This window comes from Sphingomonas sp. CV7422, from assembly GCF_027945725.1.
Classification (GTDB): Bacteria; Pseudomonadota; Alphaproteobacteria; order Sphingomonadales; family Sphingomonadaceae; genus Sphingomonas; species Sphingomonas kyungheensis.
The window spans coordinates 3133979-3246457 of the sequence record NZ_CP115900.1; the positions used below are offsets into that span (position 1 = coordinate 3133979).

A 112479-nucleotide genomic window follows, 5' to 3' on the forward strand; every position below is an offset into this window, starting at 1 on the left:
GCGCAGCCGGGTCAGCGGCGAGCGCAGATCGTGCGCCATCGAATCGGTGACGACGCGCAGCTCGACCATCAGCCGTTCGAGCTTGGCGAGCATCAGGTTGAGCTGGTTGGCGAGCCGGTCGAAGGCGTCGCGACGCGCCGGCGCGACCGGCACGCGGCGCGACAGATCGCCCTCCCCCGCCGCCTCGATCACCGCGGCGATGCGGTTGAGCCGCATCCCGACATAGCGGGCGAGGACCAGCCCCGCCGCGACGCCGAGCACCAGCGACAGCAGCACCGCCACCGCCAGCGCATCCTCGATCGCATGCCGCTCCGCCTCGACGAGATCGAGCCGCCGCCCGGTCAGCAGCCAATGGTCGCCGATCGGGCGCAGCGTATAGCCGATGTCGTTGGTGGCGGCGCCGGGATCGAAATCGGCGACGCGGAAGGTGGTCGGGGTCAGCGGCACCGGGATGCGCGCGGGCGCATAGCCGGCGATGCGGGTGCCGCTGCGGTCGAGCACCGCGAGCAGGAGCGCGGTGTCGCCGGCGACGCGGGCATGTTCGATCGCCTCGGTCACCGCGGTCAGGCCATCGGCCCGGTAGATCGCCCGCATCGCATCGGATTGCTCGATCGTCTCGCGCCGGACGGTGCCGAGCACCGCCGCATCCGTCTGTTTCCACACGAAACCGACCAGCACGAGGTTCGAAACCAGCGCCAGCGCGATCGACAACAGGGCGATGCGGGCGGTGACGGACAGACGCATGACCCGACCTAGCCGAGCCATCGTCAAAAGCGAACCTCGATTAGACGGGATCGGCCGCAAGACGATAACCGGCGCCGCGCACGGTGTGCAGGATCGGCGACGGGAAACCGTCCTCGAGCTTGCGACGCAGGCGGCCGATATGCACGTCGACGACGTTCGAACCCGGATCGAAATGATAGTTCCAGATCTTCTCGAGCATCATCGTGCGGGTGACCACCTGGCCGGCGTGGCGGGCAAGGAATTCGAGCAGGTTGAACTCACGCGCGCCGAGCGGGATGTTGCGGCCGGCGCGGGTGACGTGGCGGGCGAGCAGGTCGATCTCCAGATCGCCGACCGCGAGCTTGGTCTTGGTCGGCTCGGTGGCAACACGATCGCTGCGGCGGACGAGCGCCTCGATCCGCGCCGACAGTTCGGCGAAGGAGAAGGGCTTGCAGAGATAGTCGTCGGCGCCGGCCTTGAGGCCGTCGACGCGATCGTCGACCGCGGCGAGCGCGGACAGCACCAGTACCGGCGTGTCGATGCCCGCGGCGCGGATCGCGCTGACCATCGACAGGCCGTCGAGGCCCGGCAACATCCGGTCGGCGATGATCAGGTCGAAGATTCCCTCGCTGGCAAGGAACAGGCCGTCTCGGCCATCCCGCGCGGATTCGACGGAATAGCCGGCCTCGGACAGGCCCTTGGCGAGATAGGCGGCGGTCGAGCTATCATCCTCGACGATCAGGATCTTGCGGCTCACGATGGTTTGCTCACGCCTCCATTCCCAACGGAAAGACCGGCGGAAAGCATCCCTTCCGCCGGCCCCTACGGCACCCCCGGGAGTGTCGGGTACCGATCTCGTCAACCTTGCCGACCGTTGCTGCGACCGTGAGGCACAACTTAGGCTCGCCAAGGTAGCGGGGCCGTGACCGGATTATGACATTAAATTCATAGCCGTGGCAATGTGAGGGGATGCGGGGGCGTGACATCTCCCCTTCCTTCGTCATCCCGGCGAAAGCCGGGATCCATGGACACGGAACAAGGATGAGGCGCGCAGTCGCTGGCGACACCGTATCCATGGATCCCGGCCTTCGCCGGGATGAGCAGATTAGGGGAGAAGCGAAGGGAGAACACCAGCCGCCAACGCGGCAAATACCCTCCCGCGCCGTTACGCCTCGCCGTCGAGGATCGTCGCGATCGCCTGCGTGACGTGATCGATGTCGGCCATGCCGTTGACGCGCTGCACCAGCCCGCGCGCTTCGTAGATCGGCAGGATCGGCGCGGTCTTGGCGCGATATTCGGCCATCCGCGTCTGCACCGTCGCGGCATTGTCGTCGGGACGGCGCTTGAATTCGGTGCCGCCGCAGACGTCGCAGACGCCCGCCACCGCCGGCAGCTTGAACCGGTCGTGATAGCCCTCACCGCAGGTCGCGCAGGTGTAGCGGCCCTCGACGCGCTCGATCAACGCCGCCTCGTCCACTTCCAGCTCGATGACGTGGTCGAGCGTCATGCCGCGCGCGTCGAGCAGTTCGTCGAGCGCCATCGCCTGCGCGGCGGTGCGCGGATAGCCGTCGAAGATCGCGCCGCCCCCGACCCCCTGATCGAGCCGCTCGCCGATCAGCGCCGAGACGATCGCGTCGGAGACGAGCTCGCCCGCCTCCATCACCGCCTTGGCCTGCAGCCCGACGGGCGTGCCCGCCTTGACCGCGGCGCGCAGCATGTCGCCGGTCGACAATTGCTGCATCCCGCGCGTCGCCATCAGCGCCTGCGCCTGGGTGCCCTTGCCCGCCCCTGGCGGCCCGAGAAGGATGATGTTCACGCGAGCACTCCCTGTTTGGCTCGTGGACCGAGATTAACGGAGGCGCCCGCCCTTCAGCTTCGCCTTCTTGATCAGGTCGCCATATTGATGCGCCAGCAGATGGCTCTGGATTTGCGTCACCGTATCCATCGTCACGTTGACGACGATCAGCAGGCTGGTGCCGCCGAGATAGAAGGGGATCGACAGCGCCGACACCAGATATTCCGGCAGCAGGCAGATGATCGTCAGATAGGCCGCCCCGATCACGGTGATCCGCGTCAGCACATAGTCGAAATAATTCTCGGTGTTCTTGCCCGGGCGGATGCCGGGGATGAACCCGCCATAGCGCTTCAGATTGTCGGCGGTCTCTTCCGGATTGAAGACGATCGCGGTGTAGAAGAACGAGAAGAAGATGATGCCGGCGGCGTAGAGTGCCATGTACACCGGCTGGCCGTGCGCCAGATACTGGTTGAGGGTGATGATGAAATCGCCCCACTTCGACTGACCCGCGACGCGCTGGCCGGCGAACTGGCTGATCGTCAGCGGCATCAGCAGCAGCGACGAGGCGAAGATCGGCGGGATGACGCCCGCGGTGTTGATCTTGAGCGGCAGGTGGCTGCGATCCGCCTGCATGCCGCGCTGCGTCTGGCGCTTGGGATATTGGATCAGGATGCGGCGCTGCGCGCGCTCCATGAAGCAGATGAACAGGATCAGCGCGACGACCGCGACGATGATGCCGATCAGCCGCACCGCGTCGATCGACCCGGACCGGCCGCCCTCGAGCAGATTGACCAGGGTCGTCGGCAGATGCGCGACGATGCCGGCCATGATGATGAGCGACACGCCGTTGCCGATGCCGCGGCTGGTGATCTGCTCGCCCAGCCACATCAGGAACATCGTGCCGCCGATCAGCGAGATCACCGCGGCGATGCGGAAGGTCATGCCCGGCTCGATCACCGCGGCGACGCCGTTGCTCGCCGACAGCGCCTCGAGCCCGACGGCGATGAAATAGCCCTGGATCGCGGTCAGCGCGACGGTGCCGTAGCGGGTGTACTGGTTGAGCTTCTTGCGGCCCGATTCGCCTTCCTTCTTGATGGCGGCGAGCTGCGGCGACAGCGAGGTCGACAGCTGCACGACGATCGAGGCGGTGATGTAGGGCATCACGCCGAGCGCGATCAGCGACATGCGGCTGAGCGATCCGCCCGAAAAGGTGTTGAAGAAATCGAGCACGCCGCCCGTGGTGCGCTGGCTGAGCAGGCCGAGCGCAGTCGGGTCGATGCCCGGCAACGGCACATAGCTCAGCAGCCGGAAGACGATCAGCGCGCCGATCGTGAACCACAGCCGCTTCTTGAGGTCGGTCGCCTGCGCGAATTTCGCGAGGCTGATGCTTTGCGCCATCTGGTCGGCTGCGGATGCCATGCGTGTGTCCTGGAAACAAAAACGGCGGGATGCGTTTGAACCGCCCCGCCGCTCATATAAGCGCTCGACGCGCCTTGTCTAATCGCGACGCTCGACGTTCGGCTCTTTATCGAGCCCGCGGTCGCTCCCCACCCTGCCGAACCCGGTCCGGCAAGGCGAATGGAGACAACCGGCGTTACGCCTTGAACGACGCCTTCTTTTCCTGAAGCGCCTTGTACTGCACGCCCTTCTTGGCGGCAGCCTTCTCGGCGGCGGGGACGATCGTCGGGATATCGAGCGAACCGCCGGTCTTCTCGACCTGCGCACGCGCACCCGCCGAAGCCCCGGCGACGTGGAAGGCGAGCTTGGTGGTCAGCTCACCCTTGGCGAGCAGACGCACGCCGTCCTTGCCGCCACGGACGAGGCCGGCCGCCTTGAGCGCCGCCTGGTCGATCGTGCCCTCGGCCGACAGCTTGCCCGAATCGATCGCCTTCTGGATCGCGCCGGTGTTCACCTCGGCATAATCCTTGGCGAAGATGTTGTTGAAGCCGCGCTTCGGCAGACGCATGTGGAGCGGCATCTGGCCGCCTTCGAAGCCGGCGATGCTGACGCCCTCGCGGCTCTTCTGACCCTTGACGCCGCGGCCGCCGGTCTTGCCCTTGCCCGAGCCGATACCGCGTCCGACGCGGATCTTGGACTTGCGGGCACCCTGGTTGTCGCGGAGATCGTTCAGTTTCATGATATGCACTCGCTTTCGCTTTTGTCGCGCTGATGGAAAAAGGAAGGGGGCCGCTTAGCCCCCTTCCCCGTATTTGTCACTGGGTTTGGAGCGAGGGCTTAGCCCTGCACTTCGACCATGTGCTGCACCTTGCGGATCATCCCGCGGACCTCGGGGCTGTCCTGCAGCTCCGAGACCTTGTGCATCTTGTTGAGGCCGAGGCCGATCAGCGTCGCGCGCTGATCCTTGGTGCGGCGGATCGGCGAACCGGTCTGCTTGATCTTGATCGTCGCCATTTCGATTACTCCACGACGGCCGCAGCATCCGCCTCGGCGGTCTGCGACCCACCGCGGCCGAGCAGGTCGGCGATCTTCTTGCCACGACGCTGTGCGACCGACTTCGGCGAAGTCTGATCCCCCAGCGCCTCGAAGGTGGCGCGGATCATGTTGTACGGATTGGACGTACCGACCGACTTGGTCACCACGTCGGCAACGCCGAGCGATTCGAAGATGGCGCGCATCGGGCCACCCGCGATGATGCCGGTGCCCTGCGGCGCCGAGCGCAGCGTCACGCGACCGGCACCGAAGTGGCCGTTGCCGTCGTGATGCAGCGTGCGACCGTCCTTGAGCGGCACGCGGACCATCGCCTTCTTCGCGGCCGCAGTGGCCTTGGAGATGGCCTCCGGCACTTCGCGCGCCTTGCCGTGACCGAAGCCGACCCGGCCCTTGCCGTCGCCCACGACGACCAGCGCCGCGAAGCCGAAGCGCTTGCCGCCCTTCACCGTCTTCGAGACGCGGTTGATGTGGACCAGCTTCTCGATCAGCTCTTCACCGCCGTCGTCCTGACCGCCGCGACGATCGTCGCGACGACCGCCACGGCCGCCGTCACGACCACCACGATTGCCGCCGGGGCCACCGGGACCGCGACCGCTGCCGCCGCCACGGCCGCCACGCGGACCGCCACGGCCGGCGAAGCCGCCCTGCTGGCCGCCCTGCGCTGCGCTGGCGTCCGGGGTGGCGCCTTCAGCCGCTGCGGGCTGCACGTTGTTCTCGTCAGCCATATTAGAACTCCAATCCGGCGGCACGCGCCGCTTCCGCCAGCGCCTTGACGCGGCCATGGAACAGGAAGCCACCGCGATCGAACACGACCTGCGTCACGCCCGCGGCCTTCGCCGCTTCCGCCACGCGGGTGCCGACGGCCGTCGCCGCTGCGATGTTCGCGCCCGACTGGTCGCGCACGTCCTTTTCCAGCGTCGAGGCCGACGCGACGGTCTTGCCGGCGACGTCGTCGATGACCTGGGCATAGATGTGCTTGCCCGAACGATGCACCGACAGCCGCGGACGGGTGCCGGCACGCGCCTTCAGCGCGGTACGATTGCGCCGACGGCGCTTCGCGAAGAGAGAGAGACCCTTGGTGCTCATTACTTCTTTTTCCCTTCCTTGCGGAAGATGAACTCGCCGTCGTACTTGATACCCTTGCCCTTGTACGGCTCGGGCTTGCGCCACTGACGGATTTCCGCGGCCAGCTGGCCGACCTTCTGCTTGTCCGAGCCGCTGATCTCGACGGTCGTCGCGTCGGGCGTCTTGACCTCGATGCCTTCCGGCACGTCGATGTTGACGTCGTGGCTGTAGCCGAGCTGCAACTTGAGCGTGCGACCCTGCGCCGCGGCGCGATAGCCAACGCCGGTGATGAGCAGCTTCTTGGTGAAGCCGTCGGTCACGCCGGTGACGAGGTTTTGCACCATCGTGCGCTGCATGCCCCAGAAGGCACGGGCGCGCTTGGTGTCATTCGCCGGCTGCACCGAGATGCCGCCGTCTTCCAGCGTGTAGCTGATCTCGTCGCGCATCGGCATGGTCAGGGTGCCCTTGGGGCCCTTCATGCTGATGACGCCGTTGCTGATCGTCGGGGTGACGTTCGCCGGTACGGGGACCGACTTCTTGCCGATGCGGCTCATCAGAAGACCTCCGCGAGCACTTCGCCACCGACATTCTGCTCGCGCGCTTCCGCGTCGGACAGAACGCCACGCGGCGTCGAGACGATGGTGATGCCGAGGCCGTTGCGGACGCGCGGCAATTCCTGCGAACCGGAATAGACGCGGCGGCCGGGCTTCGAGACGCGCGCGACGTGCTTGATCGCCGGCTGGCCTTCGAAATACTTCAGCTCGATGCGGACGCCCGCGGCGGGGCCCATCTGCTCGTCGCTATAGCCACGGATATAGCCTTCGCGCTGCAGCACGTCGAGCACGCGGATGCGCAGCTTCGACGCCGGCGAGAGGACGGAGTCCTTCTTGGCGCGCTGGCCGTTGCGGATGCGGGTGAGCAGGTCACCCAGGGGATCGGTCACTGCCATGATGATTCCTTACCAGCTCGACTTGGTGAGACCGGGGATCATGCCCTTATTGGCCAGATCGCGGAGCATCACACGGGCGAGACGGAACTTGCGGTAATAGGCACGCGGGCGGCCGGTGATCTCGCAACGGTTGCGGATCCGGGTCGGGTTCGCGTTGCGCGGCAGTTCCGCCATCTTGAGGCGGGCGATCAGCCGCTCGCTCTCGTCGAGGCTCTGGTCATTGGCCATCGCCTTCAGCTTCGCCAGCTTGGGAGCATATTGCTTCACAAGCTTCTTGCGACGCTCATTCTTGTTGATCGAACTCAGTTTCGCCATGGACTTAAGCTCTCTTCCTTACTTCAGGACGGCAGCGCTGCTCACGCAGCCTGCTTCTGCTGCTCAGCCTCGGGCTGAGGGAACGGGAAGCCGAACAGACGCAGCAGCTCGCGCGCCTCGTCGTCGGTCTTCGCGGTGGTGGTGACGATCACGTCCATGCCGCGCACCTTGTCGATGCGGTCATAGTTGATCTCCGGGAACACGATCTGCTCCTTGATGCCGCAGGCGTAATTGCCACGGCCGTCGAAGCTCTTCGGGTTGAGGCCACGGAAGTCGCGGACGCGGGGCAGCGCGATCGTGATGAACCGGTCGAGGAATTCGTACATGCGCTCGCGGCGAAGGGTGACCTTCACGCCGATCGGCATGCCCTCACGCAGCTTGAACTGCGCGATCGACTTCTTCGCCTTAGTGATCACCGGCTTCTGGCCCGCGATCAGCTCCATCTCGGATGCGGCCTGATCGACGCGCTTCTTGTCCTGGGTCGCCTCGCCGACGCCCATGTTGAGCACGATCTTCTCGATCCGCGGGATCTCGTTGACGTTCTTGTAGCCGAACTTCTCGACCATCGCCTTGATGATCGTGTCCTCATAGATGCCCTTCATGCGGGGCTTGTAGGCATCAGCCATCGATCTTGGCTCCCGTCTTCACGGCCACGCGGACCTTCTTGCCATCCTGCGTCTCGAAACGGACGCGGGTCGGCTTGCCGTCGGCGGTCACGTGCGCGACCTTCGAGATGTGCAGCGGCGCCTCGACCTTCTCGAGACCGCCCTGCGGGTTCGCCTGGGTCGGCTTGCGGTGACGGGTCGCGACGTTGACGCCACCCACGATCACCTTGCCGTCCTTCGGCATCGCCTGGGTCACGGTGCCGGTCTTGCCCTTGTCCTTGCCGGACAGGACGACAACCTGGTCACCCTTCTTGATCTTCGCGGCGGCCATTACAGCACCTCGGGAGCGAGAGAGATGATCTTCATGTGCTTCTTGCCACGCAGCTCGCGCACGACCGGGCCGAAGATACGGGTGCCGATCGGCTCCTCGTTCTTGTTGACCAGGACGGCGGCGTTGCCGTCGAAGCGGATGGTCGAGCCATCGGCACGGTGGATGTCCTTGGCGGTGCGGACGATGACGGCGCGATGCACGTCACCCTTCTTCACCTTGCCGCGGGGCTGTGCTTCCTTGATGCTGACGACGATGATGTCGCCGACGGTGGCGGTACGACGCTTCGAGCCGCCCAGCACCTTGATGCACTGCACCCGCTTCGCGCCGCTATTGTCAGCGACGTCGAGATTGGATTGCATCTGGATCATCGATCCATCTTCCTTCTCTACTCATGGGGTGGATACCGACCCAGCCCCGCCTAAAACAATGACCCCGGCGCAGCGGACTGCACCGGGGGAGCGGCCCTGTAACCACTCCGCTGGCAGGACGCAAGCCCTGCCCTGTTCATCCGCCGGCCGAAGCCGGCAGAGAATTATGCGTCGACGTCGACCCGCTCGGGCGTCGCATGGGTGTTGACCCGATCGACGACCTTCCAGGTCTTCAGCTTGGAAATCGGTGCGGTCTCTTCGATCCGCACGGTTTCGCCCTGCTTGTACTCGTTCGCCTCGTCATGGGCGTGGTACTTCTTCGAGCGGCGGATGATCTTGCCGTAGAGCGGGTGCTTGACCTTGCGCTCCACGTTCACGACCACCGTCTTGTCGCCCTTGTCGGACACGATCAGTCCGGTCAGCACGCGCTTCGGCATCTGATGTTCCTTACTTGGCAGGAGCAGCGCTGGTGCGCTGCGCCTGGAGGGTCTTGATCCGCGCGATGTCGCGACGGACTTCCTTGACGCGGCTCGGCTTCTCGAGCTGGTTCGTCGCCGCCTGGAAGCGGAGGTTGAACTGCTCGCGCTTCAGCTGGCCGAGGCTCTCGGTCAGCTGGTCGTCGCTCTGGCTCTGAAAATCAGACTTTGCCATGGTTACTCGCCTCCGAGGTGGCTGGTGTCACCCAGGCGGGCGACGACCTTGACTTTGATCGGGAGCTTCATCGCGGCGCGCTCGAACGCCTCCGCGGCGATCTTGCCCTCGACGCCGTCGAGCTCGAACAGGATCCGGCCCGGCTTGACGCGGGCGGCCCAGAACTCAGGGCTGCCCTTGCCCGAGCCCATGCGGACTTCGGCCGGCTTCGACGAGACCGGCACGTCCGGGAAGATGCGGATCCACAAACGCCCCTGGCGCTTGATGTGACGCGTGATCGCGCGGCGGGCCGCCTCGATCTGGCGTGCGGTGATCCGGTCCGGCTCCATCGCCTTCAGGCCGTACGACCCGAAGTTGAGGCTGGTGCCGCCCTTGGCGTCGCCGTGGATACGGCCCTTGAAGGCCTTGCGGAATTTGGTGCGCTTTGGCTGCAACATGTCGTGTCAGTCCTTAACGACGGTCGTCGCGGGCCGGGCGGACGCCGGAGGTCTGAGCCTCCATCATCAGCCGGTCCTGCGCCATCGGGTCATGGCCGAGGATCTCGCCCTTGAAGACCCAGACCTTGACGCCGCACACGCCGTAGGACGTGTGGGCCTGGGCCTCGGCATAATCGATGTTCGCGCGCAGCGTGTGCAGCGGAACGCGACCTTCGCGATAGCTTTCCGAACGCGCGATCTCGGCGCCGCCGAGACGGCCGCCGCAGGCGACGCGGATGCCGTCGGCACCCAGGCGCATCGCCGACTGCACCGCGCGCTTCATCGCCCGGCGGAACGCGATACGGCGCTCCAGCTGGTCGGCGATGCCCTGCGCGACGAGCTTGGCGTCGATCTCGGGCTTGCGGATCTCGACGATGTTTAGCGACACGTCGGACTTGGTCATCGCGCCGATCGTCTTGCGCAGCTTCTCGATGTCCGAGCCCTTCTTGCCGATGATGACACCGGGACGGGCGGCGAAGATCGAGATACGGCACAGCTTGGCCGGACGCTCGATGACGACCTTGGAGATGGCGGCTTGCGGCAGCGTCTTCATGATGAAGGCGCGGATCTTGAGATCCTCCAGCAGCAGCTGGCCATAGTCATGGCCTTCGGCGAACCAGCGGCTGTCCCAGGTGCGGTTGATCTGGAGCCGCATGCCGATCGGGTTGCTCTTGTGACCCATTATGCTTCTTCCTGCTCGCGCACGACGATGCGCAGACGGCTGAACGGCTTCAGGATGCGGGTGGACTTGCCACGGCCGCGAGTCGCGAAGCGCTTCATGGTGATCGACTTGCCGACCGACGCCTCGGCGACGACGAGCGCGTCGACGTCGAGGTTGTGGTTGTTCTCGGCGTTGGCGATGGCCGAGGCCAGCACCTTGCGCGCGTCGACCGCCATCGCCTTGGTCGAGAACTGCAGGATGCTCATCGCATCGCCGACCGGCTTGTTACGGATCAGCGCCGCGACCAGGTTCAGCTTCTGCGCCGAACCGCGGATCTGCGTCGCGACCGCGAGCGCTTCCTTCTCGCCGACCTTGCGGGGGGATACAGGCTTGCTCATCAGCGCTTGCCCTTCTTGTCAGCGGCGTGACCCGGGAAGTAGCGCGTCGGCGCGAACTCACCCAGCTTCATGCCGACCATCTCTTCGTTGACCGACACCGGCACGAACTTGCGGCCGTTGTAGACGTTGAACGTGAGGCCGACGAACGACGGCAGGATGGTGGAGCGACGCGACCAGGTCTTGATCGGCGCGCGGCCACCGGCGTCCTGCGCGGTTTCCGCCTTCTTCAGAAGGCTCAGTTCGACGAACGGGCCCTTCCAGACTGAACGAGCCATGGTTTAGCCCTTCCTCTTGGTCGAATGACGCGACCGGATGATCATCTTGTCGGTCGACTTATTGTGACGGGTGCGCGCACCCTTGGTCGGCTTGCCCCACGGGGTGACCGGATGACGGCCGCCCGAGGTCCGGCCTTCACCACCGCCGTGCGGATGGTCGACCGGGTTCTTGGCGACGCCGCGGGTCAGCGGACGCTTGCCCATCCAGCGCGAACGCCCGGCCTTGCCGAGGTTCTGGTTCTGGTTGTCCGGGTTCGACACCGCACCGACCGTCGCCATGCACTCGCCACGGATGTAGCGCTGCTCGCCCGAGTTGAGGCGGACGATGACCATGCCGCGGTCACGGCCGACGACCTGCACATAGGTGCCGGCCGAACGCGCGATCTGACCACCCTTGCCCGGCTTCATCTCCACGTTGTGGACGATGGTGCCGACCGGGACCTGGCCCAGCTCCATGGCGTTGCCCGGCTTGGTGTCGGTCTTCTTGGCGGCGAGCACCTTGTCACCCGGCGCGAGCCGCTGCGGCGCGATGATGTAGGCCAGCTCTTCGTCGGCATACTTCACCAGCGCGATGAACGCGGTGCGGTTGGGGTCATATTCCAGACGCTCGACCGTGCCTTCGACGTCCCACTTGCGACGCTTGAAGTCGACGTAGCGATACTTCTGCTTGTGACCGCCGGCGATGCCGCGCGAGGTCACATGACCCTTGTTGTTGCGACCACCGGTCTTGCGCTTGCCTTCGGTAAGCGCCTTGACCGGCTTGCCCTTGTAGAGCGCGGATTTGTCGACGAGGATCAGGCCGCGGCGGGCCGGGCTCGTCGGGTTGTAATGCTTGAGTGCCATGACCCTTAGATCCCCGTCGTCACGTCGATGGACTGGCCGTCCTTCAGGGTGACAATGGCCTTCTTGATGTCAGAGCGCTGGTAAGGAGCGCCCTTCCACTTCTTGGTCTTGCCCTTCTGGACGATCGTATTCACGCCGGTCACGGTGACGTCGAAGAGAGCCTCGACGGCCGCCTTGATCTCGGGCTTGGTCGCGTCGCCCGCGACCTTGAACACGACGGCGTTATGCTCGGAGAGCAAAGTCGCCTTTTCGGTGATGTGCGGCGCGACGATCACGTCATAGTGACGGTTGTCGACGGCCTTCTGCTGCTTAGCCATTGAAGCGAGCCTCCAGCTTCTCGACCGCCGCGCGGGTCAGCACCAGCGTGTCAGCCTTCAGGATGTCGTAGACGTTGGCACCGGCGCTCGGCAGCACGTTGATGCCGTGCAGGTTGCCCGCGGCGAGCGCGAAGCTCGTCTCGACGGCGTCGCCGTCGATGACCAGCGCCGTCTTGCCGAAGCCGAGCTTGGCGAGATCGCCGACCAGCGTCTTGGTCTTGTTGTTCTCGACCGCGATGCTGTCCATGACGATCAGCGAGCCGGCCTTGGCATGGCTGCTGAGCGCCATCTTCAGGCCGAGCGCGCGAATCTTCTTGTTCAGCGACGGGTTGAAGTCACGGACGCGGGCGCCGTGGGCCTTACCACCGCCGATGAAGACGGGAGCGCGGCGATCGCCGTGACGGGCGGTACCGCCGCCCTTCTGGCGACCGAACTTCTTGCCCGACCGGGCGACGTCGGCGCGCTCACGCGTGCCACGGGCCGTCTCGCGGCGCTTCTCGAGCTGCCAGGTGACCACGCGGTGCAGGATGTCGGCGCGCGGATCGAGGCCGAAGACCTCGTCGTTGAGCTCGACGTCCGCCGCAGCGGTGCCGGCGAAGGATTGAACCTTGACCTTCACGTTCAGCCCTCCTGGCCGTCGGTAGCTTCCGGCGCGCTCGTCTCTGCGGGCGTGTCGGCTGCGGTGTTGCTGTTGGCAGCCTGCTTCAGGCTGGCGGGGTACGGAGCGTCGGCATGCGCCTTGACCTTGACCGCGTCCTTGACGAACAGCCAGCCGCCCTTCGATCCGGGCACCGAGCCCTTGACGAAGATCAGGCCGCGCTCGACGTCGGTACCGACGATCTCGAGGTTCTGCTGGGTGCGGTTACGGTCGCCCATGTGACCGGCCATCTTCTTGTTCTTGAAGACCTTGCCCGGATCCTGACGCTGACCGGTCGAACCGAGCGAGCGGTGCGACACCGACACGCCGTGCGTCGCGCGCAGACCGGCGAAGTTCCAGCGCTTCATGCCGCCGGCAAAGCCCTTACCCTGGGTACGACCCTGGATATCGACCAGCTGGCCGGCAACGAAATGCTCGGCCGAGATCTCTGCGCCGACGTCGAGGAGATTGTCCTCGCTGACGCGGAATTCGGCAACCACCGCCTTGGGCTCGACTTCGGCCTTGCCGAAGTGGCCGCGCTGCGGCTTGGCGACATTCTTGGCCTTGGCGACGCCAGCGCCAAGCTGGACGGCGGTGTAGCCATCACGATCCTGTTCGCGACGGGCAATGACCTGCAAGCCTTCGAGCTGCAGGACGGTGACCGGCACGTGGCGGCCATCATCCTGGAACAGGCGGGTCATACCCATTTTCTTCGCGATCACGCCAGTGCGCATGATCCGTCACTCCTCAACAGAGGCACGCCCGGGACCATTCCCGTACGTGCGTGTGGCGCCTCGCAAAAGGCGCCGCCCAACCCGATTGTATGCACGTCGCCCCGTCCCGGGCTGGTCGTTCCCGTTGCCGGGAACATGACGGGAGACGCTGTCCCGGCAACCGAAGCGGCCGGCGGTATCTCGTGTCTGTCAGGTGCTCCGCGCGAGGCGGAGATCCCAAACCGCTGTTTCGCCAGAGGCGGAAAACAGCAAACCCGCGGGACTCACGTCGACCGCGGGATGCGGGCCATTACGCCAGCTTGATCTCGACGTCAACACCGGCGGCGAGGTCGAGCTTCATCAGCGCGTCGACCGTCTGCGGGGTCGGCTGCACGATGTCGAGCATACGCTTGTAGGTGCGCACCTCGAACTGCTCGCGCGACTTCTTGTCGATGTGCGGACCGCGGTTGACGGTGAACTTCTCGATGCGGGTCGGCAGCGGAATCGGGCCGCGGATGAGCGCGCCGGTGCGGCGCGCGGTGTCGGCGATGTCGCCGGTCGCCTGGTCGAGCACACGATGATCGAACGCCTTGAGGCGAATGCGGATATTGCTGTCCATGATCCCTACCGATGCGAAGGAGCACGACCCCGGCCGTCTCCACCGCCGGCTGGGCGGAGGACTCGTGCCGCTGGTGCTGGACCGGCGGGATGAGATCGCGCGACCCGTTATGACGGATGCCGCGCGACGACGAGAAAGAGCCGTAACTCAGTAAAACTTGGAGGGCGGGCCTTAAAGGAGCCCTCATAAAATAGCAACGGCCCGACTCTCCTTTTTTGGAGAGCCGGGCCGCTGTTGATCGTGCCGGCGGCGGACCGCCGGTACGGCGACTTACTTGTCGATGCCGCTCACGACGCCCGCGCCGACGGTACGACCGCCCTCACGGATGGTGAAGCGCTGGCCGACGTCCATCGCGATCGGCGCGATCAGCTTGATGCCGAGGGCGATATTGTCGCCCGGCATCACCATCTCGGTGCCCTCGGGCAGCTCGACGGTGCCGGTCACGTCCGTGGTGCGGAAGTAGAACTGCGGACGATAGTTGGCGAAGAACGGCGTGTGACGGCCACCCTCTTCCTTCGACAGCACGTACACTTCCGACTGGAAGTCGGTGTGCGGCTTGATCGAGCCGGGCTTGCAGAGCACCTGGCCACGCTCGACCTCGTCACGGGCGACGCCGCGGATCAGCGCACCGACGTTGTCGCCGGCCTGGCCCTGGTCGAGCAGCTTGCGGAACATCTCGACGCCGGTGACGGTGGTCTTGCGGACGGTCGGGTGGATACCGACGATCTCGACTTCCTCGCCGACCTTGACGATGCCGGTCTCGACGCGGCCGGTGACGACCGTACCACGACCCGAGATCGAGAACACGTCTTCGATCGGCATCATGAACGGCTTGTCGAGCGGGCGCTCGGGCTGCGGGATGTAGTCGTCAACCGCCTGCATCAGCTCGGTGACCGCGTCCTTGCCGAACTTGTCGTTCGAACCCGACAGCGCGCAGGTCGCCGAACCCTTGATGATGGGGATATCGTCGCCCGGGAATTCGTACGAGCTGAGCAGCTCGCGGATTTCCAGCTCGACCAGCTCGAGGATTTCCTCGTCGTCGACCAGATCGACCTTGTTCATGAACACGACCATCGCCGGCACGCCGACCTGGCGGGCGAGCAGGATGTGCTCGCGGGTCTGCGGCATCGGGCCGTCGGTCGCCGAGACGACGAGGATCGCGCCGTCCATCTGCGCCGCGCCGGTGATCATGTTCTTCACATAGTCGGCGTGGCCCGGGCAATCGACGTGCGCATAGTGGCGGTTGGTCGTCTCATACTCGACGTGCGCGGTCGAGATGGTGATGCCGCGCTCGCGCTCTTCCGGAGCCTTGTCGATGTTCGCGAAGTCGACCGCGGTGCCGCCGGTCGTCTCTGCCAGGACCTTGGTGATCGCGGCGGTGAGCGACGTCTTGCCATGGTCGACGTGGCCGATGGTGCCGATGTTGAGGTGCGGCTTGTTCCGCTCGAATTTTGCCTTAGCCATTTTCCTACCTTCTGATTCGAATTCGGTGCCGCCGGGGCCACGCGAACGCGGCCCTTTAGCGGGTGTTGATTGGTTATGCCAGCCCCTGCCCGCCCGTCGCCCAGTCGAAACAATCGTTTCGCCGGAGCGACCGGCACCGGAGCAAATCCGGTGTCGGCGGACGGGATCGGCTGCGGCGACCTGCCGACCGACCGGTCAGCATTCCGGGGCCAGGTTGCCCTGGCCCCGTGCGCCTCACGCCATCTTCGCCTTGATCTCGTCGGCGACGTTGCTCGGGACTTCGTCGTAATGCGAGAACTGCATGCTGTACTGCGCGCGGCCCTGGGTGAACGAGCGGAGCTGGTTGACGTAGCCGAACATGTTGGCCAGCGGCACCATCGCCTCGACCGTCTGCGCGTTGCCGCGGCTGTCGGTGCCCTGGATTTGGCCGCGACGGCTGTTCATGTCGCCGATGACGTCGCCGAGATAATCCTCGGGCGTGACGACCTCGACCTTCATGATCGGCTCGAGCAGCTTGATGCCGGCCTTCTGCGCCGCTTCGCGCATTGCGCCGCGCGCACAGATTTCGAACGCCAGCGCCGAAGAGTCGACGTCATGGTAGGCGCCGTCATACAGGTGGACCTCGAAATCGATGATCGGGAAGCCGATCAGCGATCCGGTTTCGGCCGTCTCGCGCATGCCCTTCTCGACCGAGGGGATATATTCCTTCGGAATATTGCCGCCCTTGACCTCGTCGAAGAACTGGAAGCCCGAACCACGCTCGCCGGGAACGACGGTCAGCTTGACGCGACCGAACTGACCCGAACCACCCGACTGCTTCTTGTGGGTGTAGTCGATGTCGACCTTCTTCGCGAGATATTCGCGATAGGCGACCTGCGGCGCACCGACGTTCGCCTCGACCTTGAACTCGCGCTTCATGCGATCGACGAGGATTTCGAGGTGAAGCTCACCCATGCCCTTGATGATCGTCTGGCCCGATTCGGAGTCCGACGAGACGCGGAACGAGGGGTCCTCGCGGGCGAGACGATTGAGCGCGACGCCCATCTTCTCCTGGTCGGCCTTGGTCTTCGGCTCGACCGACAGCTCGATCACCGGCTCGGGGAATTCCATCCGCTCGAGGATGATCGGCGCGTTGATCGCGCACAGCGTGTCACCCGTGGTGGTGTCCTTGAGACCCGCCAGCGCGACGATGTCGCCGGCATAGGCCACCTGGATGTCCTCGCGGTCGTTCGCATGCATCAGCAGCATGCGGCCGACCTTTTCCTTCTTGTCCTTGACCGAGTTGGTCACCTGCGACGCCGCTTCGAGCTTGCCCGAATAGATGCGCGCGAAGGTCAGCGTCCCGACGAACGGATCGTTCATGATCTTGAACGCGAGCGCCGAGAAGGGCGCCGAATCGTCCGACGGACGCTCGTCCGGCGTCTCGCCGTCGAGCTTGACGCCCTTGATCGCCGGCACGTCGAGCGGGCTCGGCAGGTAGTCGACGACCGCGTCGAGCAGCGGCTGCACGCCCTTGTTCTTGAACGCCGAGCCGCACACCACCGGCACGAACGACATGTTGAGCGTGCCCTTGCGGATCAGCTTCTTGAGGTCGGCCGTGCTCGGCTCGTTGCCCTCGAGATAGGCTTCCATCAGCGCGTCGTCCTGCTCGACGGCCATCTCGATCAGGTCGCTGCGATACTTGGCGGCCTTTTCGGCGAGATCGTCGGGGATCGCCTGATATTCGAACTTCGCGCCCAGGCTCTCTTCGAGCCAGATGATCGCGCGGTTCTCGACCAGGTCGACGAGGCCCTTGAAGCCACCCTCGATACCGATCGGCAGATACAGCACCGCCGGACGCGCGCCGAGGCGCTCGACGATCGAATCGACGCAGAAATAGAAATCGGCGCCGGTCCGGTCGAGCTTGTTGATGAAGCACATCCGCGGCACGCCGTACTTGTCGGCCTGACGCCACACCGTCTCCGACTGCGGCTCGACGCCGGCAACGCCGTCGAAACAGGCGACCGCACCGTCGAGCACGCGCAGCGACCGCTCGACCTCGATCGTGAAGTCGACGTGGCCCGGCGTATCGATGATGTTGATGCGATGCTCGAGGCCCTTGCCCTCCTCGGCCGTCCAGAAGCAGGTCGTCGCGGCGGACGTGATCGTGATGCCGCGCTCCTGTTCCTGCTCCATCCAGTCCATCGTCGCGGTGCCTTCGTGCACTTCGCCGATCTTGTAGGACTTGCCGGTGTAATAGAGGATGCGCTCGGTCGTGGTCGTCTTGCCGGCGTCGATATGCGCCATGATGCCGATGTTGCGATAGCGATCGAGCGGATGGCTGCGGGCCATGATCGTGGTTTCCTTAGAGATGTGGGGAGCGCAGCTTCCGCCGGCTCCCCACGATATAGGTCAGAAGGTCGAGGCTTCCAAGCCTTACCAGCGGTAGTGGCTGAAGGCGCGGTTGGCTTCGGCCATGCGGTGCGTGTCTTCGCGCTTCTTCACCGCGTTGCCGCGGTTGTTGGCGGCGTCCATCAGCTCGCCCGACAGGCGCGCCGACATGGTGTTCTCGCTGCGCGCACGGGCCGCGGCGATCAGCCAGCGGATCGCCAGCGCCTGCGCACGCTCGGGACGCACCTCGACGGGGACCTGATAGGTCGCACCGCCGACGCGGCGCGAACGCACTTCGATGCCCGGCTTGATGTTGTTCAGCGCGTCGTGGAACACGCCGATCGGCTCGCGCTTGGCGCGGCTTTCGACGGTCTCGAGCGCACCGTAGACGATCAGTTCGGCGACGGACTTCTTGCCGTCGAGCATGACCGAATTCATGAACTTGGAGAGAACCTCATCCCCGAACTTGGGATCAGGCAGGATGACCCGCTTTTCGGGACGACGACGACGTGCCATTTCAAAAACCTTTCTAACTTCAGCCTGGTGGTCGAGCCCCGAGCAACGGGGCCAACCGGCTTACTTCGGACGCTTGGCGCCGTACTTGGAGCGGGACTGACGGCGATCCTTGACGCCCTGCGTATCGAGCACGCCGCGCAGGACGTGGTAACGGACGCCGGGAAGATCGCGCACACGGCCGCCGCGGATGAGCACCACCGAGTGCTCCTGCAGGTTGTGGCCTTCGCCCGGAATATAGCTGATCACTTCGCGGCTGTTGGTCAGGCGGACCTTGGCCACCTTGCGCAGCGCCGAGTTCGGCTTCTTCGGGGTCGTCGTGTAGACGCGGGTGCAGACGCCGCGCTTCTGCGGGTTCTGCTCCATCGCAGGGACCTTGGACTTGGCCTTCTGCGGGTCGCGGCCCTTGCGGACCAGCTGGTTGATCGTCGGCATGAAGCCTTCACCTCGTATGTGGGTTACTTTGCTGGAGCCATCACAGCACTTCGGAATACAAAAAGGGACGGAAGGCGGCGCATGCGCCACCCCGGCCCCACAATGCATCCAGCAATGTTCAAGCATGTCCGTCGGATCGCTCCCACGGACGGGGGCGGCCTATACGCGGAGTCGGGCGACGGGTCAACGGGGCGGAACGCGCCCCGCCGTCACCGCTTGGCGAGCGTGGTCAGCAGCAGCTTTTCGAATCGCGCCGGATCCTCGACCTGCGGCGAATGGCCGAGGCCGTCGATCGGCACCAGCGTCGCATTCGGCATCTGCGTCACCGCCTGCCGCGCCACCACCGGAATCGCCTCGAGGAAGCGGCGCAGGTCGGGCGGCGTCTGCGCCCGGCCGAAGGCGGTGCGGTCGAGCGCGCCGATCAGCAGCGTCGTCGGCGCCTTGATCCGGTAGAGTTCGTGCGCCACCGGCTGCGTCTTGATCATCTCGCTGGTCTTGGCCTGCGCCAGCGCCACCGTGTCGCGCCCCGCCCCCTGATACATGCCGGCGAGCATCCACACCCAGCGATCGTAGGCGGGCTTCCATGTACCGTGATAATAATTGGCCTGCTGATAGGCCTTGATCGAGACGTAGCTCGTCTTGCGCTCGCCGGCCCACAAGGTGTCGACATCGGCATAGGGCAGCCCCTCCTCCGACCGGTCCTTGAGGCCGAGCGGATTGACCAGCACGAGCCGCTCGACCGCATCGGGGTAGAGGATGGCGAAGCGCATCGCGAGCATGCCGCCGAACGAATGGCCGACGATCGCCGCCCGCGGGATACCGCGCGACTCCATCAGCCGGCGGGTAAATGTCGCGAGCATTTCGAAACTATATTGCGCGGCGCGCGGCTTGGCCGATTTGCAAAAGCCGATCTGATCGGGGATCAGCACGCGATAGCCGGCCTCGGCGAGCGCCCGCGCGCTGCTCTCCCAGGTCGCGCCGCAGAAATTCTTGCCGTGCAGCAGCACGACGGTGCGGCCGTTGGGCCGCGCCGGGGCGACATCCATGAACGCCATCGTCGCCGGCTGGCCGACGATATCGACGGTCATCGTCTGCACCGGCCAGGGATAGGTGAAGCGTTCGAGATTCGGTCCCAGATCCGGCGCGGCGACCGGATCGGCGGCGGCCGCCGCCCCCGGCGCCCATGCGAGAAGGACGGCCGCCGTCATCGCCCTGATCGTCGCCACGCCGTCTCTCCTTCGCCTCGTCATGCCCGGGCGCCATAGGGGGACAGGAAGCGGGCGTCACCTTCGGATCGCCCGCCGCCGCAGTGGCCATCACACCATCGCAAGAGCATCTTGCCCTTTTCGCGACAAGGCGGTAGAGGCCGCGGCGCTGCAGGAGTGTAGCTCAGTTGGTAGAGCATCGGTCTCCAAAACCGAGGGCCCACGGTTCGAGTCCGTGCACTCCTGCCAGTCTTTCCAAGCATATGTTCCTATGTGCTTGATGTGACACAATGAAATTTTTGTCACTCGACCGGTGACGTCCGCGACCAGCCTGCTATATAGCGCCGCATGGACGAGGCTACGCGATTTACGCTTGTTTATGGCATCATCGGCATCCTGCTTCTGGTGGGAATACCGATGCTGATCGTATATCTGCGGCGCCGCAAGCGCGAGAAACTGCGCCGTCGCGGCATCAAGACCTACGGCCATTGATCGTCCCGGCGCCGCCGTCGCGCGCCGCATCTCCGCCTAAGACTTGCCTTTGCTGCCCCGCGCGGCTATCTGCGCAGGCCATCCGACAGCGAGGACGGGCCATGCCGGTTCCCCACATCAGGGGAAGCGGCGCCGGGCTTATGTCTGGAGCGATACGGATTTTCGCAATTCCAGCGGGTTTTGAGACACAGTGGCGAAGACGACCCCCATCGAATTCATCCGTCAGGTGCAGGCCGAGACCAAGAAGGTCGTCTGGCCGACCCGGCGCGAGACGATCATGACGGGCGTGATGGTGGTCATCATGACCACGATCCTCGCCTTGTTCTTCCTCGGCGTCGACACGTTCTTCAACGCGGTCGTCCAGGCGCTGCTCAAGCTCGCGAAGTAAGGGTTTTTAGATGGCGCGCTGGTACATCATTCACGCCTATTCGGGCTTTGAGGGCAAGGTCCGCGACGCGATCATGGCCGAGGCGACGCGGCTCGGCCTCGAACAGCTCGTCGAGCAGATCGAAGTGCCGACCGAGACGGTGACCGAGGCCCGCCGCGGCAAGAAGATCGCGGTCGAGCGCAAGTTCATGCCCGGCTATGTCCTCGCCAAGCTCAACATGAACGACGACGTCTACCACCTCGTCAAGAACACGCCTAAGGTGACCGGCTTCCTCGGCAGCATGGGCAAGCCGCAGGCGATCAGTGAGGCGGAAGCCGCGCGGATGCTCAACAGTAAGGAAGAAGCGGCCGCCGCGCCGAAGACCAAGGTCAAGGTCGATTACGAGATCGGCGACGCGGTCAAGGTGCTCGAAGGTCCGTTCGCCAGCTTCAACGGCATCGTCGAGGAACTCGATTTCGACAAGTCGAAGGTCAAGGTGTCGGTGTCGATCTTCGGCCGCGCCACGCCGGTCGAGCTCGACTTCGAACAGGTCGAACGCTCCAAGTAAGCGGACAGCGATCCACGCGACGACGAGGCCGGGGCGGCGACGCTCCGGCCTTTTTCATTGGGATCGCAGTCGACCGATCGAAGGCCGGCCGGCTCCGGCGGGATCCCGCACAAGCACGCCGTCACGCCAGCCCCGCTCCGGCATCCACCGCTCCGCAGGAGCGAATACCCCGCAATTGCGGCCCATGGCGGGGACCGCAAAGGCCCCTCGAACGCGACGCCTCCGCGCCTCCGCGCGAACCAAGACCCGCTGCTTGGCTTGCGAGCGGCTAAACGATCACGCGAAGACGCAAAGGAGAATGGGTTCACGCGGAGGCGCGGAGATGTCGTGCGGTCTGCGGCTGCGAAAACTGAGACGGAGCGCGAAGAGGTGTCTCACCCTCTTCGCGTCTTCGCGCCTTCGCGCGAATCACCTGCGGCGTCAGCCGCCCGCCAGCCGCTCCCCGCCCCCTAGGCGTCCGCCAGCACCCGTGCCTCGGCTGGCTCCGCTACGCCCGCCACCGCGCGCAGATCGGCGATCAGCTCGTCCACCCGTGCCGGGTCGGCGTCCCAAGCGAACATGAAGCGCGCGCCGCCACCGATGAAGGTGTAGAACTTCCATCCCCGCGCGCGCAGCCCGTCGAGCATTGCGTCCGGCGCGGTGAGAAATACGGCATTCGCCTCGACCGGGAACATCAGCGCGACGGCCGGCAGCGCCGCCACCGCCGCCGCCAGCCGCTGCGCGCAGGCATTGCCGTGGCGGGCATTGTCGAGCCACGCCCCGCTTTCCAGCAGGCCGACCCAGGGCGCCGACAGGAAGCGCATCTTGGAGGCGAGCTGCCCCGCCTGTTTGCAGCGATAGTCGAAATCCTGCGCGAGGACCGGGTCGAAGAACAACACCGCCTCGCCCACCGCCATGCCGTTCTTGGTGCCGCCGAAGCACAGCACGTCGACGCCGGCGCGCCACGTCATGTCCGCCGGCGCGCAGCCCAAGGTCGCGCAGGCATGCGCGAAGCGCGCACCGTCCATGTGCAGGCGCAGGCCGAGTTCGCGGCAGACGGCGGCGATCCCCTCGATCTCGGCGATGGTATAGACCTGCCCGGTCTCGGTCGGCTGGGTGATCGTCACCACGCGCGGCTTGGGAAAATGAATGTCGGCGCGCCCGGTGGCGAGGCGGCGGATCGCCGCGGGATCGAGCTTGCCGCTCTCGGTCGGCGCGACGAGCAGCTTCGATCCGTTCGAGAAGAACTCGGGTGCGCCGCATTCGTCGGTCTCGACATGCGCCTGCGCCGAGCAGATCACGCTATGGTAGGATTGGCATAGCGAGGCGAGCGCGAGCGAATTGGCGGCGGTGCCGTTGAACGCGAAGAACACCTCGCATTCGGTCTCGAACAGGGTGCGGAAGGCATCGGCGGCGGCCTGCGTCCAGTCGTCGTCGCCATAGGCGCTGGCGGAACCGCGATTCGCCTGTTCCATCGCCGCCCAGGCTTGCGGGCAGATACCGGCATAATTGTCGCTGGCGAATTGCTGGGCGTCGGTCACGTCTCGGGTCCTTCTTCGGTTGGCGGCACCGGACGGGACGACGTGATATGTGGCGTGATCCCGTGGATTGCCGGTCCGGCCACATCCCGCCACTTGCGTGGCGGCACCACCTTGCCCGGGAGCAGGTTGGTGTCGGGCGTCATCCCGACTCTTGATGCTGCAGTGCCTGTAGCCGCCCGACGGTATACGATCAAGGGGGTAAGGTCGCCGCGGGGCGGCTTGCCCGCGCGCCGACATCTGCCTAAGCCGTCATAATACCAATTGGATACCGGAGAGCAGGATGATGCGACGCTTGGACAGGATCGGCGCCCTCGCGGCACTGACCGCAGGAATCGTCTGGAGCAGCGCTGCCGCCGCCGCCGATCCGGTGACCGCGCCCGCGCTCTTCCCCGCCCCGGCCGCGCTGACGATGACCGGCGGCGCGGTGCCGCTCGGTACCGCGGCGACCCTGGTGGTCGCGCCGGGTACCGAGCCGGCGACCGTCGCGGCGATCAGCGATATCCTGTTGCAGGCCGGGGTCCGCACCCTCACCCGTGCCAAGGCGCTGCCGACGGGGCTCGATGCGACCTATGTGGTGATCGGCGGCGACGACACCGCACCGGTCCGTGCCGCGCTCGCGCGCAGCCAGGCGGCCCGCGACGATCGGGCCGAAGGCTATACGCTGACGGTGCGCGCGCTCGATCGCGGCGCGCTCGTTACGCTTGCCGGCCATGACGGCGACGGCCTGTTCCACGCCGTGCAGACGCTGCGCCAGCTCGCCACCCGCCCGCGCCTGCCGGCGCTGACCATCCGCGATCATCCGGCGATGCCGATCCGCGGCACGATCGAGGGCTTCTACGGCAAGCCGTGGACGATGGAAGACCGCAGCCGCCACCTCGCCTTCCTCGCCACGGTCAAGGCCAATACCTATGTCTACAGCCCGAAGGACGATCCGTTCGCGCGCGACAAATGGCGCGAGGCCTATCCCGCCGCGACGCTGAGCGCGCTCGGCACGCTCGCGGCAACGGCGCGGCGCAATCACGTCGACTTCGTCTACGCGATCTCGCCGGGGCCGAGCATCTGCTTCTCCGACCCTGCCGACGCCGCGGCGCTGGAGCACAAGTTCGATGCCCTGCGCGGCATCGGCGTCACCAGTTTCTACGTCGCGCTCGACGACATCGAATATACCAAGTGGAATTGTGCGGGCGATACCGCCGCCTTCGGTCCGTCGGGCGCGCAGGCGGCGGGCGTCGCACAGGCGCAATTGCTCAACGGCGTGCAGCGCTATCTCACGGCGAAGGATGCACGCGCGCGGCCGCTGATCATGGTGCCGACCGAATATTACGACGCCAAGGAAACGCCGTACAAGGCCGCGCTGCGCCAGCACCTCGACCCGCGGATCGTCGTGCAATGGACCGGCACCGACGTGGTGCCGCCGGCGATCTCGATCCCCGATGCCAAGGCGGCGACCAAGGCGTTCGGCCGCAAGACGCTGCTGTGGGACAATTACCCGGTCAACGACTATGCGCAGACCACCGGCCGGCTGCTGCTCGCGCCTTATGCGCGGCGAGAGGCGGGCCTGTCGGGCGAGCTGACCGGCATCCTTTCCAACCCGATGAACCAGGAAACGCCGAGCCGCGTCGCGGTGACCGGCGTCGCCGCCTTCGGCTGGAACGACACCGATTATGACGCCACGCTCACCTGGCATGCCGCGGCGCGCGCGCTCGCCGGCGGCGACGCGCAGGCGACCGCGGCGCTGCTGCTGTTCTTCGACACCCAGCATATCGCGCCGACCTTCGGCAGCCAGCCGTGGCAGGAGCAGGCGCCGCAGCTCAAGGCGCTGCTCGATCACGTCCGCGAGACGATCGCCGGCGGCGATGCCGCCGCGCGGCAGGCGGCGATCGGGGCATTGGCCGAGCGTGCCGATGCGCTCGCCGGCGCGGCCGACATCATCCGCGCCGGCACGGTCGATCCCGGTTTCGCCGCACAGGCCAAGCCGTGGCTCGATGCGCTGCCGCTATGGGGCCGGGCGCTCCAGCTCACCGCCGCCGGCCTCGCCGCGGCGGATCATGGCGACGCCGCCGCGCCCCGCTATTTCGCCGAGGCGCGTGCGCTCGCCACGCAGGCCGCGACGATCCGGACGATCCCCGGCGCGACCCGCTTCGACGGCCCCGTGCGCATCGCCGACGGCGTGCTCGACCGCTTCATCTCCGACGCGCCGGGGCTGATCGCCGCGGAGTGAGCGAACGGAAGGCGCGGCCGCCGGGCTGCGCCTTCCATCACCAGGTGGCGGCCCTGACCGCCCCGCCCTGTATGGCATCGCGGCCTTACAGCTCCCCCTGATGCTTCCAGCCCTCATTGGTGAGGATCAGCGTCGCGTCGCGCTCCTGCGGGCCGGCGGTTTCGCGGCGGATGTCGGGGAAGATTTCGCGCACCTTCGGATTGGTCGCCCAATCCGGCAGGTCGGCGAGGTGGTAGCGGTAGCGGACCTGGGAAACCTTCATCCCGACCGCTTCGGTCGGGCCGGAATAGCGCAATATGTCGTCGATCGTCGGCGTACCGTAGCAGAAGGTCGCGCTGTCGCCGGCGCGGCGCTTGTCCCGCGCCGCCTTGCCCGCGTCGGTCAGGTCGAAGGCGATGCCGGCGACGCGCCGCGTACCGCCGCCCGGCTGCCGCTCGTCGAACCCCTTCGGCGTCGCCGAGAGCAGGCCGGCGCTGGCCAGCGCCTCATAGGGCGCCATGTCCTCGCGCCGCTCGCGCCGTTCGGCCTCGCTCAGGTCGGGTTCGGCCGGCGATGCCAGGATGACGGGAAAATCCTGCTCGTCATCGCTGCCGCTCCAGCCATGTTGCGGCAAGGTGATGCATGGCGGCGTCTTTGTCAAATAGTGACCGATCACGCTCATAAAGGTGTTCTTGTCGGATTCATTGAGTTTGTCGCAGCTTGTCAGCAGCAATGCCGCCATCAGCCAAATGGTCGCAGGTCGCACGCCCTCACTCCCTAACATAGATTATGCTTTAATATTTAGCATGTTACCTATGTCATGCCAATATCCGGCCGATTAGTACCGATAATCACTTGCATTTTCGAGACTGCACAACTTACGCAATCAATTGCACAACTGGTAGCGCAAGGGTCGCGATCGCGCCGCGCCCCGACCCCTCGCTGTCGAGCCGCAGCGTGCCATCCATCGCGATCATCGCATTGGCGCTCCAGTGCAGGCCGTACCCGCCGGATTTGTGCGCCCGCGTCGAAAAGCCGCGCTGGAACAGCATCGCCCCCGTCGCCGCCGCAAACCCCTCGCCGTCGTCGCGGATCCGGCAGACGACCTGCCCGCCGGCGGTGTGGATCGTCACGCCGATACTGCCGCTGCCGCGCCCGGTCGCGGCGATCGCCTCGGCGGCATTGCCGAGCAGATTGCCGATCACCTGGCTGAGGATCACCCGGTTGGCGCACACGGGATAGTGTCCGGCAGGAAAGCTGAACGCGATCGACGCGCTGTCGGCATAGCGGGCGATCGCCGCGTTGCGCGCAACGATCTCGCCGAGGTCGCAGGCTTCGAGCGGCGGGCGTTCGTGCGCCTGCCGCTGCTGCTGACCGATGATGTCGAGGACGTGCGTCATCGCCTCGCGGCCGATGCGCAGCTCGCCGCGCATCGTCTCGCGCGCTTCGGCCTCGGCGGCGAAGGCGGCGACGGCGAAGGCGGCGAGCCGGGCGCGGCGTTCGGCGGAGCAATCCGCCTCGCCCAGTTCGGCGAGCGCCCGCGCGACGGTGGCGCGATCGATCGGCGGCGGCTGGGCGATGCCCTGGCCGAGGATCGTGCTGATCGGGGTCAGCGCGTTGCGGACGTTGTGCATCACCGCCACCGCGCTCTCGCTGCGGCCGAGCGCGAAGCCCTGCGCCTCGACCTGTTCGCGCAAGCCCTCGAGCTGCGCGAGCATCGCGTCGAGGCTGCGGCCGAGCGAGCCGAATTCGTCGCGCCGCGCGGCGTCGTCGAACCGCGTGATCACCCCCGAGGCGCGCACCTGCTCCATATGCCGTTCCACCCGCCGCAACGGCTGGAGGACGAGCCGTGCGATCACCCGCCGCAGGACGAGCAGCAGGAGCAGCAGCAGCAGCGTCGACCCTGCCACTGCGAAGGACAGCATCCGCCGGCCGAGCAGCATCGCCTCGCGCGGCATGGCGAAGCGCGCCGCGGCGATCGTCCGCCCGTCCGCGCCGCGGATCGGCACCGCGATGTCGAGCCGGCCATGGTCCATCACGACCCGCTCGTCGCCGCGCGCGGTACGATCGATACGCGCCGCCAGATGGAGTTGATCGGAAAGCGCCTGCCCGGTCACCAGGCGCGCCATCACGACGAATCCGCGCGCCGCGCCACGATCCTCCCGGCCACGCAACGGCGCGACGCCGAGCGCCGCGACCTGCTCGCCGAGCCGCGCGAAGACATGGCCCGAATGGCCCTGCCCGACGATCCGCGCGAGATCGGTCCGGGTGATCGCGGTGCGCAGCGCCGCCGCGCCCGCGCCGTCGGCACCGCGCCAGCGCACATTGCGGATCGTGCCATCGCGATCGACATAAGCGACGCCGTCGATACCGGGATCGCGCGGCACCGGCTTCCTGTCGGCGCCGCCCGTGCGCATCGCCGCATCGCCGTGCGCGCGATCGCCCTGGTCGCGCGTCGCCGTTTCGACCGCGGCGGCGGCATCGGCGAGCGCGGCGTGCGTCCGTTCGACATTCGCGCGCACCGCCCTCGCCTCGAGCGCGTCGAAGCTCGGGGTGATGACCGCCGCGAGCAGCACGGTGATGCCGATCGCCCCCGCCATGCCGACGATCGTCAGGATCAGCACCAGCTTGGCGCCAAGCGACCGCGGCGCCCGCAGCCGCCGGGCGAACCGACGCGGCATCAGCGACGCCACGCCGCGGGCCGGCGCGGCGGATGCGGCTTACCGCCGGTCAAACGGCGTCCTTGGCGGGGACGGGAGGCTGGCCGGGCCGCGCGGTCACGGGAGCGTGGAACACTGCCTCTCCAGCCATCCCGCCATCCCGACACCGGCGGACTCTCTGCACGATCGCCGCCGTGGCCAGATGTTGCCGGACGCCTTCGAGGCTCGTGCCGAGCACAGGGCGCTCCCCGATGGCACCGATACTCCCGCGCCGGCGAGACCTCTGCAAAACACCGTCCGTTACGCCGCCCGCACCCCGGCACGACCAGCCGCGCCACCTACACCGCCGCACCGCCGGCGAGCACGCGGCGTTCGGCGAGCATCACCGCGACATCGCCGTCGACCGGCTGCGAGAAGAAGAAGCCTTGCAGATGGCTGGTACCCGCAAGCCGCAGCGCCTGGACCTGCGCGACGGTCTCGACCCCCTCGGCGACCACCTCGAGTCCCAGTGCGCGGCCGAGATGGATGATCGAATGGACGATCGCCGCCGATTCGCGCTCGCGTCCCATGCCGTCGATGAAGCTGCGGTCGATCTTGAGGCTGTCGAGCGCGAATTTGCGGATATTGTAGAGCGACGAATAGCCGGTGCCGAAATCGTCGAGCGCGATGCGGAAGCCCATCTGGCGCAGCCGGAACAAGGTTTCGGCGGCGCGCTCGGCATCGTCGAAGATGGCGGTTTCGGTGATCTCGATCTGCACCCGCCCCGGCGCGACGCCGGCCCGCTGCGCACTCTCCATGACATGGGCGACGAAATTGTGCCGGCGGAACTGGCGCGGCGAGAAGTTGATCGAGACATATTGCTGCGGCAGCCGCGCCACCATCGCCAGCGCCTCGGCGAGGATCCAGTCGCCGATGGTGTGGATGACGTTGCTTTCCTCGGCGATCGGGATGAACACCGCCGGGCTGATCCGGCCGTAGATCGCGCTGTCCCAGCGGACCAGCGCCTCGAAGCCGACCACCTCCAGCTCGCCGCGCGCGACGATCGGCTGATAGACGAGGCGCAGTTCGTCGCGCTCGACCGCGCGCGCGAGTCCCTGTTCGACGCGGCGGCGGAAGCGGATGCCCTCGTCCATCGTCTCGTCGAACAGGCGGGTGACGCCGCGGCCGACGCGCTTGGCATCGTTGAGCGCGAGATCGGCGCGACGCAGCGAATCGAGTGGGTCGACCCCCGCGCCGTCGACGACGACCAGTCCCGCCGAGGCGCCGCTCTGCACCGCATGGCCGAACAATCGGTGCGTGCCGGCGCAGGCGGCGATGATCCGGTCGCATGCCATCGTCGCGGCGTCGTCGCCGGCGGTGTCGAACAATACGCCGAACTCGTCGCCGCCGAGCCGCGCGACGATCGCCTCCTCCGGCGCGGTCGCGGTCAGGATCGCATAGACGTCGCGGATCAGCGCATCGCCGGCAAGATGGCCGAGCGTGTCGTTGATCAGCTTGAACCGGTCGAGATCGAGCATCGCGATGGCGAAGCGGCCGGGCCGGCGCGCCCGGTCGCCGAGCGCGCGCAAGAAGGCGAGCCGGTTGGGCGCATCGGTCAGCGAATCATGCGTGGCGAGATGCAGCGCGCGACTTTCGTTGGCGGCGAGTTCGGCGGCCTGCTGTTCGAGCTGGACGATCTGCTCGGCGAGCTGCGCCCGCGTCGCGGCGAGCGCGCGGTCGACCTGCCAGCGATCCGCCAGCGCGGTCGCGGTCTGGACGATCTCGGCGACCTCGAACGGCTTGGCGATGTAGAAGATCTTGTCCGCCGGCCCGGCGACCTTGCTGATCTCGACCGGCGAGAAATCGGAATAGCCGGTGACGATGCACAGATTGATCTCGGCATCGATGCGGCGGATGCGCCGCGCCGTCTCGCGCCCGTCGATCCCCGGCGGCATGCGCACGTCGATGAACGCGGCGGCGAAGGGCGCGCCGTCGGCCAGCGCGCGCTCGACCGCGGCGACCGCCTCCTCGCCCTGGCGGCAATGGGTCAGCGCGAAGCCCGGCGATTCGGCGGCGGGGTCGGCGCCGAACAGCGCCGCCGCCATTGCGCCCAGCGCCGGGGCATCGGGTCCGCGCGGCGGCGCGAAGCTGCGCCGGTAGCTGTCGTGCATCGCCTCTTCGTCGTCGATGATCAGCAGCCGCTTGGGCAGCGCGCGCGCGGGATCGGCAGTCATCGACACGGCTTGTCCCTCTCAACGTTGCGAAAGGGCTAAGGAAATACGGTTAAGAGGCTGTGAACGAAGCCAGATGCTGGGTGAGCGCCTGCCCGCCGAGGACGATCGCGCCGAGCGGCCCGGCATTGCCGCCGAGCGCCGGCGGCACGACGAAGGCGGGTTCGGCGATCTCGGGCAGCGCGATATAGCCGGCGAGGCTCTTGACCATCGCGGCGCGGATGCGCGGGAACAGGTGATCGTTGCCGACCATCACGCCGCCGCCCATCACGATCCGCCGCGGCACGCCGGTAAGCACCAACGTATGGCAGAGCTGCGCGAGGACGTGCGCGACCGGTTCCCAGACGGGGTCGTCGGCGGCGATGTCCTCGCCCTTGCGGCCGGCGCGGGCGCCGATTGCCGGGCCGGCGGCGAGCCCTTCCAGGCAGCCGCCGTGGAACGGGCAGATGCCGATCCAGTCGTCGCCGGCGAGCCGGTCGGGGCGGAGATGGCCGAGCTCGCTATGCGTCAGCCCGTCGACCGGCACACCATTGGCGATCAGCCCGACGCCGATCCCGGTGCCCACCGTCACATAGGCGACGTCGCGCAGCCCCGCGGCGGCGCCCCAGCGCGCCTCGGCGAGCGCCGCGCCGACGACATCGGTGTGGAAGCCGGTCGGCACCTCATAGCGGGCGGCGAGCCGGCGGGCGACGTCGGTCCCCGCCCAATGCGGCTTGGGGGTGGAGGTGATCTGGCCGTAATCGGCGGCGTCGCGGTCGATCGCGATCGGCCCGAAGCTGGCGATGCCGAGCGCGTCGAACCGGCCCCAGCCGTCGAGCACCCGCTCGATCGCCGCCAGCGTCTCGTCGGGGCGCGTCGTCGGCAGCTGGACGCGATCCTCGATCGCATCCGGTCCACGGGCCAGCAGGCAGACGATCTTCGTCCCGCCCAATTCGACGCCGGCTACCAGAGGGGGGACGCTGATCACGATCGTTTCTCCTTCGACGACGTCGAGTTAGCGGGCCAGACGCGAAAGTCGACCCCGGCGGATGTGTAACGGGGGCGAGGCTGCCCCCTGCGCCACCCGTGTTACCGTGGAGGTGAGGCCTCGCCGAATCCGCGCCCGTACTCCTGCGCGCGCAGGAGCCCAGGGTCACGAAGCGGGTCAGTCGTTGCTCTGCCTGGCCGCGGGGTCCTGCTTGGGCAGGAACACGGTGACGGTGGGCAACGAGGCCCGCTTTCGCAGCGGTCCTGCGGAAGCGGGGCGCACGGTGCTCCTGATGCCGAAGGTCACACCTTAGCGTGGCCACTAGCCCTCGCCTACAGGCGACCTTTGGAGAACGGGCGATATCACCTTTCAGCACCACCCCGGCGTAGGCCGGGGTCCAGTCCGGCGAGATCAGTGACACCCACTGACCGGCCCCCAACTGGACCCCGGCCTCCGCCGGGGTGGTGCCGAGACTTTGGCTTAGACCTCGCCTGCGCGGGTATCGATCCGAACCGAGCGCTCAGGCAATCATCCGCGAAACCCCGGTCTCACCCCACCGACAAGGACGGGACGCCGCCAGGCACCCCGCCCTCGCCCGCATCAATGGTTGTCGCGCGGCAACCCCATCGTCTGCGCGATCCGCTGGTATTTTTCCGATCCTTCCAGGATCGCGCCGGTGTTCATCTGGCCGACCACCGCGCGCTGGATCTCCTGCCACGGCGTCTGCGAGGCGGGATAGGCAAAGCCCCCCGCCGCCGCCAGCGCGGCCCGGCGATCCATCAATTCGGCGTCGGAGATCAGCACATTGGCGGTGCCGGTGTTGAGATCGACGCGCACCCGGTCGCCGGTCTTGAGCAGCGCGAGCCCGCCCATCGCCGCCGCCTCGGGACTGGCGTTGAGGATCGACGGCGATCCGCTCGTCCCCGACTGGCGGCCGTCGCCGATGCACGGCAGCGCATGGACGCCCTCGGTGATCAGATAGGCAGGCGGCCGCATGTTGACGACCTCCGCCGCGCCCGGATAGCCGATCGGCCCGGCGCCGCGCATGAACAGCAGCGTCTCAGGGGTGATGCCGGTCGCCGGATCGTCGATCCGGTGGTGGTAATCCTCCGGCCCGTCGAACACCACCGCCGGCCCCTCGAACGCATTGGGATCGTCGGGGTTGGAGAGATAGCGGTCGCGGAATTCGGGCGAGATCACGCTGGTCTTCATCACCGCCGCGTCGAACAGATTGCCCGACAGGACGATGAAGCCCGCATCCTCGACCAGCGGCTGGTCGAAGGGGCGGATCACCTTCTCGTCCTCGATCGCGACGCCGCGGCAATTCTCGCCCATCGTCTTGCCGTTGACGGTCAGCGCGCCCTCGTCGATCAGCCCCTGGCCGATCAGCTGGTTGACCACCGCGGGCACGCCGCCGGCGCGATAATAATCCTCGCCGAGATATTCGCCGGCGGGCTGCAGGTTGACGAGCAGCGGCACCTTGTGCCCCTCCGTCTCCCAGTCCTTGAGCGGCAGGTCGACGCCGATGTGGCGCGCGATCGCGGCGAGGTGGATCGGCGCATTGGTCGATCCGCCGATCGCCGAATTGACCTTGATCGCATTATGGAACGCCGCCTTGGTCAGGATGTCGGACGGCTTGAGATCGTCCTGCACCATCTCGACGATGCGCTTGCCGGTGCGGTAGGACACTTCCTGCCGGTCGCGATAGGGCGCCGGGATCGCCGCCGAGCCGGGCAGCGACATGCCGAGCGCCTCGCACAGCGAATTCATCGTCGTCGCGGTGCCCATCGTGTTGCAATAGCCGGTCGATGGCGCCGAGCTGGCGACGAGCCGGATGAATTCGGCATCGTCGATCTCGCCCGCGGCGAGCAGCTGCCGCGCCTTCCACACGATCGTCCCCGATCCGGTGCGCTCGCCCTTGTGCCAGCCGTTGAGCATCGGCCCGACCGACAAAGCGATCGCCGGGATGTTGACCGTCGCGGCGGCCATCAGCGCGGCAGGCGTCGTCTTGTCGCAGCCGATCGTCAGCACCACGCCGTCGAGCGGATAGCCGTACAGCACCTCGACCAGCCCGAGATAGGCGAGGTTGCGGTCGAGCCCGGCGGTCGGCCGCTTGCCCGTCTCCTGGATCGGATGGACCGGGAATTCGAGCACGATCCCGCCCGCTTCGCGAATCCCCTCGCGCACCCGCTCCGCCAGCACCAGATGGTGGCGGTTGCACGGGCTGAGGTCACTGCCGGTCTGGGCGATGCCGATGATCGGCTTGCCCGACTGCAGCTCCTCCAGCGACAGGCCGAAGTTGAGATAGCGCTCCAGATAGAGCGCCGTCATGTCGATGTTCGCCGGATTGTCGAACCAGGCACGGCTGCGCAATTGCGTCATATTATTTGGCCACCGAAAGTTTGTAGATCATCACGTGACGATACGGCTTGCCGGGATCGACCCGGGCCGAGGCGAAATTGGGCTTGTTGGGTGCATCGGGGAATCTCTGCGGTTCCAGCGCGACGCCGTCGCCCATCCGATAGACGTGACGATTCTTGCCGATGTAGCTGCCGTCGAGGAAGTTGCCGGTGTACATCTGCACGCCCGGCTCGGTGCTCGACACTTCCAGCACGCGGCCCGAGACGGGATCCTCGAGCCGCGCGGCGAGCTGCGGCGTCGCGGTCAGGCCCTTGTCGAGCGCAAAATTGTGATCGTAGCCGTGGCCCATCACGATCTGCGGGTCATGCCCGTCGCGCACGCCCTCGCCCAGCATCCGGCCGCTGCGGAAATCGAACACCGTGCCCGCCACCGGGCGCAGCTCGCCGGTCGGCACGAGATTGGCGTCGACCGGGGTGATCGCCTTGGCCGGGATGGTCAGCCGCTGGTTGAGGATGCCGAGCGGCGACCCCTCGCCGGCGAGGTTGAAGATCCCGTGGTTGGTCATGTTGACCACCGTCGGCTTGTCGGTCTTCGCGCCGAAGGCGATGGTCAGCGCGCCGTCGTCGGCCATCGTATAGGTGACGGTGACGTCGAGCTTGCCGGGATAGCCCTGGTCGCCGTCGGCGCTGGTCAGCGCCAGCGTCGCCGATCCGTCCTTGGCGGAGACGATCCGCCATAGGCGCTTGTCGAAGCCGACCTGGCCGCCGTGCAGCGAATTGACCTTGTCGTTGAGCGGCAGCTGATACGTCTTGCCGTCGAGCGTGAACTTGCCGCCGCCGATGCGGTTGGCGAAGCGGCCGACGGTGACGCCGAAATAATTGGGATGCGCGGCATAGTCCGCGGCATCGTCATAGCCGAGCAGCACGTCGGCGATCTTGCCGTCGCGGTCCGGCCCCGACAGTTTCTGCAAGGTCGCGCCATAGGTCAGCACGCGCGCCGAGACGCCGTTGGCAGCGGTCAGCGTCACCGCCTCGATCGCGGTGCCGTCAGCGAGTCGTCCCGCCGCCTCGCGCTGTGTGGTCGCGGCATCGGCCTGTGCGGCGGCGAGCGCGGTCAATCCCGCGCCTGCGATGAAGATAGCCTTCCGAAGCTTCATTGCCCCCTCCTGAGCGTGTATCGCCGGCATTGACCGGGCGCGTCGGGACTATATAGTCTGACAAATACCCGGCGCGCAAGGCAGCCGAACGCGCGACAGGCGGAGAGGGACGAGATTATGGCAGGACCGATTGGCGTAACGACGAACGGTGCGGCACCCGCCGCGGTGGGCGCGGGGGGATCGTATCGCAAGGCGTTGAGCCTGCTCGCGAGTCTGTTCTTCATGTGGGGCTTCATCACCGTCATCAACGGGGTGCTGCTGCCGCATCTGCGCAGCGTGTTCGAGCTCGATTACACCCAGACGACGCTGATCGAATCGGTCTGGTTCATCGCCTATTTCTTCGCCTCGATTCCCTCCGCCAAGCTGATCGAGCGGGTCGGCTATCAGCGTGCGATCGTCATCGGCCTGCTGATCATGGCGGCGGGTGCGCTCGGCATGACGCTCGCCGCGAGCATTCCGTCCTATGGCGTGACGCTGGTGATGCTGTTCGTCATCGCCAGCGGCATCACGCTGCTCCAGGTCGCCGCCAACCCCTATGTCACCGTGATCGGGCCGCCCGAGACGGGATCGTCGCGGCTCAATCTGGTGCAGGCGTTCAACTCGCTCGGCACGACGCTCGCGCCGCTGTTCGCCGGCTATCTGATCCTCGGCCGCAGCCGCAGCGGCACCGCCGAGGCGGGCGCGACGATCAGCCAGGCGCAGCGTTATGCCGACGCCCAGTCGGTGATCCTGCCCTATGTGCTCGTCGCGATCGTACTGGTCGTGCTGGCGGTGGTGATCGCGCGCTTCCCGCTGCCCGCGCTCGGCGCGGCGACGCAGCGCGCCGCCAAGGCGGAACGGCACCAGCATTCGCTGTGGAAGCACCGCAACCTGACGCTCGGCATCCCGACGATGATCGCCTATCTGCTCGCCGAGATCGGCGTCGCCAACCTGTTCGTCAACTTCGTGTCGCAGCCGCAGATCGCCGCGGTGACGCACGAACAGGCGTCGCGCTACCTGTCGCTGCTGTGGGGCGGGATGATGGTCGGCCGCTTCGTCGGCAGCGTCGTCATGCAGAAGATCGCGCCCGAGCGCGTGCTGTCGGTGTTCGCCTTCGGCGCGCTGGTCGTCGTCGCCATCGCCACCTTCACCACCGGTCCGGAAGCGATGTGGGCGCTGATCGCGGTCGGCCTGTTCCATTCGATCATGTTCCCGACGATCTTCACCCTCGCGATCCGCGGCCTCGGCCCGCTCACCGAGGAAGGATCGGGTCTGATGATCATGGCGATCGCCGGCGGCGCGCTCGTCGTCGTGCAGGGCTGGCTCGCCGATCATTACGGCCTGCAGAATTCGTTCTTCCTGACCATGGCGTGCGAGGTGATCGTGCTCGCCTACGCGCTGTGGGGATCGAAGCCGACGGCGAGCCTTGGCGACCAGACCGTCGCCTGAGGATTCTCCAGCGGTGACTGCGACATCCGGCCCCGGCGGCGTCATCGCCGTCGATTGGGGCACCACCAACCGCCGCGCCTATCGGCTCGACGCGGACGGCCGCGTCGGCGACGCGCTGCGCGACGATCGCGGCGTGCTGACGATGGCGGCGGACGACTATCCGCCCGCGCTCGCCGCGCTGCGCGAGCGGCTCGGCGACCTGCCGGTGATCGCGGCGGGGATGATCGGATCGACCCGCGGCTGGCGGGAGGCGTCCTACGTCCCCGCCCCCTGCGGCCTCGCCGATCTCGCGGCGGCCGCGCTGCGCCTGCCGGAGGCGCGGATGACGATCGTCCCCGGCGTGTCGGTGCTCACCGAGCGGCGGGCCGACGTGATGCGCGGCGAGGAGATCCAGGTGCTCGGCGCGATGGCCGCGGGTTTCGCCCCCGCCGATGCGCTCTTCTGCCAGCCCGGCACGCACAACAAATGGATCACCACCGCCGACGCCCGCATCGTCGATGTCGCGACGGTGATGACCGGTGAATTGTTCTCGCTGCTCAAGGGACACGGCATTCTGGCCGGCATGCTCGACGGCGCGGTGGTCGACGGCACCGCCTTCCGCGACGGCCTCGCCCGCGGCGCCGGCGCCTGCGACCTCGGTACCGCCTTGTTCGAGGTGCGCGCGAGCGTATTGCTCGGCCGCCGCGCGAGCGAGGAGGCCGCGGCCTATGCGAGCGGCGTCCTGATCGGATCGGACGTCGGCGCACGCGCCGTCGCCGGCCGCACCGTTCACCTGCTCGCGGAAGGCGCGCTCGCCGATCTCTACAAGGTGGCGATCGAGACGCTCGGCGGCACCGTCGTCGCGATCGACGCCACCGCGGGCTTCCTCGGCGGCGTTCACCGGCTGCGCGGGATGCTGGCGTGACCGGCGTGCGCTCTTCGCCTATCGTCGCGACAGAGCCGGTATCCCCGCGCGGGCAGGACCTGTGCAACAGTCTTGACCGCGCCCGAAATGGGCCGTTACGCCGCGTGTGCTCCGAGGTTCACCGTTTCGCAAATTCAACGACTTCTGCTCGTGTTGAATCGTGGATGCCGGCACACGCCCGGCCTGACGGAACGTGTTTCGCAACGGTCCCGCGCGAGCGGGCAGCTCGGAGAAGTCCCTCCGGTCGCCACGACCCAATATTCCCGCGCAGGCGGGAATCCAGTGGCCAAGCAGAGCAACGGTTTGCGGTAGAAAGAACACTGGGCTCCCGCCTCCGCGGGAGCACTGAAACCGTCGGTTGTCCCGGCTCCCTGCCTCAGCCCGCCCCCCCTTCCCCATCAGGAGCATCGTCGATGACCGATCCCGCCGCGCGGTTTGCCGCGGCCTTTGCCGCCTGTCCGCTGGTCGCGATCCTGCGCGGCCTCACCCCGGCCGAATGCGAAGGCGTCGGTGACGCCCTGGTCGATGCCGGCTTCACCCTGCTCGAAGTGCCGCTCAACTCGCCCGATCCGCTGGTCAGCATCGCCGCCATGGCGAAACGCTATGCCGGCCGGGCGATGGTCGGCGCGGGCACGGTGCTGACCCCGCAGGCGGTCGCCGATGTCGCGCAGGCGGGCGGCGAGCTGATCATCTCGCCCAATACCGATACCGAGGTGATCCGCGCCTCGGTCGCGCGCGGGCTCGTCTCGCTGCCCGGCTATTACACGCCGAGCGAGGGGTTCGCCGCGCTCGCCGCGGGGGCGCATGCGCTCAAGCTCTTCCCCGCCGACGGTGCCGGTCCCGGCTTCCTCAAGGCGCAGCGCGCGGTGCTGCCCAAGACGACGCGCGTGCTCGCGGTCGGCGGCATTGCGCCCGACACCATGGCGCCGTGGCGCGCCGCCGGTGCCGACGGCTTCGGTCTCGGCTCCAACCTCTATCGCGCCGGCAAGTCCGTCGCCGACGTCGCGCGCGATGCCGCGGCGTTCGTCACCGCCGCCAAGGAACTCGCATGACCTTTGCCCGCCTGCTCCAGCAACGCCTGCCCGACGGCAGCCGCCGTGTCCTCTTCGCCGAGGCGGCCGCGCATGTCGTCTCCGGCGTCGCCACCACCCGTGAGCTCGCCGCCCTCGCCATCGCCGAGGGCGTGACGCTCGCCGAGGCGGCGCGCGCGCGCCGTTCGGACGAGACGGTCGATCTCGCCGCCGCGCTCGCCGACGGCACCTTGCTGCCCGCGATCGATCACGACGACAACGCGCGGCTGATGCTCGCCGGCACCGGCCTCACCCATCTCGGCTCCGCCGCCGGACGCGACGCGATGCACAAGGCCGCCGCCGCCGGCACGCAAACTGATTCGATGCGGCTGTTCCTCGAAGGCATGGACGGCGGCCGCCCCGCCGCAGGCGCGGTCGGCGCGCAGCCGGAGTGGTTCTACAAAGGCGACGGCCAGTCGCTGATCGCCCCCGGTGCGCCGCTCACCTCGCCCGCCTTCGCGCAGGACGGCGGCGAGGAGCCCGAGCTCGCCGGCATCTATCTGATCGGCGACGACGGCACGCCCTTCCGTCTCGGCATCGCGCTCGCCAACGAATTCAGCGATCACGTCACCGAGCGGCACAATTATTTGTGGCTCGCGCACAGCAAGCTGCGCGTCGCCGCGCTCGGGGCCGAGTTGCTGCTCGGCGAACCGCCCGCCGACATCCGCGGCACCAGCCGCATCGAGCGCGACGGTGAGACGTTGTGGGAAAAGCCCTTCCTCACCGGCGAGGCGAACATGTCGCACACGCTCGCCAACCTCGAACATCATCATTTCAAATACGCCGCCTTCCGCCGCCCCGGCGACATCCACGTCCACTTCTTCGGCACCGCGACCTTGTCCTGCGCCGACGGCGTGCAGACGCAGGCGGGCGACGTCTTCGCGATCGAGGCGGCGCCGTTCACGCTGCCGCTGCGCAACCCGCTCGCCCTCGCGGACGCCGGCGCCACCCCGGTCACGGTGCGCACGCTGTGAGCGGGCCGATCCGCCTCGCGCTCATCGGCATGGGCAAGATCGCGCACGACCAGCACGTTCCCGCGATCGCCGCTGATGCCGACATCGTCCTCACCGCGACGGTCAGCCGCAACGGGGAAGGCGTCGCCGGCGTCGCGCATTTCCGCGACATCGACGATCTCATCGCCAGCGGCCTGGCGATCGACGCGGTCGCGCTGTGCACGCCGCCGCAGGTGCGCCGTGCGATCGCCGCGCGCGCGATCGCACAGGGCTGGCACGTCTTCCTCGAAAAGCCGCCCGGCGCGACTCTCGCCGAGGTGGCGCAGCTCAGCGCTGCGGCCGACGCCGCCGGGATCAGCCTGTTCGCCAGCTGGCATTCGCGCTACGCCCCCGGCGTCGAGCCGGCGCGCGCCTTTCTCGCCGATGCGGCGATCCGCAGCGTCACGGTGACCTGGCGCGAGGACATCCGCGTCTGGCATCCGGGACAGGGCTGGATCCTCGAAGCGGGCGGCTTCGGCGTGTTCGATCCCGGCATCAACGCGCTGTCGATCGTCACCCGCATCCTGCCGCGGCCGTTCTTCATCACCGACGCCGAACTCGATTTCCCGTCGAACTGCGCCGCGCCGATCGCCGCGCGGCTGCGCTTCGCCGACGATCTGGGGCTGGCGATCAGCGCTGATTTCGACTTCCGGCAGGAAGGCCCGCAAAGCTGGGACATCGTCGTCGAGACCGACCGCGGCACGCTGACGCTGCACGACGGCGGCGCGCGGCTGGTCCTGCCCGACGGCAGCGAACCGTCGCACAGCGCCGCACTGCACGGCGAATATTCCGGCCTCTACCGGCGCTTCGCCGAGATCGTCCACGCCCGCACCAGCGACGTCGACATCGCCCCCTTGCGCCACGTCGCAGACGCCTTCCTCCGCGGCGAACGCCTGACGGTGGAGCCGTTCATCGAATAACGAGGACCAGGGTTCACGCGAAGACACGAAGGTGCTGCGCTCCTGTCAGAGCGCAGGGGGTAAGCCACAAGCGCGGCCCGATCCCTTCTCTACTCCGCGCCTCCGCGTGAGCCAAAACCCTTCGCGTCGTCGCGTCTTCGCGTAAACCCTCTCTTCTTCCCAGAAAACGAAGCAGACGTGGGTTCACGCGGAGGCGCGGAGGTGTCGCGCTCCGGAGCGAGCACTCGATTCCCATCGCAATGATGAGGCGGCTATCGCGGCCGGTCAGGCGAAGCGTTCGGCAGCCTCGCCGATCGCAGCATAGATCGCGTCGAGCTCGGCATCGTCGATGCAATAGGGCGGCATGACGTAGATCGTATTGCCGAGCGGCCGCAGCAGCAGGTCGCGGTCGCGGAAGAAGGCGAGCAGCTTCGGCCCCAGCGCCGACAGATAGTCCGCCCCGTCGCGACCCAGGTCGACCGCGGCGATCGTCCCCAGCGCCCGCGGATGACGCACGCCCGGCAAGGCCGCCAGCCGCGCCGCCTGCCGCGTCGCCAGATCGGCGACCCGCGCCAGCACCGGCTCCTCCTCCCAGATCGCAATGTTCGCCGCCGCCGCCGCGCAGGCGATCGGATTGGCGGTGTAGCTCGACGAGTGGAAGAACATCCGCGCGCGATCGTCGCTGTAATGCGCCTGATAGATCGGCTCGCGCGCCATCGTCACCGCCAGCGGCACCGCGCCGCCGGTCAGCCCCTTCGACAGGCAGAGGATGTCGGGCACCACGCCCGCCTGCTCGCACGCCAGCAGCGTCCCCGTCCGCCCCCAGCCGGTCATCACCTCGTCGGCGATGAACAGCACGGCATGACGCGCGCAGATCGCCGCCATCTCGGCGAGGACATGCGACGGATAGGTCAGCATCCCCCCGGCGCCGACGATCAGCGGCTCGACGATCAGCGCCGCCGGCGCTGCGCGGCACGCCGCCTCCAGCGCATCGAGCGTCGCCTGCTCCGCCCCCGCTGCGGGAAAGGGAATGGTCGCGACGTCGAACAGCAACGGTTCGTACGCCCGGTTGAACGCGCCGCGCGCGCCGACCGACATCGTCCCGATCGTATCGCCGTGATAGCCGTGTTCGAGCACCAGGATGCGGTGCCGCGGCTCGCCCCGGTTGAGCCAATAGCCGAGCGCCATCTTGAGCGCGACCTCGACCGCGGTCGATCCCGAATCGGAGAAGAACACCCGCGTCAGCGCCGGCGGCATCAGCCGCAGCAGCCCCGCCGCCACCGCCTCGGCCGGCTCGTGGCTCCAGCCGGCGAAGATGATCTGGTCGAGCCGCTCCGCCTGCGCGGCGATCGCCGCCATGATCCGCGGCTCGCGATGGCCGTGCGTCGTCACCCACCAGCTCGAGATCGCATCGACGATCCGCCGCCCGTCGCGGGTGAACAGCGCCGCGCCCTCGCTGCGCACCACGGTCGGGATCGGCTCGCCGAGCCCATGCTGGGTGAAGGGATGCCAGATCGGCGAAGTCATGCGAAATCCTCGGGTCTGAACCCGGCCGCGAAGGCCTGCGCCAGCGTGGCGGCGTCGAGCGGCGCGACCCGACCGAGCCGGCCGAGCCGCCTGACCCGGCCGATCGCCGCGATCGTCGCCTCGCTGTCCTCCTCCGGCTCGCCGACGAAGGCGATGCCGAGGATCGGCACGCCGCGGTGGCGCAACGCCTCGATGCTGAGCAGGCTGTGGTTGATCGTGCCGAGCGCGGTCCGCGCGACCAGCACCACCGGCGCCTGCCACGCCGCGAATTGGTCGGCATAGAGCCGGTCGCCGGCGAGCGGCACCAGCACGCCGCCCGCGCCCTCGACCACCAGCGTACCGTCGACCGAGGGCAGCGCGAGCCGCGCCGGATCGATCGTCACCCCGTCGATCGCCGCGGCGCGATGGGGCGAACAGGGCGTCGCCAGCCGATAGGCCTCGGGCAGCACCCGCGTCACGCCGAGCCGCCGCACCACGTCGCCATCGCCGTCGCCGGCGGGATCGAACCCCGCCTGCACCGGCTTCCAATAGGTCGCCCCGAGCGCCGCGGCGAGGCCGGCGGCGAACACCGTCTTGCCGATGTCGGTATCGGTGCCCGTCACTACGATCGTCCGCGTCATCGCAACAGCTCCGCCAGTCCGTGAATCGCCGCGTCATCGACGTGGCAGGTGATCGAGATGCGCAGCCGCGCCGTCCCCGCCGGCACCGTCGGCGGCCGGATCGCGCGCACGTCATAGCCCGCCGCCTGACAGCGCGCGGCGAGCGCCACCGCCGCGCCGTCCGCCCCGACGACGACGGGGAGGATCTGCGATCCCGTCGCCCGGCCCAGCGCCGCCTCCGCCACGCCGATCCGCGCCCAGAGCCGCGCCTGCCGCTCGGGCTCGTCGGCGAGGATGCGCAGCGCCTCGCGCACCGCCACCGCGATCAGCGGCGACGGCGCGGTCGAGAAGATGAAGCCGCGCGCGCGGTTGACCAGATGGTCGCGCAGCAGCCGCGGCACGCACAACAGCCCGCCCTCCGCGCCGAGCGCCTTGCCGCAGGTGTGCAGCGTGACGACGTTCTCGCGCCCGTGCAGCGCCGCCGCCAGCCCGCGCCCGCCGTCGCCGAACACGCCCGTCGCATGCGCCTCGTCGATCATCAGCATAGCCTGATGGCGGTCGGCGAGCGCGACGAGATCGGCGAGCGGCGCGCGGTCGCCATCCATGCCGTAGAGGCTCTCGACGACGATCCACGGCGTGCCCGTCCCGCCGCCGCGCCGCCAGTCGCGGATCGCCGCCTCGAACGCCGCGACATCGTTATGCGCCGCCGCCGCCCGCGGCGCGCGGCCGAGGCGCATGCCGTCGTGCGCGCTCGCGTGGATCAGCGCGTCGTGGATCACCAGATCGCCCGGCTGCGGCAGCGTTGCCAGCGCCGCGACATTGGCGGCATAGCCATTCGCCAAGAACAGCGCCGCCTCGCTGCCGAAATAGGCTGCCGCCTCCGCCTCCAGCGCCTCATGTTCGGGATCGTTGCCGCGCAGCAGGCGCGACCCGCCCGAACCGATCCCGACGCCGCGATCCAGCGCCGCCGCCACCGCCGCACGCAGCCGCGCCGAGTCGCCGAGGCCGAGATAATCGTTCGAGGTGAAATCGGCGCCGGCGCGCGGCACCAGCCGCCGCAGCCGGTCGGCGCCCGCCAGCCTAGCCAGATCGTCGCGGTAGAATTGCAGCATCCCCGCCCTTTAGCCGATGAACCGCGACACGCCATCATCCCGCGCTGGTCATCGCCCCGCCGCCTCCGGTAGAGACGACGCGCTACGCGGCGAAGGCGGGGGGATGATGACGATACGGGCGATGATCGTGGCAGGGGCGATGGCGCTGTTCGTGCCGACCGTGGCGGCGGCCCAGCCGGTCACGCTGCCGCGCACCATCCTGTTCATCGGCAACAGCTTCACCCAGGGCGAACATTCCCCGGTGCGCAACTGGCATGCCGGCACCGTCACCGATCTCAACGGCGCGGGCTATGGCGGCGTGCCGGCGCTGTTCAAGGAATTCACCGAGGAGGCCGGGTTGCGCTACGCAGTCAGCCTCGAGACGCAGGGCGGGCAGAGCCTCGCCTTCCATTACGACCAGCGCCGGCATCTGTTCGACCGCGCCTGGGACGTCGTCGTCTTGCAGGAATATAGCACGCTCGATCGCGAGCGGCCGGGCGATCCGGCGCGCTACATCCGCAGCGTCGGCGCGCTCACCGATCTGTTCCGCGCGCGCAATCCGGCGGTGCGGGTCAATCTGATGGCGACGTGGAGCCGCGCCGATCAGACCTATCTGCCCGGCGGCCACTGGTACGGCCGCGGCATCGCCGCCATGGCCGACGATCTGCGCGCCGCCGCCGACCGCGCCCGCCGCACGCATCCCGCGGTGAGCGGCATCATCCCGGTTGGCCAGGCGTGGCTGCGCGCCTTCGCCGCCGGCATCGCCGATCCCAATCCTTATGACGGGGTCAGCTACGGCCAGGCCAATTTCTGGACCTACGATCAATATCACGCCAGCGCCGCGGGCTATTATCTCGAAGCCCTGCTCGTCTTCGGGCGCGTCACCGGCGTCGATCCGCGCACCCTCGGCCGTACCGAGCGCGCCGCCGACGAACTCGGCCTCTCCCCCGACCTCGCCGCCTCGCTGCAACTCGTCGCCCGCGAGCAACTCGAACGCGGCTGAGGTCATCTCGGGTATTCGCGCAGAGGCGCGGAGGACGCAGAGAGGCGGCTATGCCGCTGCTCCGTGCTTATCTCCCGGCGGAGCCTAGGTGAGTTCACGCGAAGACGCGAAGATGTCCCGCCCCGCCGCCGGCGCGGCCCACGCTTTCTACCGGCAAGATAAGATGAACACGCCAGCCCCAGCCGCACCCTCTTCGCGTCTTCGCGTCTTCGCGTGAAATCTCCATCGAGGCGTGCCGGCGCGGATCGGAGCCCCTCCGCGCCTCCGCGTGCAACAACCTGCTTCGCCGGCGCGGCCGACTCGAGCGACGCCGCGATGCGCGTCGGCCCATTCCTAACGACGCGATGCTGCTTGTTGCACGCGGAGGCGCGGAGCAGCGACGTATGCGGCCGTCGGTCCGATGATCCGGAAGCCTGAACGGGTTCACGCGACGATGCGAAGACGTCCTGCCTCGCCGCCGGTGCGGTCCGTGCTCTCCACCGCGCGCCCTTGGCGTCTTCGCGTCCTCGCAGGAAATCGATCGAGGCATACCGGCGAGGATCGGGAGCACCTGCGCGCCCTCCGCGCCTCTGCGCGCACAAACCGCCTCGCCCAGCTACCAGGCCGCGAACCGCGCTTTCGGCACCGCCGGTCCCGCCCGCGCCGCGCCGAGCCGCCCGTCGCGCAGCAGCGGCAGCACCGCCATCGCCGGGCTGCGCTCGTTGGCGACGAGCATCTCACCCGCCTCGGGCCGCAGCAGGAAGAAGCGCGGCCAGTCGCCGCCGCACGGCGCCTGTTCGATCAGCCGCGGTCGCAGCGGATCGTCGAGCGCGAACACCGCGATCGTATTCGGCCCGCGGTTGGAGGCATAGAGCCGCTTGCCCGCCGCATCGACCGCGACATGGCCGACATAGCCCTCCCGCCCCGCCGGCAGCGTCGGCTGCGCGACGATCGTGGTGAACCGGCCGTCCGCCTCGATCCGCAGCGTCGTCAGCCGGCTGTCGAGTTCGCTGACCAGATAGGCGAGCGGCCCGTCGGGGTGCCAGGCGATATGCCGCGGCCCCGATCCCGGCGGCGCCTGCCATGCGACCATCGTATCGACCACCCGCCCGCCGACGATGCGATGCGCGAACACCGCATCCGCGCCGAGGTCGACCGCATAGAGCCAGCGCCCGCCGCCGCCGAAGCCGACCCAATGCGGATGCGGCTCCGCCTGTCGCGCGGCATTGGGTCCGCGGCCGTGATGCCGGACGATCTGCGCCGCTCCCGGCACGCCGTCGCGCAGCCGATGCACCGACACCGTCCCGCCGCTGTAATCCGCCACCGCGGCAACCGAGCGATCGGGCGCGATCGCGAGATGGACGGGCTCGTGGCCGCCGGTCGCCGCCGCGCCGCGCGACCGCCAGCCGGCGTCGAAGCCGATCAGCCGCCCGCCCGCCTTGCCGGAAAAGACCGCGAGCCGCCCCGTGCCGTCCGGCACCGTCCATTCGAGCCCGTCCGGCAGCGCCAGCCGCCGCACCCCGCCTGCCGCGCCGAGCGCGAAGGCGCCGCCGTCCGACGACGCCGCGACGCCCTCACGCGGCGGCGCGGCGGCGGCGGGCAAGGCGACGCTCGCACCGATGCCAGCGAGCAGGGCGCGCCGGTCGAGCGTCATTCAGACGCGCATCGGCATCAGCACGTACAGCGCCGGTGCCTTGTCATTCTCGCGGATCAGCGTCGGCGCCGCCGCGTCGTTGAGGTGCACCTCGACCACGTCGCCGTCGATCTGGCCCAGGATGTCGAGCAGATAACGGCTGTTGAAGCCGATCTCGAACGGCAGCGAGACATATTCGCCGGGCACTTCCTCCGCCGCGGTGCCGTTTTCCGGGCTGGTCACCGACAGCGTGATCTTGTCGCGGTCGAGCGCCATCTTGACCGCGCGGGTCTTTTCGGTGGCGATCGTCGAGACGCGATCGACGCCTTCTTCGAAGCTGCGCGGATCGAGCTTGAGGATCTTGTCGTTCGCGGTCGGGATGACGCGCGAATAATCGGGGAAGGTGCCGTCGATCAGCTTGGAGGTGAGGATCGCCTGCCCCAGGTCGAAGCGGATCTTGGTCCCCGATAGCGACACGCCGACCGAGCCGTCGACCTCGTCGAGCAGCTTGCGCAGCTCGGCAACGCATTTGCGCGGCACGATCACGTCGGGCATCCCCGCCGCGCCCTCGGGCCGCGGCAGCGTCACGCGGGCGAGGCGATGGCCGTCGGTCGCCGCCGCCTTGAGCGTCGGCTCGGCCGCATCGTCCTGGACGTGCAGGAAGATGCCGTTGAGATAATAGCGCGTCTCTTCGGTCGAGATGGCGAAGCGCGTCTTGTCGATGATCTGCTTGAGCGTCTCCGCCGGAATCTCGAACTGCGTCGGCAGCTCGCCCTCGGCGATCACCGGAAAGTCGTCGCGCGGCAGCGTGCCGAGGCTGAAGCGCGCGCGCCCCGCGACGATCGACATCCGCCCTTCCGACGCGGCAAGCTGCACCTGGCTGCCGTCGGGCAGCTTGCGCGCGATGTCGAACAGCGTGTGCGCCGACACCGTCGTCGATCCCGGCTGGTCGACCGCGGCCATCACCGATTCGTTGATCTGGAGGTCGAGGTCGGTCGCCATCATCCGCAGCTGGCCCTCGGCGGTCGCCTCGAGCAGCACGTTCGACAGGATCGGAATGGTATTGCGCCGCTCCACCACCGACTGGACATGGCTCAGCCCCTTGAGCAGCGTTGCGCGTTCGATCGTCGCCTTCATGAATCCTAACCCCTGCCCCCCGCTAACGGGTATTCCCCGAGTCCGGGGCGTGTTCCACTCCGTCCTACCCATGAAAAAGGGGTAGGAGCAAGCGTGCCGACCCCTCGGGCGATTCCAGTTAACGTGGCGTTAGCGCGGGCGAACCGCGGGAAAATGCGAAAGCCGTTGCTTTTGCCCGGTCGCCCTCCGACACCCGCGGCATGACCCTCCCCGCCCCGACCGTGCGCCGCGGCCGTGATTTCATCGCCCGCCACGGCGAAACCGTGTTCAACGCCGCCGCGCGCCTGCAGGGCGACGCGGCGCACACGCCGCTCACCCGCGCCGGCTTCGCGCAGGCCGAGGCGATCGGGTGCGCCTTGCGCGAGCGGCTCGGCGTGCGGCCGGCGCTGACCCTGTGGGCCTCGCCGACCGGCCGCGCATTGCAGACGCTGGCGGTGATCGCCGAGCTGCTCGACCTCGACTGGCATGGCGCCCGCCTCGATGCGCGGCTCGGCGAGATCGGCATGGGCAGCTGGGGCGGGCGCGGCTATGCGGAGCTGGCCGGCGCGGTCGGCCCGATCGTCACCGCCGACGGCCTGCTCCGCCCCGCCCCCGGCGGCGAGAATTACCGGCAGATCGCCGCGCGCGTCACCGGCTGGCTCGTCGACACCGCGGGCGATCCGGGCGACCGGCTGGTGATCTCGCACGGCATCAGCAGCCGCGTGCTGCGCGGGGTGATGACCGGGCTGCCGCCGCATCCCGACTGGGGCGCGCCGATCGCCGCCGGCCTGCCGCAGGGATCGCTCGCCTGCATCGCCGCCGGGGTCGAGACGATCGCGCATCGCGGCACCGGCCACGCCCCCGCATGAGCCTGCTGCTCGCCGTCTTGGTTGCCGCCACCCCCGCCGGGCGCGAGACGATCGGCGTCTATCAGGGCTGGGGCGCGTTCCGCGACGCCACGCCGGCGCGCTGCTATGCGATCGCGCGCCCGGTCGCGGCGGGAGGCCGCACCGGCGGCTGGGCGAGCATCGCCACCTGGCCGGGCCGCGGCCTGCGCAACTCGCTGCACATCCGCCTGTCGCGCCCGCGCGACCGCGCGGCGCGGGTGACGCTGAGCGTCGGCGAGCGCCGCTTCGACCTCACCGCCACCGACCGCGACGCCTGGGCGACCGACGGCCCCAGCGACCGCGCCATCCTCGCCGCGCTGCGTTCCGGCCGCAGCATGAGCATCGAAGCCGTCGCCACCGGCGGCCGCCCCTTCGCCGACGTCTACCGCCTCGCCGGCGCCGCCACCGCGATCGACGCGGCGGCGCTGGCCTGCGCGGGGCGGTGAGGCGTTCCTGCGCCGGCAGGAGCGCAGGGTTCCACACGCCGTCCGACGGTGCTCCGCCGGGCCCTCCGCTTCGGCTGGCGCAGGATCACGCGCGCTTATCCGACACCATGGCAAATCGCACCGTTTTCGCCTATATGCCGGCGATGCTCGACAGCGTTGCTCCTCCGATGCCCATTCCGGGCCATATCGATCCCGTGCCCGTGCCGCGCGCGCCGACCTTCCGCGAGGACGGGCGGATCGACCTGATCGGCCTCGGCAAGGACGCATTGCGCCAGACGCTGCTCGATGCCGGCATGGAGCCGCGACAGGCGAAGCTGCGCGGCAAGCAGATCTGGCACTGGCTCTACAATCGCGGCGCCACCGAATTTTCGGCGATGACCGACATTTCCAAGACGATGCATCCGTGGCTGGAGCAGCGCTTCGTCATCGGCCGGCCGGAGGTGGTCGAAGCGCAGGTGTCGACCGACGGGACGCGCAAATGGCTGCTGCGCTCGCCCGACGGGCAGGATTACGAGGCGGTGTTCATCCCCGACGCCGATCGCGGCACGCTCTGCGTGTCGAGCCAGGTCGGCTGCACGCTCAACTGCCGCTTCTGCCACACCGGCACGATGCGCCTCGTCCGCAACCTCACCGCGGGCGAGATCGTCGGCCAGGTGATGCTCGCGCGCGATGCGCTCGGCGAATGGCCGAGCCAGCCCGAAGGGCGGATGCTCACCAATATCGTGATGATGGGCATGGGCGAGCCGCTCTACAATTTCGACGCGGTGCGCGATGCGCTCAAGCTGGTGATGGACGGCGACGGCCTCGCCCTCTCCAAGCGCCGCATCACGCTCAGCACCAGCGGCGTCGTGCCGATGATGGCGCGCGCCGGCGAGGAGATCGGCGTCAACCTCGCCGTGTCGCTGCACGCGGTGACCAAGGAGGTGCGCGACGAGATCGTGCCGCTCAACAAGAAATACGGCATCGAGGAGCTGTTGCAGGCCTGCGCCGACTATCCCGGCGCCAACAACGCCCGCCGCATCACGTTCGAATATGTCATGCTTAAGGACAAGAACGATTCGGATGCCGAGGCGCACGAGCTCGTCCGGCTGCTGCGCAAATACGACCTGCCCGCCAAGGTCAATCTGATCCCGTTCAACCCCTGGCCCGGCGCGCCCTATGACACGTCGACGCCGGAGCGGGTGCGGCGGTTCAGCGACATCGTCTTCCAGGGCGGCATCTCCGCGCCGGTGCGCACCCCGCGCGGCCGCGACATCGATGCCGCCTGCGGCCAGCTCAAGACCGCGGCCGAGAAGAAGAGCCGCGCGCAGCTCGACCGCGAGGCCGACGAGAAGATGGCCGCGCTTGGCTGATCCGGCGACGCTCGCCTTCGCGGCGGGCGCAGGATTGGTCGGCGGCGCGATGAACGCGCTTGCCGGCGGCGGCTCGTTCGCGACGATGCCGACGCTGATCGCGCTCGGCCTGCCCTCGACGATTGCCAATGCGACCAGCAACGTCGCCGTCCAGCCCGGCGCGATGGCGAGCGCCTGGGCCTATCGCGGCGGGCTCGCGCCGCTCGGCGGGGTCGGCATCCGCACGCTGTCCGCGATCACCTTCGCCGGCGGCCTCGCCGGCAGCCTGCTGCTCGCCTGGACGCCGGCGCGCGCCTTCGACGTCATCGTGCCGTGGCTGCTGCTCGCCGCGACGATCGCGATCGCGCTCGGCCGCCATGCCTCCGACTGGCTGAGCACCCGCTTCGCCGCGGGACCGCGCAGCCTCGTCGCCGGGCAGGCGCTGCTCGGCATCTATGGCGGCTATTTCGGCGGCGGCGTCGGCATGATGCTCACCGCCATGTGGGGATTGCTCACCGGCGACAGCCCCGCCGCGCTCGCCGCGCCGCGCACGCTGATGCTCGCGGTCGCCAACAGCGCGGCGACGATCGTCTTCATCGCCAGCGGCATGGTCGCATGGACCCTCTGCCTGCCGATGATGATCGGCTCGATCGCCGGCGGCTATCTCGGCGCGCTCGTCGGCCGCCGCCTGCCGCCGGGCGTGATCCGCGGCTGGACGCTGCTGGTGACGGTCGCGACGACCGCGGTCTTCTTCTGGCGTGCCTACGGCTGACGTGCCGTTCGTACCTCGACACGCTCGGGGCTGACGGAGGAGGGGCTAGGGGCCGATCAGCCGGCGCCATCGTCCCAGGCGCTGAGAGAATGATGCGAGTCGACTTGTCGCGCCGGCGGCTTTCGTTCGCGCGGAGGCGCGGAGGCGTGGAGGGTGCCGGGTCAGCGAGGCGGTATGGTGGCTATCTTGAGAGGTATGAGGCTGACCCGCGCGTCACCTTGCCGCGCCACTGCGCCACTGCGCGAAATTCTCTCCCCAGAGCCACCACCGCCGCGCGCGAAGGCGACCGCCACTCACTCCCAGCGCGAGGCTGCCGCGTCATCCGTCTCCCGCGCCTCGACCCAGCGTGCCTCGCCGTCGCGGGTTTCGCGTTTCCAGAAGGGGGCGTCGGTCTTGAGCCGGTCGATGAGATAGGCGCAGGCGTCGAGCGCGGCGGCGCGATGCGGGGCGGCGGCGGCGACGAAGACGATGCGCGCGCCCGGCGCCATCGGCCCGACGCGGTGGACGATCGTCGCCGCGCCGAGCGACCAGCGCGCCACCGCCTGCGCCGCGACGCGTTCGAGCGCCGCCTCGGTCGCCCCCGGATAATGTTCGAGTTCGAGCGTGCCGACACCGTCGTCGGCACGGACCAGTCCGGTGAAGGTCGCCACCGCGCCGGCGCCCGCCGTCGCTTCGGCGAGTGCCATTTCGGCCGCGATGTCGATCGCTTCGGGAGTGACGCGGATGCGGATCATCCCCCGGTCACCGGCGGGAACAGCGCGACCTCGCGTGCGCCGACGATCGAGGCGTCGGTGGCGACGAACGCCTGATCGACCGCGGCACGCAGCCGGCCGCGATCCGCCAGCGCCGCCGCGCCGGCCTCGTCGCGCGCCGCCAGCCAGTCGATCAGCCCGGCGACGTCGGTGACCCCGGCGGGCAGCTTGACCGTCTCGTGCGCGCGGCCCATCCGCTCGCGCACCCAGGCGAAATAGAGGAGATCGAGGCGCATCGCTCAGTCCATATGCTTGAGGCCGACGCGCAGGTAATCCCAGCCCGTCACCAGCGTCAGCGCCGCCGCCGCCCACAGGCAGCCGAGTCCGGTCGCCTTGATCCAGCCCTGCGCCGGCAGCGCGCCGGCGAGGATCAGCGCGCCGAAGGCGACGAGCTGCAGCGTCGTCTTCCATTTGGCGAGCTTCGACACCGGCAGCGACACCTGCAGTCCGGCGAGGAATTCGCGCAGCCCCGACACCGCGATCTCGCGCAGCAGGATGATCAGCGCGGCGATCAGATGCACGCCGGTGATCAGCGCGCGATCGTCGTGCCGCGTGCCGACCAGCATCAGGATCACCGCGGCGACCATGATCTTGTCGGCGATCGGATCGAGGAAGACGCCGAGCTTCGACACCGCGCCCTGCGCGCGCGCCAGATAGCCGTCGAAATAATCGGTGATGCCCATCAGGCAGTAGAGCGCGAAGGCGATGCCGAACCCCGCCTCCCAGCGCGGCCACCAGAGCAACGCGACGAGCAGCGGCACCGCGACGATCCGCGACAACGTCAGGAGGTTGGGCAAGGTCAGCATCGTCGCCCTCCTACTCCGCCGCGGCAGCGGGCGGAACCCCTGCGGAAAGCACTGTGCCGGATCGACGCGCTCGCCACGGGTAAACGGCTGCTTTTGTCCGCAGCCGGGCGCGCCTCGGTGAAGGCGCGGATCCGGGTCACTCGGAGGCGCGGAGGACGCAGAGGAGTTGCGGGTGCGGCGGCCGCATTCCTCACCTGCTGGCCCTGCGATGTCTCGTCGTGCACGGAAAGCCACCTCTCCGCCTTTCCGCATGAACCAAAGCCTTCGGCTTGACGGTTCCGCACGCGCGGTTTGTCGCAGTGCCGACGGACGGGATTTCGCCCGCAGCTTGGCTTCCCGCCTTTCCCCTGTCCGTTAGTCCTGGAGCTCGTCGAAGGGCGAGCTTCCTCGCACACCGCGCTCTTGAGGAAGCGTGTGCTTCGACAGGCTCAGCACGAACGGGATGTGGGTCGCATTCGGTTCCGGCGTGGCTCGCAGGGGACCGTGGACGAGAGTTCATGCGGAGGCGCGGAGACGCGGAGAGGTAGCGGGCAGCCTCAGCTTGCGCCGACCGGCCGTACGATCAGGCGCCGACGCTGCGCGCCCCCGCGTCCTCCGCGCCCCTGCGCGGATCGATGGCTCAGGCGTGCACCATCGTCCCCGCGCCCTCGGAGGTGAAGATCTCCAGCAGCATCGCATGCGGTACGCGACCGTCGAGGATCACCGCCGCGTCGACCCCGGCCCCGACCGCGGCGACGCAGGTCTCGACCTTGGGGATCATCCCGCCGGAGATCGTCCCGTCCGCCTGCAACGCCGCGATCTTCGCCGGATCGAGGTCGGTGAGCAATGTTTTGTCCTTGTCGAGCACCCCGGCGACGTCGGTCAGCAGGAAGAACCGCGCCGCGCCCAGCGCCCCGGCGATCGCGCCGGCCATCGTGTCGGCGTTGATGTTATAGGTCTGGCCGTCGCGGCCGCTGGCGATCGGCGCGATCACCGGGATGATGCCGCTCGCCGACAGCGTGTCGATGATCGTCCGGTCGACCGCGACCGGCTCGCCGACGAAGCCGAGATCGACGTGCCGCTCGATCCCCTGCAACGTGTCGGGCGTATCGCGCCCGACCTTGCGCGCGGTGACGAGATTGGCGTCCTTGCCCGAGATGCCGACCGCGCGGCCGCCCGCCTGGCCGATCCAGTTGACGATCTCCTTGTTGATCGAACCGGCGAGGACCATCTCCGCGATCCGTGCGGTTTCCGCGTCGGTGACGCGCAGCCCGTCGACGAAGCGCGATTCGACGCCGAGCCGCTTGAGCATCGCACCGATCTGCGGCCCGCCGCCATGCACCACCACCGGGTTGATGCCGACCGCCTTGAGCAGCACGACATCCTCGGCGAAGTCGCGCGCCAGCTCCGGATCGCCCATCGCATGGCCGCCATATTTCACCACGAAGGTCTTGCCCGCATAGCGCTGCAGATAGGGCAGCGCGTCGGTGAGCGTTTCGGCCTTGGCGAGCAGCGCGGCGGTGGCGATCGAGTCGGTCATCCGCGCGCCTTTAGCCGCGGATGGTCGCGCGGTGAAGGTGCTGTGGGGATAGACGCGCATTCATGACCGGGCGGCTAAAACGACTCCCCCGCCCCGCCCTCACCCATCGGTCGCTACGCGACCTCTCCCTCTCCCGACGGGAGAAGGAGGAGACGCCGAAGGCGGTGGGAGGGTGAGGGCAGGAGCGAAACGTTGAGGATTACCGCGCGCCCTCCAGCCCCGCCCCGACATCCGCCTGCGCGAGATAGCGCGGCGCCACCCGCGCCCGCGTCCGCTGCTCATAGGCATAGCCCGCGCCCAGCACCGTCGCATCGTCGCCCTTGGTGGCGATGAACGACAGTCCGACCGGCAGCCCCTTGGCGAGGCCCATCGGCACGGTGAGATTGGGATAGCCCGCCACCGCCGGCAGCTCCGACGAGGACGGCCCGTTATATTGGTCGCCGTGCACCGGATCGCTCAGCCATGCCTCGGCATAGGTCGGCTCGACCAGCACGCGCGCGCCGGCGCGGCGCAGCATGCCGTCGATCGCCTCGCTCGCCAGTCGCAGCGAGGTCGCGCGCGCCGCCTTGTACGCCGGATCGCCCAGCCCCTTGGTCTGCGCCGCCGCCTCGAACGTCTCCTGCGCGAAGAACGGCATCTCCTGCGCCGCCTGCGCGCGGTTGAAGGCGATCAGCTGGTCGAGCGTGCGCGCGGTCACCGCCGGCGGGGTGGTCGCCAGATAGGCGTCGAGATCCGCCTTGAGCTCGGTCTTGAGCACGGTGAACTCGGCCTCGCCGAGCGCCTCGGTCTTGGGCGCCTCGACCGGCACCAGCACCGCGCCCGCCGCCTTGAGCACGGCGAGCGCGCGGTCGAACGACGCCGCCACCTCGGTCGACAGCCCCTCCGGGCGCAGCACCGCGACGCGCATCCCCGACAGCGCGCTCACCGACAGGCCGGCGGCATAATCACGCGCCACCGCGCCCGCCGTCGCCGGATCGGCCGGATCGGCGCCGACCATCGCCGAGAGCAGGATCGCCGCGTCGCGGACGCTGCGCGCCATCGGCCCCGGCGTATCCTGCGAATGGCTGATCGGCACGACGTGCGTGCGGCTGACCAGGCCGATCGACGGCTTCAGCCCGACCAGCCCGTTGATCGACGAGGGACAGACCACCGATCCGTCGGTCTCCGTGCCGACCGCCGCCGCGGCGAAGCTCGCCGCCACCGCCGCGCCCGATCCCGACGACGATCCGCAGGCCGTGCGATCGAGCGCATAGGGATTGCGCACCAGCCCGCCGACCGCGCTCCATCCGCTCATCGCATGGCTCGAACGGATGTTCGCCCACTCGCTGAGGTTGGTCTTGCCGAGGATCACCGCCCCCGCCGCGCGCAGCCGCGCCACCACCGGCGCGTCGCGGCGGGTGACATTGTCCTTGAGCGCGAGGCTGCCCGCGGTGGTCGGGATCGGATCGGCGGTCTCGATATTGTCCTTGATGAGCACCGGCACGCCGTGCAGCGGGCCACGGATGCGCCCGGCGCGGCGTTCCTCGTCGAGACGCTTGGCCTGCGCCAGCGCGTCGGGATTGAGCGCGATCACCGCATTGAGCCGCGGCCCCTTGCGATCGAGCGCGGCGATCCGGTCGAGATAGGCGCGCGTCACCGCGACGCTGGTCGTCTTGCCGGCGGTCATCATCGCCTGCACCTGGTCGAGCGGAACTTCCTCCACCCGCGGCCCCTTGGCGAGCGCCGGTGCCGCCGTCGCGGACAGTAAAACCGCTAGAAACATCAATCGCATGGAACCCCCCTGCCGTTTTGCGCGATGCTAGGGCGAAGACGGTGCGGCGCAAGCGCCCGCGTGCGGCGTGCCGCTATAAGAGGATGACGATGACCGATTTGCCGTGGCACGACTGATCCGCCCCCTCGCCGGGCTGCTGGTGCTGATCGTCGTGGTCGTCGGGCTCGGCGCGACGATCGTGCCACGCTTCCTCGATCGCCTCTATTATCGTGGGCCGCCGACCGACCATTTCGACGGCGCGCGCTTCGTCAACCCGGATCGCGACAGCCCCGCGCCGACGCTGCCCGGCGGCCGTGCCGGCTTCTTCTGGCGGCAGCTGACCGGCAGCGATGGCCGCCCCCGCTGGCCGGCGCAGGTCGCGGTGACGCCGGCGCGCCCCGCCGCGCGCGTCGACGGCGACCGGATGGTGGTGACCTGGATCGGCCATGCCACCGTGCTGATCCAGACGCAGGGGCTCAACATCCTCACCGACCCGATCTACGCCGACCGCGCCGGGCCGCTCGGCTTCGGTCCGCGCCGCGTCGCCGCGCCGGGGGTGCGGCTCGCCGACCTGCCGCGGATCGACCTGATCCTCGTCAGCCACGATCATTACGACCATCTCGACCTCGCCGCGCTCGGCGCATTGTGGCGGCGCGACCATCCGGCGATCGTCACCAGCCTCGGCAACGACAGCGTCATCGGTCAGGCGGGGGCGCGTGCGCTCGGGCTCGACTGGGGCGGCAGCGCGACGATCGACGCCACCGGCCTGCACGACACCAGCCGCGATCCGCGCTGCGACCCCGACGGCTGGTGCCCGGGCGACCGCGCCCGCGTCTTCGTCACGCGCAACCATCATTGGGGCAGCCGCTGGTTCAGCGACCGCAACCGCGCGCTCTGGTCGAGCTTCGTCGTCCGCCTGCCGCGCGGCGGCAATCTGTTCTTCGCGGGCGACACCGGCTTCGGCGACGGCCTGTGGCCGGCCGAGGCGGCGGCCTATGGCCCGATCCGCTTCGCGATGATCCCGATCGGCGCCTTCCGCTTCCAGCCCGGCCAGATGGCCTCGGGCAGCCACATCGGCCCCGCCGAGGCGGCGCTGATCCACCAGCGGCTCGGCGCGGCGCGCTCGCTGCCGATCCACTGGGGGACGTTCCGCCTGTCCTACGAAGGCTATGACACGCCGCCGCGGATGCTGGCGGCGGCGATGCGCTGCTCGGGCGGCGACGGCTTCGCCGCCCAGCCGATCGGCGTGCCGTTCGAGGTGCCGGTCTATGCGCCGCCGGCGCGCGGCACGCCGATGACCGCGCCCGAGATGATGCGCTGCCTCGACACGCCCGCGGTGAGGGCGTTACGGTAAGAAGGGTCTTGGGGCAGCGCGGCCCCTCCTTCGTCATCCCGGCGAAAGCCGGGATCCATGGATACGGAACCTTCGGAGAGGGCGCGCATCGCCCGGACGTGCCGCGTCCATGGATCCCGGCTTTCGCCGGGATGACGAGAAAGAGAGGCGTCAGTGCCCTGGCACCCTCACCCGCGCCCTCCCCTGGAAGGGGCGAATCACCTCAATCGACGAACGCCCGCTCGATCACATAGGTCCCGGCCTTGGCGTTCGAGCCCTCCTCGAACCCCAGCCCGTCGAGCATCGCCGCCGTCTCGCGGATCATCGCCATCGAGCCGCACAGCATGATCCGGTCGGTCTCGGGATCAAGCTTCTTGGCCCCCTGTACCGGATCGCCGAACAGCGCCGCGCTTTCGATCAGGTCGCCGATCCGCCCGGTGGTGCGGAACGGTTCGCGCGTCACCGTCGGCACATAGTGGAATTGCGTCGCCGCCTCGTCCGACACCAGCGGATCGTCGGCCAGCCGCGCCTGCAGTTCGTCGTGATAGGCAAGGTCGCTGACCTGCCGCACCGAATGGACCAGGATCACCTGATCGAACATGCTGTAGACGTCGGGATCGCGCGCCAGGCTGAGGAACGGCGCAAGACCGGTGCCGGTCGAGAAGAAGAACAGGCGCTTGCCGCCGATCAGCGCGTCGGTGACGAGCGTGCCCGTCGGCTTCTTGCCCATATAGACCTCGTCGCCCGGCTGGATCAGCTGGAGCTTGGAGGTGAGCGGCCCGTCCTCGACCTTGATCGACAGGAATTCCAGCTCCTCGGCATAATGCGGGCTGGCGATCGAATAGGCGCGCATGATCGGCTTCGCGCCCTCGCCCCCATCCTCCGGCCAAGCGCCGGGCAGGCCGATCATCACGAACTCGCCCGAGCGGAAGCGGAAGCTCGCCGGCCGCTCGACCGCGAAGCTGAACAGCCGGTCGTTCCAATGGCGCACCCACAGCACCTTGACGTTGGCGAACGCCTTGGTCTCGGGCAGGGTAACGGGCGAGCGGACATCGGTCATGCGGATCGGGCTTCGGGCAGTTTGCGAAGGGATCGCATTATGAACCCGCGCCGCCCGGGTCAACCAAAGCAAAGCTTGGGCTTGCCCCGGCTGGTCATTGCCGCCGCGCGACCGCTTCCCCATATATGTTCCCGATATGGCCATCCAGATCCGCACCAGCCTCGCCGAGCCGGAGACCGGCGAAAGCTTCGTCCCGCATCGTCCGTCGCGCCCAGAAAAGGCCGAAGGCAGCCGCCCGTTCAAGCTGGTCAGCGACTATTCGCCGTCGGGCGACCAGCCGACGGCGATCGCCGAGCTCACCGCCACCGCGCGCGCCGGCGAGAAGGATCAGGTGCTGCTCGGCGTCACCGGCTCGGGCAAGACCTTCACCATGGCCAAGGTCATCGAGGAATTGCAGCGCCCCGCGCTGATCCTCGCCCCCAACAAGATCCTCGCCGCGCAGCTCTATGGCGAGTTCAAGAGCTTCTTCCCGGAGAATGCGGTCGAGTATTTCGTCAGTTACTACGATTATTATCAGCCCGAGGCCTATGTGCCGCGCTCGGACACCTATATCGAGAAGGAATCGTCGACCAACGAGTCGATCGACCGGATGCGCCACTCGGCAACGCGGTCGCTGCTCGAGCGCGACGACGTCATCATCGTCGCCTCGGTGTCGTGCCTGTACGGCATCGGCTCGGTCGAGACCTATTCGGCGATGATCTTCGATCTCAAGAAGGGCACCACCGTCGACCAGCGTGAGATCGTCCGCAAGCTCGTCGCGCTCCAGTACAAGCGCAACGACGCCGCGTTCGCGCGCGGCAATTTCCGCGTGAAGGGCGACACGCTGGAAATCTTCCCCTCGCATTACGAGGACAGCGCCTGGCGGATCAGCTTCTTCGGCGACGATATCGAGGACATCATCGAATTCGACCCGCTCACCGGCAAGAAGGTGGCGAGCCTCAACAGCGTCCGCGTCTATGCCAACAGCCATTACGTCACGCCGGGACCGACGCTCAAACAGGCGGGCGACGCGATCAAGCACGAGCTGGCCGAACGGCTCAAGGAGCTGGTCGCGGAAGGCAAGCTGCTCGAGGCGCAGCGGCTCGAACAGCGCACCAATTTCGACCTCGAGATGATCGCCGCCACCGGATCGTGCGCGGGCATCGAGAATTACAGCCGCTTCCTCACCGGCCGCCTGCCGGGTGAGCCGCCCCCCACCTTGTTCGAATATCTGCCCGAGAATGCCGTCCTCTTCGTCGACGAGAGCCACCAGACCGTGCCGCAGATCGGCGCGATGGCGCGCGGCGACCATCGTCGCAAGATCACGCTCGCCGAATATGGCTTTCGCCTGCCCTCGTGCATCGACAACCGGCCGCTGCGCTTCAACGAATGGGATGCGATGCGCCCGCAGACGGTCAGCGTCTCGGCGACGCCGGGCAATTGGGAGATGGAGCAGACCGGCGGCGTCTTCGCCGAACAGGTCATCCGCCCGACCGGGCTGATCGATCCGCCGGTCGAGATCAAGCCGGTCGAGGAACAGGTGCAGGACCTGATCCAGGAATGCCACAAGACGACCGCCGCCGGCTATCGCACCCTGGTGACGACGCTGACCAAGCGCATGTCCGAGGATCTGACCGAATATATGCACGAGGCGGGGATCAAGGTCCGCTACATGCATTCCGACGTCGAGACGCTGGAGCGTATCGAGCTGATCCGCGACCTCCGGCTCGGCGTCTATGACGTGCTGATCGGCATCAACCTGCTGCGCGAGGGGCTGGACATTCCCGAATGCGGGCTGGTCGCGATCCTCGACGCCGACAAGGAAGGCTTCCTGCGCTCCGAGACGTCGCTGATCCAGACGATCGGCCGCGCGGCGCGCAACGTCGACGGCCGCGTCATCCTCTACGCCGACCGGATCACCGGCAGCATGGAGCGCGCGATGAACGAGACCGCGCGCCGCCGCGAGAAGCAGGAGGCGTACAACCTCGAACATGGCATCACGCCGACGACGATCCGCCGCAACATCGGCGACATCATCGCGCACGTCAGCCAGGGCGATCAGGTTACCGTGCCGATCGACGAGGACCGCCCGCACATGGTCGGCCACAATCTGCGCGCCTATATCGAGGATCTCGAGAAGCGGATGCGCAAGGCGGCGAGCGACCTCGAATTCGAGGAGGCCGGACGCCTGCGCGACGAGATCCGCCAGCTCGAGAACGAGGAGCTCGGCCTCCCCGCCGCCGAGCAGAAGGCGCCGATCATGGGCCGCTCGAACGAGGGCAAGCCCGGCACGCGCAAGACGCGCTACGGCAAGGAGCAGAAGATGCGGATGGGGGGACGGCGCGGGCGGTAGGGCCTCTATTATGGTGGCATGCGGGATGACGGCGACCTGACCGTGACAACTGCGGACATCGGCGAGCGGGATCGATCCGGCCGATGATCCGCAGCTTTGCCGATGCGAAAACGGAACGCATATGGAATCGCGACAGAAGTCGCTTGCTTCCGCCGGACATCCAGCAGCGGGCGATGCGGCGGTTGACGCTGCTCGACTCTGCACAAAGCCTGGAAGAACTGGCTCATATCAAGGGCAACCGGCTGCACGCTTTACAGGGTGATCGTGCCGGCCAGCATGCGATTGCCATCAACATGCAGTGGCGGGTATGCTTTCTATGGAAGGACGGAGACGCATATGACGTCGAAATCGCCGATTACCACTGAAGCCGACTGGCTGGACAATGAGCACGCCGGCGACCTGCTGCTCAGCGAGTTCCTCGAGCCTGAGAATCTGAGCGTCGCCCAGCTTGCGGAAGCGATCGATATCGATCCCGACCGTATCCACGCGGTCATCGATGGACGCCGGTCGGTCGATGCCGAAACCGATCTCCGCCTCGCACGATATTTCGGCCTGTCCGAGGGGTTCTTCCTGCGCCTGCAAGATCGCTATGCGATCGTCGCGGCCAAGCGCGCCTTGGCGGGTGCGCTCGACCGGATCGTCCCTCGCCCCGCTTAACCGACGCTGAGATTGGCGCTGTTCACCCCGTAATAGCTCGCCACCCGATCGGCATAGGCCTGATCGAACACCGGTGCGTTGTTCGCCCAGCTCGGCCCGCCCTCCAGCATCCGCCGGTCGATCGTCACGACATAGAGGTCGCGGACCGGATCGAACTGGAGCAGCTCGAACGGCAGCGGGTAGAAGCTCTTGCCCATGCCGAGGAAGCCGCCGAGGCTGAGCACCGCGTGCGTGGAACGCCCCGACCCCTTGTGCACCATCAGCGCATAGACCGACCCGACCTGATCGCCGTCGCGGCTTTCCACCTTCAGCGAATGGGCGACGTTCGCCTGGACGAGCAACTGGGTGGCGGTGGTGGTGGCGTCGGTCGACATCGGATGCTCCTTGCTTGCCGCAGGTGAACCGACGTTCGGGCGCGGCGGTTCCACGCACGCGCGGGTTGAGGCCGCGGCGCCCTTCCCGCATAAGCCTTGGCGATGCGTATTGTCCTTGCCGCCGCCCTGGCGCTCGCCGCCGCCGCCTGCGTCCCGCAGCCGGTGCCGCCGCCCGCCCCCGCGCCGTCGCCGGTCGCCGCGCTTCCCGCGCCGCCGGTCAGCGCGCCGCCGCCGCGTGGCAACGACTGGCGCGACTGGCCGCTCACCCCCGGCGACTGGACCTGGGCGCGCGACGCGCGCGGCAGCATCGCGCGATTCGGCGTGCCGGGCGGTGCGATCCGCCTCGCCCTGCGCTGCGACGCCGCGCAGCGCCGCATCCTGCTGTCGGTCGAGGGCGCGACGGCGACGACGCTCACCGTCCGCACCACCAGCGTCACCCGCGCCGTGCCGGTGCAACCCGCCGGCGGCAATCCGCCCGCGCTACAGGCGGCGCTCGCCGCCGACGACGGCCTGCTCGATGCGATGGGCTTCAGCCGCGGCCGTTTCGTCATCGAGCATCGCGGCGGCGCGACGTTGGTCGTGCCGGCCTGGGCGGAGATCGAGCGGGTGACGGAGGATTGCCGCGGCTGAGCCGGCGGCAGAGCGGCGAAGCCTCGCGGAATTCGTCCTGCATTACAAGACTTGTTTGCGCCCCCGGTTGTGCGCACATAGGCGTCGTGGCCGGTACCGGTCACATGGCTATCAACAAGCGAAAGGAGGTGATCCGATGTCTCATGGTTCAGCAGTGAGTTCGGTTCGGTTCGTTCGGGGGACTGGCTTCTGACATCCGTTCGAATCGTGTCCGGGGGGTATCCTCCCCCAATCAACGGCACGACGAGGATGACGGGAGTTTCATGGTTTCCCGGGCTGGAGCTCTCCGGCCGCTGACCATGTTTGGGGGGTGTCGTGTTGCCGGGAGGCGCACGGCACCCTCTTCTCATTTTGACGCCGCCCTCTTCCGGTCGTCGCCGCGGCGGCCTAGTCTCCGCCGCACGCGGAGGGATGATGATGGCGAAGCGGATCTGGGCTGTTCTGTTCGGGGTCGTCGCAGTGGCGATGATCGTCTGGTGGGTCGGCCGGCGTCAGGCGATCCCCGTCACGCCGCCGCCGGCGGACACCGGCGTTCGGGTCGTCCGCGTCGGGCCGCCGCCCCAGCCGTCGCAGCCGCAGCCGTTGCCCACCCGCATGCCGCATGCCGCGCCGGCGCCGCTCGCCGTCCCACCCAATCCCGGCGCGGGCGACGATCCGGTCGCGCAGCTGATCCCGCCCGCCGGGTCCGATCCCGCGCAGCTCCACGCCCGCTTCCGCGCCGAGCCGCGCGATCCCGCCTGGGCCGCGCGCAACGAGGCCGGGCTGAGTAACGCGCTCGCCGACGTGCCGCAGATCGGCGGCGGCAATGCGCTGGCGGTCCGCTGCGCGACCAGCCTGTGCGAGGTGAGCGGCACCATGACCCCCGGCCTGCCCGAGGCCGACGGCAATCGCACGATGCAGGCGTTGCAGGGCGACGCCCTGTCACGCCGCGCCGCGACGCTCGGCCTCGACGGGCGCATGACGAGTTTCGGGTCGTCGAACGGCCGCCCGACCTTCCTGCTCATCTACACGCGCAAATAGAGCGCAGCCTCCTAGAGGAACGCCTTGGCGCGCTTGAGGACGAGGTTGCAGAGCTGGGTCTTGACCTGCCCGCGCAGCCCTTCGAGGGAAAGCGCATCACCGTCGGGGGTTTCGAGCCGCCCGGCCTGACCCGCGGCATAGCCCGGCGTACGCTGCACGTCGCGCTGCCCGGTGAGCCGGCCGAGCACGCTTGCCGCACCGCCCGCGCCGGTCGCCCCGCTGCCGAGCAGCCGGTTCTTGAGGCAATAGCCGAGCAGCCCCGCCGCATTGCCCGCGCCGATCGACCCGATCTGCGGCAGGCCGCCGCCGCCGAGCAGCCCGCCCGCCTGCCCGAGCAATCCGGCGAGCGGCGACTGCTGCATATCCCCCTGGCCGAGCAGCCCGGCGAGCGGCGACGCCTGCCCGACCGGATCACGCTCCTGCGCGGCGGTACGCGCCCGATCGGCGCTCTGCGCCTCCGCCAGCGTCGGCGTGAGGATCAGCGCGGCGGCAAGGATCGTCTTCATCACTCGGTCTCCCGGTACCATCATCGCAACACCCGTGTCCGTCACACCGGCGAAAGCAACCGCTCGCGCGCGATCTTCTCGCGCCACACGAGCGGCGCGAGCTGGTGGACGTTCTGCCCCTCGCTGTCGACGGCGACGGTGACCGGGAAATCCTGCACCTCGAATTCGTAGATCGCTTCCATGCCGAGGTCCGCGAAGCCGACCACCTTCGATCCCTTGATCGCGCGCGCGACCAGATAGGCCGCGCCGCCGACCGCCATCAGATAGGCGCTCCGGGCGTCGGCGATCGCCTGCGTCGCCGCCGGCCCACGCTCGGCCTTGCCGACCATCGCCAGCAGCCCCTGGTCGAGCATCATCCGCGTGAACTTGTCCATCCGCGTCGCCGTCGTCGGCCCCGCCGGCCCGACCACTTCCTCGCCGACCGGATCGACCGGCCCGACGTAATAGATCACCCGCCCGCGGAAATCGACCGGCAGCGGCTCGCCCTTCGCCAGCATGTCGGCGATCCGCTTGTGTGCGGCGTCGCGCCCGGTCAGCATCTTGCCGTTGAGCAGCAGCCGGTCGCCATGCTTCCACTGCGCCACCACCTCGGGCGTCAGCGTGTCGAGGTCGACGCGGATCGCCGCGCTGTCCGGCTGCCAGTCGACCTGCGGCCAGTCGCTGAGCTTGGGCGCCTCGAGATACGACGGACCGCTGCCGTCGAGCGTGAAATGCGCGTGCCGCGTCGCGGCGCAATTGGGGATCATCGCCACCGGCTTGGAGGCGGCATGCGTCGGCCAGTCGAGGATCTTGACGTCGAGGATCGTCGACAGCCCGCCCAGCCCCTGCGCGCCGATGCCGAGCGCATTGACCTTGTCCATCAGCTCGATGCGCAACGCCTCGATGTCGTTCTTCGGCCCACGCGCGCGCAGCTGCCCCATGTCGATCGCGCCCATCAGCGACTGTTTGGCGAGCAGCATCGCCTTTTCCGCGGTGCCGCCGATGCCGATGCCGAGCATCCCCGGCGGGCACCAGCCCGCGCCCATCTGCGGAATCATCTCCAGCACCCAGTCGACGATACTGTCGCTCGGGTTCATCATCTTGAACTTGGACTTGTTCTCCGACCCGCCGCCCTTGGCCGCGACATCGACCGAGACGGTCGCGCCCGGCACCATTTCGACATGCAGCACCGACGGCGTATTGTCGCGCGTGTTGCGCCGGGTGAACGCCGGATCGGCGAGGATCGAGGCCCGCAGCTTGTTCTCGGGGTGGAGATAGGCGCGGCGTACCCCCTCATCGACCACCTCCTGCAACGACCGGTCGCCGTCGAGCCGGCAGTCCTGCCCCCATTTGACGAACACCGTGACGATGCCGGTATCCTGGCAGATCGGGCGGTGCCCCTCGGCGCACATCCGGCTGTTGGTCAGGATCTGCGCGATCGCATCCTTCGCCGCCGGGCTCTGCTCCGCCTGATAGGCCTCGCCGAGCGCGCGGATGTAATCCATCGGGTGATAGTAACTGATGAATTGCAGCGCATCGGCGACGCTGTCGATCAGGTCGGTGGCGCGGATGATGGTGGTCACGGGCGGGCTCCTTCGCGCCCGCCTTTAAAGCCGCGCGACCGATGCGCCAAGCGCGGGGTGGCCGCGGGTCGCCGCCGAAGCGGTGGGTGATGCGTTGCCAAAGGAGCGAAAGGCGCAACCAAAGCCGTTTTTCCGCACGCCCTTTCCGACAGGCGCTCCACATGCGCTCCATCTGCCGGAGCACCAGTATTCCCGCGCAGGTGTACAGTTTCGGGAGACTGGTTGGACCGGGAAGGTGTAGAACGGGGCATCGTCTGGCTGAGGAGTCGAGGATGCTGATCGCCCTGCACCGCAATGCGGTGACCACCCCGCGGCAGCGGGCGTATATCCGCACCAGTCCGCTCAGCGTGGCGGCGCTCGCCCGGGAGCTGGGAGTGAGCGAGACCACCATCCGGCGCTGGCGCAACCGCAGCGATGGTGCCGACCGCAGCTCGCGGCCGCACCGGCTCGCCACCAGCCTGTCGGCCGAGGAGGAGGAGGTCGCCGTCGAGTTGCGCTGCCGGCTCGACCTCTCGCTCGACGATGCGCTGGCGGTGCTGCACCGCTGCGTGCGGCCCGACATCTCGCGTTCGGCGCTCTACCGGCTGTGGCGACGGCGGGGCATCGCCGCGCCGCCCCCGCCCGACACGGCGCAGGCGCGCGCGGCCGCGCGCTTCGAGCCGGCGCCGTTCGGCTATGTCCATGTCGACCTCAAGCACCTGACCCGGCTGGAGAAGCGACCCGCTTACGTGTTCGTCGCGATCGAGCGGGCGACGCGCTTTGCGCATATCGACATCCTCGCCGATCGCAGCGCCGCCACCGTCGCTGCCGCGTTGACCCGCTTCCTCGCCGCCTTCGGCCAGCCGGTGCACACCATACTCACCGACAATGGGTCCGAGTTCACCGATCGCTTCGGCGGCGCCTTCTACACCAGCCGCCAGACCGGCACCGGCCGCCACGCCTTCGACCGGGTCTGCGCCGCGCACGGCATCATCCACAAGCTCACCAGACCCTACCACCCGCAGACCAACGGCATGGTCGAGCGCTTCAACCGCCGCATCGGCGAGGCCCTCGCCAGCCGTGCCGCCACCGGCGCGAATGCCGGCCGCAACCGCTTCACCTCGCACGACGAGCGCAACGCCTTCCTCTACGACGTCGTCGCGCGCTACAACCGAACGCGACTGCAATGCCTCGGCTACACCGCTCCTGCTGAACAGCTTGCCAACCTCACGAAACAGTACACGCAGGCGAGACCTCTGCGAAAGTAGCAACCTGACCTGCTCACGTACCACCCCGGACGGGTTCCTTGGTCCACCGGGCCGCGAACTTTGGGACTTAGACCCCTGCGGAACCGCGGATGCCGGAACACAGCCGGCATGACGAAGGGCGGTTGGCGAACGCCGCGACCGGCGCATGCCACCGCCCGACCACGAGCCTTGCGGCAACAACCTCCACGGCTCCGCGAGCCAGGAGATTCGCCCGCCGCTGCCATGCGCCGGCGCTGGACCACCCCGCCGCTTTGGATCAATCGGCACCCGGAAGCACATTGAGAAGCAAAGCTTTCTCAACCATCAGCCACTAGCATCGCGGGCATGGACCCTTCCGATAGCGTTCCCGTGCCGATGCTGCGCCTGTTCGGGCTCGGCGGCATGCCGTCCGATGACGAGGCGCTGATGCATGCCGCGCATCTCGGCCATGTCCGCGCGATCTGGCCGCTGGCGCTCGCCGCGCAGGCGGTCGCCGCGGCGATGCTGGTCGGCGCGGCGCTCGCCGGCAACGGCGGCGGCGCGGCGCCGGTCGGGATCATCGTCGCGGCGGCGGTGCTGCTGCTCGCCGGCGGCGTCGTGCAGGCGACGCTCGCCGCGCGGGTGCCGCGGGGCTGGCCGCCGCACGTCCGCACCGGCACGATCGTCGCCGCCGCGGTGCCGGTCGGCGGCGCATCGCTGTGGCTGCTGTGGGGCGCGGCGCAGCTGCCGGCGGGCGCCGTCGCGATCGGCTGCGCGGTCGCGATCAGCGGCGCGATCGGGCTGACGGTGACCGCGGTCTATCCGGTGCGCATCGCCGCGCCGGCCCTCGCCGCCGGCATGGTCGCGCTGCTGCCGATCGCCACCGCCACGGTACTGCCGGCGCTGGTCGCGCTCGCCACGCTCGCCGCGCTGCTCGTCGCGGCGCAGCGTCTCGCCCGGCTCGACGGCGCCGCGGTCGAGCGCCATGTCTCCGCCGCCCGCGAAGGCAGCCATGCGGTCAAGATGATCGCCGAATTCGAGGGCCATGGCACCGGCTGGTTCTGGGAAGCCGATCGTCAGGGCCGCATCACCTATCTGTCCGCCAAGGTCGCGGCACTGCTCGCGCCGCGCTATCGCGATCCGGTCGGCTGCCTGCTCAGCGACGTCTTCCGCATGGACAGCGCCGCGCCGGGCACCGAGCGCACGCTCGCCTTCCATCTCTCCTCGCGCACCTCCTTCGCCGATTACACCGTCTGCGCCGCGGGCGACGATGCGCAGGAGCCGGACCGCTGGTGGTCGATCTCCGGCCGCCCGGTGATCGACGATCTCGGCCGCTTCCAGGGCTTCATCGGCTCGGGCAGCGACCTGACCGAGAAGCGCAAGTCGGATGCGGAGATCCAGCGCCTCGCGCTGTTCGACGGCCTCACCGGCCTCGCCAACCGCCAGCGCATGCGCCAGAGCCTCGACAAGACGCTGCAACCGCAGGGCGGCGTGCTGCGCCCCGCCGCGCTGTTCCTGATGGACCTCGACCGGTTCAAGGCGGTCAACGACACGCTCGGCCATCAGGCGGGCGACGCGCTGCTCAAGCAGGTCGCGCAGCGGCTGCAACGCGGCGTCGGCGCGGTCGGGCTGGTCGGACGATTGGGCGGCGACGAATTCCAGGTGATCCTGCCCGGCGTCGACCGCCGCGATGCGCTGGCGACGCTCGCCAAGGAGCTGATCGCCTCGCTGTCGCAGCCCTATTTCATCGCCGGCGCGACGGTGACGATCGGCTGTTCGATCGGCATCGCGATCGCGCCGCAGCATGGCGACGATGCCGAGGCGCTTGTCCGCAACGCCGATCTCGCGCTCTATGCCGCCAAGGCGGACGGGCGCGGCGTCCACCGTTTCTATTCGGAAGAGATGCTGTCGGGCGCGCGCAGCCGCAAGGCGCTCGAGGACGATATGCGCGCCGCGCTCGCCGACGGCGGCTTCCAACTTCATTATCAGCCGGTGGTGTCGACAGCCGCCGAGCAGATCACCGGATACGAGGCGCTGCTGCGCTGGCAGCATCCGGTGCGCGGCAATATCTCGCCCGCCGATTTCATCCCGGTGGCGGAGGAATGCGGGCTGATCGAGGCGCTCGGCGAATGGGTGTTGCGCACCGCCTGCAACGCGGCGGCGCAGTGGCCGCGCGACGTGCGCGTCGCGGTCAACGTCTCGCCGATCCAGTTCGCCAATCCCGCCTTCCCGGTGATCGTCACCTCGGCGCTGGCGCGCAGCGGCCTGCCCGCGCACCGGCTCGAGCTGGAGATCACCGAAGGCGTGTTCCTCGACGAATCGGGGTCGACCGATGCGATGTTCAAGGCGCTCAAGGGCATCGGCGTGCGCCTCGCGCTCGACGATTTCGGCACCGGCTATTCCAGCCTCGGCTATCTGCGCACCGCGCCGTTCGACAAGATCAAGATCGACCAGAGCTTCGTCCGCGGCGCGGCGCAGCCCGGCAACCGCAATGCCGCGATCATCCGCGCGATCGTCACGCTCGCCGACACGCTCGGCATGGAGACGACCGCGGAAGGCGTCGAGATCCAGGACGAGATCGAGCTGATCCGCTCGCTCGGCTGCAGCCATATCCAGGGCTATGTCTACGGCCGCGGCATCGCCGATGCCGATGTCGTCGTCCAGCTCGGCGGCAGCGCGCAGGCCGCGCCGGTCGGCCACAAGGTCAGCCGCGCACCGCGCACCAAGATGCTGCGCTCGGCCCGGCTCGCGCTCGGCGGGCGCGAGGGCGACGTGCGGATCCGCAACATCTCGGCGAGCGGCGCGATGATCGACGGCGTCGCGATGGAGAATGCGGTCGGGCTCGACGTGCTGATCGAGCTCGCCGAGGAACTGATCGTCGCCGGTCGCATCGCCTGGGCGCAGGACGGCAAGGCCGGGCTGCAATTCGCCGAGGGGATCAACCTCGACCGCCTGCAAGCCACCCCGCCCCGCCACCACCGCCGCGCGGTGTGAGCGCCGCGGCTCGGCGCGCCGCGTCGCCGCCAAAACCGACATGACTCCAACCAGATTCGCCCGGTTAAAAATTTTCACGAGGCGATCTTTCCCTTGCGATTTCCGTAACCCGCAAAAGTCCGCGCGTCGCGGCGCGTTCGCTGCTAGGGCGATCCGGCGCGGCGGCGGAACCGCCGGCCTCCCACCGCATTACCCTCTTGCTTGCCGTTGCGGTTTGCCACAACGTGTAGCGGTCAAGTTCGGGGGACGACCCAACTACTGGTAGAGAACACTGGCGACACCCATATCGGGTAGCGCCAAGGGACTGGTCGCGTCAGCGCGATGTGCTCTTTTTGTTCTCCTCTTGGGGCGTCTTGGTGGTAGCATCCAATTGCGCCGCCGATTCGAACACTTAGAGAACGAAGGACCGGGTGCGATGGATTTCAGGGATACGCAGGGTGAGGCCATGACCAGCGACACGATCGAAGCGCCCGTCCGCGATGCGGACGCCAGTGACACGACCACCACCGCCGCCCCCGCGGCCGAGACCGGCACCGGCAGCCGGACGGTGCGCGCGCGCCCCTATCCGGTCGAGGTCGACCATAGCCGCGACGCGCTGCTGACCGATTTCGGCAAGGAGACGCTCAACGACCGCTATCTGCTGCCGGGTGAGGGCTATCAGGACCTGTTCGTCCGCGTCGCCTCGGCCTATGCCGACGACGCCGGCCATGCGCAGCGGCTGTACGACTACATCTCAAAACTGTGGTTCATGCCGGCGACGCCGGTGCTGTCGAACGGCGGCACCGGGCGCGGCCTGCCGATCAGCTGCTATCTCAATTCGGTGCCCGACAGCCTCAACGGCATCGTCGACACCTGGAACGAGAATGTCTGGCTCGCCAGCCGTGGCGGCGGCATCGGCACCTATTGGGGCAACGTCCGCGGCATCGGCGAACCGGTCGGCCTCAACGGCAAGACCAGCGGCATCATCCCCTTCGTCCGCGTGATGGATTCGCTGACCCTCGCGATCAGCCAGGGCTCGCTGCGCCGCGGCTCGGCCGCCTGCTATCTCGACATCAGCCACCCGGAGATCGAGGAGTTCCTCGAGATCCGCAAGCCGAGCGGCGACTTCAACCGCAAGGCGCTCAACCTCCACCACGGCGTGCTGCTCACCGATGCCTTCATGGAGGCGGTGCGCGACGGCGCCGAATGGAACCTGCTCAGCCCCAAGGACCAGACCGTCCGCGCCACCGTCGACGCGCGCTCGCTGTTCCAGAAGCTGGTCGAGACCCGCCTGCAGACCGGCGAGCCGTACATCGTCTTCGCTGATCACGTGAACCGCACGATGCCCAAGCATCACCGCGAGCTCGGCCTCAAGGTGTCGACCTCCAACCTCTGCTCCGAGATCACGCTGCCGACCGGCAAGGACCATCTCGGCAACGACCGGACCGCGGTCTGCTGCCTGTCGTCGCTCAACCTCGAGACGTGGGACCAGTGGAAGGACGACAAGGTCTTCATCGAGGACGTGATGCGCTTCCTCGACAACGTGCTGCAGGATTACATCGACCGCCACGAGCCGGGCATGGAGCGCGCCGCCTATTCGGCCGGCCGCGAACGGTCGGTCGGGCTCGGCGTGATGGGCTTCCACTCCTTCCTCCAGGCGCGCGGCCTGCCGTTCGAAGGGGCAATGGCGAAGAGCTGGAACCTGCGCATCTTCAAGCACATCAACGCGCAGGTGAACGAAGCGTCGATGCAGCTCGCGATCGAGCGCGGCCCCTGCCCCGACGCCGCCGACGTCGGCGTGATGGAGCGGTTCAGCTGCAAGATGGCGATCGCGCCGACCGCGTCGATCAGCATCATCTGCGGCGGCACCTCGGCCTGCATCGAGCCGATCCCCGCCAATATCTACACGCACAAGACGCTGTCGGGCAGCTTCTCGGTCAAGAACCCCTATCTCGAAAAGCTGCTCATCGAGAAGTCGAAGAACAGCGAGGCGGTGTGGAACTCGATTCTCGAACACGGCGGCTCGGTCCAGCATCTCGACTTCCTCAGCCAGGACGAGAAGGACTGCTACAAGACCAGCTTCGAGATCGACCAGCGCTGGCTGCTCGAACTTGCCGGCGATCGCACGCCGTACATCGACCAGGCGCAGTCGCTTAACCTGTTCATCCCGGCGGACGTCGAGAAGTGGGATCTGCTGATGCTCCACTTCCGCGCCTGGGAGCTGGGCATCAAGTCGCTCTACTATCTGCGCTCCAAGTCGGTGCAGCGGGCCGGCTTCGCCGGCAGCGGCGGTGTCGAGGCGGACAATACCATCGCCGCACCGACCTTCGAGATCGGCGAGACGACCGATTATGATGAATGTCTGGCGTGCCAGTGAGGTGACGAGGTTGGCGCTCTTCGACTAGCGCGACCACAGGCGGGTATATCGCATGACGCTTCCCCCTCACCCTTCCGCGCCTTCGGCGCTCCCTCCCTCTCCCACAAGGGGAGAGGGAACGGAGGCCCAAGCTCCCTCTCCCCTTGTGGGAGAGGGAAGGGGCCCGCGGCCGCAGGCCGTGGGAAGGGTGAGGGGGAATGCACAAGGCCCGACCAAACGCCAGCAACTCCCTGCCCTCACCGTCACCCGATCACGCAAGCTCCGCAAGGAGATGGGCGAACCGGAGTTGCGGCTATGGCAGGCCCTGCGCGAAACCTTCCCGAACCTGCGCTTCCGCCGCCAAGTCCCTTTCGGCCCCTATCACGCCGACTTCACCGCTCATGCCGCGCGCCTGATCATCGAAGTCGACGGTGACGAGCACGCCCTCAAGATCAAGCAAGACGCCGCCCGTACCCGCTTCCTCCAGACCGAAGGCTACCACGTGATCCGCTTCACCAATGCCGATGTTATGGAAGCCATCGACGGCGTCGTGCAGACGATCGCGGCGATCGTCGCGGACATGAAAAAGGGCCGCCCGTAATGGACGGCCCCCTCGCCCTCCCACGGCCTGCGGCCGCGGGTCCCTCCGGCATCGGGTCGGCCACGCTCCCAGCGTGGCCTAGACAGCGCGGCGCGCTGTCTACCCGATGCTCCCACAAGGGGAGAGGGACGGACGGATCACTCCGCCTCTTCGAACATGTCGACGGCGTTGGCGGCGGTCGCCGACAGGCGCACCGTATCGCCTTCGATCTCGGCGACGAGGCCGGCCGGCAGGTAGTGGTGCTTGCCGCCCTGCCCGTCCTCGGTGCTCGGCGAATCGTTCTTGGTGAGCTTGATCCGCTCGCCCTCGACGTGATCGACGGTGCCGACATGGACGCCGTCGGCGCCGATGACCGTCATATGCTCCTTGATGTTGCTGTGATCGTGCATGACATTGCTCCTGCAAGGGGTTCGGCGGTCCAACGAGCCGATGCCGATTTGGATGCATCGCACCGCACGGGCCGGAGCCTGCCCTGATGCCGCTCGAAAGCCTCATCATGTTCGCGGTCGCCGCGGTGTTCGGCCTCGCCGGCGCGTGGATGCTGTTCGAACTGCGCCGCCCGCAGGGGCCGGCGCGGGTCTATGTCTACCGGATGGCGGGGATCATGGCGGTCAGCCTCGCCGTCGTCCTCGCCTTTTCGGCGCATGCGATGTGGCAATGGGCCACGCCATGAGCCCCCCTTTCCCCCATTTTCCGGAGTAACCCCATGTCCCTTCTCGAAGCCCGCAAGCAGTACAAGCCGTTCGAATACCCCTGGGCGTTCGAATTCTGGAAGCGTCAGCAGCAGCTCCACTGGCTGCCCGAAGAGGTGCCGCTCGGCGAGGATTGCCGCGACTGGGCGCAGAAGCTGACCGATCACGAGCGCAACCTGCTCACCCAGATCTTCCGCTTCTTCACCCAGGCGGACGTCGAGGTGCAGGATTGCTATCACGAGAAATACGGCCGCGTGTTCAAGCCGACCGAGGTCAAGATGATGCTGACCGCGTTCAGCAATATGGAGACGGTGCATATCGCCGCCTACAGCCATCTGCTCGACACGATCGGCATGCCCGAGAGCGAGTACGGCGCCTTCCTCGAATATGCCGAGATGAAGGAGAAGCATGATTACATGCAGAACTTCGGCGTCGACAGCGACGAGGACATCGCCCGCACGCTCGCCATGTTCGGCGGCTTCACCGAAGGCGTGCAGCTGTTCGCCAGCTTCGCGATGCTGATGAACTTCCCGCGCTTCAACAAGATGAAGGGCATGGGGCAGATCGTCACCTGGTCGATCCGCGATGAATCGCTGCATTGCGAGGGCATCATCAAGATGTTCCACACCTTCTGCGCCGAGCGCCAGTGCCTGACCAAGGCGGTGAAGGACGATATCGCCGACGTCTGTCAGACGACGATCCGGCTCGAGGACAATTTCATCGACCTCGCGTTCGAGATGGGCCCGGTCAACGGCATGACGCCCAAGGAGATCAAGAAGTACATCCGCTACATCGCCGACTGGCGGATGGGGCAGCTCGGCCTCAAGCCGATCTACATGATCGACGAACACCCGCTGCCGTGGCTCGCGCCGATGCTCAACGGCGTGGAGCATGCCAATTTCTTCGAACAGCGCGCGACCGAATATTCCAAGGCCGCAACCAAGGGCCAGTGGAACGACGTCTGGGATTCGTTCGACAAGCGCCAGAAGGCCAAGCTCGGCCGCCCGGCGAACGAGGATGCGGGCGAGGCGAGCGGCGATATGTTCGCGCAGGCTGGCGTCGCGGCGGAGTAAGGCCGTCACGATGTGGTGGATCGGACACTGGTCCACCACATCAACCATGCCGGCGCGGCCGTGCTACGGTGCCAAAGGATAGCGCCGCCGCGTGTGCAGGATCGTCAGCACGTCGACCTCGCTCTCAGATGCCAGCGCATAGACGATCAGATACGGCAATCCGACGACCGAGAACTCCCGCGTCCCGGCCACTTGGCCGACCCGCCCGAGCAACGGAAACGACCCGAACATCATCGCTGTCTGGATAACGCGGCTGACCGTGCGGTCGGCCGCGGACTCGTTATGCTCGCTGATCCAGTCGCGGATGGCGATCAGATCGTCCCGCGCCTGCGGCGTGAACCTAACGTTCAAGCGTCAGATCACGCCATATCTGGTCGACCGGGATCATCGCCGCGCGGTCACGCGACTGCGCGAGACCGCGTTCGATCTTCGCCCGCTTCCATGCCGCATAGCCCGGCTCGGCCGGTGTCTCGCTCACGGCGTCGTCATGGTTCGGGTGAGTCGCCATGGGTGGGAAGATACGCCGGCGCGTCGATCAGGCAAGAGCAGCACCCTTCCGGCAAAGGGAAACCGGCAATCCGTACTGGCGAGCGGCGGATGTCGACCGGCCGTGCCTACCCATCCTCCACGACAAGAGAATGGGCACGCGACAGACCGCACCTCACTCCACCAACGCCTCATTCCCCGCAAACCCCAGCCGCGTGATCCCCGCCCGCTTCACCTCGGCCAGCACCTGATCGAAGCGGTCGTAGCGCGCGTCCGGATCGGTCCTCATCACCAGCAGCGCCGCCCGATCCGCGTCGAGCGCCTTGAACCGCGCGGGCATCGCCGCATCGCTCAGCGCGGCACCGTCCAGCGTCACCGTACCGTCGCGCGCCAGCACCAGCGGATGCGTCACCGTCTCGCTCGGCGGCGCATAGCCCTGCGGCAGGTCGATCGGCACCTTGTGGAGCACGGTTGGCAGCGTCAGGATCATCATCACCAGCAGCACCAGCATGACGTCGATCAGCGGCGTGATGTTGAGGTCGGACAACGGCTGGTCGAAAGCCGGTGCGGCGGGAGCAAAGGCACGCTTGCGTGGCATCGATGGTCTCCTCGTGATGTGACATCATGTCATCACGATTGCCGAGCGTCGTCAAGCCCGCCGCGCTTAACCCTGTTGCGCAACCCGGCGGCAAGGCCGCGCCGCTATTGCGATGCTCATGCTCCCCTCCCCCCGCATCTTCCGCAGCCGCTGGGCGGCGCTGCTCTGGGCGGGCGGGATCATCTGGGCGGCGGTCGACTATGCCGGCTCGGCGCCGGACCATCAGGGCAACGACAGCGCCGTCACCGACGCGGCGGGCGATCCCGCCAATGCCGCCGACCTCCAGGCGGTCGCCAATCTGATCGGCGAGTGAGTCGCGCCCGCCCGGTCGCGCCGGCCTCGCCGACCCTGCCGCCAAGTCACGGAACGGGCACCCTCTTCCGACCACTAGCAACAACCTCTGTCCTACACGCCCGAACCTACGCTAGCCTGCGCAAACCGGCTCCCATGCCGGCGGCGGCTCTTTCTCAATCGCTCAGGATTCGAAACGATGGCAGGGAATCGTTTCCGTTAAGGTGTCCATCTTGTCCATGTTCGGCGTCCAACCGCCTGACATGCCACGACAGGCCTATTTCGGCCCGCTCAGCGCCCGCGCCGCGTCGGGGCGTGGAAGTCGGCGGGCTTGTCGGCGATCCAGCGGGCGAAGCGCGCGATCCCCGGATGCGCGGCGAGCGCGGCGGGATCGGCATAGGTCCGCGCCAGCTCGGCATTGGGGATCAGCGCATGCACGGTGCGGTGGCAGATCGGATGGACCGCGGCGGTGACGCGGCCGCCTTCGGACTTGGGGACGAGATGGTGCCATTCCACCTTGGCCCCGAGCGGCCGGCCGCAGATCGGGCACGGCGGCGGCGGCGTCTCGCGCGCGGCGCGTGCCGCCGCCTCCGCCAGCCCTGCCTTGCGCTTCACCCGTCCGACCATGGCCTTGATATAGGGTCCGAACCGTCGACGACGAGGCGGCGGATACGAAAAGGGCGGGCCTGCCGTAGCAGACCCGCCCCCGTCTCACTCGTGTGCGTTGCGCTTAGAAGTGCGCGACGACACCCGCCATCGGGCGGAAGCTGTGCGCGTCGTCGAAGGTCGAAACCTCCATACGCAGGCGCAGGCCCGAATTGCCGGTCAGGCCACCGAGACCGATGTCCTTCGGGCCGACCTCGGCGCCGATGCCATAGACGGTCGCGTGATAGTCGCGGTTCAGGTCGCCGACGACGCCCGGCGCGAAATTGTGGAAGTTGTTCCAGCGATAGCCGACCTTGCCGTAGAACAGGCCGCTGTCACCGGCGCGGAAGCCCGCGCGGCCATAGGCGCCATACTGCCAGTCGATGTCACCCGACACGCCCTTGGCGACCGCACCTTCGGCGCCGACGAACACCGGGCCGAGCGGCACGTTGAAGCCGACGATGCCCTCGATCAGCGCGCCGTCGAGGTTATAGCCCTTGGGCTGCGCGGGAATGCCGGCGACGGTCTGGCGGTCGAACTGCTCCCAGCCGCCCATCACAGCGACATACGGCTCGATGCCGAAGGCGCGCGTGCCGTCCGGAGCCTTGGGCGCGGTGTCGACCTGCGCGTCGGTGGCGACGGTGGTGTCGGTCGTGCCGGTGGTCGACATGTCCTGCGCGAAGGCGGGGACGGCGACGGACGCTGCCGCAACGGCGGCCGCGAGGGCGAGCTTACGCATATGTGATTACCTTTATTGCCTCAACTCGGGCGACGACACCGCAGCGTCGATCAGCCCAGGTCCGTTCAAACCGCGCTTTCGGACCTTTGTTGCAATGCGAAGTCGCTTTTCCCGGGAACGTTCCGCGATGTGGCTTTCCGATCACACTTCCTTGCCAAGCGATGAACGAAATCCGCCCAAATCGTGGCGCGACCGTGGCAAAACACTGCGGCCGAGCGGCCACAGCGGCGTGCCTCAGGGACGCACAGGGGAAAGGGCAAGGATGCTGCACTAGCGTTGCGCGGCACGAACCTCGGGTCGGGAGGGCGCTCCGGCGGCGGTGGGCAGGCGCGGTCTATGGCCTGACGCGGCGGCATAATTGTCGATGTCCGACTGGCCGCGGGAGGCGGCGGCCGCGACATCGACCGTACGCGTCGATCGCTGGGCGGCACGGTCCGAACAGGCGGCGAGCAGCGCGCACGCCAGAAGGAAGAGCAGGATACGCATCACTCGTCCGATGGTCTGCCGCCCGGCCCCGCACCGCCGCCTACCCGCGGCGGCGCAAGGCCGGGTGGATCATCTCAGGCTCAGGGCCGCAGCGCGACGTCGTCGGCGTCGCTGGCGTCCTCGGACGTCGTATCGCTGTCGAAATCGTCCTGGGCGTCATCCTCGTCGATGTCCGCCTCGTCCATCGTCACAGTCGGGTCGCTCTCGCCGACCTCCTGCGAATCCATGTCGAGCTCGTCGATCGATTCCTCTTCCTCGTCGTCGTCGCCGATGTCGGGGTTGAGGTCGGTCAGCACCAGCCCGTCGCTGGGGCCGTTGCGCGTCGCCTCGAGGATCTCGGCGCGCTGGCTCTCGTCATAGCCTTCCTCGTCATAGCCGTCGTCGCCCGACCCGTGGCTCGTGACCTGATGTCCGCCCATCACAACCTCCTCGTGTTACCGGGTGCGAACGGCGGGGCGCGCGCCCGGTTCCGTCCACACCGCCGGACGCAAGGATCAGACGGGGCGGAACAATCGCCCGCGCTCGGTCGCCGCGACGATGCCGAGCGAGACGAGACCGCAGATCAGGAAGCCCCCGGCGAGCGGCGCGGTGGTGCCGTCGAACGCCTGGCCGATCACCACGCCGATCACCGCGCCGAGGGTGATGCTGGCAAAGCCCTGCACGCTGGACGCGGTGCCGGCGATGGCACCCATATTCTCCATCGCCATCGACGAGAAATTGGAGGTGGCGAGGCCGAAACAGCCCATCGTCAGCGCCTGGAGGATGACGAAGCCGACCAGCGTCTCATAGCCCAGCACGGCGAGGGCGAGGTGGATCGCGCTCAGCACCACCAGCAGCGCCAGCGCGCTGTGGCTGATCAGCCGCGTGCCGAGCCGCATCACCAGCCGCGCGTTGGTCAGGTTCGCCGCCGCCATCAGCGTCGCCGTCACCGCGAACATCACCGCGAGCAGCCGCGGCTGCCGGAAGGTGTCGAACATGATCTGCTGGACGGAATTGAGATAGCCGTAGAGCGCGCCGAGCAGCGCGGTCGAGGCGAGCGCATAGCCGAGCGACATCCGGTCGCCGAGCGTCTGCCGCCATCCCGCGGCGACGCGGCCCAGCGACAGCGGCAGTTGTGCCTCGACCCGCAGCGTCTCGGGCATGCGCAGGAAGAACCAGGTCCAGATCAGGGCGCTGAGCCCCGCCACCGTCCAGAAGATGCCGCGCCAATTGGCGAACAGCAGCACCGTCTGGCCGAAGGCGGGGGCGAGCACGGGAACGATCATGAACACCATGAACGCGATCGACATCACCCGCGCCATCGGCCGGCCGTGATAGCAGTCGCGCACCATCGCCACCGTCGCGACGCGCGTCGCCGCGACCATCGCGCCGCCGAACACGCGCGCGGCGAGCAGCAGCGGGAAGCTCGCCGCCATCGCGCAGGCGATATTGGCGAGGACATAACCGCCGATCGCGGCGAGCAGCACCGTCCGCCGCCCGTAACGGTCGGCGAGCGGCCCATGTGCGATCTGCGCGATGCCGAAACCGAAGACGAAGGCGGTGACGATGAACTGGCGCTGGTTCTCGGTCCCGATGCCGAGCGTGACGCCGATCGCCGGCAGCGCGGGCAGCATCGAATCGATGCCGAGCGCGGCGAGCGACATCAGCGCCGCGACCAGCGCGACGAATTCGGCGAAACCGATCGGCGCGCCGGCGGGCTCCACCGCCGCGGCGGGGGCACCGGCGGTCGCCGGCGCGGGAGTGTGCGAGGAGCGGGTCACGGGGCGCCCTCCTACCGGGAAGCGATCGGCTCCGGAACCCTTGATCGCATGCGCCTACCGGCCTAGCGTATTGCCGACGCAATACACGAGGTTGCCATGATCCGCCTGTCGCTCTGTGCCCTGTCCGCCTTGTCGCTCGCCGCCTGCGATCGCGGTCCGGGCACGTCGGTGACGATCAACGCCGATGGCGGCAATGTGCTCGGCGCGGTCGATGGCGCGACCGGGCAGGTCAAGATCGCGGTGCCGGGCTTCTCGGGCCAGCTCAAGCTGCCCAAGGTGCAACTCAAGGCCGACAATTTCGATCTCAACGGCGTCCACCTCTATCCGGGTTCGACGATCGACGCGGTCGACGTCGCCGGCGGCAGGAACGACGACGGCGGCCTGCGCGTCCGCTTCACCAGCCCTGCCAGCCCCGATCAGGTGCGCGGCTGGTTCACCGAGCGGCTCGCCAAGGCGGGCTTCACCGTCCATCCGGACGGCCAGGGCCTGACCGGCACCACCGAAGAGAAGCAGCCCTTCCACCTCGACCTCGCCGGTGACGGCAGCAACGCCAGGGGCACGATCACCGTCGGCGGATAAGGCTCCGCGCGCCCGCCTATCCCGCCGCGACCTCGCGCGCGGCGGCGAGCACCGCCGCCGCATGGCCGGGCACGCGCACCTTGCGCCACGCCCGCACCAGCCGACCGTCATGCCCGAACAGGAAGGTGGCGCGCTCGATCCCCATATAGGTGCGGCCATAAAGCTGCTTCTCGCCCCACACGCCGAAGGCGTCGCAGGCGCTGCCGTCCTCGTCGCTCGCCAGCGTCACGGTGAGGCCGTGCTTGGCGGTAAAGGCGGCATGTTTGGCGGGCGGGTCCTTGCTGATCCCGATCACCGTCACCCCCGCCGCGGCGAAATCCGCCGCAAGCGCGGAGAAATCCTGCGCCTCGCGGGTACAGCCGCTGGTATCGTCCTTGGGGTAGAAATAGAATACCGCCGGGCTGGGTACCGCGGCGAGCGGCATCGCGCTGCCGTCGGCGGCGGTCACCGTCACCGCAGGTATCGTTGCGCCTTCATCCATCCGAGCCTCCCGTCGCCTGCGTCCAGGCCGCCGCCACGTCCTGCCGCGTCATCGCCAGCGCTTCAAGCACCGCCGGCCAATCGGCGAGTCGCAAGGCGCGCGCAATCAGCGCCTGCGTCGCCGGCGACGGCTCGGCGGCATCGGGCGCGACCAGCCGCAGCACCACGAGCAGCCGCGTCAGCTGATCGTTCGCCACCGCTAGCGCCGCGGGCAGCAGGCCCGATGCGACCAGCGCGCCGATCGCCCGCCCGAGGTGCGGATCGAAGCCGGTACGATGGCGCAACTGCGTCAGGTGAACGGTGAATTCGAGATCGACCAGTCCGCCGGGCAGCAATTTGGCGTCGAGCGGCCCGGTCGGCGGCTTGTGCCGGGCCATCTCGGCGCGCATCGCCACCGCCTCGCCGGTCAGGTCCCGCGCCGGCCGCTCGCCCGCCAGCACCGCGTCGATCACCGCGGCGGCGGCCGCCCGCGCCTCGGCCGAGCCGAACACCGGCCGCGCCCGCGTCAGCGCCATATGCTCCCAGGTCCAGGCATCCTCGCGCTGATAGCGGGCGAAGGACTCGAGCGAGACGACCAGCGGCCCCTGCGTCCCCGACGGGCGCAGCCGCGTGTCGACCGGGTAGAGCGGCCCCGCCGCGGTCGCCACCGACAGTGCCGCGGTGATCCGCTGCGCGAGGCGATTATAATAGAGCGTCGCGCCGAGCGGCTTGGCGCCGTCCGATTCCGCGCGAAAGTCCCCGGTGAACAGATAGACGAGGTCGAGGTCGCTGGCATGGGTCAGCGCCGCGCCGCCGAGCCGTCCGAAGGCGAGGATCAGCAGCTCGCTGCCCGGCACCCGGCCATGGCTGCGCGCGAATTCGGCGATCGTCGCCTCGGCGAGCACCGCGATCGCCGCCTCGGCGAGCCGCGCATAGCCCGCCGCCGCGTCGAGCGGATTGGCCGCGCCCGCCACCACCTGCGCGCCGAGCGCGAACCGTTTCTCCCCGACGCTGCGGCGGACGTGGTCGAGCAGCGCCTGATAGTCGCCGCCTTCGCCGCGCCGCATCTCCGCCGCCAGCGCCTCGACCGGGCCGAGCGGCTCGAACGCGCCGGGATCGATCAGCCAGTCGATCAGCTCCGGGCGCACGCCGAGCGCATCGGCGAGCGGCGCGGCATGGCTGAGGATCGTCGCGAGCAGCACCGCCAGCCCGGGCCGCGCCTCGAGCAGCCGCAGGATATTGATCGCGCTGGTCAGGCGTTCGAGCAGCCCGTCGAGCCGCCGCAACGCCGCACTCGGATCGGGCGCGTCGGCGAAGGCGGGCATCAGCGCCGGCAGCACCGCCTCCAGCGCGTCGCGCGCCGCCGGGCTGCGCAGCGCCGGATAGCGGCCGGCACGCCAGCGCGCGATCAGCGTCGCCGCACCGGCGCCATCGGGAAAGCCCGCCTGCTCCAGCCGCGCGGCGAGCGCCTGCGGCTCGTGCGGGAAGTCGCCGCCGCGACCGTCATCGAGCGCGTCGTAGATCTGGCCGGCGCGCGCGACCGGCTCCCGCAACAGCGCGATCAGCGCCGCCCCGTCCGCAAGGCCGTGCAAGCGCGCCACCCCGTCGAGCGCCGCGCCGCCCGGCAGCACATGCGTCTGGCGATCGTCGATCATCTGGACACGATGCTCGATCGTCCGCAGCAGCGTATAGGATCGGCTCAGCGCCGCCGCCTCGTCCGTACCGATCCACCCCGCCTCCGCCAGCCGCGCCAGCGCGTCGCGCGTCGCGGGTGCGCGCAGGGCCGGATCGCGCCCGCCGTGGATCAGCTGATGGATCTGCGCGAAGAATTCCGCCTCGCGGATGCCGCCGCGGCCGCGCTTGAGGTCATAGCCCGCGCCGAACGCCTGGCCGCTCGCATAATGATCGCGGATGCGGCGGGAGAGGTCGCGGATCTCGCCGATCGCGCCGAAATCGAGCCCGCGCCGCCACACGAACGGCCGGATCGCATCGAGGAAATAGCCGCCGAGGGCGCGATCGCCGGCCGCGGCGCGGGCGCGGATGAACGCCGCCCGCTCCCAGGTCAGCGCCTGCGATTCGTAATAGCCGATCGCGCCGTCGACCGGCAGCGCGATCGGCGTCGCCTCGGGCGAGGGGCGCAGCCGCAGGTCGACGCGCAGCACATAGCCGTCGCCGTCGCGTGCCTGGAGCAGTTCGACGACGCGCTTGGCGATCCGCACCGCCGCTTCCTCCGGCTCCTCGCGCGCGCGGCGCGGCAACGTGCGCGGGTCGAAGATCAGGATGGGATCGATGTCCGACGAATAATTGAGCTCGCGGCTGCCCTGCTTGCCGAGCGCGATCGCCGCAAAGCCGCGCGGTGCCTCCCCCGGCGTGCGCTCGGCGATCGCCGCGGTGATCGCCCGGTCGAGCGCGCGATCGGCGAAGTCGCTGAGGCCCTGCGTCACCGCGGTCAGATCATAGACGCCGGCGAGATCGCCGATCGCGATCGCCAGCGCCAGCGCGCGCCGGTCGAGCCGCAACTGGCGGGCGATCGGCATATCCGGAGTCGCGGCGGTGTAGGCGAGGTCGAACATGCCGGCGGCGAGCCGCTCGGCGAGCACCGGCTCGCGATCCAGCAGCAATGCGAGGAACGGCGCATGCGCGCGGGCGCGATCGATCGCGGCGGAGACGGGCGTCGGCATCGCGGATATCCTTTATTGCAGTCGGCAACGTTTCCGCCACAGGATCGTTCTCCGGTCTATGCACATGGCTACGCAAACAACAGGACGCGCGCGCAACGGCGATTATGTCGTCCGTTTGCCACGCCCGGCCGATCCGCTCGGCCATGCTCTGCGCGGCGTCTTCGGTGAAACGCCAATGCCCGACGATCTCAAGACGTTGCTGGAGCGCCTCGACCGCGTCACGCACTGAGCGCGTTCCGGACAGGCGCGATCAGGGGCTGGCGATCGGAGCGGTGAGCAGCCGCCATCCGGTCGGCAGAAAGTCGGTCGACATATAGAAATAGAAGGCGCAGCTGCCGTCGGCGCGATAGCTGCCGCCCTTCAGAATTCCATAAGCGGTATCGCCGAGGAACACCGGGCTGCCGCTGTCGCCGCTCCTGCACACCGGCCCCGCCACCGTCGTCCAGGTCGGCAGGCAGGCGCCGCCGCACAGATCGCCCGCCGGCGCGAAGTCGGTCAGTTCGACCTCCGAACAGCTATAGCCGGTGCGCTCGCCGCGGTGGCAGACGATGTCGCCGGCGCGCGTACCGGCACGGCTGCGCGCATCGCCAACCGGCCGGCTGACGGTGCGTGCGCTGTCGGCATAGAATAAAGGCGCGAGCGGCACCGCGCTCGCGTTGATCTGCACGTCCTGATGGCCCCAGCCCCATTGCCCGACGAAGGGCAGGTCCTGTTCGATCCCGGCGGCATCGCGGGCGCGCAGCGCGTCGGGGCAATGCGCCGCGGTGGCGATGCCGGTACGCGTGCCGTCGGTGACGACGAAGCCGGCGGTGCACAGATAGCGATGACTGTCCCCCGGCACCTGCCCGACGACACGCGTCCCGCCCTGGATGCCGCCCATGTCGAGCGCCGGCTGGTCGACGACGCGCAGCCGCACCGGCACCTGCGTCAAGGCCGCGAGCCGCGCGGCAAGCGGCTCGGCGCCCTCCCGCGCGACGTCGCGCGTCGAAACCACCGCGACCAGCTCGCCGCTGCGCTGGTCGATGCCGAGGCCGGGCGGCGACAGCAGGCTGGCGCGGATCGCTGCCTGATAGGCACCGATTGCCTGGACCAGCCCGGTGTGCGTCGCCGCCGCGCCGGTGCTGAAGCTGATCCGCACCGGCGTGCCGTTCAGGTCGATGATCCGTTCGGGCTCCGCCGCCGTACCGGTCAGCGTCACGACGATGGAGAATTCAGGCCGATGGACGAGCGCGATCCCGGTCAGCCGCGCGGCGAATTCGTCGGCGATCGCGTCGGTCACCGGCGCGCTCGCCACCTGCAACCGCAACTGCCGCTCCGCCTCGTCGACCGGCAGCCCGAGCCGGTCGGCGACCGCCGCGGCATCCTGCGCGATCGCGGCGTCGAGCGACTCGACCGGCGCGACCACGGGCGGCGGCGCGACCAACGTCTGCGCCGCGAGCGGCGAACCCGCCGCCAGTCCCGCCGCTCCGATGATCATGCCCAGCCAGCGCCCCACGCCGCCCTTGTAGCGCAGACGGCTGGCCGGTCGATGAACGAACTACAAGGCGATCCGCAGCGTGCCGAGCACCGAGCGCGGCGCGCCCGGCATGTTGAGCAGCGCCGACGTACCATGTCCGGCGACGGTATAATGGACGTTGCCGAGATTATAGGCGTTGAGCTGCCAGCGCAGCGGCCCCGTCGCCACCCACAGCAGCCCGTCGACGGTGACATAATGCGGCAGCACCGTCGTGTTGAGCGGATCAGCCCAGCGGTCGCCGACATAATTGATTCCGCCGCCCAGCCCGAAGCGCCCGGCGAAGCTCTTGCTGAGGAAGCCGTTGGCGGCATGGCGCGGCGCGATCGTCGCACCCTTGCCGACGAAATCGGGGCGCGACGAGGCGGTGATCCGGGCATCGAGATAGGCATAGCCGGCGACCGCCTGGAACCCCGCGGGCAGCGTCATCTGCGCCGACAGTTCGACGCCACGCGTCCGCTGCGTGCCCGCCGCGACCAGCCGCGTCGGGTCGAGCGGATCGGTGCCCTTGATCCCGGTGCGGCGCAGCAGGAACCCCGCCGCCTGCACGTTGAGCGCGCCGCCGAGCAGCGTATATTTGCCGCCGACCTCCTTGTTGCTGGTCTGCTCGGGCGCGATGTCGGCATTGCTCGCGGTCAGTGCGAAGGTCTCGGCGGACGGCTGGAAGCTGCGGCTCCACGACAGATAATAGGATTGCGTCGCGTCGGGTTGCAGCACGATCCCGGCCCGCGGGCTCCACGCGATATCGGTGCGGACCAGCCGCGCCGCGACCGGCAGCCGCTGGTCGGTCGCCTGCCGGAAGCGATCGCGGCGGACGCCGACCAGCGCCTTGATGCCATGGCCGAAGTCGGCGAAATCCTGCACGTAGACGCCGCCGGTGTCGAACACGCTCGCGGTCGCCGTCGCGATCCGCGTGAAGCGGGCGGGATCGAGTACCGGCAGCACCGGCTTGAACAGCGACGTCACCGCCACCTTGACCTGCGCGAACGTATCCGCCCGCTTCGTCTGCCGGGACAGCTCGACGCCGTAGAGCAGCACGTGATCGACCCCGGCGATCCGGCCGCGCCACGTCAGCTCCGCCTGATCGGACCAGCCCTCCTCGTCGCGATTGAGCCGGCCGTGCTGCAAGGTCACCGTCCGCGCGACCGGATCGATCGCCGCGGGAAGCGTGCTGTTGCGCCACAGCCGGTAATCATAGTGGCGGAAGCCGTTGCGGAAGCGCAGTGCTTCGGACAGGCGGTGCGTCAGCTCGACGGTCTGCGAATAGACCTTGCTCGTCGTCGTATCCACGTCGCGCGCATTGGCGGCCCCATAATAGGTCGACCGCGGCACGTCGATCGGCCGCCCGCCGAGCGCCGGAATGCCGAGGTCCATCAGCCGGTGATCGTGCAGCGCGTCGGCTTCGAGCAGCAGCGTCGTCCGTCGCCCCTGGCCGATCAGCAGCGACGGCGCGATCGCGGAACGGCGCAGCAATTGCTGGTCGCGGAAGCTGTCGTCATCCTCGTGCGCGCCGGTGATGCGAAAGCCGACGCCGCTGCGCGCGTCGAAACGGCCGACGTCCCATTCGGCACGCCGCGCGGCGTACGATCCCGCAGTCAGCGCCGCGGCGGTGACATTGCTGTCGGGCCGCTTGAGCACGCGGTTGATCAGCCCGCCCGACGATCCGCGCCCGAACAGCACCGCCGCCGGCCCCTTGACCACCTCGACCCGTTCGACGTTGGACAGGTCGCGGTAATAAAGCGCATCGTCCCGGAAGCCGTTCACATATTGGTCGGCGATCGCCGAGAAGCCGCGGATCGTGACCTGGTCGCGCTGGCCGTCGCCCGCCGCGAAGCTGACCCCCGGCACGTTCTTCAGCGCATCCTGCACCGACAAAGCGCGCTGGTCGCGCAGCACCGCCGCGGTGACGGTCGCGATCGATTGCGGGAGGTCGCGCAGCGACACCGGGATCTTGGCGAGCCCGGTCTCGCTCGCCGTATAGCCCTGCGGCGAGGCGGTGACGAGGATCGTCTCGCCGGGTTCGTCCTCCGGCGCGGTCTGTGCCGCGGCGGCGGATACCGCGCCATAGCCGACTGCGATGGCGATGCCGATCCGCATCGCCAGACTGGTGTCGATCAAAAGAGCCCCCTTTATTGATACTGTTTCGCATTAGTACCCATAAGGGGGCCCGTAAAGCCTGTCGTTTATGGACGCATCACGGCTGCCAATTGGGCCGGTAGCTGGGGTCGAGCCGCCGGTCGATGAAATAGGCCGCACTGATCAGCGCCAGGTGCGTCAGCGCCTGCGGGAAATTGCCGATCGGCTCACCGCGCAGGTCGAGCTCCTCGGAGAACAGCCCGAGCGGATTGGCATAAGCGATCCCCTTGGCGAGGATCAGCTGCGCCTCGTCGAGCCGCCCGGCGCGGGCGAGACATTCGGCATACCAGAAGGTGCAGGTGGTGAACGCCCCCTCCTGCCCGTCCAGCCCGTCGTCGCCGCGATAGCGGTAGACGAGCCCGTCGTCGCGCAACTGTGCGCCGATCGCGTCGAGCGTCGTCAGCCACACCGGATCGGTCGACGAGACGAAGCGCATCAACGGCATCATCAGCAACGCCGCATCCAGCTCGGTGCCGCCGCGGCTCTGCACGAAATAGCCGTGCTCGGGATGGCGGAAGTTGCTCCAGATATCCTCGACGATCGCATCGCGCGCCTCGCTCCACGCGACCAGCGGCGCCGACAGCGACCGTTTCTTCGCCAGCCGGATCGCCCGGTCGAGCGCCACCCAGCACATCAGCCGCGAATGGAGGAAATGCCGCGGCTCCGACCGCATCTCCCAGATGCCGGCATCGGGTTCCTGCCAATGCGCGATGACATAGTCGACGATGCCGCGGACGTGCTGCCAGCCGGCATGATCGATCGCCGCGCCATATTTGTTGGAGAGATAGACGCTGTCCATCAACTCGCCGAAGATATCGAGCTGGCTCTGCGCGTGCGCGCCATTGCCGATGCGGACCGGCCGGCTGCCGGCATAACCGGCGAGGTGCGGCAATTCGGTTTCGTCCTTCGCATGCGATCCGTCGATCGCATACATGATGCGGATCGGGTGATCCTGATCCGACGCCATCACCCGCTTGCCGGCCCATTGGCGGAAATGCTCGGCCTCGTCGATGAAGCCCAGCCGCATGAAGGCATAGACGGTGAACGACGCATCGCGGATCCAGGTCGCGCGATAATCCCAGTTGCGCCCGGCACCGACCGCCTCGGGCAGGCCGAAGGTCGCCGCCGCGGCGATCGAGCCGTGCCGGTCCGAGGTGAGCAGCTTGAGCGCCAATGCCGAGCGCAGCACCGCCTCGCGCCAGCGCCCGCGATAGTCCGTGCGGCTCAGCCAGTGCTGCCACGCCTTGGTCGTTTCGGTGATGTCGCCCGAAACGCCGGCATCATCGGGGCGGCGCAATGCGTCGTCGCCGAGCACGAACCAGGCGGTCTCGCCCTCGCCGAGCGTGAATTCCGCCACCGCTTCGCCCGGCGCCGCCTGCACCGGCACCGATCCGTACAGACGCATCGTCAGCGCCCTTCCGGCGAAGCGGACGCCGCCGTCCACCGCCGCCGCCTCCGGCACCTCGCGCGCATAATCGAAGCGCGGACGACAGCGCGCGGTGAAGCGCACCGTGCCGCGGGTCACGGTGATCTGGCGGATCAGGCAGCGTCGGTCGAGGCCCGCATCGCCGCAGATGTCGGGATGCGGCATCAGGTCGAGGATCTCGACGCTCGCCGCGCTCGCCATCCACCGCGTCGTCAGCACGTTGGTGTCGGGGACGTAGATCTGCAGCACCCGCGCGTCGTCGAGCGCCGGCACGATCTCGAACGCGCCGCCCTGCTCGGCGTCGAGCAGTTCGGCGAACACGCTCGGGCTGTCGAGCGACGGCCAGCACAAATAGTCGATCGTGCCGTCCGCCGCGACCAGCGCCGCGGTCTCCATGTCGCCGATGATGCCGTGATCGCCGATCCGCCGTCGCGGCGTCACCGCCGCCTGCGCCCGCACCTGCGCTTCCGCCTCCGCGGCGGCGTCGCGCTCAGCCATTGTCGCGGAATTCGGGATAGAGCGACATGCCGCCGTCGACGAACAGGGTCGTGCCGGTGACGTAATCCGCCTCGTCCGATGCGAGCCACACCGCCGCGCGTGCGACATCCTCCGGCTCGCCGATCCGGCCATAGGGGATCAGCCGCAGCAGCTTTTCGAGCGCTTCGGGCGTCTCCCACGCCTCCTGATTGATGGGTGTGCGGATCGCGCCGGGGGCGATGGCATTGACGCGGATCCGGTCCGGCGCGACCTCCTGCGCCAGCGTCCGCGTCAGCATCCGCACGCCGCCCTTCGCCGCGGCATAATTGACGTGCCCCGCCCAGGGGATCAGCTCGTGCACCGAGCTCATCGCGATGATCGTGCCGGCGCTGCGCGACGGCCGCGCGGATTCGGGCTGGCTGCGGAAGCGGCGCACCGCCTCGCGCGCGCACAGGAACTGTCCGGTCAGATTGATGTCGATCACCGTATTCCAGTCGTCGAGCGACAGATCGGCGACCGGCGCATCCTTCTGCACGCCCGAATTGGAGACGAGCACGTCGATCCGGCCGAAGGCGTCGGCGGCGGCGTCGAACAAGCGCCCGACCTCCTGCTCCTGCGACACGTCCGCCTGCACCGCGATCGCGCGTCCGCCCCGCTCGCCGATCCGTTCGGCGAGGCTGTTGGCGCTGTCCTCGTCCGACCGATAGTTGATGACGACCGCCGCGCCTGCCCCGGCGAGCCCCTCGGCGACGGCGAGGCCGATTCCCGAACTGGCGCCGGTAATGATGGCGGTATGACCTGCGAGCGCAGACAAAAGCTTTTCTCCCAACGGCTTCGAGCATCCCTGAACGGTCGAGCGCGTCAGGGGATGCGTGTCAGCCGGCCGGATCGCCGTAGAACAGCCCGCGCCCGTCGGTGCCGACATAGACGCGGCCGGCGCGGCGCGGGTCACCGGCGATGACGCGATAGCGCCCGCCCCAGCGATGCGCATCGTCGTCGATCCGGCTCCATGCTCCCCCGGCATCGTTCGCGCGCCAGATGCCGCGCACCCCGCCGCGGCTGCCGATCACATAGACCGCGCCCTTGCCGATGCCGAACAGCTCGACCGCAAGATCGCCGTTCGCGGCGACGAAATGCCGGCCCCCGTCGCGGCTGTGGAACAGCGCCGTCCCGACCTGCAGCCACAATTCGCCCGCCGCGCCCGGCACGGCGACGAGCGCGCTTTGCGATTCGCGATTGCGCGGCGCCGCGGCGGACAGGTCGCGCGGCAGGCCCTGCGTCGCGACCGGCGCGAAGCTGGCGCCACCATCATGCGAGACGAGTAGCCGCCCCGCCGCGGCATCGACCGCGTAGAAGGTCGCCGCATCGACCTTGTCCGCCACCGCGCGCGTCCGCGGCGGCAGGCCGCGCACCGCTTGCCAGCTCCGCCCGCCGTCGCGCGTCCGCTGCGGCACGCGCGCGGCGACGATCATCGTCGCGCCGTCCGCGGAGACGGTGATCGCCGCCTCGCCATTGAGGTCGTCGCGCGCCGGCGGCTCTCCCTGCGGCGGCAGGCGCAGCGGCGTCCAGTGCCGCCCGCCATCCTCCGACCGGGCGAGGCTCGCGTCGCGCGGCCGGTCGAGATACAGGCTGCCGCTGCGCACGATGACGTTGGGCGCCCGACCGGCATAATCGAGCATGTTGGTGTTGGAGAGATAGGGATCGATAAAGCTCGGCTGCGGCGAACGGTCGAGATCGTCGTGGACGAAGCCGGCGAGGTCGCCGAAGCCCGAGACGACCGGCGCGCCGCCCGTCGGTGCGATCAGCGTGATCACCGCGGTCTGTTCGATGCCGCGCACCCACGGCGCCCAGTCGACCGGTCCGCGCGCCGGCACCCGCTGCGTCGCATAGACGGTCGCGCCGGTGGTATAGGCGATATGCCCGGCGTCGAAGGGATCGATGGCGAGGCCGGAGATCCAATGGCCGAAATCGGCGCCCTTGCCCTCGTGCAGCAGGAAGGGCGTCGCCGAGACATCGCGGCGGCTGCGCTTGCCGACATCGTCCCACTGCGCGCCGTCGTCACGGCTCAGCCACAGCGAATCGCCCGCGCGATAGCGGTCGATCGTCGATACCGCGACGGTGCCCGGCGCGCTGCGCGCCACCGCGACGCCGAAGAACGCGCCCTCCGCCCCGGCGTCCCGCCAGTCGGGCGGCGTCACGTCGCGCCCCGTGCCGTCGGGATCGTAGCGCCACAGCGCGCCGGTCTTGACCTCGCTCGGACCGATGCCGCTGCCATAGCCGACCCACAGCACGCCGCGTGCGTCGATCACCCCCTTGGCGGCGAGCAGGCCCGGCGCCGCGACCGCGCGCCAATGCGCGCCGCCGTCGTCGGAGCGGTAGAGCGGCGCGACGCCCGGATCGGCGATCCCCGCCCAGATCCGCCGCGCGCCCAGCCTCGGATCGATCGCGACGAACGACACGCCGCCATGCGCCGTCCGGCGCGCCGGCCTGCCGAGCCCGGCATAGGGAAAGCCCGCCACCTTCGCCCAATGCCGCCCGGCATCGCGGCTCTGCCACAGACCGTCGTGCCGCGATCCGAACCACAAATGGTCATGATCGCGCGGATCGATCGCCAGCCGCTCGCCGAGCCCGCGGCCCGGCTCGTTGCCGCCCATCGCGAACGGCACCGGCGTCACCGTCCAGTGGCGGCCGCGATCGGCCGAACGCAGGATCGCCGCGGGCGCGCCGGCGTTCATCCCCGCCGCCATATAGACGACATCGGCATCGACCGGATCGGGCGCGATGCTCTCGATCCCCATATAGCTCGATTCGGCATTGTCGTCCTGCAACGGCAGCCAGCGTGCCGCCTGCGCATCCCAGCGATAGGCGCCGCCCATGTCGGTGCGCAGATAGGCGAGGCCGCGTTCGACCGGGCTGAACACGATGTTCGGCGCATAGCCGCCCGCCCCGACGGTGACGTTGGTCCAGCGATAGGCCGGGGTCGGCGCGGCGGCCGGCAAGGCGAGCGCGACCAGCAGCGCGCCGCCCGCCCTGACCCGCCGCGACCGGCGCATCAGCGCGACCGCTCGAGCGTCGCCAGCACCACGTCGTTGCTCTGCATCGCCAGCCGCAGCGTGTACGTCCCGTCGCGCCCGACCTGCACCGTCCGCGCCACCTCCGGCGTATCGGTGGTCAGCGCCTGCAACTCGGCGATCTGCGCCGGCGTCAGCGTCTTGGGCGATCCCATCGCGAGGTAGCGCGAATGCGCGTCGTTATGCTGATAGCCGGTGCGCCGCACCGCCAGCCGGTAGCGGCCGGGCGACAGATGCGTCAGCCGCAGCGTCGCCGGCGCGGCGGCGGTCGCCGGCAGCTGGCGGGTGAAGAACGGCCGGTTGCTCAGCACCTGCTTGGGCTGCTGCCAGTCCCACAGCAGCACCGCGGTCCGCCGCGCATCGGTCGTCGCCAGCGCCTGGCCGTCGGCAAGCGGGATCTCCGGCCCGGCGAGCGCGTGGAGGTATTTATACGCGAACCACGCCGGCTTGCGGATGCCCTCGCGGTTCATCAGCCCGAAGCCGCCGTGGAACGGGGTCGGCGGCGGCCCCGCCTCCTCGAACAGATCGCTGTAGGTCCAATAGCTCATCCCCTGCGCGATGCCGCGCGTCGCGCGCAGCTTGGTGAGGATGAAGGGCGCGCTGATATAGGAATCATGCACCGGATCGCGCGGATTGTAGCTCGCGCTCCATTCGGTGAAGAACAGCGGCAGGTCGGGAAAGGGCGAGGCGGCGATCTGCGACCGCACGCGGCGCACGTCGCCGACCACCGAATCGGGATTGGTCGACAACCGGTTGTCGTCCTCGCCCTTCTCGTCGAGGAAACCGCCGTCGACGCCATAGGTATGCGTCGAGACGAAATCGACCGGCACGTTCCGCGCCTTGGCATAAGCGAGCAGCTCGGGCACCCAGGCCGCGCCCGCGGTCGCCGGACCGCCGACGCGCAGGGCGGGATCGATCGCCTTGATCGTCCGCGCGCTCGATTCATACAGGCGGAAATAGGCCGCCTGATCCGCCTTTTCCCAAAAGCCGGCGAGATTGGGCTCGTTCCACACCTCGAAATACCAGCTGCGCACCTCCGCCGCGCCGTAGCGCTCGCGCAGATGGCGGACGTAGGCGTCGATCAGCTTTGCCCAGCCCTCCGGCTGCGGGTGCGAGGTATTGCCCTTCCAGTAGAAGATCGTCTGGTTCGACGTCTTGAGCGCGTCGGGGGTGAAACCCAGTTCGACGAACGGCTTGATCTTGCGGGCGAGCAAGGCGTCGTAGAGCTGGTCGATCTTCGTCCAGTCATAGGTGATGCCGCCGTCCGGCGTCCGCTTCACCGTCCCCAGGGCGTCGGTGAAGATGTCGTGGAAGCGGACGTAGCGGAAGCCGAGTTCGCGCACCGCGGTGTCGAGCTGGGCGAGGCTGTCGGGGCGGATCAGCGTACCGGCATAATCCGACCCCACCGACAGGTCGAAGGCCCGATCGATCGGCGGGCCCGCGCGCGCGACATCGACGTCGATCGTGCGCGCCTGCTGCGCCGAGGCGGCGGCGGACAGGCCGAGCAGCGCTCCGGCGCCGATACGGACCAAGAGCGCTGTCATCCCATTCCTCCGCTGTGCCGGTCGAGCCACCGGTCTAGCCGGAGCCCACCGTCAGGTCGATTTATTTGTCGTATTACAATGACTTGCCAGCCGTTTCCGGCGGGCAGGCCACGATGTCGTCAGAAGGCCAGGTTGATCCCGGTCGAGATACGGCGATCGCTCTGGAACCAGCTGCGGCCATAGAGCGCCCCGTTGGGATAGCCGCCCATCAACGTCCGCTGCGTCGCGCCAAGGATGTTGGTGAACTGCACGCCGAACGAGAAATTGTCGGTCACCTTGAAGCGCGCACCGCCATCCAGCGTACCATAGGCGCCGCCATAGACCGGCAGCGCGATCTGGATCGGCACCGCGGTCGCACCCGCCGACGGGTAATAATTATACGTCGGGTTGGTGCCGTTGCTGTTCGTCGTCTGCAGGTACCGCGACCGCCACGAATAAGCGACGCGGAACGACACCGCCTTGCGCTCGTACAGCAGGGTGACGTTGGCATTGTGCTTCGACAGGCCGATCAGCGGCGCGTCATTATGCGTGACGCCGTTGATGTCGCGATACAGATCGCCCGGGTTCTGGCTGTCGATGAACGTATAATTCGCCTCGAAGCCGAGACCCGCGAGCACGCCGGGCAGCATGTCGAGGAAGGCACGACCGCCGACCTCGACGCCCTTGACCGTCGCCGCCTTGGTCGCGTTGATATAGTCGGTCGCCGCGGCATTGACGTTCTCGCTGGTGCCGTCGGTGAACACCACCGTCACCTGCCGCTGCGTCAGCGAGTAGATCGGCAGGTTGGTCAGGCGCTTGTAGAACGGCGCGATGTGGAAGGCGGTACCGGCGCGGGCGTAATATTCGAATGACAGGTCGAAGTTGTTCGACATCGTCGGCTTGAGCAGCGGATTGCCCGTATCGGCGGTGAAGTTGGTGAAGATATTGGGCAGGCTGCTGGTGCCGCCGGTGTTGCCCGGATTGCTCGTCGTCGCCACACCGATGCTGCCCGACGCGCGCAGCGCGTTGAAGCTCGGCAGATCCATCGTGATGTTATAGCCGGCGCGGATTTTCGTCTTGCTGTTCGGCGCATAGTCGACGTTGATCGACGGCAGCCAGCGGGTGAATTCCGCCTTGCCGCCACGGGCGATGAAGGTCTGCGCCAGCGTCTGCGTCACGCCGTTGCGGACGAAGGTCGACGAATTCTGCTGGATGTAGCCGCTGCCCTCGTTCTGGATGTTGACGACGCGGACGCCGACGTTGCCCGAGATGCCGCCCTCCGGACGACCGAAGCGTGCCAAGGCGTAAGCGGCCTTGGTGATCGTCTTGTTGTCGACCTGATCGCCGGGCAGCACGAAACCGGCCGGACGGGTGATCTGCGAACCCCCACCATAGGTGCTGGAAGGCAGCGGACCCGATGCGGAGCAGTCGAACTGTGCCGTGGCGGGGCAGAAGCCCGCCGGCGGCGACGCGGTCAGTCCGGTCCGGTTGGCGACGAAGCGACGGGCCAGATCCTCGCTCGCGAACATCAGATTGCCCGGCAGGACCGTCTCGCCGCGGAAGAAGTCCTTGAACGCGTGATAGGTCGTGTCGCCCGGCGCGGCATTGGCATAGGTCAGCTGCGGATCGCCGTTCCAGCCGCGGCCCAGCGCGCTCCAGTTATAGCCGTTCTGGAGATCGCGTTCGGTCCGCTCGGCAGCGCGGGCACCGACCTTGATCGCCTTGAGGAAGCTGTCGTCGAAGGAATATTCGACATCGAGGTTCGCGGCATCGAGCCGGCCCTTGTTGCGCTCGTTATGCGGCATCGACGCCGACCAGAAATAGTTCGCCGGATTGGCGAAGCCGGCCTGCGCCGCGGCGGTGGTGGTGATCTGCGGCAGGTCGCCGGTCAGGTCCATGCCGAAGCCGGTGCCGAAGCTCAGATCGCGGAAGATGTCGAGACGATCGTAGATCTGCCGCGAATCGACACGCTGCAACGCGCCCTTGAACGACAGGTGGCTGTCGGTCGGCGCATAGTTGAACGCCAGCGAATAGTCGCGGGTGCGCGTGTTGCTGTCGACGAAACCCTTGTTGCCCGAGCTCGTCACCGGGCTGGTGCTGGGCAGGAAGGTATTGGTGTCGCGGTTGAACAGCGAGCTGGTCTTGGTCAGCGCGCCGTTGCTGTCGAAGCTGCTGCTCGCCGGGTCGACCGCGAGCGTCTGCGAGCTGACCTGCGCGCCGTAATCGCTCGACTGGCTCTTGTAGCGCGACTGGAAGAAGGTGCCGCTGAACGTCAGGTCGTCGGTCGGCGCCCACTGCACCGCGCCATAGATACCGTAGCGGCGATACTGGAACGCCTCGTCACCATAGGTGAAGCCGCCCGGGATATAGTAATCCTTACCGCTGATGTTGGTCTTGAAATAGGGCTCGGTGCGGATGAACTGCGACAGCGAGCTGAACTGGCTGTAGGCGATGTCGCCGAGAATGCCGATCTTGCCGATCGGCGTGTCGAACGACTTGGTGAGCAGCATCGACGCGGCCGGATCGGCCTTCTGCGCCATGTCGCCCATGCTCAACTCACCCGTCGCGGCCATATGCCAGTCGCCGTTGAAGTCGAAGGGCATCTTGGTGCGCAGGTCGATCTGCCCGCCGGTGCCGCCCTCGATCAGGTCGGCGGTGGATGCCTTGTAGACGTCGACCGCGGCCATCAGCTCGGGGGTGACGTCGCTCCACAGGATCGCGCGGCCGTTGTTGGCGCTGAAGATTTCGCGGCCGTTGAGGCGCGAGGCGACGCCGGTCAGACCGCGCACCTGCACGCCCGAGCCCTGCACCGAGAAGTGATCGGGATCGCCGAGCGCGGCGAAGCGCACGATCGACACGCCGGAGACGCGCTGCAACACTTCGGTGATGCTATTGTCTGGCAATTTGCCGGCCTCGTCGGCGACGACCGAGTCGATGATCGTCTCGCTGCGGCGCTTGCGCTCGTCGGCGGCCTGGAGCGCGGCACGACGACCGGTGACGACGATCTCTTCACCCGACGGCTGGTCTGCGGGCACCTGATCGGCGGTGGTCGCATTGCTGGTGAGGTCGCCCGCGGTGGTCGCCGCCTGGCCCGTCGCCTGTGGGATCGCACTCGTATCCGCCTGACCCAGCCCTTCGGCGAAAGCCGGCGTTGCAAGCGCGATCATGCCGAGCGCAAGGCTCGACACACCGGCACGCAGCGCAGCGTTGAAAGCCGGACGCTTGCCGTCCGCGGTCACGATCTTCGTCATCCCCATCCTCTCCGGCGCCCCAACCCGGCGCAAACTGAACCTCGCGCTTTATGGTAGCGCTAGCATTTTCATTAGTGGATTCCGGTCTTAGCGGCAATGTCAGACTTAGGACAATAAAGGAATGGGCCCGATATGTGACTATGATGTAACACCATCCTTCCCCATGGATTGGCTATTGCTATTCACTTGCAACAGCAGCGACAGCCGCTAAGAGGCTGGCAGCGATCAGGGAGTAGAGAATGACGGCGTTCATCGCGTTGATGGCGGCAAGCATGGTAGCGGCACCGGCGAACGACACCGCCGCCGATCCGCAACGCAGCAGCGACGATATCATCGTCACCGGCCAGCGCAGCGAGGGCACCGATTCCTACGGCGTCAAGACGCAGCGCACCGCGACCCGCCTGCCGCTCAGCCAGCGCGAGACGCCGCAATCGGTCAGCGTCGTCACCCGCGCGCAGATCGAGGATTTCCAGCTCAACGACGTCAATGCGCTGCTCGCCACCGTCCCCGGCGTCAACGTGCTCGCCGGCGAGACCGACCGTGTCTATTATTCGGCGCGCGGCTTCGACATCCAGACCTTCCAGATCGACGGCATCGGCCTGCCCTTCTCGTTCGGCATCCAGACCGGCTCGATCGACACCGCGATCTACGACCGGGTCGAGGTGGTGCGCGGCGCGCCCGGCCTGCTCTCGCCGACCGGCAATCCCTCGGCGGTGATCAACTTCATCCGCAAGCGCCCCTATCGCGAGCTGCACGCCACGGCGAGCGCGCAATATGGCTCGTTCGACAACAAGCGGATCGACGCCGACGTCAGCGTGCCGCTCACCGCCGACGGCAGCATCCGCGCCCGCGCGGTCGGCGCGCTGCTCGACACCGACAGCTATCTCGATCGCTACAGCCTGCGCCGCTGGACCGGCTATGGCATCGTCGAGGCGGATCTCGGCCCCAATACCGTCGTGTCGGCGGGCTATGGCCATCAGGACCATCAGAGCCGCGGCGCGATGTGGGGCGCGATCCCGCTTTATTATACCGACGGCAGCCGCATCGATTTCGCCCGCTCCGCCAATTACGCGCCGCGCTGGTCGGGCTGGAACGTCATCGACCGGCAGATCTTCGGCGACCTGACGCATGATTTCGGCAACGGCTGGACCGGCAAGATCTCGGCGCTGCGCAAGGCGACGAGCGAGAACGACCAGCTCTTCTACGTCTACGGCAACCCCGACCGCGCCACCGGCCTCGGCATCCAGACCTATCCGGGCGCCTTCTCCGGCGAGACGCGCAACCTGACGCTCGACGCCTATATCGGCGGCCCGGTGACGATCGGCGGGCGCAAGCATGACGTGATGGTCGGCGTGATGCGCGGGGCCGAGCGCTACCGGCAATATTCCAGCTACGACAACAGCGCGATCGGCGTGTCGCTGCCGCTCGATTCGCTGTTCGACGGCACCTTCCCGGCGCCGACCTTCCCCACCCCCTATACGCTCAGCCTCGACGTGCACACGCAGCGCGAGACGGTCTACGGCCTCGTCCGCCTCAACCCCGCCGATCCGCTCAAGGTGATGCTCGGCGCGAGCTACACGCATGCCAGCAACAGTGGCTATTCCTATGACGTGCCGACCAGCTTCGACGCCAAGCGCTTCCTGCCGTTCGTCGGCGCGACGCTCGACCTGTCGCCGACGATCAGCGCCTATGCGAGCTACGCGACGATCTTCAATCCGCAGAGCGAGTTCGACGCCAACAACCGCCAGCTCGCGCCGATCACCGGCGACAATATCGAAGCGGGGCTGAAGGGCGCGTGGTTCAACGGCCTGCTCAATGCCAGCGCCGCGCTATTCCAGGCGCGGCAGAACAACACCGCCGAATCGGCGGGCTTCGACACGACGCTCGGCCGCACCATCTATCGCGGCATCGATGCCCGCTCGCAGGGCGTCGAGCTCGAAGTCTCGGGCCAGCCGACGACGGGCGTGCAGGTCACCGGTGGCGTCACGCTGATGCGCATCCGCGGCGACGACACCACCGCGGTGCGCACCTTCGTGCCGCGCAGCACCGGGCGGCTCAACCTGACCTATACGCCGCAGGGCCTCGCCGCGCTCAAGCTCGGCGCGTCGCTCCAATATCAGGGGCGTTTCTATTTCGAGCCCGGCACGCTCTCGACCACCACCGGGCAGCCGATCCGCATCACCCAGGGCAGCGTCGCGACGCTCGGCCTGCTCGCCCGCTACGCGCTCACCGACCGGATCGCAGTCAGCGCCAATCTGCAGAATGTCACCAACGCCAAATATCTGACTGCGCTGACCTTCGACCAGAGCCGCTACGCCGCGCCGCGCTCGATCCTCGGCACGATCAGCGTCCGCTACTGACCGTGGCCGGCGCGGGACCGATGGCACCGCTCCCGCGCCCGATCGTTTCCTCATCCCCCAAGGAGACGATCATGGCCGACGACAAGAGCGAACCGCCCGTCCTGTACATGCCCGACAGCCCCAATGTCGGCGCCGCAGACCCGGACGGCGATCCCAACGACCCCAAGCGCGCCGCAAAGGATCAGGCGCGGGCCGACGACCTCGCCGCCAAGGTGGCGATCGGCGACGAACTGTCGGGCTATGAGAAGGTCGCCGGGCGCGGCATCGCGCAGGACTGACCGGATCGGCGTCGCGCGCCGGGCGGCACCGCCCGGCACGTGACGCCTGATTCGCCGCACCGGACGCCGCACGGGCGAGGCGTAGCGCGGAGGCACAAGGCCTCGCGCCGATGCACGGACGCATATCCGACGCACGACGATCACGATGGGGGGAGCGATGTGGCTCTATCCGATCCCTCTGGGGTGGAGGAATGCTGCCGGATAGAGCCAAATCAGGATGGTGGGCGTGGCAAGGATTGAACTTGCGACCCCTGCGATGTCAACACAGTGCTCTACCACTGAGCTACACGCCCGCCGGAGGTGGGCCATTAGCCGGGCTTGGCCGGCCTGGCAAGCGCTCAATTCAATCCGCTTGCACTTCCCGTCTCGAACACGCGATCGACCTCGGCGACGAGGTCGCGCAGGTGGAAGGGTTTGGACAGCACACGCGCATTGGGCATCTCGCGCCCCGCCTTCAGCGTCACCGCGGCGAAGCCGGTGATGAACATCACGCGCAGCCCCGGCACCAGCTCGGCGGCGCGGCGGGCGAGCTCGATGCCGTCCATCTCCGGCATGACGATGTCGGTGAGCAGCAGATCGAACGATTCGCGCTCCAGCAGCGGGATCGCCGCGGTGCCGCGATCCACCGCCGCCACCGCATAGCCGGCGCGCTCTAGCGCCCGGGTGAGATATTCGCGCATGACTTGATCGTCTTCGGCCAGCAGGATGCGGATCATCGCTCGGTCGGTCTCCCTGTGCACGCCCGCTCTATGATGCGCAGATGTAAAGATTTCCAGCGCGCCATGGCAGCGAAGGCGATAGGACGTGCCATAGATGGACGCAGCGTTCGACTCGATCGGCGGCACCGACCGCGACGGCGCACCGCTCAGCCCGGTGGTGCTGTCGGTGCCGCATGCCGGGCGCGACTATCCGGCGGCATTGCTCGGCGCGCTCCGCCTGCCCGCCACCGCGCTCGTCGCGCTCGAGGATCGCTTCGTCGACGCGGTGGCGGACGGCGCGCAGACGCGCGAGACGATGCTGGTCCAGCGCCGCGCGCGCGCCTGGATCGACCTCAATCGCGGCGAGAGCGAGCGCGACCCGCGTGTCGACGAAGGCGCGCGGCCGCAGGCGCTGCCCACCGCCTCCGCCAAGGTGCGCAGCGGACTGGGGCTGGTGCCGCGCCGCGGCGGCGCGGCGGGCGATCTGTGGCGGCGGCGGTTCAGCGCGGTCGAGGTCGCGGCGCGGATCGCGCAGGATCACCGCCCCTATCACGACGCGCTCGCCGCGGCGCTGGCGGCGGTGCAGCGCCGCTTCGGCGTCGCGGTGCTGCTCGACATCCATTCGATGCCGCCGCTCGGCGACCATGCCCGCGTCGTGCTCGGCGATCGTTTCGGCCAGGCGGCGGCGCCGCGCTTCATCGCCCGGCTCGAGGCGGAGGCGGCGCGCAGCGGACTGCGCAGCGCGCTCAACACGCCATATGCCGGCGGCCATATCCTCGAACGCCATGCCGCCCCCGCGCGCGGCATCCACGCGATCCAGATCGAATTCGACCGGACGCTCTATCTCGATGCCGCGCTCGACCAGCCCGGCGTCGGCCTGCCGATGGTCGTCGCGCTGCTGCGCCGGATGATCGCCGCGGTGGCGGACGAGGCGCTCGGCGACGACGGCCGCGCGCTCGCGGCGGAATGACATAAAAAAACCACCCCGTGCAGAAGCACGGAGTGGCCAAGGTTCAGGGAGGAGACACACTGAAAGTGTGTCATACGGGCTCGCGAAAGGGGGGACACGAGCGCCGTACTTCTGTAAAATAGGCGAGCCGCCGATTGGTTCAACCCCCGCCCCGCAAGGCGGTGTTTTTTCCTGATGAAATGGCTTTTACCGGTCGAGCGCGGGCGCCATCCGCGCCAGCACCGAGTCGCGCAGCAGCAGATGGTGGCGCAGCGCCGCCGCGACGTGCAGCACGACCAGCGCGAGCATCAGCCAGCCGAGCAGGCCATGCGCATTGTGGCCGAGATCGGCCGCGCCCTCGCCGACCGGCAGCTTGGGCACGTCGAACAGCCCGAACCAGCTCAGCGGCCGCGCCGGCCCCGGTCCCGGCGGGCCGGAGACCATCATCCACCCGGTCAGCGGCATCGCCACCATCAGCAGATACAGGCTCCAGTGCGTCGCATGCGCGAGGCCCTTCTCCCAGCCGGGCGTGCCCGCGAGCAGCGGCGGCGGGCGATGCGTCAGCCGCCACGCGACGCGCGCGGCGGTGAGCGCCAGCACGGTGATGCCGATCGCCTTGTGCGCCCCCATCAGCGCCCGCAGCGCCGGGATGCCGTCATGGCCGATGCCGATGATCAGATTGGCGATGACCAGCGCCGCGATCGTCCAGTGGAAGGCGATCGCCACGCTGGAATAGCGCTCGCCGCGCAGCCGTTCCGCCATATCCCGCTCCTCGCCGTCAGAGCCGTACCATCGCTGCGCCGCCGTAAGCGGTCAAGCCCGGCGGAGGCGGGCCCTGCGCGAACCGCCCCCGCATCGTCGGGTGCGTCGGAGGCGCGCGCCCTCGAGCGATTGTCGGCCTTAGGCCAGGCGTCTCGCCCATCCGGACTTGGAGCCAAGTCCGCCGTACTGCGAAATCAGCGGCTTACGGTGTGCCGGAACCGCGGAGGCCGGAGCAGGTGCGGCATGACGGAGCCGAGAAGCGACTTCGCGGAGGCTGTGAAGAGGCCGAAACAAAAAGTTCGCGCCGGTCGCTTCCCCACCCCTCTCCGCGCCTCCGCGCCTCCGCGTGAACCAATCTCCGGCCCACTGCTGTCATGGCATGAAAGATCACGCGACGACGCGAAGACGCGAAGAGAAAAGGAGGTTCACGCGGAGGCGCGGAGGCGCGGAGGAGGGTCAGGAACGCCGTCCCGCATCGCGATGAGCGAAGAAGCTTTCGAAACAGGAGCGTCGGAACGTGTCGTCACGCGCAGCACCTTTGCGCCTTTGCATGATCCAGATCCGAAGACAGTCGCTGAGCGGTCGGCAAAAGGGCGAGGCGGGTATCAGATCAAGGCCGTCCACCGTCACGCTGCCACGCTGCCACGCGATCTGTACACGTATGAGCTACGATACCTCGCAGGGGCCGAAGCCCCAGCAGTGCTCCCGCGAAGGCGGGAGCCCAGTGTTCTTTCCACCGCAAGCCGTTGCTCTGCTTGACCACTGGATTCCCGCCTGCGCGGGAATACTGGCGCGACCGGCGATCCCGCGCCGACTCGCGCTCAGATCGCGGCCTCGCGTGCGGACCAAACACTCATCTGAGCCGCGAAGGCGGCGCAGCTCCACGCGCGCGCCGCACTTCGCCGGAAACACCGCCCCGCCCCGGCAACAGCGGGCGACGCCGCATCCCGCGACGCCGCCCGCCCGCAGGATCAGACCAGCTGCGGCTGCGGCACCTTGCCCTGCTGCGACTGGCGGCCGAAGATCTCGCGCATCAGCGACAGCGAGAAGAGGTGCGCGTAGAGCAGCGGCAGCATGCCCGACTGGCTCATCTTGCGCAGCTGGTCGCCGCGCAGACCGGCGAGCTTCTCCTCGTTGATCATCTGGAAGCCGCGATAGACGAACGGCTGCTGGGTCTCGTCGACCTGGATGGTGACCTCGCCCTCCATCAGCAGCTCCTGCTCGCGCAGCTCGTTCATGAACGCCTGCGTGCGGGCGCCGGCCTGTTCGAACTGTTCGGCGAAATCGAGGATCGACTTGGTCACCTGGCTCGGCTGGCCGTTTTCGAACAGCGCCTCGCCGTCGTCATACGGCCCGAGCGCCTCCGACGTCGGATCGAAGCACAGCGACAGCTCCTCGGCGTCAGGGCGCAGCCGCGCCAGCATGTACGGATAGCGGCGGACATAGGCGGGGACGTAGAAATTGTTTTCGGTCAGCTTGCCGTCGTCGCCCATGAAGACGTTGACGCCCTCGTTGAGGCCCATCAGCGCCAGCGGGATGGCATCGTCGCCGACCGAGAAGACGATCGGCATGTGGCGCTGCACCAGCGGGAATTCGTCGGTGGTGATCGGAATCGCATGCTGCCCGACCAGGAAGGGCGCGCTGTCCTGCTGGCGGATGCGCCAATTGGCATGCGTCTCGCTCGAGAGCGGCTCGAGGCCGTTGTAGAACAAAGGAAGCGGCGCACTGGCCATGGGAACTCTCTCCGTCGTGGATAGTTTGCGGCGCAGCCGCAGGCTGGCCGGCTGCTCTATTGGCCGGCGCGCGTGGGCGCAAGCGTGACGAGCTTGCCGGGATTGAGGATGCCGAGCGGGTCCATCGCCGCCTTCACCGCGCGCAGCGCCGCGAGCCGCGCCGGCGACGAGGTGCGTTCGAGCTCGTCGCGCTTCATCTGGCCGATGCCATGTTCGGCGGCGATCGATCCCCCCGCCGCGATCACCAGATCGTCGACGAAGCGCGTCACCACCGGTACCTCCTCCGCATACCAGCGCGCCGGATCGGTGCCGGGTGCAGCGCGGACGTGGAAATGGACGTTGCCGTCGCCGAGGTGGCCGAAGCCGCTCGCGCGGCAGCCGGGGAAGCGCGCCTCGCACGCCGCCGCCGCCTCGATCATGAAGCGCGGCATCGTCTCGACCGGCACCGACAGATCATGCTGCGACGCCGGGCCGAGCGCCCGTTCCGCGTCGGAAATCGATTCGCGCAACCGCCAGAAGTCCGCCGCTTGCGCCGCGCTGGTCGCGATCGTCGCATCGGCGATCAGCCCGTCGGCGAGCGCCTCGCCGAGCCATCGCTCGGTCAGCGCCGCGCCGGCGGGATCGCTGTGCTCGATCAGCAGATGCCAGGCCGCCGTCGTCGCGACCGGCGCGCGTGCGCCGGGTACGTAGGCGAGCACCGCGGCGAGCGTCTCCTGCGGCAGGATCTCGAAACTCTCCAGCGCATCGCTGCCCGCCTGGCAGCGGCGCAGCAGCGTCAGCGCCGCCGCCGGATCGCGCACTGCCGCCCAGGCGGTGGCCCGCGTCGCCGGCTCGGGCGCGAGACGCAGCGTCGCCGCGGTGACGATGCCGAGCGTCCCTTCCGCGCCGATCAGCAATTGCGTCAGGTCGTAACCGCGATTGTCCTTCTTGAGCGGCGCCAGCCCGTCATGCACGCTGCCGTCGGCCAGCACCACCTCGAGCCCCGCGACCAGCCCGCGCATCGATCCGAAGCGCAGCACCTGCGTGCCCCCGGCATTGGTCGAGACGAGCCCGCCGACCGTCGCATGCCCCTTCGCGCCCAGCGTCAAAGGGAAACGCCGGCCCGCCGCCAGCGCCGCATCGTGCAGGTCGGACAGGATCACCCCCGCCTCCGCCACGGTGAGGTTCGCCGCCGCATCGAGGCGGCGGATCGCGGTCATCCGCCGCAGCGACAGGATCAGCGCCGATCCGTCCGCGGGCGGCGTCGCGCCGCCGACCATCGAACTGTTGCCGCCCTGCGGCACCAGCGGAACGCCATGCGCCGCGGCGGCGGTGACCACCGCGCTCACCTCCGCGGTCGAGGCGGGGGCGAGCAGCGCCGGGGCGGCGCCGTGGAAGCGCCGCCGCCAGTCGACCAGCCATGGCGCGATCCGCTCGGCATCGGTGACGATCCCCTTGGGCCCGAGCGTCGCGGCGAGCGAGTCGAGCAGGGCGGTCTGCGCAGGCGTCATGACAGGATCGCTACCGGAAGTTCATCGCGCGTTCAACGATCCGGGCTAAGGGGCGGGCAAGACATGCTGCATCCCGCGCTTTCCATCCTGCTGCTCGCCGTCACCGCGCCCGCCGTCGCGGCGCTCGACGCCGCACCTCCCGACGCCGTGCCGGCGCAGCAGTCGCTCGACGGCACGATGGTTGCGCAGATGACGATCCGCGAACGCGTCGTCATCCGCGTGCCGCGGATGAGCGCGGCGTCGCGGCTGCCCGTCCCTGTGCCGGTCCGCTACAAGGAGAAGAAGGGCCCCAAATGCGTCGCCGCGGCGGAGCTGGCCGGCGCGCTGATCCAGGAGCCCGGCGCGGTCGATCTGGTGATCACCGGCGGCAAGCGGCTGCGCGCGCGGCTCGACAAGGATTGCGGGCCGCTCGATTATTATGCCGGCTTCTACCTGCGCCCCGCCGCCGACGGCAAGGTCTGCGCCGGTCGCGACGTGCTGCGCATGCGATCGGGCGCGAGCTGCGGCATCGCCACCTTCCGCACGCTCGTCGCCGCCAAATAATCCGCGCCGGTCGCCGCAATAGAGCGCCACGGCCAGCCAATTCTTGACTTTTCCGGCCAAATCCGCAAGCGCCGGCGGCAAGGACCGCGCAGGCGCGCGTGGCCGTTCTTATCCGGATCCTTGCATGAGCCTTATGGCATGAGCTTCGCCGACCTCGGCCTCTCCGACGGACTGCTCAAGGCGGTCACCGACGCCGGCTATACCGAGCCGACGCCGATCCAGGCCTCCGCCATCCCCAGCGTGCTGATGATGCGCGACCTGATCGGCATCGCCCAGACCGGCACCGGCAAGACCGCCGCCTTCGTGCTGCCGATGATCGACATCCTCGCCCATGGCCGCAGCCGGGCGCGCATGCCGCGCAGCCTGATCCTCGAACCGACGCGCGAACTCGCCGCGCAGGTCGCCGAGAATTTCGAGAAATACGGCGCCGGCACCAAGCTGTCGATGGCGCTGCTGATCGGCGGCGTGTCGATGGGCGATCAGATCAAGGCGCTGGAGAAGGGCGTCGACGTGCTGATCGCGACGCCGGGGCGGCTGATGGACCTGTTCGGTCGCGGCAATATCCTGCTCACCGGCTGTTCGATGCTGGTCATCGACGAGGCGGACCGGATGCTCGACATGGGGTTCATCCCCGACATCGAGGAAATCTGCACCAAGCTGCCCAAGCAGCGCCAGACCCTGCTCTTCTCGGCGACGATGCCGCCGCCGATCAAGAAACTCGCCGACAAGTTCCTCGACAATCCCAAGATGATCGAGGTGTCGCGCCCCGCCTCGACCAACCTCAACATCAAGCAGTTCCTCGTCCCCGTCTCCGGCAATGCGATGAAGAAGCGCGAGGCGCTGCGCCAGTTGCTCGGCCAGGACGAGGTGCGCAACGCGATCATCTTCTGCAACCGCAAGACGACGGTGCGCGAGCTCAACAAAAGCCTCAAGAAGCACGGCTTCAAGGCGGGCGAGATCCATGGCGACATGGAGCAGGCGCAGCGGATCGCCGAGCTCGACCTGTTCAAGGACGGCAAGATCAACATCCTCGTCGCGTCCGACGTCGCCGCGCGCGGGCTCGATATCAAGGGCGTCAGCCACGTCTTCAACTTCGATGCGCCGTGGCATCCCGACGATTACGTCCACCGCATCGGCCGCACCGGCCGCGGCGGCGCGACCGGCATCGCCTATACGCTGATCACCGGCGAGGATGCCGAGAACATCCAGAATATCGAGAAGCTGACCGGCCAGAAGATCGAACGCCTGACGCTCGACACGCCGGCGACCGAACCCGCCGCCCCCGCCGGTGCGGCGGAGGAACAGGCCGCTCCTGCGCCGCGCGCGCGCCGCGAGCGCGAGCCGCGCCGCGACCGTCGCACTGCGGGCCAGGGCGAGCCGCGGTCGCAGGACTCGTTGCCGGACGCCGCTCAGCCCCAGTCGCAGCAGGCCCCGCGCGCGGAACGTCCGGCACCGGCCGCGCCGGCGCGCCAGGCCGACCGCCGCCCGCGGCGCGATCAGCAGGACGACGGACCCGACGACGGTTGGAACGGCCCGATCCCGGACTTCCTGTCCTATTCGTTTGGCCTACCCGCTCCGTCTGACCACGCCGCCGACGCCTGAGCGCAAGCGGCGACGGACCTAGCCCTTCGCCGCCGCCTCCGCCAGCAGCGCATCGTCGATCGCCGCGGCGCGCCGGAACGCCTCGCGCGCGGTCAGCCGGTCGATGTACGCCGCGAGCCCCTCGGTCTTCGGCAGCAGGCCGAATTGCGTGTACCACATCGCCGCCGAGCCGACGTAGACGTCCGCCGCGGTGAAGCGGTCGCCGGCGATATACGGCCGGCGCGACACCGCCGCGTCGAACACGCCGGTGACGAGGTCGAACGTGCCGTAGCCCGCCATCCGCTGCATCTGCGGCTCGGTCTCGACCTTCATCGCGCGATTGACCACCGCCGCCTCGAGCGGGCCCGCGGCGAAGAACAGCCAGCGATAATAGTCGCCCCGCTCCGCTGCGGTCGGCGCGAGGCCGGCGTCGGGGAAGGTCTCGGCGAGATAGGCGCAGATCGCCGCACCCTCGGTCACCACCGTCTCGCCGTGGACGATCGCCGGCACCTTCATCATCGGGTTGATCGCACGATAGGCGTCGGCCTTGAGGCTCGTCGCATAGTCGAGCACCACCGTGTCATAGGCCGCGCCGCTCTCCTCGAGCATCCAGCGGGCGATCCGGCCGCGCGACTGCGGATTGGTATAGAAGGTCAGCGCCGTCATCGTCCCGCCCCCCGCGCTCACAGCTGCCGCTTGAACAGATCGAGCATCCGACCCCAGGCGCGCTCGGCCTGTGGCTTGTTGTAGACCTTGCTGTCGGGGACGCACCAGCCGTGCATCGCACCGGCATAGACCTCGATCTCGGCGGGGCGCTTGGCGGCGGCGAACGCTTCGCGCAGCACGGTCTTGTCGTTCGGGCTGCGCGCATCGTCGTTGCTGGCGATCGCGATCAGATAGCCGCCGGCCAGCTTCGGCACCAGGAGGTGCGGACTGTCCGGTCCGTCGCTGACCAGCCCCGCGCCGTGGAACGACCCGCCGGCATGGACGCGTGCCGGCTTGGCGGCGGCGGTGCGCAGCACCATCGGTCCGCCCATGCAATAGCCGGCGCTGCCGATGCCGCGCCGGGTGTCGACCTCCGTCTGCAGGTCGAGGAAGGCGAGGAACACCTCCGCATCGCTGGTCGTCGCCGCCGCGGTCAGCGCCGCGCGCCACGGCATGATCCGGTCGCGCACCGCCGGCTGGTCGAAGCTCTCGCCCGGCGCGATGATCGGCGCCTTGGCCGAGCGGTAGAATTGGTTGACGACCAGCACGGCATAGCCCGATTGCGCGAGCCGGTCAGCCATCGCCCGGAAGGCGGGGCGCAGGCCCATGATATCGGGCCACATCAGCACGCCGGGCGAACGGGTGCCGGTCGGCGCGGTGAAATAGGCGTCACACTGGCCGTCGGGCGTGGTGATCGTCACGTCGCGCCCCTTGATCGGCTTGGCATCCGCCGGCGCCGGCAGCACCAGCGCCGCCCCCACCGCCCCGGCCGCCGCACCGAGCTGCCGCCGCGTCAGCCGACCATTGTCCTCGGCGGTGAGTTCGTCGCACATGCCTGCTCTCCCTTGCGTTCGCGGGAGGCTAGCCGAGCGCGCGGGGACGCGCCAGTGGGGTGTGACGGTGGCCGGGTGGCGGCGCTGCGGACTTGAGGCCGAGCGATCATCACGCCAGTATTCCTGCGAACGCAAGAATCCAGGGCGGCGCAAGACAAGGGCTCGTAGCTCTCGGAACCCTCGGCTCCTGCTTCCGCAGGAGCACTGGAGCAGCGGTATGTCCGCTCACGCGAATCCTCTGTCCGGGGTGACGGTGCGTCCAGGGCGGCGCGACGTTTTGCAGAGGTCCCGCGCCGGCGAGCTACCAGCCGCCAAGCAGAACAGCGGTTTACGGCCGCCACACCCCGCAACGGCGGTCGCCCAACCGGCGCGCCCGCCCCTTACCACATCAGCGCTTGAACGGATCCTGGAACAGCGCCGCCGCCGCCGACGCCGGGTCCTGATCCGCCACGTCGACGCCGCGCGCCGCCGCGTCGCGCTCGGCGCGCAGGCTGGCGATCAGCGCCTCGCGATCGCCCTCCAGCCGCGTGTCGGCCGGCGCCGCCTCGGCGCCCGACGCCTTCGACGCCTTGGCCACCGCCGCGTCGAGCTCGCGCTGCGTCGTCAGGCCGAGCGTCACCGGGTCCTTCGGCGTGATGTTGCCGATGTTCCAGTGGCTGCGGTCGCGGATCGCGGCGATCGTCGTGCGCGTCGTGCCGATCAGGTTGCTGATCGCACCGTCGGTGATCTCGGGATGGTTGCGGATGATCCAGGCGATGCCGTCCGGCTTGTCCTGCCGCTTGCTGACCGGCGTGTAGCGCGGCCCCTTGGTGCGGCGGACCTGCTCGGGGCCCTTGATCATCTTGAGGCGATAGGCGGGATCGGCCTGCCCCTTGTCGATCTCCTCCTGCGTCAGCTCGTGCGCGCGGACGGGATCGCGCCCGGTCAGCTTGGAGGCGGCGGTATCGTCGGCGATCGCCTGGATCTCGAGGATATGCAGGCCGCAGAAATCGGCGATCTGGTCGAACGACAGCGACGTATTGTCGACCATCCAGGACGCGGTCGCATGGGGCATAAGAGGCTGGGCCACGGGGGAACTCCGTCGGATCATCTGGGTCGGAAACAAATAGGGCCGCCCCTTGCCGGAGCGGCCGCTGCCTAACCCCCCGTGTACCCCGCGGCGCTGCGAAGGGCAACCCGAGTGTTATCTGGCAGGATTGGTCGCTCTCCCGCCGACGATCGCCACGACACCCGCCTCAGCCGAGCGGCGCGCGAAGACATGCGCAAGGACGACCTGCCCTTCGAAAATCTTCCTCCGCGCCTCCGCGCGAACCAAGACCCGACCGAGCCAAGGAAAGGGGATCGTAACGGCAAACGCCCCCCTGCCCCGCCCCCAACCTCCAAAAATAAGAAGCACTCACGCGAAGACGCGAAGAGAAAAGCTACCGGACGGGCTCGAGCTCGGGAGCGCTCACACGCCAGGACGCACGCCCAATCTTCTCCCCTTCGCGTCTTCGCGTCTTCGCGTGACTCACATTCTCACGCGGAGGCGCGGAGAACTCTCCGGATGCGACGACCCGGATCGCCCCAGCCGCCCCCCCGGCGCCGAAGACCGACCCCCTCTGCGCCCTCCGCGCCGCCGCGCGCCTATTTCCCCAGCCACGCAGCGCGGAACGCCATCTGCGCCGGCGATACCGCCACCCCCGCCGTCTCGCCGCGCACCACCTCGAACGACGGATCGGTGCCGAGCGTCATCACCGCATCGCGCACGACGCCGCGCTGGCGGAAGCGGATCGCGACACGGTCGCCCGGCCGATGCGTCGCCAGCGCCGCCAGCGCCGAGGCCGCATCGCCGACCGAAGCGCCGTCGAGCGCCAGCACCATGTCCCCGCGCTCGACTCCCGCCGCATAGGCCGGCGCATCGGGCCGCGGCGGCGCGGCGACGATCACGTCGCCCGCCTCCCCCGCCGCGAGCGTCAGCCCCGACCAGCCATGCGCCGGATCGACAGGCCGCATCACCAATCCCGCCTGACGCAGCAGCGGCGCATAATCGGGCAGCGCGCTCGCATGGATGGAGCGATCGAAGAAGGCCTTGGCGAACCCCGCGTCGGTCAGCTCGGCGAGCCCGCGTTCGAGGTCGGCGGGTGTATAGGGGCGCTCACTGGCGCCGCGCGTCGTCCACAGGTGGCGCATATAGGCGTCGAGCGACAGCCGCGGATCGCGCTGCCGCAGCTCGAGGTCGAGCGCCAGCGCGATCACCGCGCCATAGGGATAATAGGAGACGAAGATATTGGGATTGACCGGATCGATCGACTTGGCGGCATCGACGAAGGGCGCGCGCAGGCTCATCTCCTCCGGTCCGCCGTAGCGCCGCGCCGGGCTGGTGACGACGCCGCTCAGCGTGCCGCCGAGCGTGCGCAGGAAGTCGTCGACGCTCATCTCGCCGGCGCGGCGGATCATCAGCGGCCCGTAATATTGCGTGAAGCCTTCGGCGAACCACAAGCTCGGCGTCGGATTGGCGCGGGTGAAGTCGAACGGCTCCAGCTCGGCGGGGCGCAGCCGCTCGACGTTCCAGCTGTGGACGAACTCGTGGCTCAGCGTGTTGAGCTGTGCGAACTTCGCCTCGGCGAGCCCGCGCTTGTCGGTGATGATCGTCGAGTTGCGATGCTCCATGCCGTCGCCGGTGATCTGCGGCAGATAGTCGGCGATGAACGTATAGGTGCCGTAATCATAACGCGGCGCCTGGCCGAACAGCGCATAATGCTGCGCGATCACCCGCTTGACCTTGGCGGTATAGACGTCGAGGTCGGCGTCGCTGCCGGCGTGGTGCACCGCCAGCCGCACGACATACCGTTTGCCGAGCGCATCGGTGATCGGCCATTCGCGCAGCGAAAAGGCGCTGATCTCGGTCGGGCTGTCCATGAAATATTGCAGATTGGGCGCCCAGAAGCTGTTCGTCCCCTGCCCCGCCGGCAATTGCGTCGCGATCCGCCAGCGGGGATCGAAGGGGTGGAAGCGCACGCGGATCGGCTGGTCGTCATAGCCCTGCGCCCACAAGAAGGTCGCAGGCATGTTGAGATGCGCGTGGCTGGTGTCGATCTGCGCATAGGTGCCGTCGCCCCAGTCGCCGTACAGCGTATAGGTGACGACGACGGTGCCGTCATGCCCCGCCACCGTCCAGCCATAGGGATCGCTGCGGATCACGGGGAGCGGCCGCCCGGCGCCATCCTTCGCCGAGACGGCATAGACGTTCTTGGCAAATTCGTGGATCGCATAGCGTCCGGGCGACGAGCGCGCCATCTGCACGCGCAGCGGCCCGGCCGGCACGCGCGCATAGGTGGCGGTGATCTGCGCCTCGTGATGCGCCGCATTGGCGAAGGACACGTCATAGGACGTTCCCGCCCGCGCGCCCGGATCCTGCGCGCGCTGCGCCGCCTCCGCCTGCGCGCCGGTCTGCGCCTGCGCCGGTGCCTGCGAGACGGCCGTGACCGCCATCACCGCTGCCGCCATCACCCCGAATTTGATCGTCATCGCGTCCCCGCCGTCGTTTCGCTCACTATTGGCAGCCGCCGCCGCGCCGGTCCACCGGTGTGCGACGACGGCTCTCTCGTCGCCGGTCATCTGCAATGCCCCTGATATTTCGCGGCTCGCCACCGTGACCGCGCATGATCCGTCTATAATGGAGCGGGCGGGGGATGGGCCTTGCCGGCGCAAAGGGTCGTAGCTTGCTGCGTAGCTTCAATATTCGCGTGATGGCGTCGCTCGCCGGCGCCATTCTGCTGCTGTGGCTGCTCGCCGCGATCACCTATAACGAGAATCGCCAGGTCGGTGCGACCTACCGCAGCGCCATCGACGCGCAGGAATATATGCACAGCGTCGCGGAGGTGCGCTCGGTCAGCCGCTCGCTGCAGCGCGATGCACTCAACCTGATCAGCGAGGAGGATCCGCTCGACCGATCGATCATCGTCAAGAAGTTCGAGGATCGCTCGCAATGGATGCGCAAGATGCTGCGCGATCTCGAAAGCGGCCCGGCGCATCATCTGCTGCCCGAGGATTATTTCCAATTGTCGTACACGGTGCTCGCCGCCTTGTCCGACGTTGCCGACACTGCGACCTCCGGCGATCGCGGCGACGCGATGCGCCTGTTCCGCCAGAAGGTTCGCCCCGCGGAACGGGCCGCATCGAAAGTCGTCGATACGCAGATCGAACTGATGGGCGCCCGTGTCGCCGCGCTGCGCGACACCGCCGAAAGCGCGCAACATTCGGCCAACCGCATGCTGATGATCGCGGTCCTCTTCCTCAGCGTGCTCGGCTTCGCCACGGGCGCGCTGGTGGAAATGGTGCGCCGTTCGCAGACGCGACTGATCGTGCGCAACCTCGGCAGCGGCCTGCACAAGCTCGCCGGGGGCGATCTCACCGTCCGGATCGATGGCGTGCTCGCCGGCGAATTCGGCAAGCTCAAAAGCGACTTCAACCATGCCGCCGATGCGCTCGGTTCGGCGCTCGCAACGATCCGGCGCAGCGCCATGGACATCAGCGCCGGCGCGGACGAGCTGATGGAATCGTCGACCGATCATTCGGCCCGCACCGAACGTCAGGCGGCCAGCCTCGAAGAAACCGCCGGCACGCTGCAACAGCTCAGCGAGGCCGTCACCAATTCCGCGCAGCACGCCGCGCAGGTGCGCAGCACCGTCGCCGCGGCGAACGTCGATGTCGAGAAATCGGGCGCCCTGCTGCGTGACGCGGTGGCCGCGATCACCCGGCTCGAGCAATTTTCCGAAGAGATCGCCGATATCCTGGTGGTGATCGACCGGATCGCCTTCCAGACCAATCTGCTCGCGCTCAACGCGGGGGTCGAGGCCGCGCGCGCCGGTGATGCGGGCAAGGGC

General features: G+C 68.4%; 111 protein-coding genes, 2 tRNA genes, 1 pseudogene and 1 riboswitch (2 of these 115 only partly in view). Of the genes and pseudogenes, 36 read left to right on the forward strand and 78 right to left on the reverse strand.

Translation table 11 applies throughout. The features are described 5' to 3' along the window. The 30 genes from PBN85_RS14830 to PBN85_RS14975 form a co-directional block, all read right to left on the reverse strand. A protein-coding gene (locus PBN85_RS14830; RefSeq protein ID WP_037534135.1) for a sensor histidine kinase crosses the window boundary here: on the reverse strand, nucleotides 1-744 show its 5' portion. 597 nt of this gene lie to the left of the window's left edge; 744 of the gene's 1341 nt are visible here — the first part of the coding sequence; its start codon is at nucleotides 742-744; its stop codon lies beyond the left edge, outside the window. Between the two features lie 40 nt (nucleotides 745-784). Further along, nucleotides 785-1480, reverse strand: a complete 696-nt coding sequence (locus PBN85_RS14835; protein ID WP_037534137.1) for a winged helix-turn-helix domain-containing protein — start codon at nucleotides 1478-1480, stop codon at nucleotides 785-787. Between the two features lie 408 nt (nucleotides 1481-1888). Then, nucleotides 1889-2539 carry an adenylate kinase gene (locus PBN85_RS14840; protein WP_037534139.1) on the reverse strand — a complete coding sequence of 217 codons (651 nt, stop codon included), beginning with the start codon at nucleotides 2537-2539 and terminating at the stop codon, nucleotides 1889-1891. A 33-nt stretch (nucleotides 2540-2572) separates the two neighbouring features. Further along, nucleotides 2573-3937, reverse strand: a complete 1365-nt coding sequence (gene secY, locus PBN85_RS14845) for a preprotein translocase subunit SecY (protein WP_037534142.1) — start codon at nucleotides 3935-3937, stop codon at nucleotides 2573-2575. 175 nt (nucleotides 3938-4112) lie between these two features. Then, the gene (gene rplO, locus PBN85_RS14850) at nucleotides 4113-4655 is read right to left on the reverse strand and encodes a 50S ribosomal protein L15 (RefSeq protein WP_271299482.1); all 543 of its coding nucleotides are present in this window, start codon (nucleotides 4653-4655) and stop codon (nucleotides 4113-4115) included. Between the two features lie 98 nt (nucleotides 4656-4753). Further along, nucleotides 4754-4930 (reverse strand): 50S ribosomal protein L30, encoded by a 177-nt coding sequence (gene rpmD / locus PBN85_RS14855; RefSeq protein WP_037534144.1) that lies wholly within the window; start codon nucleotides 4928-4930, stop codon nucleotides 4754-4756. A 5-nt stretch (nucleotides 4931-4935) separates the two neighbouring features. Then, nucleotides 4936-5694, reverse strand: a complete 759-nt coding sequence (gene rpsE / locus PBN85_RS14860) for a 30S ribosomal protein S5 (RefSeq protein WP_271299483.1) — start codon at nucleotides 5692-5694, stop codon at nucleotides 4936-4938. A 1-nt stretch (nucleotide 5695) separates the two neighbouring features. Continuing rightward, entirely contained in the window at nucleotides 5696-6055 is a 360-nt protein-coding gene (gene rplR, locus PBN85_RS14865; protein WP_037534148.1) for a 50S ribosomal protein L18, read from the reverse strand. Next, nucleotides 6055-6588 (reverse strand): 50S ribosomal protein L6, encoded by a 534-nt coding sequence (gene rplF / locus PBN85_RS14870; RefSeq protein WP_037534150.1) that lies wholly within the window; start codon nucleotides 6586-6588, stop codon nucleotides 6055-6057. Before rplF ends, rplR begins: the two co-directional genes overlap by 1 nt. Next, a complete protein-coding gene (rpsH, locus tag PBN85_RS14875) occupies nucleotides 6588-6983 on the reverse strand; it encodes a 30S ribosomal protein S8 (RefSeq protein WP_037534152.1) in 396 nt (131 codons plus the stop codon). The genes rplF and rpsH overlap by 1 nt, the downstream gene beginning before the upstream one ends. A 9-nt stretch (nucleotides 6984-6992) precedes the next feature. After that, entirely contained in the window at nucleotides 6993-7298 is a 306-nt protein-coding gene (gene rpsN / locus PBN85_RS14880; RefSeq protein ID WP_038663377.1) for a 30S ribosomal protein S14, read from the reverse strand. A gap of 41 nt (nucleotides 7299-7339) precedes the next feature. Continuing rightward, a complete protein-coding gene (gene rplE, locus PBN85_RS14885) occupies nucleotides 7340-7924 on the reverse strand; it encodes a 50S ribosomal protein L5 (RefSeq protein WP_037534156.1) in 585 nt (194 codons plus the stop codon). Continuing rightward, nucleotides 7917-8234, reverse strand: coding sequence for a 50S ribosomal protein L24 (gene rplX, locus PBN85_RS14890; protein ID WP_037534157.1), 318 nt, complete (start codon nucleotides 8232-8234; stop codon nucleotides 7917-7919). Before rplX ends, rplE begins: the two co-directional genes overlap by 8 nt. Beyond that, a complete protein-coding gene (rplN, locus tag PBN85_RS14895) occupies nucleotides 8234-8602 on the reverse strand; it encodes a 50S ribosomal protein L14 (protein ID WP_037534160.1) in 369 nt (122 codons plus the stop codon). The genes rplX and rplN overlap by 1 nt, the downstream gene beginning before the upstream one ends. Nucleotides 8603-8766: 164 nt before the next feature. After that, the gene (gene rpsQ / locus PBN85_RS14900) at nucleotides 8767-9039 is read right to left on the reverse strand and encodes a 30S ribosomal protein S17 (RefSeq protein WP_037534161.1); all 273 of its coding nucleotides are present in this window, start codon (nucleotides 9037-9039) and stop codon (nucleotides 8767-8769) included. A 10-nt stretch (nucleotides 9040-9049) separates the two neighbouring features. Then, nucleotides 9050-9253, reverse strand: coding sequence for a 50S ribosomal protein L29 (gene rpmC, locus PBN85_RS14905; protein ID WP_037534162.1), 204 nt, complete (start codon nucleotides 9251-9253; stop codon nucleotides 9050-9052). Between the two features lie 2 nt (nucleotides 9254-9255). Then, on the reverse strand, nucleotides 9256-9690 hold the full coding sequence (gene rplP / locus PBN85_RS14910; RefSeq protein WP_037534163.1) for a 50S ribosomal protein L16: 435 nt from the start codon (nucleotides 9688-9690) through the stop codon (nucleotides 9256-9258). 13 nt (nucleotides 9691-9703) lie between these two features. Further along, nucleotides 9704-10411, reverse strand: coding sequence for a 30S ribosomal protein S3 (rpsC, locus tag PBN85_RS14915; protein ID WP_037534164.1), 708 nt, complete (start codon nucleotides 10409-10411; stop codon nucleotides 9704-9706). Continuing rightward, on the reverse strand, nucleotides 10411-10788 hold the full coding sequence (rplV, locus tag PBN85_RS14920; RefSeq protein ID WP_037534166.1) for a 50S ribosomal protein L22: 378 nt from the start codon (nucleotides 10786-10788) through the stop codon (nucleotides 10411-10413). The genes rpsC and rplV overlap by 1 nt, the downstream gene beginning before the upstream one ends. Beyond that, nucleotides 10788-11063, reverse strand: a complete 276-nt coding sequence (gene rpsS, locus PBN85_RS14925) for a 30S ribosomal protein S19 (protein WP_037534168.1) — start codon at nucleotides 11061-11063, stop codon at nucleotides 10788-10790. The genes rplV and rpsS overlap by 1 nt, the downstream gene beginning before the upstream one ends. 3 nt (nucleotides 11064-11066) lie before the next feature. Beyond that, on the reverse strand, nucleotides 11067-11906 hold the full coding sequence (rplB, locus tag PBN85_RS14930; RefSeq protein ID WP_037534170.1) for a 50S ribosomal protein L2: 840 nt from the start codon (nucleotides 11904-11906) through the stop codon (nucleotides 11067-11069). A 5-nt stretch (nucleotides 11907-11911) separates the two neighbouring features. Continuing rightward, nucleotides 11912-12223, reverse strand: a complete 312-nt coding sequence (locus PBN85_RS14935; protein WP_037534171.1) for a 50S ribosomal protein L23 — start codon at nucleotides 12221-12223, stop codon at nucleotides 11912-11914. After that, nucleotides 12216-12842 (reverse strand): 50S ribosomal protein L4, encoded by a 627-nt coding sequence (gene rplD / locus PBN85_RS14940; RefSeq protein ID WP_037534173.1) that lies wholly within the window; start codon nucleotides 12840-12842, stop codon nucleotides 12216-12218. Before rplD ends, PBN85_RS14935 begins: the two co-directional genes overlap by 8 nt. A gap of 2 nt (nucleotides 12843-12844) precedes the next feature. After that, complete coding sequence (gene rplC / locus PBN85_RS14945) at nucleotides 12845-13594, reverse strand: 50S ribosomal protein L3 (RefSeq protein ID WP_037534176.1); 750 nt, start codon at nucleotides 13592-13594, stop codon at nucleotides 12845-12847. A gap of 289 nt (nucleotides 13595-13883) precedes the next feature. Continuing rightward, on the reverse strand, nucleotides 13884-14192 hold the full coding sequence (gene rpsJ, locus PBN85_RS14950) for a 30S ribosomal protein S10 (RefSeq protein WP_007406109.1): 309 nt from the start codon (nucleotides 14190-14192) through the stop codon (nucleotides 13884-13886). 270 nt (nucleotides 14193-14462) lie between these two features. After that, nucleotides 14463-15656 (reverse strand): elongation factor Tu, encoded by a 1194-nt coding sequence (gene tuf / locus PBN85_RS14955; RefSeq protein ID WP_037534177.1) that lies wholly within the window; start codon nucleotides 15654-15656, stop codon nucleotides 14463-14465. Between the two features lie 234 nt (nucleotides 15657-15890). Then, a complete protein-coding gene (gene fusA, locus PBN85_RS14960; RefSeq protein ID WP_037534180.1) occupies nucleotides 15891-17987 on the reverse strand; it encodes an elongation factor G in 2097 nt (698 codons plus the stop codon). A gap of 84 nt (nucleotides 17988-18071) precedes the next feature. After that, nucleotides 18072-18542, reverse strand: a complete 471-nt coding sequence (gene rpsG / locus PBN85_RS14965) for a 30S ribosomal protein S7 (RefSeq protein WP_037534182.1) — start codon at nucleotides 18540-18542, stop codon at nucleotides 18072-18074. A gap of 60 nt (nucleotides 18543-18602) precedes the next feature. Beyond that, nucleotides 18603-18974: a 30S ribosomal protein S12 gene (gene rpsL / locus PBN85_RS14970; RefSeq protein ID WP_010185487.1), complete on the reverse strand. Its 372-nt coding sequence runs from the start codon at nucleotides 18972-18974 to the stop codon at nucleotides 18603-18605. Between the two features lie 209 nt (nucleotides 18975-19183). Further along, the gene (locus tag PBN85_RS14975) at nucleotides 19184-20200 is read right to left on the reverse strand and encodes an alpha/beta fold hydrolase (protein ID WP_271299484.1); all 1017 of its coding nucleotides are present in this window, start codon (nucleotides 20198-20200) and stop codon (nucleotides 19184-19186) included. Between the two features lie 152 nt (nucleotides 20201-20352). Here PBN85_RS14975 and PBN85_RS14980 point away from each other — a divergent pair. The 4 genes from PBN85_RS14980 (at nucleotide 20353) to nusG (ending at nucleotide 21606) form a co-directional block, all read left to right on the forward strand. After that, a tRNA-Trp gene (locus PBN85_RS14980) sits at nucleotides 20353-20428 on the forward strand. Nucleotides 20429-20527: 99 nt separating this feature from the next. After that, the gene (locus PBN85_RS14985; RefSeq protein WP_200870397.1) at nucleotides 20528-20671 is read left to right on the forward strand and encodes a hypothetical protein; all 144 of its coding nucleotides are present in this window, start codon (nucleotides 20528-20530) and stop codon (nucleotides 20669-20671) included. A gap of 190 nt (nucleotides 20672-20861) precedes the next feature. Next, nucleotides 20862-21059 carry a preprotein translocase subunit SecE gene (gene secE, locus PBN85_RS14990; RefSeq protein WP_017979500.1) on the forward strand — a complete coding sequence of 66 codons (198 nt, stop codon included), beginning with the start codon at nucleotides 20862-20864 and terminating at the stop codon, nucleotides 21057-21059. A gap of 10 nt (nucleotides 21060-21069) precedes the next feature. Continuing rightward, nucleotides 21070-21606, forward strand: coding sequence for a transcription termination/antitermination protein NusG (gene nusG / locus PBN85_RS14995; RefSeq protein ID WP_037534189.1), 537 nt, complete (start codon nucleotides 21070-21072; stop codon nucleotides 21604-21606). A gap of 449 nt (nucleotides 21607-22055) precedes the next feature. On the opposite strand, the gene PBN85_RS15000 is transcribed toward nusG, so the two are convergent. Next, nucleotides 22056-23126 carry a threonine aldolase family protein gene (locus PBN85_RS15000; protein ID WP_271299485.1) on the reverse strand — a complete coding sequence of 357 codons (1071 nt, stop codon included), beginning with the start codon at nucleotides 23124-23126 and terminating at the stop codon, nucleotides 22056-22058. 53 nt (nucleotides 23127-23179) lie between these two features. After that, nucleotides 23180-23289: riboswitch (SAM-I-IV-variant riboswitch) on the reverse strand. Nucleotides 23290-23406: 117 nt separating this feature from the next. Here PBN85_RS15000 and PBN85_RS15005 point away from each other — a divergent pair. Next, a complete protein-coding gene (locus PBN85_RS15005) occupies nucleotides 23407-25347 on the forward strand; it encodes a beta-N-acetylhexosaminidase family protein (RefSeq protein WP_271299486.1) in 1941 nt (646 codons plus the stop codon). Nucleotides 25348-25432: 85 nt separating this feature from the next. Here PBN85_RS15005 and PBN85_RS15010 read toward each other — a convergent pair whose 3' ends face one another. The 6 genes from PBN85_RS15010 to PBN85_RS15035 form a co-directional block, all read right to left on the reverse strand. After that, the gene (locus tag PBN85_RS15010; protein WP_152542259.1) at nucleotides 25433-26008 is read right to left on the reverse strand and encodes a hypothetical protein; all 576 of its coding nucleotides are present in this window, start codon (nucleotides 26006-26008) and stop codon (nucleotides 25433-25435) included. A 196-nt stretch (nucleotides 26009-26204) separates the two neighbouring features. After that, nucleotides 26205-28007, reverse strand: a complete 1803-nt coding sequence (locus PBN85_RS15015; protein ID WP_271299487.1) for an ATP-binding protein — start codon at nucleotides 28005-28007, stop codon at nucleotides 26205-26207. Between the two features lie 317 nt (nucleotides 28008-28324). Beyond that, nucleotides 28325-30199, reverse strand: a complete 1875-nt coding sequence (locus PBN85_RS15020) for a putative bifunctional diguanylate cyclase/phosphodiesterase (protein ID WP_271299488.1) — start codon at nucleotides 30197-30199, stop codon at nucleotides 28325-28327. Between the two features lie 49 nt (nucleotides 30200-30248). Beyond that, complete coding sequence (locus tag PBN85_RS15025) at nucleotides 30249-31163, reverse strand: ROK family protein (RefSeq protein WP_152542351.1); 915 nt, start codon at nucleotides 31161-31163, stop codon at nucleotides 30249-30251. Nucleotides 31164-31763: 600 nt separating this feature from the next. Further along, nucleotides 31764-33545, reverse strand: a complete 1782-nt coding sequence (locus PBN85_RS15030) for an IlvD/Edd family dehydratase (protein WP_037535467.1) — start codon at nucleotides 33543-33545, stop codon at nucleotides 31764-31766. A gap of 1 nt (nucleotide 33546) precedes the next feature. Continuing rightward, a complete protein-coding gene (locus PBN85_RS15035) occupies nucleotides 33547-34680 on the reverse strand; it encodes an aldose epimerase family protein (RefSeq protein ID WP_271299489.1) in 1134 nt (377 codons plus the stop codon). A 117-nt stretch (nucleotides 34681-34797) separates the two neighbouring features. Here PBN85_RS15035 and PBN85_RS15040 point away from each other — a divergent pair, with 117 nt between their 5' ends. The 5 genes from PBN85_RS15040 (at nucleotide 34798) to PBN85_RS15060 (ending at nucleotide 39994) form a co-directional block, all read left to right on the forward strand. Beyond that, a complete protein-coding gene (locus PBN85_RS15040; protein WP_271299490.1) occupies nucleotides 34798-36108 on the forward strand; it encodes a sugar MFS transporter in 1311 nt (436 codons plus the stop codon). 13 nt (nucleotides 36109-36121) lie between these two features. Then, nucleotides 36122-37012: a 2-dehydro-3-deoxygalactonokinase gene (locus PBN85_RS15045; RefSeq protein WP_271299491.1), complete on the forward strand. Its 891-nt coding sequence runs from the start codon at nucleotides 36122-36124 to the stop codon at nucleotides 37010-37012. A gap of 413 nt (nucleotides 37013-37425) precedes the next feature. Further along, on the forward strand, nucleotides 37426-38064 hold the full coding sequence (locus PBN85_RS15050) for a 2-dehydro-3-deoxy-6-phosphogalactonate aldolase (RefSeq protein WP_037532022.1): 639 nt from the start codon (nucleotides 37426-37428) through the stop codon (nucleotides 38062-38064). Next, nucleotides 38061-39056, forward strand: a complete 996-nt coding sequence (araD1, locus tag PBN85_RS15055) for an AraD1 family protein (RefSeq protein WP_271299492.1) — start codon at nucleotides 38061-38063, stop codon at nucleotides 39054-39056. The genes PBN85_RS15050 and araD1 overlap by 4 nt, the downstream gene beginning before the upstream one ends. Then, nucleotides 39053-39994, forward strand: coding sequence for a Gfo/Idh/MocA family protein (locus PBN85_RS15060; RefSeq protein ID WP_271299493.1), 942 nt, complete (start codon nucleotides 39053-39055; stop codon nucleotides 39992-39994). The genes araD1 and PBN85_RS15060 overlap by 4 nt, the downstream gene beginning before the upstream one ends. A 264-nt stretch (nucleotides 39995-40258) precedes the next feature. Here the strand turns inward: PBN85_RS15060 and PBN85_RS15065 are convergent, their stop codons facing one another. The 3 genes from PBN85_RS15065 to PBN85_RS15075 are packed head-to-tail and all read right to left on the reverse strand — an operon-like array spanning nucleotide 40259 to nucleotide 43211. Beyond that, complete coding sequence (locus PBN85_RS15065; RefSeq protein ID WP_271299494.1) at nucleotides 40259-41500, reverse strand: adenosylmethionine--8-amino-7-oxononanoate transaminase; 1242 nt, start codon at nucleotides 41498-41500, stop codon at nucleotides 40259-40261. Beyond that, a complete protein-coding gene (gene bioD, locus PBN85_RS15070; RefSeq protein WP_037532019.1) occupies nucleotides 41497-42120 on the reverse strand; it encodes a dethiobiotin synthase in 624 nt (207 codons plus the stop codon). Before bioD ends, PBN85_RS15065 begins: the two co-directional genes overlap by 4 nt. After that, complete coding sequence (locus PBN85_RS15075) at nucleotides 42117-43211, reverse strand: 8-amino-7-oxononanoate synthase (protein WP_271299495.1); 1095 nt, start codon at nucleotides 43209-43211, stop codon at nucleotides 42117-42119. Before PBN85_RS15075 ends, bioD begins: the two co-directional genes overlap by 4 nt. A gap of 106 nt (nucleotides 43212-43317) precedes the next feature. Here PBN85_RS15075 and PBN85_RS15080 point away from each other — a divergent pair, with 106 nt between their 5' ends. Further along, the gene (locus tag PBN85_RS15080) at nucleotides 43318-44193 is read left to right on the forward strand and encodes a DUF4886 domain-containing protein (protein ID WP_373276439.1); all 876 of its coding nucleotides are present in this window, start codon (nucleotides 43318-43320) and stop codon (nucleotides 44191-44193) included. A gap of 595 nt (nucleotides 44194-44788) precedes the next feature. Here the strand turns inward: PBN85_RS15080 and PBN85_RS15085 are convergent. Both PBN85_RS15085 and dnaN read right to left on the reverse strand, forming a co-directional pair. Then, complete coding sequence (locus tag PBN85_RS15085; protein ID WP_271299496.1) at nucleotides 44789-45826, reverse strand: lactonase family protein; 1038 nt, start codon at nucleotides 45824-45826, stop codon at nucleotides 44789-44791. Continuing rightward, a complete protein-coding gene (gene dnaN / locus PBN85_RS15090; RefSeq protein WP_037532014.1) occupies nucleotides 45827-46942 on the reverse strand; it encodes a DNA polymerase III subunit beta in 1116 nt (371 codons plus the stop codon). It lies immediately after the preceding gene. Nucleotides 46943-47142: 200 nt separating this feature from the next. Here dnaN and PBN85_RS15095 point away from each other — a divergent pair, with 200 nt between their 5' ends. The 4 genes from PBN85_RS15095 to PBN85_RS15110 all read left to right on the forward strand — a co-directional run bounded on the left by PBN85_RS15095 (nucleotide 47143) and on the right by PBN85_RS15110 (nucleotide 50357). Then, on the forward strand, nucleotides 47143-47790 hold the full coding sequence (locus PBN85_RS15095; protein WP_271299497.1) for a histidine phosphatase family protein: 648 nt from the start codon (nucleotides 47143-47145) through the stop codon (nucleotides 47788-47790). Beyond that, nucleotides 47787-48254: an invasion associated locus B family protein gene (locus PBN85_RS15100; protein WP_271299498.1), complete on the forward strand. Its 468-nt coding sequence runs from the start codon at nucleotides 47787-47789 to the stop codon at nucleotides 48252-48254. The genes PBN85_RS15095 and PBN85_RS15100 overlap by 4 nt, the downstream gene beginning before the upstream one ends. A gap of 107 nt (nucleotides 48255-48361) precedes the next feature. Beyond that, nucleotides 48362-49606 carry a 23S rRNA (adenine(2503)-C(2))-methyltransferase RlmN gene (rlmN, locus tag PBN85_RS15105; protein ID WP_271299499.1) on the forward strand — a complete coding sequence of 415 codons (1245 nt, stop codon included), beginning with the start codon at nucleotides 48362-48364 and terminating at the stop codon, nucleotides 49604-49606. Beyond that, entirely contained in the window at nucleotides 49599-50357 is a 759-nt protein-coding gene (locus PBN85_RS15110; protein ID WP_271299500.1) for a sulfite exporter TauE/SafE family protein, read from the forward strand. The genes rlmN and PBN85_RS15110 overlap by 8 nt, the downstream gene beginning before the upstream one ends. Before the next feature lie 293 nt (nucleotides 50358-50650). Here PBN85_RS15110 and PBN85_RS15115 read toward each other — a convergent pair whose 3' ends face one another. From PBN85_RS15115 to PBN85_RS15135, 5 genes are all read right to left on the reverse strand, one after another. Beyond that, nucleotides 50651-51091 (reverse strand): molybdenum cofactor biosynthesis protein MoaE, encoded by a 441-nt coding sequence (locus tag PBN85_RS15115; RefSeq protein ID WP_037532009.1) that lies wholly within the window; start codon nucleotides 51089-51091, stop codon nucleotides 50651-50653. Continuing rightward, the gene (gene moaD, locus PBN85_RS15120) at nucleotides 51088-51345 is read right to left on the reverse strand and encodes a molybdopterin converting factor subunit 1 (protein WP_271299501.1); all 258 of its coding nucleotides are present in this window, start codon (nucleotides 51343-51345) and stop codon (nucleotides 51088-51090) included. Before moaD ends, PBN85_RS15115 begins: the two co-directional genes overlap by 4 nt. A gap of 3 nt (nucleotides 51346-51348) precedes the next feature. Then, a complete protein-coding gene (gene pgsA / locus PBN85_RS15125) occupies nucleotides 51349-51915 on the reverse strand; it encodes a CDP-diacylglycerol--glycerol-3-phosphate 3-phosphatidyltransferase (protein ID WP_037532006.1) in 567 nt (188 codons plus the stop codon). A gap of 619 nt (nucleotides 51916-52534) precedes the next feature. Beyond that, a complete protein-coding gene (gene argB, locus PBN85_RS15130; protein ID WP_037532004.1) occupies nucleotides 52535-53434 on the reverse strand; it encodes an acetylglutamate kinase in 900 nt (299 codons plus the stop codon). A gap of 199 nt (nucleotides 53435-53633) precedes the next feature. Continuing rightward, a complete protein-coding gene (locus PBN85_RS15135) occupies nucleotides 53634-55205 on the reverse strand; it encodes an amidase (RefSeq protein ID WP_271299502.1) in 1572 nt (523 codons plus the stop codon). Between the two features lie 112 nt (nucleotides 55206-55317). Here PBN85_RS15135 and PBN85_RS15140 point away from each other — a divergent pair, with 112 nt between their 5' ends. Continuing rightward, on the forward strand, nucleotides 55318-56538 hold the full coding sequence (locus PBN85_RS15140; RefSeq protein ID WP_037532056.1) for an MBL fold metallo-hydrolase: 1221 nt from the start codon (nucleotides 55318-55320) through the stop codon (nucleotides 56536-56538). Nucleotides 56539-56740: 202 nt separating this feature from the next. On the opposite strand, the gene PBN85_RS15145 is transcribed toward PBN85_RS15140, so the two are convergent. Then, on the reverse strand, nucleotides 56741-57577 hold the full coding sequence (locus PBN85_RS15145) for a ferredoxin--NADP reductase (protein WP_271299503.1): 837 nt from the start codon (nucleotides 57575-57577) through the stop codon (nucleotides 56741-56743). A gap of 136 nt (nucleotides 57578-57713) precedes the next feature. Here PBN85_RS15145 and uvrB point away from each other — a divergent pair, with 136 nt between their 5' ends. From uvrB to PBN85_RS15160, 3 genes are all read left to right on the forward strand, one after another. Next, entirely contained in the window at nucleotides 57714-59909 is a 2196-nt protein-coding gene (gene uvrB, locus PBN85_RS15150; protein ID WP_037532000.1) for an excinuclease ABC subunit UvrB, read from the forward strand. Nucleotides 59910-59992: 83 nt separating this feature from the next. Further along, nucleotides 59993-60274, forward strand: a complete 282-nt coding sequence (locus tag PBN85_RS15155; protein WP_271299504.1) for a type II toxin-antitoxin system RelE/ParE family toxin — start codon at nucleotides 59993-59995, stop codon at nucleotides 60272-60274. Then, nucleotides 60246-60566, forward strand: a complete 321-nt coding sequence (locus tag PBN85_RS15160) for a HigA family addiction module antitoxin (protein ID WP_271299505.1) — start codon at nucleotides 60246-60248, stop codon at nucleotides 60564-60566. The genes PBN85_RS15155 and PBN85_RS15160 overlap by 29 nt, the downstream gene beginning before the upstream one ends. Here PBN85_RS15160 and PBN85_RS15165 read toward each other — a convergent pair. Further along, nucleotides 60563-60940 (reverse strand): PRC-barrel domain-containing protein, encoded by a 378-nt coding sequence (locus PBN85_RS15165; RefSeq protein ID WP_271299506.1) that lies wholly within the window; start codon nucleotides 60938-60940, stop codon nucleotides 60563-60565. The two genes, PBN85_RS15160 and PBN85_RS15165, sit on opposite strands and share 4 nt — an antisense overlap. A 102-nt stretch (nucleotides 60941-61042) precedes the next feature. Between PBN85_RS15165 and PBN85_RS15170 the strand changes: the two genes are divergently transcribed. Further along, complete coding sequence (locus tag PBN85_RS15170) at nucleotides 61043-61570, forward strand: hypothetical protein (protein ID WP_271299507.1); 528 nt, start codon at nucleotides 61043-61045, stop codon at nucleotides 61568-61570. A 417-nt stretch (nucleotides 61571-61987) separates the two neighbouring features. Then, nucleotides 61988-62590, forward strand: a complete 603-nt coding sequence (locus PBN85_RS15175) for a hypothetical protein (protein WP_271299508.1) — start codon at nucleotides 61988-61990, stop codon at nucleotides 62588-62590. An 11-nt stretch (nucleotides 62591-62601) separates the two neighbouring features. Here PBN85_RS15175 and PBN85_RS15180 read toward each other — a convergent pair whose 3' ends face one another. Together PBN85_RS15180 and PBN85_RS15185 are read right to left on the reverse strand one after the other, a co-directional pair. Continuing rightward, a complete protein-coding gene (locus tag PBN85_RS15180; protein ID WP_271299509.1) occupies nucleotides 62602-63096 on the reverse strand; it encodes a DUF2501 domain-containing protein in 495 nt (164 codons plus the stop codon). 41 nt (nucleotides 63097-63137) lie between these two features. After that, nucleotides 63138-64658 (reverse strand): fumarate hydratase, encoded by a 1521-nt coding sequence (locus PBN85_RS15185; RefSeq protein ID WP_271299510.1) that lies wholly within the window; start codon nucleotides 64656-64658, stop codon nucleotides 63138-63140. Between the two features lie 272 nt (nucleotides 64659-64930). Here PBN85_RS15185 and PBN85_RS15190 point away from each other — a divergent pair. The 4 genes and pseudogenes from PBN85_RS15190 to PBN85_RS15205 form a co-directional block, all read left to right on the forward strand. Further along, nucleotides 64931-65887, forward strand: a pseudogene (locus PBN85_RS15190) (DDE-type integrase/transposase/recombinase); the annotation flags it as partial. Nucleotides 65888-66229: 342 nt separating this feature from the next. Continuing rightward, nucleotides 66230-68857 (forward strand): EAL domain-containing protein, encoded by a 2628-nt coding sequence (locus PBN85_RS15195; RefSeq protein WP_271299512.1) that lies wholly within the window; start codon nucleotides 66230-66232, stop codon nucleotides 68855-68857. 415 nt (nucleotides 68858-69272) lie between these two features. After that, entirely contained in the window at nucleotides 69273-71213 is a 1941-nt protein-coding gene (locus PBN85_RS15200; protein ID WP_271299513.1) for a ribonucleoside-diphosphate reductase subunit alpha, read from the forward strand. A 187-nt stretch (nucleotides 71214-71400) separates the two neighbouring features. Further along, the gene (locus tag PBN85_RS15205) at nucleotides 71401-71793 is read left to right on the forward strand and encodes an endonuclease domain-containing protein (protein ID WP_271299514.1); all 393 of its coding nucleotides are present in this window, start codon (nucleotides 71401-71403) and stop codon (nucleotides 71791-71793) included. 137 nt (nucleotides 71794-71930) lie between these two features. Here PBN85_RS15205 and PBN85_RS15210 read toward each other — a convergent pair whose 3' ends face one another. Next, on the reverse strand, nucleotides 71931-72182 hold the full coding sequence (locus tag PBN85_RS15210; protein WP_037531986.1) for a DUF2171 domain-containing protein: 252 nt from the start codon (nucleotides 72180-72182) through the stop codon (nucleotides 71931-71933). Nucleotides 72183-72268: 86 nt separating this feature from the next. Here PBN85_RS15210 and PBN85_RS15215 point away from each other — a divergent pair, with 86 nt between their 5' ends. Both PBN85_RS15215 and PBN85_RS15220 read left to right on the forward strand, forming a co-directional pair. Then, on the forward strand, nucleotides 72269-72466 hold the full coding sequence (locus tag PBN85_RS15215) for a hypothetical protein (protein WP_037531984.1): 198 nt from the start codon (nucleotides 72269-72271) through the stop codon (nucleotides 72464-72466). 33 nt (nucleotides 72467-72499) lie between these two features. After that, nucleotides 72500-73558: a ribonucleotide-diphosphate reductase subunit beta gene (locus PBN85_RS15220; RefSeq protein WP_271299515.1), complete on the forward strand. Its 1059-nt coding sequence runs from the start codon at nucleotides 72500-72502 to the stop codon at nucleotides 73556-73558. Nucleotides 73559-73621: 63 nt separating this feature from the next. Here the strand turns inward: PBN85_RS15220 and PBN85_RS15225 are convergent, their stop codons facing one another. The 3 genes from PBN85_RS15225 to PBN85_RS15235 all read right to left on the reverse strand — a co-directional run bounded on the left by PBN85_RS15225 (nucleotide 73622) and on the right by PBN85_RS15235 (nucleotide 74642). Next, a complete protein-coding gene (locus tag PBN85_RS15225) occupies nucleotides 73622-73909 on the reverse strand; it encodes a type II toxin-antitoxin system RelE/ParE family toxin (protein ID WP_271299516.1) in 288 nt (95 codons plus the stop codon). Further along, complete coding sequence (locus PBN85_RS15230) at nucleotides 73899-74066, reverse strand: hypothetical protein (RefSeq protein ID WP_271299517.1); 168 nt, start codon at nucleotides 74064-74066, stop codon at nucleotides 73899-73901. Before PBN85_RS15230 ends, PBN85_RS15225 begins: the two co-directional genes overlap by 11 nt. Before the next feature lie 153 nt (nucleotides 74067-74219). Continuing rightward, entirely contained in the window at nucleotides 74220-74642 is a 423-nt protein-coding gene (locus tag PBN85_RS15235; protein WP_037531978.1) for an ExbD/TolR family protein, read from the reverse strand. Nucleotides 74643-74760: 118 nt separating this feature from the next. On the opposite strand from PBN85_RS15235, the gene PBN85_RS15240 reads away from it, so the two are divergent. After that, nucleotides 74761-74955 (forward strand): hypothetical protein, encoded by a 195-nt coding sequence (locus tag PBN85_RS15240; protein ID WP_037532045.1) that lies wholly within the window; start codon nucleotides 74761-74763, stop codon nucleotides 74953-74955. Nucleotides 74956-75224: 269 nt separating this feature from the next. Here PBN85_RS15240 and PBN85_RS15245 read toward each other — a convergent pair whose 3' ends face one another. The 5 genes from PBN85_RS15245 to PBN85_RS15265 form a co-directional block, all read right to left on the reverse strand. Beyond that, nucleotides 75225-75560 carry an HNH endonuclease gene (locus PBN85_RS15245; protein WP_271299518.1) on the reverse strand — a complete coding sequence of 112 codons (336 nt, stop codon included), beginning with the start codon at nucleotides 75558-75560 and terminating at the stop codon, nucleotides 75225-75227. A 103-nt stretch (nucleotides 75561-75663) separates the two neighbouring features. Beyond that, on the reverse strand, nucleotides 75664-76317 hold the full coding sequence (locus PBN85_RS15250; protein ID WP_271299519.1) for an outer membrane protein: 654 nt from the start codon (nucleotides 76315-76317) through the stop codon (nucleotides 75664-75666). A 270-nt stretch (nucleotides 76318-76587) separates the two neighbouring features. Continuing rightward, nucleotides 76588-76803, reverse strand: a complete 216-nt coding sequence (locus PBN85_RS15255) for a hypothetical protein (protein WP_271299520.1) — start codon at nucleotides 76801-76803, stop codon at nucleotides 76588-76590. A gap of 80 nt (nucleotides 76804-76883) precedes the next feature. After that, nucleotides 76884-77222, reverse strand: a complete 339-nt coding sequence (locus PBN85_RS15260; protein ID WP_271299521.1) for a DNA primase — start codon at nucleotides 77220-77222, stop codon at nucleotides 76884-76886. Between the two features lie 75 nt (nucleotides 77223-77297). After that, nucleotides 77298-78563 (reverse strand): multidrug effflux MFS transporter, encoded by a 1266-nt coding sequence (locus PBN85_RS15265; RefSeq protein ID WP_271299522.1) that lies wholly within the window; start codon nucleotides 78561-78563, stop codon nucleotides 77298-77300. Between the two features lie 96 nt (nucleotides 78564-78659). On the opposite strand from PBN85_RS15265, the gene PBN85_RS15270 reads away from it, so the two are divergent. Further along, the gene (locus PBN85_RS15270; protein ID WP_271299523.1) at nucleotides 78660-79142 is read left to right on the forward strand and encodes a hypothetical protein; all 483 of its coding nucleotides are present in this window, start codon (nucleotides 78660-78662) and stop codon (nucleotides 79140-79142) included. 16 nt (nucleotides 79143-79158) lie between these two features. On the opposite strand, the gene PBN85_RS15275 is transcribed toward PBN85_RS15270, so the two are convergent. Together PBN85_RS15275 and PBN85_RS15280 are read right to left on the reverse strand one after the other, a co-directional pair. After that, nucleotides 79159-79623, reverse strand: a complete 465-nt coding sequence (locus PBN85_RS15275; protein ID WP_271299524.1) for a peroxiredoxin — start codon at nucleotides 79621-79623, stop codon at nucleotides 79159-79161. Further along, nucleotides 79616-82282 (reverse strand): bifunctional [glutamine synthetase] adenylyltransferase/[glutamine synthetase]-adenylyl-L-tyrosine phosphorylase, encoded by a 2667-nt coding sequence (locus tag PBN85_RS15280; RefSeq protein WP_271299525.1) that lies wholly within the window; start codon nucleotides 82280-82282, stop codon nucleotides 79616-79618. The genes PBN85_RS15275 and PBN85_RS15280 overlap by 8 nt, the downstream gene beginning before the upstream one ends. 64 nt (nucleotides 82283-82346) lie before the next feature. On the opposite strand from PBN85_RS15280, the gene PBN85_RS15285 reads away from it, so the two are divergent. Next, entirely contained in the window at nucleotides 82347-82511 is a 165-nt protein-coding gene (locus PBN85_RS15285) for a hypothetical protein (RefSeq protein WP_200870347.1), read from the forward strand. Between the two features lie 21 nt (nucleotides 82512-82532). Here PBN85_RS15285 and PBN85_RS15290 read toward each other — a convergent pair whose 3' ends face one another. The 7 genes from PBN85_RS15290 to PBN85_RS15320 all read right to left on the reverse strand — a co-directional run bounded on the left by PBN85_RS15290 (nucleotide 82533) and on the right by PBN85_RS15320 (nucleotide 95679). Further along, nucleotides 82533-83777: a S1 family peptidase gene (locus PBN85_RS15290; RefSeq protein WP_235199518.1), complete on the reverse strand. Its 1245-nt coding sequence runs from the start codon at nucleotides 83775-83777 to the stop codon at nucleotides 82533-82535. Between the two features lie 42 nt (nucleotides 83778-83819). Continuing rightward, nucleotides 83820-85913: a TonB-dependent receptor gene (locus tag PBN85_RS15295; protein ID WP_271299526.1), complete on the reverse strand. Its 2094-nt coding sequence runs from the start codon at nucleotides 85911-85913 to the stop codon at nucleotides 83820-83822. 76 nt (nucleotides 85914-85989) lie between these two features. Next, nucleotides 85990-87855, reverse strand: a complete 1866-nt coding sequence (locus tag PBN85_RS15300) for a glycoside hydrolase family 15 protein (RefSeq protein ID WP_051583253.1) — start codon at nucleotides 87853-87855, stop codon at nucleotides 85990-85992. Beyond that, nucleotides 87848-88648: an SDR family oxidoreductase gene (locus PBN85_RS15305; RefSeq protein WP_271299527.1), complete on the reverse strand. Its 801-nt coding sequence runs from the start codon at nucleotides 88646-88648 to the stop codon at nucleotides 87848-87850. Before PBN85_RS15305 ends, PBN85_RS15300 begins: the two co-directional genes overlap by 8 nt. Nucleotides 88649-88709: 61 nt before the next feature. Further along, nucleotides 88710-90887 (reverse strand): WD40/YVTN/BNR-like repeat-containing protein, encoded by a 2178-nt coding sequence (locus PBN85_RS15310; RefSeq protein ID WP_271299528.1) that lies wholly within the window; start codon nucleotides 90885-90887, stop codon nucleotides 88710-88712. Continuing rightward, entirely contained in the window at nucleotides 90887-92449 is a 1563-nt protein-coding gene (locus tag PBN85_RS15315; RefSeq protein ID WP_271299529.1) for a GH39 family glycosyl hydrolase, read from the reverse strand. Before PBN85_RS15315 ends, PBN85_RS15310 begins: the two co-directional genes overlap by 1 nt. Before the next feature lie 119 nt (nucleotides 92450-92568). Next, nucleotides 92569-95679, reverse strand: coding sequence for a TonB-dependent receptor (locus tag PBN85_RS15320; protein ID WP_271299530.1), 3111 nt, complete (start codon nucleotides 95677-95679; stop codon nucleotides 92569-92571). A gap of 239 nt (nucleotides 95680-95918) precedes the next feature. Between PBN85_RS15320 and PBN85_RS15325 the strand changes: the two genes are divergently transcribed. Then, a complete protein-coding gene (locus PBN85_RS15325) occupies nucleotides 95919-98039 on the forward strand; it encodes a TonB-dependent siderophore receptor (protein ID WP_271299531.1) in 2121 nt (706 codons plus the stop codon). Between the two features lie 71 nt (nucleotides 98040-98110). Beyond that, the gene (locus tag PBN85_RS15330) at nucleotides 98111-98317 is read left to right on the forward strand and encodes a hypothetical protein (RefSeq protein ID WP_037531954.1); all 207 of its coding nucleotides are present in this window, start codon (nucleotides 98111-98113) and stop codon (nucleotides 98315-98317) included. 218 nt (nucleotides 98318-98535) lie between these two features. Here the strand turns inward: PBN85_RS15330 and PBN85_RS15335 are convergent. Together PBN85_RS15335 and cpdR are read right to left on the reverse strand one after the other, a co-directional pair. Further along, nucleotides 98536-98610 (reverse strand) — tRNA-Val (locus tag PBN85_RS15335). 45 nt (nucleotides 98611-98655) lie between these two features. Then, nucleotides 98656-99033: a cell cycle two-component system response regulator CpdR gene (cpdR, locus tag PBN85_RS15340; protein ID WP_271299532.1), complete on the reverse strand. Its 378-nt coding sequence runs from the start codon at nucleotides 99031-99033 to the stop codon at nucleotides 98656-98658. 97 nt (nucleotides 99034-99130) lie between these two features. Between cpdR and PBN85_RS15345 the strand changes: the two genes are divergently transcribed. Beyond that, on the forward strand, nucleotides 99131-99985 hold the full coding sequence (locus PBN85_RS15345) for an N-formylglutamate amidohydrolase (protein WP_271299533.1): 855 nt from the start codon (nucleotides 99131-99133) through the stop codon (nucleotides 99983-99985). A gap of 186 nt (nucleotides 99986-100171) precedes the next feature. Here PBN85_RS15345 and PBN85_RS15350 read toward each other — a convergent pair whose 3' ends face one another. From PBN85_RS15350 to PBN85_RS15360, 3 genes are all read right to left on the reverse strand, one after another. Next, nucleotides 100172-100726: a cytochrome b gene (locus tag PBN85_RS15350; RefSeq protein ID WP_271299534.1), complete on the reverse strand. Its 555-nt coding sequence runs from the start codon at nucleotides 100724-100726 to the stop codon at nucleotides 100172-100174. A gap of 971 nt (nucleotides 100727-101697) precedes the next feature. After that, nucleotides 101698-102459 (reverse strand): SapC family protein, encoded by a 762-nt coding sequence (locus tag PBN85_RS15355; protein ID WP_037531947.1) that lies wholly within the window; start codon nucleotides 102457-102459, stop codon nucleotides 101698-101700. Between the two features lie 56 nt (nucleotides 102460-102515). Next, the gene (locus PBN85_RS15360; RefSeq protein ID WP_271299535.1) at nucleotides 102516-103949 is read right to left on the reverse strand and encodes an FAD-binding oxidoreductase; all 1434 of its coding nucleotides are present in this window, start codon (nucleotides 103947-103949) and stop codon (nucleotides 102516-102518) included. Nucleotides 103950-104012: 63 nt separating this feature from the next. On the opposite strand from PBN85_RS15360, the gene PBN85_RS15365 reads away from it, so the two are divergent. Both PBN85_RS15365 and PBN85_RS15370 read left to right on the forward strand, forming a co-directional pair. Further along, on the forward strand, nucleotides 104013-104492 hold the full coding sequence (locus PBN85_RS15365) for a hypothetical protein (protein WP_271299536.1): 480 nt from the start codon (nucleotides 104013-104015) through the stop codon (nucleotides 104490-104492). 138 nt (nucleotides 104493-104630) lie between these two features. Beyond that, on the forward strand, nucleotides 104631-106094 hold the full coding sequence (locus PBN85_RS15370) for a DEAD/DEAH box helicase (RefSeq protein ID WP_271299537.1): 1464 nt from the start codon (nucleotides 104631-104633) through the stop codon (nucleotides 106092-106094). Between the two features lie 18 nt (nucleotides 106095-106112). Here PBN85_RS15370 and PBN85_RS15375 read toward each other — a convergent pair whose 3' ends face one another. The 4 genes from PBN85_RS15375 to PBN85_RS15390 form a co-directional block, all read right to left on the reverse strand. Continuing rightward, complete coding sequence (locus PBN85_RS15375; protein WP_271299538.1) at nucleotides 106113-106739, reverse strand: glutathione S-transferase family protein; 627 nt, start codon at nucleotides 106737-106739, stop codon at nucleotides 106113-106115. A 17-nt stretch (nucleotides 106740-106756) separates the two neighbouring features. Next, complete coding sequence (locus tag PBN85_RS15380; RefSeq protein ID WP_037531938.1) at nucleotides 106757-107611, reverse strand: dienelactone hydrolase family protein; 855 nt, start codon at nucleotides 107609-107611, stop codon at nucleotides 106757-106759. A gap of 388 nt (nucleotides 107612-107999) precedes the next feature. Further along, on the reverse strand, nucleotides 108000-108680 hold the full coding sequence (locus PBN85_RS15385; protein ID WP_037531936.1) for a DUF1013 domain-containing protein: 681 nt from the start codon (nucleotides 108678-108680) through the stop codon (nucleotides 108000-108002). A 557-nt stretch (nucleotides 108681-109237) separates the two neighbouring features. Then, a complete protein-coding gene (locus PBN85_RS15390; protein ID WP_271299539.1) occupies nucleotides 109238-111121 on the reverse strand; it encodes a M61 family metallopeptidase in 1884 nt (627 codons plus the stop codon). A gap of 221 nt (nucleotides 111122-111342) precedes the next feature. On the opposite strand from PBN85_RS15390, the gene PBN85_RS15395 reads away from it, so the two are divergent. After that, nucleotides 111343-112479: the 5' portion of a methyl-accepting chemotaxis protein gene (locus tag PBN85_RS15395; RefSeq protein ID WP_271299540.1), read on the forward strand. It continues 489 nt past the right edge of the window; 1137 of the gene's 1626 nt are visible here — the first part of the coding sequence; it begins with the start codon at nucleotides 111343-111345; its stop codon lies beyond the right edge, outside the window.

Coding starts and splice junctions, on each gene's coding strand:
- secY (WP_037534142.1), bottom strand. CDS start 3,937: ATGGCATCCGCAGCCGACCAGATGGCGCAAAGCATCAGCCTCGCGAAA.
- rplO (WP_271299482.1), bottom strand. CDS start 4,655: ATGAAACTGAACGATCTCCGCGACAACCAGGGTGCCCGCAAGTCCAAG.
- rpmD (WP_037534144.1), bottom strand. CDS start 4,930: ATGGCGACGATCAAGATCAAGCAGACCGGTTCGCCGATCCGCCGCACC.
- rpsE (WP_271299483.1), bottom strand. CDS start 5,694: ATGGCTGACGAGAACAACGTGCAGCCCGCAGCGGCTGAAGGCGCCACC.
- rplR (WP_037534148.1), bottom strand. CDS start 6,055: ATGAGCACCAAGGGTCTCTCTCTCTTCGCGAAGCGCCGTCGGCGCAAT.
- rplF (WP_037534150.1), bottom strand. CDS start 6,588: ATGAGCCGCATCGGCAAGAAGTCGGTCCCCGTACCGGCGAACGTCACC.
- rpsH (WP_037534152.1), bottom strand. CDS start 6,983: ATGGCAGTGACCGATCCCCTGGGTGACCTGCTCACCCGCATCCGCAAC.
- rpsN (WP_038663377.1), bottom strand. CDS start 7,298: ATGGCGAAACTGAGTTCGATCAACAAGAATGAGCGTCGCAAGAAGCTT.
- rplE (WP_037534156.1), bottom strand. CDS start 7,924: ATGGCTGATGCCTACAAGCCCCGCATGAAGGGCATCTATGAGGACACG.
- rplX (WP_037534157.1), bottom strand. CDS start 8,234: ATGGCCGCCGCGAAGATCAAGAAGGGTGACCAGGTTGTCGTCCTGTCC.
- rplN (WP_037534160.1), bottom strand. CDS start 8,602: ATGATCCAGATGCAATCCAATCTCGACGTCGCTGACAATAGCGGCGCG.
- rpsQ (WP_037534161.1), bottom strand. CDS start 9,039: ATGCCGAAGCGCGTGCTGACCGGACTGATCGTGTCCGACAAGGGCGAC.
- rpmC (WP_037534162.1), bottom strand. CDS start 9,253: ATGGCAAAGTCTGATTTTCAGAGCCAGAGCGACGACCAGCTGACCGAG.
- rplP (WP_037534163.1), bottom strand. CDS start 9,690: ATGTTGCAGCCAAAGCGCACCAAATTCCGCAAGGCCTTCAAGGGCCGT.
- rpsC (WP_037534164.1), bottom strand. CDS start 10,411: ATGGGTCACAAGAGCAACCCGATCGGCATGCGGCTCCAGATCAACCGC.
- rplV (WP_037534166.1), bottom strand. CDS start 10,788: ATGAGCAAGCCTGTATCCCCCCGCAAGGTCGGCGAGAAGGAAGCGCTC.
- rpsS (WP_037534168.1), bottom strand. CDS start 11,063: ATGGCTCGTTCAGTCTGGAAGGGCCCGTTCGTCGAACTGAGCCTTCTG.
- rplB (WP_037534170.1), bottom strand. CDS start 11,906: ATGGCACTCAAGCATTACAACCCGACGAGCCCGGCCCGCCGCGGCCTG.
- PBN85_RS14935 (WP_037534171.1), bottom strand. CDS start 12,223: ATGGCTAAGCAGCAGAAGGCCGTCGACAACCGTCACTATGACGTGATC.
- rplC (WP_037534176.1), bottom strand. CDS start 13,594: ATGCGCACTGGCGTGATCGCGAAGAAAATGGGTATGACCCGCCTGTTC.
- rpsJ (WP_007406109.1), bottom strand. CDS start 14,192: ATGGACAGCAATATCCGCATTCGCCTCAAGGCGTTCGATCATCGTGTG.
- tuf (WP_037534177.1), bottom strand. CDS start 15,656: ATGGCTAAGGCAAAATTCGAGCGGAACAAGCCGCACCTCAACATCGGC.
- fusA (WP_037534180.1), bottom strand. CDS start 17,987: ATGGCCCGCAGCCATCCGCTCGATCGCTATCGCAACATCGGCATCATG.
- rpsG (WP_037534182.1), bottom strand. CDS start 18,542: ATGGCACGTCGTCGTCGTCCCGAAAAGCGGGTCATCCTGCCTGATCCC.
- rpsL (WP_010185487.1), bottom strand. CDS start 18,974: ATGCCGACGATCAACCAGCTGGTCCGCAAGGGCCGCGACCCGCAGAAG.
- PBN85_RS14985 (WP_200870397.1), top strand. CDS start 20,528: ATGGACGAGGCTACGCGATTTACGCTTGTTTATGGCATCATCGGCATC.
- nusG (WP_037534189.1), top strand. CDS start 21,070: ATGGCGCGCTGGTACATCATTCACGCCTATTCGGGCTTTGAGGGCAAG.
- PBN85_RS15005 (WP_271299486.1), top strand. CDS start 23,407: ATGATGCGACGCTTGGACAGGATCGGCGCCCTCGCGGCACTGACCGCA.
- PBN85_RS15010 (WP_152542259.1), bottom strand. CDS start 26,008: ATGAGCGTGATCGGTCACTATTTGACAAAGACGCCGCCATGCATCACC.
- PBN85_RS15015 (WP_271299487.1), bottom strand. CDS start 28,007: ATGCCGCGTCGGTTCGCCCGGCGGCTGCGGGCGCCGCGGTCGCTTGGC.
- PBN85_RS15020 (WP_271299488.1), bottom strand. CDS start 30,199: ATGACTGCCGATCCCGCGCGCGCGCTGCCCAAGCGGCTGCTGATCATC.
- PBN85_RS15030 (WP_037535467.1), bottom strand. CDS start 33,545: ATGACGCAATTGCGCAGCCGTGCCTGGTTCGACAATCCGGCGAACATC.
- PBN85_RS15035 (WP_271299489.1), bottom strand. CDS start 34,680: ATGAAGCTTCGGAAGGCTATCTTCATCGCAGGCGCGGGATTGACCGCG.
- PBN85_RS15040 (WP_271299490.1), top strand. CDS start 34,798: ATGGCAGGACCGATTGGCGTAACGACGAACGGTGCGGCACCCGCCGCG.
- PBN85_RS15050 (WP_037532022.1), top strand. CDS start 37,426: ATGACCGATCCCGCCGCGCGGTTTGCCGCGGCCTTTGCCGCCTGTCCG.
- araD1 (WP_271299492.1), top strand. CDS start 38,061: ATGACCTTTGCCCGCCTGCTCCAGCAACGCCTGCCCGACGGCAGCCGC.
- PBN85_RS15065 (WP_271299494.1), bottom strand. CDS start 41,500: ATGACTTCGCCGATCTGGCATCCCTTCACCCAGCATGGGCTCGGCGAG.
- bioD (WP_037532019.1), bottom strand. CDS start 42,120: ATGACGCGGACGATCGTAGTGACGGGCACCGATACCGACATCGGCAAG.
- PBN85_RS15075 (WP_271299495.1), bottom strand. CDS start 43,211: ATGCTGCAATTCTACCGCGACGATCTGGCTAGGCTGGCGGGCGCCGAC.
- PBN85_RS15080 (WP_373276439.1), top strand. CDS start 43,318: ATGACGATACGGGCGATGATCGTGGCAGGGGCGATGGCGCTGTTCGTG.
- PBN85_RS15085 (WP_271299496.1), bottom strand. CDS start 45,826: ATGACGCTCGACCGGCGCGCCCTGCTCGCTGGCATCGGTGCGAGCGTC.
- dnaN (WP_037532014.1), bottom strand. CDS start 46,942: ATGAAGGCGACGATCGAACGCGCAACGCTGCTCAAGGGGCTGAGCCAT.
- PBN85_RS15095 (WP_271299497.1), top strand. CDS start 47,143: ATGACCCTCCCCGCCCCGACCGTGCGCCGCGGCCGTGATTTCATCGCC.
- PBN85_RS15100 (WP_271299498.1), top strand. CDS start 47,787: ATGAGCCTGCTGCTCGCCGTCTTGGTTGCCGCCACCCCCGCCGGGCGC.
- rlmN (WP_271299499.1), top strand. CDS start 48,362: ATGGCAAATCGCACCGTTTTCGCCTATATGCCGGCGATGCTCGACAGC.
- PBN85_RS15115 (WP_037532009.1), bottom strand. CDS start 51,091: ATGATCCGCATCCGCGTCACTCCCGAAGCGATCGACATCGCGGCCGAA.
- moaD (WP_271299501.1), bottom strand. CDS start 51,345: ATGCGCCTCGATCTCCTCTATTTCGCCTGGGTGCGCGAGCGGATGGGC.
- pgsA (WP_037532006.1), bottom strand. CDS start 51,915: ATGCTGACCTTGCCCAACCTCCTGACGTTGTCGCGGATCGTCGCGGTG.
- argB (WP_037532004.1), bottom strand. CDS start 53,434: ATGACCGACTCGATCGCCACCGCCGCGCTGCTCGCCAAGGCCGAAACG.
- PBN85_RS15135 (WP_271299502.1), bottom strand. CDS start 55,205: ATGCGATTGATGTTTCTAGCGGTTTTACTGTCCGCGACGGCGGCACCG.
- PBN85_RS15145 (WP_271299503.1), bottom strand. CDS start 57,577: ATGACCGATGTCCGCTCGCCCGTTACCCTGCCCGAGACCAAGGCGTTC.
- uvrB (WP_037532000.1), top strand. CDS start 57,714: ATGGCCATCCAGATCCGCACCAGCCTCGCCGAGCCGGAGACCGGCGAA.
- PBN85_RS15155 (WP_271299504.1), top strand. CDS start 59,993: ATGATCCGCAGCTTTGCCGATGCGAAAACGGAACGCATATGGAATCGC.
- PBN85_RS15160 (WP_271299505.1), top strand. CDS start 60,246: ATGACGTCGAAATCGCCGATTACCACTGAAGCCGACTGGCTGGACAAT.
- PBN85_RS15165 (WP_271299506.1), bottom strand. CDS start 60,940: ATGTCGACCGACGCCACCACCACCGCCACCCAGTTGCTCGTCCAGGCG.
- PBN85_RS15170 (WP_271299507.1), top strand. CDS start 61,043: ATGCGTATTGTCCTTGCCGCCGCCCTGGCGCTCGCCGCCGCCGCCTGC.
- PBN85_RS15175 (WP_271299508.1), top strand. CDS start 61,988: ATGGCGAAGCGGATCTGGGCTGTTCTGTTCGGGGTCGTCGCAGTGGCG.
- PBN85_RS15180 (WP_271299509.1), bottom strand. CDS start 63,096: ATGAAGACGATCCTTGCCGCCGCGCTGATCCTCACGCCGACGCTGGCG.
- PBN85_RS15195 (WP_271299512.1), top strand. CDS start 66,230: ATGGACCCTTCCGATAGCGTTCCCGTGCCGATGCTGCGCCTGTTCGGG.
- PBN85_RS15200 (WP_271299513.1), top strand. CDS start 69,273: ATGGATTTCAGGGATACGCAGGGTGAGGCCATGACCAGCGACACGATC.
- PBN85_RS15210 (WP_037531986.1), bottom strand. CDS start 72,182: ATGCACGATCACAGCAACATCAAGGAGCATATGACGGTCATCGGCGCC.
- PBN85_RS15215 (WP_037531984.1), top strand. CDS start 72,269: ATGCCGCTCGAAAGCCTCATCATGTTCGCGGTCGCCGCGGTGTTCGGC.
- PBN85_RS15220 (WP_271299515.1), top strand. CDS start 72,500: ATGTCCCTTCTCGAAGCCCGCAAGCAGTACAAGCCGTTCGAATACCCC.
- PBN85_RS15230 (WP_271299517.1), bottom strand. CDS start 74,066: ATGGCGACTCACCCGAACCATGACGACGCCGTGAGCGAGACACCGGCC.
- PBN85_RS15235 (WP_037531978.1), bottom strand. CDS start 74,642: ATGCCACGCAAGCGTGCCTTTGCTCCCGCCGCACCGGCTTTCGACCAG.
- PBN85_RS15240 (WP_037532045.1), top strand. CDS start 74,761: ATGCTCCCCTCCCCCCGCATCTTCCGCAGCCGCTGGGCGGCGCTGCTC.
- PBN85_RS15245 (WP_271299518.1), bottom strand. CDS start 75,560: ATGGTCGGACGGGTGAAGCGCAAGGCAGGGCTGGCGGAGGCGGCGGCA.
- PBN85_RS15250 (WP_271299519.1), bottom strand. CDS start 76,317: ATGCGTAAGCTCGCCCTCGCGGCCGCCGTTGCGGCAGCGTCCGTCGCC.
- PBN85_RS15255 (WP_271299520.1), bottom strand. CDS start 76,803: ATGCGTATCCTGCTCTTCCTTCTGGCGTGCGCGCTGCTCGCCGCCTGT.
- PBN85_RS15260 (WP_271299521.1), bottom strand. CDS start 77,222: ATGGGCGGACATCAGGTCACGAGCCACGGGTCGGGCGACGACGGCTAT.
- PBN85_RS15270 (WP_271299523.1), top strand. CDS start 78,660: ATGATCCGCCTGTCGCTCTGTGCCCTGTCCGCCTTGTCGCTCGCCGCC.
- PBN85_RS15275 (WP_271299524.1), bottom strand. CDS start 79,623: ATGGATGAAGGCGCAACGATACCTGCGGTGACGGTGACCGCCGCCGAC.
- PBN85_RS15280 (WP_271299525.1), bottom strand. CDS start 82,282: ATGCCGACGCCCGTCTCCGCCGCGATCGATCGCGCCCGCGCGCATGCG.
- PBN85_RS15285 (WP_200870347.1), top strand. CDS start 82,347: ATGGCTACGCAAACAACAGGACGCGCGCGCAACGGCGATTATGTCGTC.
- PBN85_RS15300 (WP_051583253.1), bottom strand. CDS start 87,855: ATGGCTGAGCGCGACGCCGCCGCGGAGGCGGAAGCGCAGGTGCGGGCG.
- PBN85_RS15310 (WP_271299528.1), bottom strand. CDS start 90,887: ATGCGCCGGTCGCGGCGGGTCAGGGCGGGCGGCGCGCTGCTGGTCGCG.
- PBN85_RS15315 (WP_271299529.1), bottom strand. CDS start 92,449: ATGACAGCGCTCTTGGTCCGTATCGGCGCCGGAGCGCTGCTCGGCCTG.
- PBN85_RS15320 (WP_271299530.1), bottom strand. CDS start 95,679: ATGACGAAGATCGTGACCGCGGACGGCAAGCGTCCGGCTTTCAACGCT.
- PBN85_RS15325 (WP_271299531.1), top strand. CDS start 95,919: ATGACGGCGTTCATCGCGTTGATGGCGGCAAGCATGGTAGCGGCACCG.
- PBN85_RS15330 (WP_037531954.1), top strand. CDS start 98,111: ATGGCCGACGACAAGAGCGAACCGCCCGTCCTGTACATGCCCGACAGC.
- cpdR (WP_271299532.1), bottom strand. CDS start 99,033: ATGATCCGCATCCTGCTGGCCGAAGACGATCAAGTCATGCGCGAATAT.
- PBN85_RS15345 (WP_271299533.1), top strand. CDS start 99,131: ATGGACGCAGCGTTCGACTCGATCGGCGGCACCGACCGCGACGGCGCA.
- PBN85_RS15350 (WP_271299534.1), bottom strand. CDS start 100,726: ATGGCGGAACGGCTGCGCGGCGAGCGCTATTCCAGCGTGGCGATCGCC.
- PBN85_RS15355 (WP_037531947.1), bottom strand. CDS start 102,459: ATGGCCAGTGCGCCGCTTCCTTTGTTCTACAACGGCCTCGAGCCGCTC.
- PBN85_RS15360 (WP_271299535.1), bottom strand. CDS start 103,949: ATGACGCCTGCGCAGACCGCCCTGCTCGACTCGCTCGCCGCGACGCTC.
- PBN85_RS15365 (WP_271299536.1), top strand. CDS start 104,013: ATGCTGCATCCCGCGCTTTCCATCCTGCTGCTCGCCGTCACCGCGCCC.
- PBN85_RS15370 (WP_271299537.1), top strand. CDS start 104,631: ATGAGCTTCGCCGACCTCGGCCTCTCCGACGGACTGCTCAAGGCGGTC.
- PBN85_RS15375 (WP_271299538.1), bottom strand. CDS start 106,739: ATGACGGCGCTGACCTTCTATACCAATCCGCAGTCGCGCGGCCGGATC.
- PBN85_RS15380 (WP_037531938.1), bottom strand. CDS start 107,611: ATGTGCGACGAACTCACCGCCGAGGACAATGGTCGGCTGACGCGGCGG.
- PBN85_RS15390 (WP_271299539.1), bottom strand. CDS start 111,121: ATGACGATCAAATTCGGGGTGATGGCGGCAGCGGTGATGGCGGTCACG.